The organism is Bacillus sp. UNC69MF, assembly GCF_000746035.1.
GTDB classification, from domain to species: domain Bacteria; phylum Bacillota; class Bacilli; order Bacillales; family Bacillaceae; genus Bacillus; species Bacillus velezensis.
In genome coordinates, this window is record NZ_JQKM01000003.1 from 749,730 (window position 1) to 865,072 (window position 115,343).

The window sequence follows — 115,343 nt, forward strand, 5'->3', positions numbered from 1 at the left end:
TCCACCATTTCAGAAGCCGTTTTTTCCTGGCCTTCATCCGTAATGGAAGCTTGTTCAAGGTAAGTGTGTAAAGTCGCCGCAGGCTGTCCGCCGATGGCCAGAAGTCGCTCTGCGATGGCATCCGCCGTTTCCGCCGCTTCGTTATATAGCTCTTCAAATTTTTCATGAAGCGTAAAGAAATGAGGGCCTTTTACATACCAATGGAAGCGGTGCAGTTTAGAGTAAAGGATAAACCAGTTTGATAATTGTGTGTTCATTGATTTCTCAACAAGAGTTTCAGTTTTTTTCGCGTTTTGTGTATTCATATTCATCGTCCTCCCTGTGATCTGATAATTTAATTATATCACATATTAAATAAAAATCAATACTAAATTATAATAATTATAATTTAGGTTTAAGTGAACAGCTTTTTCTTTATAATCGATTCCCAGGCGGACCACGGAAAGAGTGAGCGGAAAGCCAATGTCAGCTTAACGCCCCTGCCGATCGGATACCGCAGTTTCTTCAGCCGTTTCCTTTGTGCCAATTGATAAATCAGCTCCGCTACGTCATCAGGATCGCCGCTTTTGGATGCGTTGGCTTTGAAGTAAGCTTCTATTTGCTGATAATAGCGGTAATAAGGCGAATCTTTGCCGGGTGCCGTAAGATGATTGGAGAGAGACGTTTCCCATATAGATGTTTTGTAGGAGCCCGGTTCTATTAAAGCGGCATCAATTCCTAAAGGCAGCAGTTCGAGGCGCAGGCTCTCTGTAAACCCTTCAACCGCGAATTTGGAAGAGACATACGGAGATAGAGCCGGGAAACCGGTCAGTCCGCTGATACTGCTGATATTGAAGATTTTCGCCCCGCTATGTTTTCGCATATAAGGCAGCACGGTTTTTGTGACGTGAATCAGACCGAATACATTTGATTCATACTGCTGTCTGTAATGTTCCATCAGCACATCGTCAATAAACCCCCCGTACGCAGTGCCGGCGTTATTGACGAGCAGGTCAATCGGTCCGAAACCGCTGATGGTGTTCCCGAAGTCAGACACCGACTGCTCATTTGTCACATCTAAAGAAACGACCGTAACATGTTCGGATGCACCCGCTTGAGCGGCGGCCTCTTTCAGTATTTCAGCTTTCTCCGGCTGTCTGGCTGTTGCGATGACGTGATAAGACCGGGCGAGCTTCAGCGCTGTCAGCAGCCCGAATCCGCTCGTCGCGCCGGTTACAATGGCAATTTTTCTGTTCATCTTATAATCCTCCCCGTTTGTTCTTATCTCATAGTGTATAACATCTCGCGGAAAGAAGGAGAAATCGTTCGGAAATATGTCAGAATTGTTTTATAATGGAGTCAGCTTCGGATAGAAAGGGGTAAAGAAAAGATGGCATTAGAGGGATTGAAGGAAACATGGGATTTAAACTCCATTTTTGAGGGCGGGAGCCGGTCGGAAGAGTTTCAGCAATACATACAAGAGCTCAAAAAGCATCTAAGCGCTTTTCAACATGCGGTTGAAGCGTTTACGGTTCCGACGCATGCGGATGAAAGCCGGGAGATGATCAATCTGATTGATAGGTTTGAACGGTCAGCGATCATGATCAGGCAGGCGGGAGCGTTCGTCGGCTGTCTTCAGGCTCAGAACACTCATGATCAGAAAGCGAATGAATGGAGGGCGCGGATCAATCAGCTGAGCAGTGATTTTAAATCCGCTCTGGTCACCCTTGACGATACACTTGCCCGGATTGACGAGCCGGTCTGGGAGGAGCTGCTGCAAAAACCGGAACTTCAGGATCTCACATATGTTTTAAATGAGAGAAGAGACCGGGTCAAAGAGAAGCTCAGCGCTTCAGAAGAAAGGCTGATTGAAGGCCTGGCCGTTGACGGCTATCACGCATGGGGCGACTTGTATAATGCGGCTGTCGGCAGAATGAAGATTCCATTTGAGGATAAAGAGCTGTCGGTCGGCCAAGCGGAAAATATGATGGCGCACCCGGATCGCCGCATCAGACATCAAGTGTTCAAAGAGCTTAATGAAGCGTGGAAAGGAGAAGAGGAGCTTTTCGGCAGCACGCTGAACCATCTGGCCGGCTTCCGCACGGAAATCTATAAAGCGCGGGGCTGGAAAAGCGCTTTGGAAGAGCCGCTTGCGATCAACCGGATGAAAAAAGAAACGCTGGATGTCATGTGGCGGGTCATTACCGATCATAAAAAGCCTTTTGCCGAATACCTGAATCGAAAGGCGTCTCTTTTAGGGCTTGAGCGGCTGAACTGGTATGATGTGGACGCGCCGATCGGCGAGGCTCCGAAAGAATACACATATGATGAAGCGGCCAATCTGATTGTCAGCCAATTTTCGACGTTTGGCAAAAAGCTGTCCGCATTTACGGAAAAAGCGTTCCGTGATCGGTGGATAGAAGCGGAAGACCGCAGCGGCAAACGGGTCGGCGGTTTCTGCACCAGCTTTCCCGACAGCGGAGAATCCCGGATTTTTATGACGTTTTCCGGAAGCGCTTCGAATGTATCGACGCTGGCGCATGAGCTCGGTCACGCGTTCCATCAGGAGGCCATGCTTCAAGTGCGGCAGCTGAACAGAGCCTACGCTATGAATGTCGCTGAAACAGCCTCGACCTTTGCGGAAATGATCGTCGCCGACGCCGCTTTGAAACAAGCGGAGACAAAGGATGAAAAGGTGTTCTTGCTTGAAGATAAAATTCAAAGAAGCGTAGCCATGTTTATGAATATTCATGCGAGATTTTTATTTGAAACGCGTTTTTATGAAGAGCGCAAGCAGGGCGTCGTTCCGGCTGAGAAACTGAATGAACTGATGGAAGCGGCGCAGAAAGAAGCATTTTGCGATTCATTAGGGGAATACCACCCTCATTTCTGGGCGTCAAAACTGCATTTTCATATTACGGGAGTGCCGTTTTACAACTTTCCGTATACGTTCGGTTATTTATTTTCGCTTGGAATATATGCAAGAGCTCTTCGGGAAAAAGCGGATTTTGAAGAAAAATATATCGCGCTTTTGTGTGACACGGCTTCGATGACTGTTGAGGATTTGGCGATGAAGCACCTTGGAGCGGATCTGACGGAACGGTCGTTTTGGGAAGACGCGGTCCGCCTTGCCGTACAGGATGTGCAGGAATTTTTAGAGCTGACTGAATGATAATCTGGAGATGAACCGGCCGGAGTGTTACCGCTCCGGTTCTTTTTTGTTTAATGAATGACAGCCGCCTCCCTTGGAAATACCTAAAAACGATCGGAATGGAATGGGAGTGAATCGCATGAAATGGATCAGAACGGCGGGCGTTTTATGTCTTACGCTGATGCTGATTGCCGGCTGCCGATTGAATGAAGAAAAACGGGAAGCGGAACAAGACAGCACACCCGTGTCATCCGCGAAGCCGGTTCCTTACAGCAGCTTTGCCCTTCGCGTCAGCTACGGAGCCGGAGAGCATAACCGCTATGAAGGTTTGTATGAGAGAAAAGGCGGTCATGAAAAGGCTGACATCCGGGACAAGCTCTCAGGGGTTCACAGAGAGGGCGAGGAAGCGCTTGATGAAATGAAGATGATCCTTGGAGAACTTGCCGTAAACAGCCGGATGAAGGAAAGTGAGGTCGTCAGGCAGGTGCTCTCGGCTTTTAATTTGGACAGCCGCTATGACCATTTTTATCTGAAACTGAAAAAGAATGATGGAGAAATGACGGAAATAAAAAAATAACCGCCGTCCGCTGCTTTTTTGCCCAAAACTAATTGATAATGATATTCAGAGTCATTAATTTCTGTTACAATATAATCATGATCTCACGTTGAATGTTTAGGCAATTTGTTTATATACATAGTGTTGGGAAACTCAAAAAAGGAGCGGTTAGCGGTATGAGTGCAATTTCTACAGAGACGCTGAGCTTAGGGTACGGAGAGACTGTTATCATTGACGAATTGGATGTCGCGATTCCAAAAGGCGAAATCACTGTATTGATCGGAAGCAACGGCTGCGGAAAATCGACGCTTTTACGTTCATTGGCCCGGCTGATGAAACCGAGGGGCGGTACTGTGCTTTTAGAAGGAAAAGCCATCGCTAAGCTTCCGACGAAGGAAGTGGCAAGAGAGCTCGCTATTTTGCCGCAGAGTCCGTCAGCTCCCGAAGGCCTGACGGTGCATCAGCTTGTGAAGCAGGGAAGATACCCTTATCAAAGCTGGCTGAAGCAATGGTCCAAAGAGGACGAAGACGCAGTGGCAAAAGCGCTTAAAGCGACGAAGCTTGAGGAAATGGCCGACCGTCCGGTGGATTCCTTGTCAGGCGGACAGCGCCAGCGCGCATGGATTGCGATGACACTCGCTCAGGATACGGATATCATTCTGCTTGACGAGCCGACAACCTATCTCGACATGACGCATCAAATTGAAATTCTTGATTTGCTGTTTGAATTAAATGAAAAAGAAAAACGCACAATCGTCATGGTGCTGCACGACCTCAATCTGGCATGCCGTTATGCCCATTATCTGGTCGCCATTAAGGATAAACAGATTTACGCAGAGGGCCGTCCCGAAGAAGTCATCACTTGCGAGCTTGTACAGCAGGTCTTTGCGATGAACTGCCAGGTAACGCAAGACCCGCTGTTCGGCACGCCGCTTTGCATTCCGCACGGACGCGGCAGATGTATCGTGCAGGAAGCGGCCCTCACCGCCCGATTGTCATAATCATGAAAAAGGGAAGGGAACGGTATGGAAGAGAAACTGCAGCAGCAGCTGGACGGCCTGCTTGAGAAATACACGGAACTATTGCTTGGCGAAACAAACCCGGATGTAAAGGAAGAAGTCAGGCAGTGGATTTTGTATACACATATCGCAAAAAGCATGCCTCCGCTCGTCAAACATTGGAATCAATCCTACCCGGACGCCAAAGAGGGCATCAAAGCTGCGATACAGCATATTAAACAGCTCAATGAAGCACACAGAAAAAAACAATAAAAAAGCTTTCGGCATCAAAGAGAGGTGCCGGAAGCTTTTTTTCTGAAAAGGAATCAATAAAGGCTTCGTTCAATTCATAGGCGAAGAACTTTAATATAACTAATGCACCCGTTTGTTTACGTATATTTCTTCCGCTTGCTGAACCAAGAAAAAAGGACCGCCGCAGCAATCCCTTTCTCTCTTTCCTATATATCACATTTCCTTTCGGCTACGTAATAACTCTTCAAATGCTTTTATATTTGTATCAAAATTGGGCACTGTTTGAGATTCCTCGGCACATTTGACTTGTGCTACAACCAAATCATGAAAAGGTGTTGAAATGCCAGTACCTTCTGCCATTTTGGGAATAACTCCATTAATATAATCAATTTCAGTTTTGCGTTTTTTCTCAAGATCCTGGAGCATACTTGCTCTTAGCAGCCTAGATGGTGCCATGGCTGACCTAAAAGTTTGGATACGTTCAGGAATATCATTTTCACTTCTTAATTCCAAAGATTCTAAATCAAGGCCGCCCATTTTCGCAAATTTGACACCATTGGCGTGTCCAACCTTAATCGTCTCATCTGCGATATGGACTGCACTAACAATGCCGATTTCATGGTCAAGAATGTCTCCGTATTCTCCGTTTAATGCTGCCGATAAACCACTGAATGCATTATTGATAAGTAATTTTGACCACTTCGTTCCAACTAAATTATCGGAAATATGTGTTCCGCCGATAAGGTCTAAAACCGATTTAATACGCTGGATTCTTTCTGTTGTTTCACCATGTAATTCTCCAATTTGAAAAGCGTACTCTTTAAATTGAGTATACTCAGTTGTAAGTCTGGATACGCCCGGCTCAATAAACGTAGCACCAAATTCAACAGAACCTGCAATAACACGTTCATCACCAACGATCGAAGCAACTTTCTGTTCAGGTATACCGTTTTGCAAGGAACATACTACACTGTCATCCTTTAAAAAAGGCAGTAACTCTTTAAGGATGGAGTCATTATATAATTGTTTCGTCAGAAGTAATATTAAATCATACTTTCCTGATTTGTTTTCAGGGGTGATAGCTTTCACCTTTGCTTGAAATTCCGTTGTACCAACTACTTTAGCACCTATTTGATTTAAGGTATCTACATGTTCTTTGTATGAATCAATCAATTCGACATCCATTCCGCCAGCAGACAGATATGCTCCAACAATGGTTCCTAAAGAACCTGCTCCTAAAACTGCAATTCTCATTGTCAACGCTCCTTATTTTTCCTCTAAGTAGTTATAAACCGGCTGTGCTGCATTTAAGGTTAAATCCGTAATAATATGAGATGCTGAAACGACTTCTAATACAGGCAAATCTGCAAGAGGTGCCAGAGCATGTTCAAATAATTGAAGCCGCGCCGGTCCAGTCCAGGCACCTTTAACTTCTATATTCGTTATTTGCGTCCGCACCAAATCACAAACCCTTAAATCACCATTGTAATCAGTGGCAATCTTAACCATAAAATTAGGTCGGCAAATTTCCCTTTTCGCTTTTTCCTTATCCATTTCGAAATGTTTATATCCCATAGTCGCAGTTGCCACACGAAGACTGCCATAATCTAATGTGCCGACAAGAGTATCAGAGTCTATATACAGCTTAGGGGCACCCAATTTCTTTGGATATGCAGTAAGTTCCCGTCCGCTTGCAATAGCCGGGAAATTGTCAACATACATAGAATGTACATAATCTCCTTCTTCACCATTAAAGCTGACAGGGATGACTTGTCCTGCCTCTGTATAGGCACCAAGTCCGGAAACATCGGGCATCCACATGACTTCGAATTTCACTAAAGGTTCAGTAATTTCAAGAGGTTCCGGCACTGCCGCACGTAAAGCTTTTTCATCCGTTCGGTAAATAATATTTAAATATTCACGGTTAACAAATTTATAATTTGGGATAGGATAAGCAGGGGCTGTTAGTGGCGTATTTAAATTTTTTGCTATATCTTTCACATCAATTTTCATTGAATGACACCCTTTCCTTTTCTTTAACTATGCTATTATCTTACATTCGCATTTACATTTAATCCAATACATAATAAGGTATATATATATTTATTGAAATAAATGAGGGGGGTGCAGACAGATGGAATTGCTGCAGCTAAAATACTTTCAGACAGTTGCCTATACTGAACATATCTCTAAAGCGGCAGAACAATTAAAGATTGCCCAGCCTTCTTTAAGTCTCACTATAAAAAGACTTGAGAATGAACTGGGAACAACCTTGTTTGAGAGAAAAGGCAGAAATATTAAGCTGAGTTCAGCAGGGAAAATTCTTTTAAAACATGTAAACAGGATTTTTACTGAGATTGAAAATGCACAAACGGAAATTCAATTGGAGGAACATCAAATTTCTGACACCATCAGAATATCTATTTCCAATCCAAGATTCCTTGCAGGACTGATGAGTGAATATATCAACCGCTCTCCTCAATCAAAAATTCTCCAAGCAATCGGAGTTAAAAGCGAGATCATAACAAGTTTAAAAAAAGGGGACATTGATTTAGGAATAACAGGTCATCCGATTCAAGATGAAGAGATAGAGAGTTGTGTGCTGGTAAATGAAGATATCGTTCTGGCTTTGCCCTCAAACCACCGATTTACGGGTAAAACAGAAATTTCTTTACGTCTTGTCGCCGATGAACCATTTATTACCCTTGCTAATAATGAAGAGTATAGAGGTTTCACAGCCTCGCTTTGTGAGAAAGCTGGTTTCACCCCAAATATTGCATTTGAGGCAGATTCTCATTTACTGGTCGAGATTATAAAGCTGGATCAAGGTGTGGCGTTGCTTCCTATTTCAGTTTGCAGAACATTGGGGCTGAATTTTATAAAAGTGACTGATCACTCTGCTTCATATCCAGTCGGCTTATCTTGGATGAGACATAAGCTATTATCTTCTTCGGTAAGAAATTTTCGTGACTTTATTATGTCGTACTATAAAGATAACTATGAAATGTTTAAGGTTTATTAAAGAATTCCATCACTATTTTTTTGAATTTTCACCCCCCATTTCCAATGAGGCGGAAGACTGGTCATTCCCAGATGATATAAAAAAATCCCGCGGCATCCGCGGGATTTTTCTTTGTTAAACGGCTTTCGCCTTTTCTTCTTGTTTGCCTGTCTTTTTATTTGTCAGCTTAATTGATTTAACAAACAGCGTGAGGATCAATCCGGCAGCGATAAAGGCCAGGCCTGTGAAAAACACGCTGTGAAGCGAATCCATCAGTGACGTTTTCAAAACCGGCACGATATGGGAAGAAAATGCGGCCGGAATCTGCTTAATCGATTCCTGGCTGAACAAGGATTGAAGCAGCCCTTCAGGATTCTTGTCAATCATACCTTTAAACTGGGCGGCAAAGGCACTTGCCTGTTTCGGGAGTGAGTCTAAGTAAGGCACCAGTCTGTCGGTTAAAAGGCTTCCTGATCTGGCATTCATGACAGCGCCGAGCACCGTAATGCCGAACGTTCCCCCGATCATCCGGAAAAATTGGCTTGAAGAGGTCACAACACCCAGCTCTTCTTTTGAAAACGTTTCTTGCAGAGCGAGTGTGAGAAGCGGCATGACGAGCCCCATTCCCAGACCGATCACGGCCATATAGCATGTAGCCGCGAGCTTGCTTGTATCCAGCTGCAAAGTCGTTAATAAGAAGAAGCCGACGGCCATGATCAGCATGCCGATCATGATTTGCGGTTTAATACCGATCTTATAAACCAACTGGCCTCCGATAATACTTGTGATAATCATAGATACCATCATCGGCGTCATAATCGTGCCGGACGCGGTGGCGCTGACTCCGATAATTCCCTGCATAAAGAAAGGAACGAACGTAACGGCGCCGAACATGCCGATACTCATGAAAAAGCCGATCAGATTCAGTACGGTAAACGTTCTGTTTTTAAACAGGTACATCGGCAGAATCGGTTCTTTTGCTTTGATTTCAGCGAAAATGAATCCGACAATCCCGGCAAGTGCAAGCGCAAAGAGACCGAGAATCTGCCAAGAGCCCCATGCGTAATCCTTTCCTCCGAAGCTGAGCGCGAGGAGGAGGCTGACGATTCCGACGATCATTGTGAAAATGCCGGCGATGTCAAAGTTAATCGGCCCGGTCTGTTTTCTGCCTTGAAGTCCTCTTGCGATAAAGATCACGGCTAAAATTCCGACAGGCAGGTTGATGTAGAAAACCCATTTCCAATTTAATGAGTCAACAATCCAGCCCCCGATTTGCGGGCCGATCACGGAAGCAAGCCCGTAAATCGCTCCGAAAAGCCCTTGGAACTTGGCACGCTGTTTCCCTGTGAACAAATCCCCGATGACGATCATAGCCATCGGCATCATGACACCGCCGCCGATTCCCTGAAGTCCGCGGAAAATAATCAGTTCCGTCATGTTGCTGGCCATTCCGCACAGTGCGGAAGCTCCCATAAAAATCAATAAACCTGATACATAGACGACGCGACGCCCCAATAAATCTGCAAGTTTCCCCGCAATCGGAACGATCGTCGTCGAAGTTAAAAGATATGCCGTGGTCAGCCACGTCATCATGCTTAATCCCCCGAGGTCACCCACGATTTTAGGAATCGCCGTTCCTACGATGGTGCCGTCAAGGGCTGAGAAAAACATGGCGATAATTAAGCCGGTTATTAATAATGTGCGTTTTGGATCTTTCTTTTCAATGCTCATGTTTCGGCAGCTCCTCTTTTCTATTCGTTTTCTTTTTGATCAGCCGCGTATTTCTCGGCGGCTTCCGCTACTTTGCGGATGATGTTCACGGACTGAATCAGTTCATCGTCAGTCAGAACGGATAGGTTTCGCGCCAGTATCGCTTTCCGTCCTTCCACAACATCTTCGAATTTTGTTTCGCCTTTTTTGGTGAGGCTGATGTCGATGACGCGTCTGTCCTGCTGGTTATGTTTGCGGACGATAAGTCCTTTTTGTTCGAGGCGGTCGGCCATCAGCGTCACTGCGCTCGGCTTTACCTCCATGCGTTCCGCAATTTCGGAAACTTTGCAGCTCCCGTGTTTTTTCAGGCTGGCTAAAACAAATAATTGGGCAGGCGTCACCTCGTGTTTTGCCATACTTTCCACCATTTCAGGCTGTATGTTTTGCAGCAGCGTCTGAAGAGATTTCTGGATGTCAGACACATATTGATCCGCGTTTTTCATAACTCCTCCTCATCTTGTTCCTCGAGAAAATAATTAACATTAGTTAAATATAAATAAGGATTAATGACAAGTCAATCTTTTTGTGCAAAAATAAAAAAAGGATTGATGCTTGTCGAAAACATCAAACCCTTCTTCGTTTTACTGCTGGTAGGGAGACTGCTGCTGAATGGTCTGCCGGAACTTCTGATACGATTGCTGAAGCTTTTGGGTATCGGCTGCTTCAATGGAATACCAGCCATTTTGAAACATCACATCGTATAATCTTCTTTGCGCTTTTTGTGACTCATCGAAAATCGCCTGAATATCTTGATAAAGAGACTCGTGGCTGAACTCGTGCAGGGCTGTGCAATATGAAGCCGTGATGTATTTTTCCGTCGTCAGCAGCTCATTCACCAAGTCTCTGTCATTCATTTGCGCCGTATTGGGCACGGGCGTTTGCGGATTCGTGATTTTTTGGTTTTGCTGTTCCATGTATTGTCCTCCTATTGCATATAGCCTGTTGTTGTCTGTCCGCCTTGATCGGGGTTCAAGCGGCCTAATATGTGCTGATAATGCTTCTCATGCATCCGGCCGATCTGATCAAGCTCTTGTTTTAACGTCTGATTCTGGCAGTGTTCCGCCATAAAATGCGCTTTTTTCATGGCAAGCAGATTCCAGTTCAGCATGTCCTCAAGATACAAATGGTCTTTCGTTGAGATGACGGCAGGCGGCAAGTTTCCGTGCTGCTCTTGATTGTTCATATAAACGCCTCCTTCAATTCTGTTCTTTTTAGCTTTCTCTGCGATCGGGATTTCATACACGAATAAAAGAAAAAGGAGGGAGTTCATCCTTGCTGCGGAGCATATGTTTATTTTTGTCGAAAAATAAAATGCTTACAAAATTCGCCCAGGCTTACGGAATCCGCTTCGGTGCGGGAAGGTTCGTTGCAGGGGAAACACTCACGGAAGCTGTGAAAACGGTAAAGCGGCTGAACCAAAAAGGGCTGTCGGCTTCGATTGATTATCTAGGTGAATATGCGGGTTCAGAGAAGGATGCGAAAAGGACGGCGGAAGAATGTAAAAAAGCAATCAGGGCGATTGCCGAGAATCAACTGGATTGTGAGCTGTCGCTGAAATTAACATCCATCGGTCTGGATATTTCCGAGAAACTTGCGGAACAGCATGTCAGAGACATATTGACGGAGGCAAAAGAACGCGGCGTGCCTGTAACGATTGATATGGAGGACTATTCAAGATGCGGCCGTACGCTTGAGCTGTATAAGCGGTGCAAGCCGGATTTCCCGATGCTCGGCACCGTCATTCAGGCTTATTTGTACCGCGCAGCTGAAGACATCAGCGGTCTGATGCCATACAAGCCGCGGCTCAGGCTTGTAAAAGGCGCTTATAAAGAATCGGCGGCCGTTGCATTCCCTGATAAAAAAGCAACCGATCTTCATTTTCAGCAGCTGATTAAGCTGCAGCTTTTGAGCGGCCATGAAACGGCGGTGGCGACACATGATGATGACATCATTTCTTATACGAAAACACTCATCAGCGAACATCAGATTCCCCGGGAGCAGTTTGAATTCCAAATGCTGTACGGCATCAGAACGGAGCACCAGAAGGAGCTTGCCGAAGAAGGATACAGGATGAGGGTGTATGTCCCGTACGGAACCGATTGGTACGGGTACCTGATGAGAAGAATTGCCGAGCGCCCGGCAAATGCGGCATTTGTGCTGAAAGGGATCTTCAAAAAATAACGGCTGCTCCAAAAAGCAGCCGCAGCATGTTATTCCATGTTGTCTTTTTTATATTGCTGATTTTGGCTCGTCCGTTTGCCGCCGCCGTATTTTTGCTTCGGTCCCGCATTTCCTTTCATGCTGGCCGCGCTCACTGCGGCAGAAGACGGATCTTTTCTCCCTCGCACCATTCCCTTCACCTCCGGGTTTAAGTTTCCCGCCCGCGCCACGGAACATGCGGAAGCAGAAAAATTTAAAAAAATTCCATATTTGCTATTGAAGTCATCCTGAAAATCTTTTAAGATGTAAGAAGAAAAGGGTTTCATTTTTTTTGCCGAAAAAATGAATGACTATTCATTCAAAGTTCAAGGGGGATGACTCATGCACAAGTTTATAAAGAAAGCAGCCGTTCTCGGATCAGGCGTCATGGGGTCCGGAATTGCCGCGCACTTGGCTAACATCGGAATTCCCGTCCTGCTGCTTGATATTGTGCCAAACGAGCTGACAAAGGATGAGATGAAAAAAGGGCTGACATTAGAAAGCCCGGAGGTCCGCAGCAGGCTGAGCCGATCGGCCATGCAAAAGCTGCTGAAGCAAAAACCGGCGCCGCTGACTTCGGCTGCCAATCTCGACTATATAACGGCGGGGAATTTGGAAGATGACGCAGCTCAATTGAAGGATGCTGATTGGATTATTGAAGTCGTCGTCGAAAATCTTGACGTAAAAAAACAGATTTTCTCACTCGTTGATGAATACCGGAAACCGGGAAGCATCGTGTCGAGCAATACGTCCGGTATCTCCGTCACAAAAATGGCGGAAGGCCGATCTGCCGATTTTAAAGCTCATTTCTTAGGAACCCATTTCTTTAATCCGGCCCGCTACTTAAAGCTTCTGGAAATCATTCCGATTCAGGAAACAGATCCTGACGTGCTGGAGTTTATGACTTCATTTGCAGAAAACACGCTCGGGAAAGGGGTCGTCATCGCAAAAGACACGCCTAACTTTATCGCCAACCGCATCGGTACGTACGGCCTGCTGGTCACGGTAAGAGAAATGCTTTCTTCCGGCTGCCGCATCGGCGAGGTGGACACGGTGACCGGGCCTTTGATCGGCAGACCGAAAAGCGCGACCTTCAGAACCCTTGACGTTGTGGGGCTTGATACTTTCGCCCATGTGGCAAAAAATGTGTATGATAAAGCCGACGGCGCTGAAAAAGACATGTTTAAGCTTCCTGAATTTATGAATGACATGCTGAAAAACAATTGGCTGGGCAGCAAATCAGGCCAAGGTTTTTACAAAAAAGAAGGTAAAACAATATATGAACTCGATCCGCTGACCATGACATACGGTGAGCGCTCGAAAATGAAGACACCCGCTTTAGAAGCCGCCAAACAGGCAAAGGGTGCCAAAGGCAAAATGAAAGCGCTTATATACTCTGATGACCGCGCCGGACGCCTGCTTTGGAATATTACATCGCAAACACTCTTATACTCAGCCCGGCTTTTAGGTGAGATCGCTGATGATATCAAAGCAATTGATGACGCCATGAAATGGGGTTTCGGATGGGAGCTCGGACCGTTTGAGATGTGGGATGCCATCGGCGTCAGAAAATCAGCGGAGCGGCTCGAAGAAGAAGGCGCAGCACTCCCCGGCTGGGTGAAAGAAATGCTTGATCAGGGCCATGAAACATTTTATATGAAGGAAAACGGAACACCATTTTACTATTCAGACGGCCAATACAGGGCTGTGAAAGAAAATCCGAAACGGATCAGCCTGCAAACGTTAAAAGAAACAAAAGGCGTTATCACTAAAAACAGCGGCGCAAGTCTGATTGATCTCGGCGATGATGTCGCGCTGCTGGAATTTCATACGAAAAGCAACGCGATCGGCTTAGACATTATTCAGATGATTGACAATGCGCTTGAGGAAACGGAGCGGAATTATAAAGGTCTTGTCATCGGAAACCAAGGCAGACATTTCTGCGCGGGGGCAAACCTTGCGATGATTTTGATGGAAGCTCAGGATGATAATTTCATGGAAGTCGATTTTGTCATCCGCCGTTTTCAGCAGACGATGCTGAACATCAAATACAGTGCTAAACCCGTTGTCGCGGCGCCATTCGGGATGACACTCGGCGGCGGCACGGAAGTCTGTCTCCCGGCGGCACGCGTTCAGGCGGCGAGCGAATCGTATATGGGTCTTGTTGAAACCGGCGTCGGCCTTATTCCGGGCGGCGGAGGAAACAAAGAGCTGTACATGAATTATTTGGACGGCGGAAGTGAACTGATGGACGCAGCGATTAAAACCTTCGAAACAATCGCGCTTGCCAAAGTGTCCGGTTCGGCACACGAAGCCCGTGATATGCAGATTTTGTCCGCGGCAGACCGTATCAGCATGAATCAGGATCACCTGCTGCACGATGCGAAACAGCTGGCTGCTTCCTTATATGACAGCGGATACCGCCCGCCTGCCCGCAAAAAAGTGAAAGTCACCGGGGAAACCGGATGTGCGGCATTACTGCTCGGAGCAGACCAAATGAGACGGTCGGGTTATTTATCCGATCACGATATGAAGATTGCGAAGAAGCTGGCCCATGTCATTGCCGGCGGAAGAGTCCCGTTCGGCACGGAGGTTTCAGAAGAATATTTACTTGAGATTGAAAGAGAAGCCTTTTTAAGCCTCGCTGGCGAGGCGAAATCTCAAGCGAGAATGCAGCATATGCTCGTCAAAGGCAAACCTTTACGGAACTAGGAGGGTGTTTATGAGAGAAGCAGTCATTGTGGCCGGTGCGAGAACCCCGGTCGGTAAAGCGAAAAAAGGATCGCTTGCAGCCGTTCGTCCTGATGATTTAGGCGCGCTTTGTGTAAAAGAAACGCTGAAACGGGCAGGCGGATATGAAGGAAATATCGATGACTTAATTATCGGCTGTGCAACACCTGAAGCCGAACAAGGATTAAATATGGCGCGGAATATCGGTGCGCTGGCGGGGCTTCCTCATACGGTGCCGGCCATTACGGTGAACCGCTACTGCTCTTCCGGGCTCCAATCCATCGCTTACGGTGCTGAAAAAATCATGATCGGCGCGGGTGACACAGTCATTGCGGGCGGTGCGGAATCCATGTCGCAAGTTCCGATGATGGGGCATGTGACCCGCCCGAATATCGCTTTGGCGGAGCATGCGCCTGAGTATTACATGAGCATGGGGCACACAGCGGAGCAGGTCGCCGAAACGTACGGCGTATCCAGAGAAGACCAGGATGCATTTGCCGTCCGCAGCCATCAGAATGCCGCAAAAGCCCTTAAAGAAGGGAAATTCAATGACGAAATCGTGCCGGTTGAAGTATCGCTGACAGAAGTCGGTGATGACCATAAGCCGCGGAAAAAACAATTTACCTTTTCTCAAGATGAAGGCGTTCGTCCCGGCACATCGGCTGACGTCTTGGCGAAGCTCCGCCCGGCTTTTTCTAAAACGGGGACCGTGACGGCCGGGAACTCTTCACAAACAAGTGACGGCGCGGCGGCTGTCATGCTGATGGATCGCGAAAAAGCTTCGTCGCTCGGATTGGCGCCTCTTGTCAAATTCCGTTCCTTTGCCGTAGGGGGCGTTCCGCCTGAGGTAATGGGGATCGGTCCGATTGAAGCCATCCCGCGGGCGCTCAAGCTTGCCGGACTCGAATTGCAGGATATCGGACTTTTTGAATTGAATGAGGCCTTTGCTTCACAGGCCATTCAAGTCATCAGATCGCTTGGGATAGATGAAGAAAAGGTGAACGTCAACGGAGGCGCCATCGCCCTCGGACATCCGCTCGGATGCACCGGAACGAAGCTGACCCTGTCACTCATTCATGAAATGAAACGGAGAAACGAGCAATTCGGCGTGGTGACGATGTGCATCGGAGGCGGCATGGGCGCTGCCGGCGTATTTGAACTCATTTAAAAAAAGGGGGAAACGAACATGAAACAGGAAACGGTCAACGTCAAAAAAGGCGGCAGCTTTCTGATTGAAGAGACGGGATATGATCAAATATTCACTCCGGAGGACTTTACAGACGAACACAAAATGATCGGCAAAACGACAGAAGACTATGTCGTAAACGATGTGCTTCCTTATATCGATGAAATTGAAAACCATCAGTTCGAGCATTCGGTCAGACTGCTGAAAAAAGCCGGAGATCTCGGCCTCCTCGGAGCAGACGTGCCTGAAGAGTACGGCGGAATCGGCCTGGATAAAATCAGTTCAGCCTTCATTACGGAAAAATTTTCACGTGCGGGCAGCTTTTCGCTATCTTACGGCGCCCACGTCGGGATCGGCTCATTGCCGATCGTGTTCTTCGGAACGGAAGAACAGAAAAAAACCTATTTGCCGGACTTGGCTTCAGGACAAAGAATCGCGGCATACGCCTTAACTGAGCCCGGTTCAGGTTCAGATGCCCTCGGAGCGAAAACCACGGCTGTTTTGAATGAAGCGGGCACACACTATATTCTTAACGGAGAAAAGCAATGGATTACAAACTCCGCCTTTGCAGATGTCTTTGTCGTCTACGCTAAAGTGGACGGAGATAAGTTTTCTGCATTTATCGTAGAAAAGAACTATCCGGGCGTGTCAACGGGCCCGGAAGAGAAAAAAATGGGGATTAAGGGTTCATCGACAAGAACGCTGATTTTAGATCAGGCGGAAGTCCCGAAAGAAAACCTTCTCGGCGAAATCGGAAAAGGACATGTCATCGCCTTTAATATTCTGAATATCGGGCGCTACAAGCTTGCCGTCGGCACAATCGGCGCTTCAAAACGGGTGATTGAGCTGTCTGCCGCTTATGCGAACCAGCGCCGGCAATTTAAAACGCCGATCTCAAGCTTCACGCTCACTCAGGAAAAGCTTGCGACGATGTCAGCTCGGCTTTACGCGATGGAGAGCTCTGTATACAGAACAGTGGGCTTATTCGAAGATAATATGAGCAGACTGACGGAAGAGGAGCAAAAAGACGGACGCGAAGTCGCGAAGTCAATCGCCGAGTACGCGATTGAATGCTCGCTCAACAAAATGTGCGGTTCTGAAACGCTTGATTATATTGCCGACGAAGGCGTTCAAATTCACGGCGGTTACGGATTTATGCAGGAATATGAAGTGGAGCGCGCTTATCGCGACTCAAGAATCAACAGGATTTTTGAAGGCACAAATGAAATCAATCGCCTGATCGTAACGAGCACGTTCCTGAAAAAAGCCGTAAAAGGTCAGCTGCCGCTCTTTGAAAAAGCAAAAGCGCTCCAAGAAGAACTCATGATGCTGATGCCTGAAGAGCCGGGCTCAGAACCTCTTGAACAGGAAAAATACATTGTCAGACAGGCGAAAAAGATCGCCCTCTTGACAGCGGGTCTCGCGGCGCAGAAATACGGCAAAGAGATCGAAGGCGAGCAGGAAATCATGGTGAACATTGCCGATATTGTCAGCGCGCTGTACGCTTTGGAATCAGCCGTCCTCAGAACGGAAAAAGCAATTGCGGCGGACGGTGCCGAAAAAGCCGCGCAGAAGCTGTTATATACGGAAATCTTTGCCCAGGAAGCCCTTCAGAACATTGAAGCGCACGCCAAAGAATCACTGATCGCCATGGAGGAAGGAGATTCCCTCCGCATGATGCTTTCCGTGCTGCGCAAACTGACGCGCCTGACGCCGAAAAACCTCATTCAGAAAAAACGTGAAGCGGCAGCCGCCGTCTTCCGTGAAGAAAAATATACGGTCTGATCACATGCTGAAAGCGCTCCTTCATCAGGGGCGCTTTTTCATGAAGCAACGTTATAGGTTTTTACAAGTGATTGTGTTAAAATAACGACGATCATTTACAAGGGGTGAAGAAGATGTCGTTAAATTTTTACTGGTACCCTAAATGCGGAACGTGCCGTAATGCGAAAAAATGGCTGGAAGACCGCGGTAAGGAAATAAACGAAATACATATCGCGGAGGAAACTCCGTCGAAAGAAGAAATTAAAGACCTCTATGAAAAGAGCGGTCTTGAGCTCAAAAAGTTTTTCAACACGAGCGGAATGAAATACCGCGAGCTGAACTTAAAGGAAAAACTGTACCATATGTCAGAGGATGAACAGCTCGAACTCCTGGCATCAGACGGTATGCTCCTGAAACGCCCGATTACGACAGACGGCGAAAAAGTCACTGTCGGCTTTAAAGAAGACCAATTCGAAAAATATTGGATGTAATGCCAGGTTCAAAGAATTATGGTATCTTCTTATTATAAGAAAAAAATGGAGGGATTTAGATGAGCACACCGAAAGATATGCGTTATTCCAAAGAGCACGAATGGGTCAAAGTTGAGGACGGAAAAGCCCGCATCGGGATTACACATTTCGCGCAAGCCGAACTTGGCGACATCGTCTTTGTCGAGCTTCCGGAAGTCGGCGCCGAAATTAAAGCGGACGAGCCATTCGGCAGCGTGGAATCCGTCAAAACCGTTTCCGAACTGTACGCACCGATTAACGGAACGGTGACGGAAGTGAACGAAGACCTTGATGACAGTCCTGAATTCGTAAACGAGTCTCCGTATGAAAAAGCGTGGATGATCGTCGTGGAACCGGCTGATGCTGAAGAAATCGAAAACCTCATGACTTCCGAGCAATATGACGAAATGACACAGGAAGACTGATCGGATAGCAAAGGGGCCATTTGGACATTCTATCTGTAACGGGAGGTGTCTAAAATGGCTTTTGATAAACAAAAGGTCGATGTGACGGAGAACGTTACGGGCCGCTTTCAAAACGGCCGGTTTTCCTTATTTCATGAAAATGAAGCCATCGGCGAGATGACAGGCATGGACCAGTACGAGCTCAAACAGGGCTTTTCATTTGAAAATCAAAAATTTTATAAAACAGCCGATGTCATAAACGGCAGCGATCCGAAATATGTCGATTGCGATTATGAGAATGGCTGGTGTTAACAGTTGGCGGTGAATTTCACTGCCTTCTTTTTCAATCTGACGCTAAAACAATCGGCAGGTGACGCGCTTATGTACAACGGAGATGAAAAGGTCATTATCGTAGAAGGAAAATCTGATAAAATCAAAGTCAGGGAAGTGCTCATCGAACCCGCGGAAATCATCTGTACAAACGGGACGATCGGCCAAACCGAACTGGAAGATTTGGCGGACCGCCTGTTTGACAGAGACGTCTATATTTTAACGGACGCAGATGACTCCGGAGAAAAATTAAGAAAACAGCTGAAACGGGAGCTTCCCGAAGCGCGCCATATTTATATAGACAGAACATACAGGCAAGTCGAGTCGTGCCCGGGCCATCATCTCGCATCTGTGCTGATCAGAGCCGGCTTTGATGCTGACACTGTATTTTTGAAAAAGAACGACCTGAGGTGGTAATCATGAAAGAACTCCAAGAAAATGAACTCGAATCGATTCAGGATGACGTTTATCTCCTGTATTTGTACACCCCGTTTTGCGGCACATGCCAGCTGGCGTCCAAAATGCTTACTGTCGTCGAAGAAATGCTGCCCGGCGCCGCCTTCTATAAAAACAACGTGAATTATTCCCCCGCATTCGCCAAAGCCTATCAGATTGAAAGCGTTCCGTGCTTTTTGCTGTTTAAAGGCGGAGAGCTTGTTGAGAAAGGATACGCCTTCCGCTCCGTTTCCTATTTATATGAGCTGATTAAACAAAAAACATCGCAAACGTTCCCGATGTGACAATATTTACAGGAAAATGTCGTGCGGTTTATAAAGGGTTCTGTCCGTTAAAAAGAGAAAGTGTATGTATGGCCATTAAAACGGGAGGTTATACGAGTGGAGAAAATAGAAGTTTCAGAGAATGACGGACAGCATCTGTTTTTGAAACCGCTATTAAACGCCTCAACGCTGCTGATTACATTCCAAGGAGAAACAGAAGCCTTAACGGTCTCAATTAACGGACAGGGAGAAATGAGAAAAACGTCGGTTTCAAAGGAAAAATCTAATTTGACCTTTTACGGAAACCAGACGGAAATCATTCATCTCCTGCATGGTGATGTCTCTTTGCAAAAGCTTATCCAAAGCGGAAAACTCAAAGTGAAAGGATCATTCAGAGCTCTGCTGAAGCTGGAGGCCATCCTCTGGCTGACAAACGGATTTTTTCAGGCGATCAGTAAACGGCCGTAAACTGCCAATCTACTATGTGACAATAGCTTCCAATATTTATTTTATTGACTTTTTATCATTCGCCGTGCTATTCTACAGTAAGAATTTCCGGACGAAAATACGATATGTTTTCTCTTATCAAGAGAGGTGGAGGGAAGTGCCCTATGAAGCCCGGCAACCATCAACAATGTTGAAATGGTGCCAATTCACTCGAAGCGGTCTGCTTTGAAAGATGAGAGAAAGGCCTTTTTCAATAAGCCTTTCTGCTCATTTTTGCAGAAAGGCTTTTCTTTTGCGGAGAAACCCGGAAGATTTCTTAGAATAGTGTAAGGCGGGTGATTGCTTTGATCCATCTTCAAAATGTTTCAAAAATTTACAAAGCGAAGCATGGGGATGTCAATGCTGTCCAAGATGTCACTCTTGATATCAAAAAGGGCGAAATATTTGGAATTATAGGATATAGCGGAGCTGGTAAAAGTTCCTTAATCCGTCTCCTGAACGGCCTTGAAAAGCCGACGTCGGGAACCGTGGAAGTCGCGGGGACGGAATTAAATAAAGTAAGCAGCCGCGGGCTGAGAAAAGCGCGTCAGGAAATCAGCATGATCTTCCAGCATTTTAACCTTCTGTGGTCGCGCACCGTTCGGGAGAACATTATGTTCCCGCTGGAAATCGCCGGCGTGAAAAAAAGCGAACGGGTTCGCCGCGCTGATGAATTGATTAAACTGGTCGGATTAGAGGGGAAAGAAAAATCTTATCCGTCGCAGCTGAGCGGCGGTCAAAAGCAGCGTGTCGGCATCGCCCGGGCGCTCGCCAATAATCCGAAAGTCCTTCTGTGCGATGAAGCGACATCAGCGCTTGATCCGCAGACGACCGATTCAATTTTGGATCTTTTATCCGATATAAATGACAGACTCGGTCTGACGATCGTGCTCATTACCCATGAAATGCACGTCATCCGAAAAATCTGCAACAGAGTCGCAGTCATGGAAAACGGGAAAGTCGTTGAAGAAGGCGAAGTACTCCAAGTTTTCAGAAACCCGCGCGAACCGATGACCAAGCGTTTCGTTCAGCAGGTGACAGAACCGGAGGAGACGAAAGAAACCATCCAGCATTTTCTGCAGGAAACAGCGACAGGAAAAACGATTCAGCTTTCATTTGTCGGGCAGGCCGCCGAGCAGCCCCTCATTACGGAAATGATCCGAAACTTTGATGTGGACGTCAATATTCTGCAGGGGAAAATTTCACAGACGAAGGACGGAGCCTACGGTTCTTTATTCATTCATATTGACGGTCAGGAAAAAGAAGTAGAAAACGTGATCCGGTTCATCAAAGACAAACAGGTAGAAGCAGAGGTGATCACAAATGTTTGAAAAATGGTTCCCGAACGTTGATATAACCGAGCTGTGGACGGCCACATACGAGACCCTTTATATGACGGTCATCGCTTTAGTTTTTTCATTTATCATCGGAGCGGTTCTCGGTCTGCTGCTCTTTTTAACGGGCAAGGGAAGCTTATGGGAAAATAAAATCATTAACACCGTGATTGCGGCGGTCGTTAATATTTTCAGGTCTATTCCGTTTCTTATTTTAATTATTCTGCTTCTCGGCTTTACTAAGATTTTGGTCGGATCGATTTTAGGACCGAACGCCGCATTGCCGGCGCTGATTATCGGCTCCGCGCCGTTTTACGCCCGTCTTGCGGAAATTGCGCTCCGGGAAGTCGATAAAGGAGTCATCGAAGCTGCCAGATCAATGGGAGCAAAGACATCGACGATTATCTTCAAAGTGCTGATTCCTGAATCAATGCCTGCGTTAATTTCAGGCATCACCGTTACGGCCATCGCCCTGATCGGATCTACCGCCATTGCCGGCGCCATCGGTTCAGGCGGACTAGGAAACCTTGCATATGTAGAAGGCTACCAGTCCAATAATACGGATGTAACGTTTGTAGCGACAGTATTTATACTCATCATCGTCTTTATCATTCAGATTATCGGTGATGTAATTACAAATATAATAGACAAAAGATAAGGGAGGATTTACATTGAAAAAGATTGTATTAAGTGCGCTGCTGCTTGTGTTCGCGGGAGTTTTGGCCGCCTGCGGATCAAACGGCTCGAATAAAAAGGAAATCGTCGTCGCCGCGACAAAAACACCGCATGCTGAAATCTTAAAAGAAGCGGAACCGCTCTTGAAGGAAAAAGGCTACACATTAAAAGTAAAAGTGCTGAACGATTACAAAATGTACAACAAAGCGTTAGCTGATAATGAAGTGGATGCGAACTACTTCCAGCACGTTCCTTACCTTGAACAGGAAATGAAGGAAAATAAAGATTACAAACTCGTGAATGCCGGAGCCGTTCACCTTGAGCCATTCGGAATTTACACGAAAAAATACAAATCACTGAAAGACCTGCCTAAAGGCGCGACCATCATCATGACTAACAATGTCGCTGAACAAGGCCGTATGCTGGCGATGCTTGAAAAAGCCGGACTGATCACACTTGATCCGAAGGTGAAAACGATTGAAGCGACTACGAAAAACATTACGAAAAACCCGAAAAACCTGACATTCAAAAAAATCGCCCCTGAATTAACGGCGAAAGCATATAATGAAGAAGAAGGCGATGCAGTCTTCATTAACGTCAACTATGCGATTCAAAACAAACTGAATCCGTTAAAAGACGCGATTGAAGTGGAATCAACGAAAAACAACCCGTACGCAAACATCATCGCCGTACGCAAAGGTGACGAAAAATCAGAGAAAATCAAAGCGCTTATGGAAGTGCTTCACTCTAAGAAAATCAAAGACTTCATTGAGAAAAAATACGACGGAGCCGTGCTTCCCGTATCTGAATAAAGCGAAAACCCCGGATGAGTCATCCGGGGTTTTTTTCGGGTATTAATCGGAGAACTGTCCATAATAAAAGGGAAGGTTAACTTATTGGAGGGAATGGCAGTGGCTCAATACCAGGATAACGGCAAAAGCGTGCATGACGCGTTAAAACAATACAAAGAAGGTTTAGGCATATTTGAACAAAAAATGCCGATGATGGGGCGGAAGTTTAATGAATTTACTGAACAGTGTTTCTCAGCGGATTCATTAACTGAAAAAGAGAAACAATTAATCGCTCTGGGTATCAGCATCAGCGCTCAAGATGAATTTTGCATGATTTATCATACGAAGGGCTGCCTTGACCAAGGGGCCACAGAAGAAAACATCCTTGAGGTCATCAGCGTCGCGGCGGCATTCGGGGGCGGCGCGGCTCTCAGTCAGGGAGTGACCCTCGTGCAGCAGTGCATTCAGGAATTCGGACATACGACGCATTAGAATGAGCAATCGTGTGAATACCGTTTTTCAGATAAAGCGAGCGCCGGTTTCCGGCACATTCGAAAGGATTCAGGGGCACACTCTCTTTGGCCGGAGCAGGGGATCATTGTTACAATAGAAACAAATATATGAAGGGATTGATTCATTATCTGCACCAGCCACGAGAGACTGGACCTTGACTATACGCCTGAAATGGAAAAAGCGATGCAGAAGTCACACGGCATCGGCTACGAGGAATACGGACGGCGTCTTTCAAAAAGGATGGAAGTCGAACGGCAGAGGGAGCTTGAATATCAAAAAAGCAAGTTCCTCGCAGCGCAGCTTAATGAGAAAATCGGTCAGTAAAAAAGGGTGGATTTCCGCCCTTTTTCTGTTTCAAACAGCTTTAATTACGCCTTGATCTTTGATAAACTTTAGGAATGTTCCGGGTAATATAAAAAGTTGTATTTACTTTTCATTTGTTATAAAATTAGAATGAGAATAAATTGAGAATAATGATTATATATTTTGGAGGTATAGATATGGCTGCTTCAACATTAACGATCAAGGATCTTCACGTTGAAATCGAAGGAAAAGAGATCTTAAAAGGTGTAAACCTTGAAATAAAAGGCGGCGAATTCCACGCTGTCATGGGGCCGAACGGTACCGGTAAATCCACGCTCTCAGCAGCGATTATGGGACACCCGAAATACGAAGTTACAAAAGGCAGCATCACGCTTGACGGCAAGGATGTACTGGAAATGGAAGTGGACGAGCGCGCTCAGGCGGGTCTTTTCCTGGCGATGCAGTACCCAAGCGAAATCAGCGGTGTGACAAATGCCGATTTCCTTCGCTCTGCGATTAACGCACGCCGTGAAGAAGGCGATGAAATTTCTCTTATGAAATTCATCCGCAAAATGGACGAAAACATGGAGTTCCTTGAAATGGACCCTGAAATGGCGCAGCGTTACCTGAACGAAGGTTTCTCAGGCGGGGAGAAAAAACGCAACGAAATCCTTCAGCTTATGATGATCGAGCCGAAAATCGCCATTCTTGACGAGATCGATTCAGGTCTTGATATCGATGCGCTTAAAGTCGTTTCTAAAGGAATCAACAGAATGCGCAGCGAAAACTTCGGCTGCTTAATGATCACTCACTACCAGCGCCTTCTGAACTACATTACGCCTGATGTCGTTCACGTTATGATGCAGGGACGCGTAGTGAAATCCGGCGGCGCGGAGCTTGCACAGCGCCTTGAAGCGGAAGGTTATGACTGGATTAAACAAGAACTAGGCATTGAAGACGAAACTGTAGGCCAAGAAGCGTAAGCGTTAGGGGGATAATCATGACATTGGAAACGAAACTATCCGTAGATCAGGAATATGTCAAAGGCTTTTCCGAAAAGCATCAAGAACCTGCCTGGCTGAAAAACCTGCGCTTACAGGCTCTTGAAAAAGCTGAAGATCTGCCGCTGCCTAAGCCTGATAAAACAAAAATCACAAATTGGAACTTTACAAAGTTCAACAAGCATACAGTAGAAAATGCGCCGCTTGCTTCTTTAGAAGATTTAGCTGATGAAGCAAAAGCGCTGATCGATATCGAAAACGAAGACAAAACGTTATATGTGCAGCGTGACCAAACGCCCGCTTTCCTTTCTCTTTCCAAAGAACTGAAAGACAAAGGCGTCATCTTTACGGACATCTTAACGGCTGCCCGTGAGCACAGCGACCTCGTTGAGAAGTATTTCATGAAAGACGGCGTTAAGGTCGACGAACATAAACTGACTGCGCTTCATGCAGCATTAATGAACGGCGGGGCATTCCTTTATGTTCCTAAAAACGTTCAGGTGGAGACGCCTGTTCAAGCCGTTTACGTTCATGAAAGCAATGACACGGCATTGTTCAACCACGTGCTGATCGTCGCTGAAGACCACAGCTCCGTCACTTACGTTGAGAACTACATCAGCACGGTGAATCCGAAAGAAGCTGTATTCAACATTATCAGTGAAGTGGTCACAGGTGATAATGCCAGCGTGACGTACGGTGCCGTTGACAACCTGTCAGCAGGCGTCACAACATACGTTAACCGCCGCGGAGCCGCGCGCGGACGCGACAGCAGAATCGAGTGGGCGCTCGGACTGATGAACGACGGCGACACGATTTCTGAAAACACGACAAACCTCTACGGAGACGGCACATACGGCGATACGAAAACCGTAGTTGTCGGAAGAGGAGAACAGACGGAAAACTTTACGACGCAGATCATCCACTTCGGTAAGGCTTCTGAAGGCTATATCCTGAAGCACGGAGTCATGAAAGATGCCGCATCTTCCATCTTTAACGGAATCGGCAAAATCGAGCACGGCGCGTCTAAAGCAAACGCTGAACAGGAATCCCGCGTTCTGATGCTGAGTGAAAAAGCACGCGGAGATGCAAACCCGATTCTTTTAATTGATGAAGACGATGTAACTGCAGGACATGCGGCATCTGTCGGCCGTGTGGACCCGATCCAGCTTTACTACTTAATGAGCCGCGGAATTCCGAAAGAAGAAGCGGAGCGCTTAGTCATTTACGGATTCCTTGCTCCGGTGGTAAAAGAGCTTCCGATTGAAGGAGTTAAGAAACAGCTCGTCTCCGTCATCGAAAGGAAAGTAAAATAATGAATATCACCGATATTCGTGAACAGTTCCCGATCCTTCATCAGCAAGTGAACGGACATGACCTCGTGTACCTTGACAGCGCGGCGACTTCCCAGAAGCCGCGTGCTGTCATTGAAGCAGTGGATCAGTATTACAGCAAATACAATTCCAATGTCCACAGAGGCGTTCATACTCTTGGCACGAGAGCGACAGACGGCTATGAAGGTGCGCGTGAAAAAGTCCGTAAGTTTATCAATGCGAAATCAATGGCTGAGGTCATTTTCACAAAAGGCACGACAACTTCACTGAATATGGTGGCGCTAAGCTATGCCCGCGCCAGCTTAAAACCCGGTGATGAAGTGGTCATCACCCAAATGGAGCATCATGCGAATATCATTCCGTGGCAGCAGGCTGTAAAAGCAACCGGCGCGACTTTAAAGTATATCCCGATGCAGGAAGACGGCACGCTTTCGTTAGATGACGTCCGGCAGACTGTCACAAGCCATACGAAGATCGTGGCAGTCGCTCATGTGTCAAACGTGCTGGGCACGATCAACCCGATTAAAGAGATCGCCAAAATCGCTCATGACAATGGCGCGGTCATCGTGGTGGACGGGGCGCAAAGCACACCGCACATGAAAATCGACGTTCAGGACTTGGATTGCGACTTCTTCGCGCTTTCTTCCCATAAAATGTGCGGCCCGACGGGAATCGGCGTGCTGTACGGCAAGAAAGAACTGCTTGAGAATATGGAGCCGGCCGAATTTGGCGGCGAAATGATCGACTTTGTAGGGCTTTATGAATCAACTTGGAAAGAGCTTCCGTGGAAATTTGAAGCAGGCACACCGATTATCGCAGGCGCGATCGGATTGGGAGCCGCGATTGATTTTCTTGAAGAGATCGGACTCGACGAGATTTCCCGGCATGAGCATAAGCTTGCAGCCTATGCGCTTGACCGTTTCGAGCAGCTAGACGGCGTGACGGTATACGGTCCGAAAGAGCGGGCGGGACTTGTGACATTTAATCTTGATGAGGTTCACCCTCATGATGTCGCGACTGTCCTCGATGCTGAGGGCATTGCGGTCAGAGCCGGCCATCATTGCGCCCAGCCGCTCATGAAATGGCTGGATGTATCTGCTACTGCGAGAGCGAGTTTTTATCTGTATAATACAGAGGAAGAGATCGATAAGCTCGCGGAAGCCCTCCAAAAGACAAAGGAGTACTTTACAAATGTCTTTTAATGCAAATTTAGATACATTATACAGACAAGTGATCATGGATCATTACAAAAATCCGCGCAACAAAGGGGTTTTGGATGACAGCATCGTCGTCGATATGAACAACCCGACTTGCGGCGACCGGATCAGACTGACAATGAAGCTTGACGGCGATACCGTTCAGGAAGCGAAGTTTGAAGGAGAAGGCTGTTCTATCTCCATGGCTTCAGCTTCCATGATGACGCAGGCGATTAAAGGAAAAGATATTGATACCGCCCTTTCCATGTCTAAGATTTTCTCAGACATGATGCAAGGGAAAGAGTATGACGACTCGATAGATCTCGGGGATATTGAAGCTCTTCAAGGCGTTTCGAAATTCCCGGCCCGGATTAAATGTGCCACCCTTTCATGGAAAGCACTTGAAAAAGGAGTCGCTGGCGAAAAAGGCGGCAATTAAAAGATTGGAGTGAAAATGGATGGCTAAAAAAATGCCTGAAATTGGTGAATACAAGTACGGTTTTCACGATAAGGACGTTTCCATTTTCCGTTCAGAGCGCGGATTGACAAAAGAAATCGTAGAAGAAATTTCACGCATGAAAGAAGAGCCTCAATGGATGCTTGATTTCCGCCTGAAATCTCTTGAGCATTTCTACAACATGCCGATGCCGCAGTGGGGCGGGGATTTAAACTCTTTAAACTTTGACGAAATTACGTATTACGTAAAGCCGTCTGAGCGTTCAGAGCGTTCTTGGGATGAAGTGCCTGAGGAAATTAAACAGACATTCGACAAACTCGGTATTCCTGAAGCTGAGCAAAAATACCTTGCCGGTGTTTCTGCACAGTACGAATCCGAAGTTGTTTACCACAATATGAAAGAAGATCTTGAAGAGCAAGGCATCGTCTTCAAAGACACAGACAGCGCGCTGAAAGAAAATGAAGACATTTTCCGCGAGCACTGGGCGAAAGTCATTCCGCCGACTGATAACAAGTTTGCGGCGCTGAACTCAGCTGTTTGGTCCGGCGGATCTTTCATCTACGTGCCTAAAGGCGTGAAGGTTGAAACACCGCTTCAAGCTTACTTCCGCATCAACTCTGAAAACATGGGTCAGTTCGAACGTACGCTGATCATCGTTGACGAAGAAGCAAGCGTTCATTACGTAGAGGGCTGTACGGCTCCTGTGTACACAACAAACTCGCTTCACAGCGCGGTTGTTGAAATCATCGTCAAAAAAGGCGGCTACTGCCGTTATACAACAATTCAAAACTGGGCGAACAACGTTTACAACCTAGTAACGAAACGTACGGTTTGTGAAGAAAACGCGACGATGGAATGGGTTGACGGAAACATCGGTTCTAAATTGACGATGAAATATCCGGCTGTCATTCTGAAAGGTGAAGGCGCGCGCGGCATGACGCTTTCTATCGCTCTTGCGGGTAAAGGACAGCATCAGGACGCAGGCGCGAAAATGATTCACCTTGCACCGAATACGTCATCCACAATCGTATCAAAATCGATTTCCAAACAGGGCGGAAAAGTAACATACCGCGGTATCGTCCACTTCGGACGAAAAGCGGACGGCGCCCGTTCAAACATCGAGTGTGATACGCTCATTATGGATAACAAATCAACTTCTGATACAATCCCTTACAATGAAATCCTGAACGACAACATTTCATTGGAGCACGAAGCGAAAGTATCAAAGGTTTCTGAAGAACAGCTTTTCTACTTGATGAGCCGCGGTATTTCTGAAGAAGAAGCAACAGAAATGATCGTTATGGGCTTCATCGAGCCGTTCACAAAAGAACTTCCGATGGAATACGCAGTTGAAATGAACCGTTTGATTAAGTTCGAAATGGAAGGCTCCATCGGTTAATAGTAAAACCCCGCCATATGGCGGGGTTTTTTTGTTTATTGAATAGTGAAATTTCCGTATTCGCTTGACCGGACATGAATCGGGCCGTTTAAATTGTAGTTCTTCTCTTTGACAATATCGCGGAAAACGTCGACACGGGCAACCGATTCTCTCCATTCGTCCTGGGTGTCCTCATCTGACGGATTCATCAGATCGTCATAGCGCACATCCAAGAATTTATTGAGCCATTTCTTCTCGTCAGTACCGTCTTTCGGTGACCCGCCCATTTTTTTGTTCGTGCGTTTAATCAGGGCATAAAAGGAGTCTGGATCATCGCCGTCGCCATGCTGAATCACCGTATCGTACATCACCGCTTTGGCCAAGGCCGTTTTCAGTCCGGCATTTTCTGAACGTTTCATCGCCGGCTGATAATACAAGCTGTCATTTACCTTATCCTGGGCAGCGCGGAAGGCTTTATCATTGCCAAGTGAGCGCCAGGCAGAAGCGAATCCTTTCAGATTGCTGATGTCATCGCTTTCGTCCTTCGCAAGGCGACGCAATTCAGGCAAATACTTTTTCAATTTGTTATTCGGCACCGCTTTCGTGTATACTTCGACTACTTCCAGCGCATCTCCGGTAGCCGTCGTAAAGCCGGCCCGCCCGCAAGTGTAACCTCTTCCGTCATCCAACGCTTCAATATATCCGTATTGGATTTCCGTCTTTCCGTTTTCAAAGATGCTGGTCAGCTGTTCCGCCCGGCGCTTCTGATCCTTATTCAGCCCGGCCGCAAAAACCGTACCGCTCATCATCAGGGTAAAAAACATGGTGAAAATAAGGGATGAAACCGCCGTCTTCTTCCAAAAACCTGCTTTTTTCTTCAAACTGATTTTCATTGCCATACCCCTTTCATATGTAAGTTACGCACTCAGTATACATGAGGGGGTTGTTTTTTTGTTGAAAACACACGAATTTGTCAATATTTTGAAACCTAAGCCCTATCCGGCGCTTCATAAAAAGAACGCACCTTCATCAGACAGACAATCCCGTTCTCGCGTCATTCTCATCTGTAACATAGTCAACGCGGTGAAACCCGCATTGTACAGCCTGCTGATAAAGGGCTTCGAGCATATCCGGATCTTTGCAATATAACGTTACATACGAGCAATCTGCGATGAGAAGCACAAGTTCACAGGAACTCTCCAAATACTCCTCGTACGTATTGATTTCCGTTACCATCCCGCCCGGGAAAGCTTTCAATTCAGCAAAAATCATATAATAAGGGTTTCCTTCCAGACGCTGACGGAGTTCTTGACCCTGAATGATGCGCTGATTTTGCGGAAACAGGTCTGTATCGATGCCTTCTTTGAATTCCGTATACGCCTCTCCATCACCGATAAACCACGTATAGGAAGAGATGGGGAACGGTTGTAATATATCTGCCGCAAACCGTCCGAATTGATTTGGGATGTCAAAAGTAATGCCGCGTTTCATATGGTCGTATCTCCTTTTGGCTTTTGCTAGAATAATATGGTATACCATTTGGATAAATATTGAAAGGGGTGGGTGTTATGACAACACGATACGGAATTGATGCGCCTTATGGAGCGTTTGGATTTATCTTTATTGCGCTCCTTTATGCCGCAGGCACGTTATACGGCATGATTCCTCCTTACTGGGGCTGGCTGACGGGCACCTTGTTTTTATTGCTCGGTCTTTGGATGCTCTTGTATTCAACGGCCATTAAACTTTTACACCGCCATCGCATTCTTGCGCTATCCGGTTTAAAGCCGGACATGAAGGTGCTTGATGTCGGTACGGGGCGGGGGCTATTAGCCATCGCCGCGGCTCAAAAAGGCGCTGACGTCTCAGCGATTGACAAATGGTCAAGCTGGGACCTGGTCGGAAACGGAAGAGACGCATTTGAAAAGAACAGACAGGCTGAAAGAGCGCCGGAAATTGATTTGTATGACGGACTGGCGCAAGACATGCCGTTTCCTGATGAGACGTTTGATCTTGTCATTTCGCATTTTGTCGTACACAACATTTCAGGCAGAAAAAAGAGGGAACGGGCGATTGCGGAAATGGTGAGGGTGCTGAAGCCTGGCGGCATTTTGGCCGTGTCAGATATAAAAAATACATCACAATACAGAGAGATTCTTGAGGAAAACGGCTTTCAGACAAGAACGTATTCCTTTTATTATACGTTTCCGTTTTCGAAACTCATCATTGCTGTCAGGACTCCAGTAGGAACCGGGCGCTCCATTTGTTAAAATAAATAAGACAAAACAGATAGAAAAGGTGTTATACATGAAGTCTTATTTGATTATCGGGGCCGGCATTCTCGGTGCGTCCGCGGCTTATCATCTCGCAAAGGCCGGGGCGGATGTAACGGTCATTGACCGGAAGCACCCGGGGCAGGCGACTGACGCCGCGGCGGGGATCGTCTGCCCGTGGCTGTCACAGCGCCGCAATCAGGCATGGTATGCGATCGCAAAAGGCGGAGCCCGCTATTATAACCAATTGATACAGCAGCTTGAAGCTGACGGAGAAACGGACACCGGTTATCAAAAGGTCGGTGCCGTCAGCCTCCATACGGATGAAAAAAAGCTCAGCCAAATGGAGGAAAGAGCTTATAAAAGAAGAGAGGACGCCCCTGAAATCGGTGACATTACAAGACTGACTCCGGAAGAAACGAAGGCGCTGTTCCCCGCGCTGTCGGAGGAATACGGGGCGGTTCATGTCAGCGGCGCGGCCCGGGTGAACGGGAGGGCGCTTCGTAAGGCGCTGTTAAACGCGGCCGTTAAGCACGGCGCGGCTGTTTACAATGAAGAAGCGTCAATATTGACAGAGGATGGTGCCGTCATCGGTGTGAAAACCGCAGAACGCACGCTTACTGCCGACCAGGTTCTCGTAACGGCCGGCGCTTGGGCGAGAGAGCTGCTTGAGCCGCTCGGCATCCGTTTTTCAGTATCATACCAAAAGGCACAGATCGTTCATTTAGAGCTTCAAGGAGAGGATACGGGCGGCTGGCCTGTCGTCATGCCCCCAAACGATCAATACATTCTCGCCTTTGACAGCGGCAGAATCATAGCGGGCGCGACTCATGAAAACGATACCGGCATGGATTTGCGGGTGACGGCCGGCGGGCTCCGCGAGATTTTTGACAAAGCATTAACCGTGGCGCCGGGGCTTTCAGACAGTACTGTGATAGAGACAAGAGTCGGTTTCAGACCGTTTACTCCCGGTTTTCTTCCCGTCATCGGCAAAGTGCCGAATATCAGCGGACTCCTCGTTGCCAACGGGCTGGGCGCCTCAGGGCTGACGAGCGGGCCGTATCTGGGGGCTGAACTGGCGAAACTCGCGCTCGGGCAGCAGACGGAAATTGATTTGAGCCTTTATGATCCGGCCGGGGCGCTTGAATAAAAAATAGCTTTTGGCGCATTCTTATGATAGGATGGAGCTTTAATGAATAAGAGGACGTGACCCATTTGATAAAAATAAACCTTCCTGCTCCTGATGTAACCATTACGGAACGGCAGCAGTCACCGTCGGAGAATGAACCGGCGATTAAAGCGATTTACGGTTTCATTGATTTTCACCAAATTCCGAGAGACAAAGGCGGCATCTTTATGTTTTATAACATTCATGATGAGCTGCTGTTTGTCGGGAAAGCCCGTAAATTAAGACAAAGAATCAAAAAGCATTTTGAAGACAATGTGTCGCCTGTTAAACATCACAGGGACGAAGTGTATAAAATTGAAGTATGTGTCGTAAATGATCCGATGGAAAGGGAGATTTACGAAACGTACGCGATCAATACCCTTCAGTCGAAATACAACATTGAGAAAGTATTTTATAAATAAGAAAAACCGGAGCTTAAGGGCTCCGGTTTTCTTTATGTTTACAGTGCCAGCCACATCACGGCAATATGCACGATCAGCAGACAGTAAACGACGAGGAATAGCTGGACGACCTTTTTTCTGAATAACATGCAGATCATCATGAGCACGGGAAAAATCAGGACGCCGGCCGTTTTATTGATTGATGTATTCGGACGGTTCGACACGTCATAGTGAATGGCCATATCAGCAGGAAGAAACGGATAAAACACAATCGACAGAATAAAGGCGAGAACTACAGCTCCCCACAGCACTTTATCATTCATCAAAAACATATGAACACTCCCCTTTTTACATATAATAGTATATTAGTCCGAAAAATCTAATTTATCAATATTTTACCTGTTGATTGGTGTATAATCATGTCAATGAAATTTCCATACGCTAGGAGGGTTTCAATTGACTGACAAGAAGCAAACCAGCATGTTTTCATTCTTTCTTTTTATCATGGCCGCCTGGATCATCGTTTTGTTTTTTACCGTCATCGCGGCACTGCCAAGCTCCGCCATCCAATTAACCAAGCATCAATCCAAAACCGTTTCCATGATTTATCCGCAAAGCTGGGGATTTTTCAGTAAAGATCCGAGAGAAGACAGCTTGAATATCTATCTTCTTGATTCCGATGAGGAGCTCAGATGGCCGAATAATTCTCTGAAAAATGTCATCGGCTTAAACCGCTACGGCCGGACGCAAGGGATAGAGCTCGGCCTTATGCTGGAAAAGCTGCCTTCCAAAGAGAAGTGGAACGACTTCACGACTGGCCAAGACATTAAGGATACCACATTTTTGAAAATGAAAAATGAGTCTCCCTCCCCAAGGCTGAAAGGGAAAATGATCATTACATATGAACGCATTACCCCATGGGCATGGAGCCAGCATACCGAAACGAAAAGAACCATCAAAAAATACATCGGAGTGGATGTCAATTGATTCAGGATGCAAAAAAGCAGCTCACCTTATGGATGATGAAGAATCCGCCTTGGACAAATGTGTACGGGCTTGCCAGAAGCTTAATCGCGCTCGGTACGCTGCTGACATTGCTGTTCAATCCGGCGTCTGTCTTCTTCAAAACGCAAAATCAAATGCTCAGTTTTTCCGACACGTTCAGCCTGTTTCTGCTGTTTCCCGATTTCCGTTACATTGAGATCGTCAAAGCCGTTTGTATCTGTATGTTAATCCTTGTCGTCATTGGCTGGCGGCCGCGAATCACCGGTTTTTTTCACTGGTGGATTTCGTACAGCTTCCAAAACTCCGCCGTTACCCTTGACGGAGGAGATCAGGTGGCTGCCGTTTTTACACTGCTGCTGCTTCCGCTGACATTAACCGATCCGCGGAAATGGCACTGGTCTCCGTACGAGGCGTCTTTTGAGAAAAGGCCGCTTGAGCCTTATTACCGCTCCTTATGCTGGGCGACGCTGACAATCATCAGAATACAGGTCGCGATGCTTTACTTTAACTCTGTCATTGCCAAACTGATGGAAGAAGAGTGGCAGAACGGAACCGCCGTTTATTACTATTTGAATGATCCGATGCTGGGTCTGCCGGATGCGCTTCACGGTCTGTTTGACTTTATCCTGCAGTCCAAGCTTGTCATCATCCCGACTTGGGGCACGCTCATTGTGCAAACCATTATGTTCTGCGCTTTGTTCGCTCCGAAAACATATTGGCGTCTGATATTGTTTATCTCCATTTTTATGCACGAAATCTTTGCCGTTATGCTGGGGCTTACCTCGTTTTCCATTACGGTGGCTGGTATTTTGGTCCTGTTTTTGGTGCCGGCAGAGAAAACAGTAGCTTTGAACCATTACAATCCCCTTTTTATCAGATACAATTTTTTCAATAAAAGGAAAAGGAGGAAATTATTTGGTTAAAAGCAAGAAGTCCGCAGCTGCCATGATGCTGGTGTTTGTTTTAATGGTCGCATTAGTCGGCCCGCATGCCGCGGCGAAAACTGAGCCGTCGGTCTCTTATTCGGGTGAAGACATTTTTTCCGGCATCTTTTTCGGACAAGGTGAGGTCGCAAAACTCCTTCCTGAAGTATGGGATACCAAGGCTGTCAAAAAGATTGATCAGGATGAATTAAAGCAAGTTTCCGATCAGGTGATCGCTGATATTAAAAAGTCATCGCCGGATTATTTTAAAGAGTTGAAAGCGGCGGTCTACAGCGGCGATTATGAGAAAGTGAACAGCGTCATTGATCAAGGTTCGCAGATTATGGCGAAAGTGCTGAAAGAAGAGTTTGACAAAAAGAGCATGGACAAAGGAAAATCAACGGCCATCGGCCAATGCGCAACGGCTGTATGGGTATTTTTAAACGCGGCGGCCGCCATTGAGACGATCGCTCTTGCGGTAGCGGCCATCATTTTGACAGTAGCAAGCGTTGACGAAGATTCCGACTTAGGAAAAGAGCAGCTCATCGCTAATGTCGTTGACCGCATTAACGCGCAGCACTGAGGCTGAAGAAAGAAAACGCTAAGGAGACGAACCTTAGCGTTTTTTTGATTGAAGCATCTGTTTTAAATATGCTTCTGAATCAAAGCCGAGTTCCTCGTCGGCTTCTTTTTTCAGTTCAAGCTGAAGTCGCACGTACGTGTCATATTTCGGGCTGAGCTTTTGAAGAAGATTGCTGAAAGGCGATCCCTCCTTCAGCGCGGGCAGATCAGAAGCTGATTCTCCGACCTTGATCAGGCTTTCCCTGTATTCTTCATCTGTCTGCACTCTTTTCACAAGCTGAATGATGATGTTTTTATGAGTGTCCCAAGTGGCGGGGTCTCTCTCCAAAATCCGCTCGATAAATTGATCATGCTGTACTTTGTGCTGCTGGAGCTGAGCCGGATCCTCCTTGCCGACCAGCTGCATCATCGGGTGTGCAGCCGGAACTTCTTCCATATCATCCAATACTTTAATAAGCTCCGCCCATATCGTTTTTTTCTCATCTGTATCAATAGAAAAGTCGAGGAACGGTTCAAACAGCGCGGCGATAAATTCTCCGAAATCTCCCGGGAACAGTTTTTTCAGCTGAAGTCCCATATACTTCGGTTCATCTATTTTGACCTCGCCGATATCATGCAGAATTGAATCGACATTTTCCGCATCTTCCACGCGCTTGATCAGCATTTCAGTCAGTTTCCGTTCCTGCTCAAGCTCTTCAATCTGCCGGCTGAGCTTTTGATGCTGCTGGCGCAGTATATCATGCAGACTGCTGCCCTCTAAGAGGAACGCTTTAATATCGCTTACAGACAGTGCCAGCATTCGGAGGGCGGCAATCATTTTCAGCGTATTCACGTTCTGAGCGGAATACTCACGGTATCCGTTATCAGGGTTTTTGCTGACGGTGATTAAACCTTCCTGCTCATAATATTTGATGGCTTTTTTCGTGAGACCCGTCTGTCTGGCGGCTTCTTTTATATTCATTCTGAATCACTCCCTGTTTTTCATTCTAAACGTGTCTCTAAGGGTCAGGTCAAGAGAGGGCGGGAAATAAGACGGGTTTATTTTATATTTTAGAAATTTCAGAAAATATGATTGACAACGCACCTTTGTTGCGATTAATATAACGTTATATAATGTTATATAACGTTATATAATAAAACACTGAGGAGTGAAGGATTTGAGTCAAACTGCCGCACAAGTGAATCACAAAGTTCAGGCTTTCTTGGATGATCTGAAAGGAAAAACGATTGACCACGTCTTTTTCGTCGCTTGCGGGGGTTCTTCAGCCATTATGTATCCGAGCAAGTACGTGTTTGACAGAGAGGCGAAAGCCATCAGCTCTGATCTCTACAGTTCAAATGAATTTATTCAGCGCAATCCCGTTCAGCTCGGAGAGAACTCTCTCGTGATTTTATGTTCTCAGTCAGGCAATACGCCGGAAACGGTGAAAGCCGCCGGTTTCGCCAGAAAAAAAGGCGCGCTTACGATTGCGATGACCTTTGAGCCTGATTCGCCGCTAGCGAAAGAAGCCGAATATGTCGCGGTGTATGACTGGGGTGAGAATGCACAGGCGATAAATACGAATTACGGGGTTCTGTATCAAATCGTGTTCGGCGCTTTACACGTGCTGGAAAACCATCCCGCGTTTGAGTCGGCGATCGACGGACTCAATAAGCTCCAGACCGTATATGACAAAGCGCTTAAACAAGAAGCGGATCACGCAAAGGCATTCGCGAAAGCCCACGAAAAAGAAGATATCATTTACACGATGGCAAGCGGTGCGAACTACGGCGTCGCTTACTCCTACAGCATCTGCATTCTCATGGAAATGCAATGGATTCATTCCCACGCCATTCATGCCGGAGAATATTTTCACGGACCGTTCGAAATCATTGATGAATCCGTTCCATTTATTATCCTGCTCGGCTTAGACGAAACAAGACCCCTTGAAGAGCGGGCGCTTTCCTTCTCAAAAAGATACGGCAAAAAACTGACTGTGCTTGATGCGGCAGCATATGATTTTTCCGGAATTGACGATTCTGTAAAAGGCTATCTGGCTCCTCTCGTATTAAACCGGGTGCTCAGAAGCTATGCGGATGCGCTGGCGGAAGCAAGGAACCATCCGTTAAGCCAGCGGCGTTACATGTGGAAAGTCGAATATTAAGAACGCGCATTATATTTCACCGGACTATAATGATATATAACGTTATAGTCCGGTGACAAAGGAGGAAAAGCATCTGAAAAAGCTCATCTGCCTGTTCGTTCTGTTAGCCGTATGTCTGTCAGCCGCCGCCTGTTCAAGCCAAAGCAGTTCCTCTGACGGAAAAGTGACTCTGAAGTTTTTTCACAGGTGGCCGAAGGAGCCGGAAAAAAGCTATTTTGAAGAAGCGGTCAAAGAATTTGAAGCCGCTCATCCGGATATTCATATCCAAACGGAAGCGGTCTTAAACGATTCTTATAAAGACAAGGTGAAAGTCATGCTCGGAACAACGAGCCCCCCTGATATTTTCTTTTCATGGAGCGACCGGTTTGCTTATAAATTCATCAAAGGAGATAAAGCCCTCGATCTGTCGTCTTACTATCAGCAGGATAAAGATTGGTCCTCACAGCTTGTGCAGTCACAAATCAAACCTTTTACGCATGACGGAAAACAGTACGGTGTTCCGTGGCAAATGGACGCTAAATCATTCTTTTATAATAAGGACATTTTTAATTCATTACATTTGAAGCCCCCGGCGACATGGGATGAACTGATCACAGTCTCTGAGAAATTGAAAGAGAACGGATATATTCCGATCAGTTTCGGAACAAAAGCGCCTTGGACCATTTCTCATTATATCGGGACGCTGAACCAGCGTATGGTGGATGAAAAAACGCGGGCGAAGGATTACAGCCCGGAAACCGGGGAGTTTACGGACGAAGGCTATGTCAAAGCGCTTGAAAAGCTTCAGGAACTTCTGCCGTACTTTACAAAGCACGTGAACTCCGTTGATCACGAATACGTGCGCCAGCAGTTTACGAGCGGCAAAGCGGCGATGATTTATGCGGAAACGGCAGAAATTAAGCTCGTCGAACCGGTCAATCTGGGCTTGTTTCCTTTCCCGAAAATCAGCGGCGAAAAGGGATCTCCCCGTGCACTGACCGGATCTCCGGAAGGATTTATGATTTCCTCAAAAACGAAGCACCCGAAAGAAGCCATGGAATTTCTTCAGTTTTTAACCTCGAAAAAAATGGGAGAGAAGCTGATAAAAGACGTCGGTAAATACAGCGCGGTTCAGGGAACGGCGACAGAAAACAATTCCACCCCGATCCAGCGTGAAGCCGTGCAGGATATCGTCCGCGCCGAAACAATGGTGCCGTGGTTTGATATGGATGTTGACGTTGAAATCGCCGATGTGTATGCGGCAGGCGTTCAGCAGATGCTCGGCGGCACAATGACACCGCGCGAGGTGATGAATTCCGTGCAGAAAGCGGCGCGTCAAGTCAAAGCGTCATCTGAATAGAACAGATTTCTTTGGAGAAAGGAGATGAGGATTTCCTTGGTCAGCCGAAAACGTTTCATTCCGTATCTGTTTCTCGCGCCCGCGCTGATTTTTCTGCTGTTCGTTTACATTCCGATTATTGAGAATGTGTTTTTCAGTCTGTTTGAATGGAGCTCATTTCAACCCGAAAAGACGTTTATCGGTTTGAAAAATTATATTGACCTGTTTCACGATCCCGTATTTTTTACAGCGCTCCGCAACAATGTGCTGTATGCGGTCATATCGCTGATTTGCCAGGTTGGCGGCGGCTTAATTCTGGCGGCCGTGCTGGAAGACAGATTGGTAAGAAAATGGTCGCCGTTTTTCCGCACGGTCTTTTTTCTTCCGGTCGTCATTTCCATGACCGTCATTGCGCTGTTGTTTGATTTTATTTATAACCCGGAAATCGGGCTTTTGAATCAGCTGCTGGAAGCCGTCGGACTTGATGAACTGACCCGGGCGTGGCTGGGCGATGAAAACACCGCTATGCTGTCTGTCATTTTTGTGTCTCAATGGCAGTCTGTCGGTTACATCGCCATGCTGTACATTGTCTCGATTCAGAGCATTCCTGCTGAATTATATGAATCGGCGCAGCTGGACGGAGCCGGAAAAATCCAGCAGTTTTTTCACATTACGGTGCCGCAGACGAAAGAAATGTCGTTTGTTGCTGTGGTGATGACGCTGACCGGCGCATTTACCGTATTTAATGAACCGTATATTCTGACCGGCGGAGGTCCGGGCAATGCTTCAGAAGTGCTGAGCACATTTTTGTATAAGAGCGCTTTTACAAAGGATATGATGGGCTACGCTTCTGCGATCGCGACGGTGGTGCTTTTGCTGACGCTTGCTCTGTCGCTTATTCAGATGAAATTCTTTAAGACCGGAAAGGAGGAGTAGCCGATGCTTCCTGAAAAGACGGACTTGCGTCATGCCCGTCAGGCCGTCAGAACAGGCGGAAAACCGAGAAAATGGTATGTCGGGGAAACGTCTGTGTGGCTGTTTCTCTTTATCTACCTCATTGCCGTTGCTTATCCGCTGTTATGGATGGCGGTCAGCGCCTTTAAAAGCTCGGATGAGATTTTTGAGCACAGCTGGTCGCTGCCCTCTGTCTGGCATCCCGAAAACTTCGTATCCGCATGGAACCAAGGGATTTCCGCTTATTTTATGAACAGTGTCATTGTGACCGTGCTGACTTGTCTCATCACCGTATTTGTGAGCGCCTGGGCGGCATACGGGCTGGCCCGTTTTCAATTTAAAGGAAAAGGGTTTGTGCTGATCATTTGTCTTGGCGGCTTGATGCTGACGCCGCAGGTCAGTCTTGTGCCGCTGTACTCCATTATCCAGTCATTGGGACTGTACAATACGTATTGGGCATTGATTCTTCCGTACGCCGCCTACCGTATTCCGTTTACCGTGATTCTGATCCGTTCCTATTTTTTGTCGATTTCCAAAGAGCTTGAGGAAGCTGCCTATCTGGATGGATGTACAAGTTTCGGAATATTTTTCAGAATATTCTTACCTATGAGCGTGCCGATTCTGGTGACATCAGGCATTTTGACGGCTTACCATACATGGAATGAGTTTATGTTTGCGATTATTTTTATCGATGATGAAAATTTACGGACGATTCCGGCCGGGCTGATGCAGTTCAGAGATGCGCTGCAGACGGATTGGGGCGTGCTGCTGGCCGGGCTGACGATTTCTGCTGCTCCGATCATCGCGCTGTTTCTATTGATGCAGAGATATTTTATCCGCGGCATTGCTGCGGGAAGCGTGAAAGGATAAGGAGGATGAAAAGATGAAACTGATAGCGGCCGGAGATAATGTAGTAGATTATTATCAGGATCAGGAGACGTTTTACCCGGGCGGAAATGCGTTAAACGTAGCCGTGCTTGCCCGGCGCTTAGGCCACGAAACTTCTTATATCGGGATTCTCGGCAGTGATGAAGCGGCGGATCACGTATTGAATGTGCTGAAACTGGAAAAGGTGAATGCCGATCTGATCCGCCGGGCATACGGAGAAAACGGGATGGCGGTCGTCACGCTTGATGAAAGAGGGGACAGGATATTTGCCGGATCAAATAAAGGCGGCGTGCAATCGCGTCTGACGCTCGCTTTTCAGGAGAATGACATCTCATTTATCGCCGGACATGATCTGCTGCATACGAGCGTATACAGCAGGATAGAACGTGACCTCCCGATGCTGAGCGGCCATGTGCCGATTTCCTTTGACTTCTCTGTAAAACGTGACGAAGCCTATTTAGAAGCGGTCTGTCCGTACGTGACGTATGCGTTTTTTTCCGGGAGTGATTTGAGTGAAAGTGAATGTATGCGGCTTGCCGAAAAAGCCCGCGGTTTCGGAGCGAAAATCGTCTGTCTGACAAGGGGAGAATATGGCGCGGTGTTATCGGATGGGGAACGCGTCTATCATCAGCCGGTGGTAAGAGCTGATATAATAGATACATTGGGCGCGGGTGATTCTTTTATCGCCGGGTTTCTTACCGATTTCTTCGAGCATCAGGATATTCGGCGAGCGCTTACTGCAGCCGCCGGGACGGCTGCCAAAACATGCGAAGGGTTCGGAGCGTTCGGTTACGGGCATCCCTACAGGCCGGGCGGCGGGAAAAGCAGTGAAAAAACGAGAATACGATAAGCATTGTCTCGTTTTTTATACTTGTTACGCATAGGGACTGTTAATGGTAAACGTGACGCGGTCGGTATGCATTAAAAACAGCGAGCTGTATATCGGCTGGTCTTTTGACATAAAAGCGGTTTTGTCAATTTCAAAAAGCGCATCCCCGATATCACAAGCCAGATAGCGGCTTTCTTCCTGCTTGGCGTATACGACATTTAACAGCTTCGTATTATGGGTGGGCACTACTTGATAGTGCTGTTTCAAAATGTCATGCATCGACACGCCGCCTTTAATATGCTTGCCGATGTCGGGAAATAAACTGAGCGGATAGTGGGCGATTTCGAATGAGAGCGGCTGGTCGTCGTGAAATAAAATGCGTTTTAATTCAAGAACGGGACTTTCGGAAGCGACGCGAAGTTTTTGGGCGATGGATTTAGGCGCTTCAATGATTTCATGGGAAAGGATCTGGTGTTTCGGTTTTTTCCCCGTTGATTCCATAAATTCAGAGTAGCCGTTGACCGCGATGAGCTCCCGCTTCAGTTTAGGGCTTTTAACGAACGTTCCCTTTCCCTGCTGCCGGACGAGCCAGCCTTCTTCCACAAGATCAAGGATGGCCTTCCTGACCGTTATGCGGCTGACGTTGTACGTTTCGCACAGCTCATTTTCGGTCGGCAGTTTCACGGACGGCGAATAAACGCCCTTCTTGATATCGTCCGCGATAATTTGTTTCAGCTGAATATATAAAGGTTTCGAGCTCCCGTTATTTAACAATGGGACGGACCTCCTTTGTCAAGTAGTAGTACTATTATATGTATTATGACGTTATAATACAAATTTGCTTTTCATTTATGAATCTGTCAGAAACCCCGAACATTTTTAACATAACAGAAAGATGTGGCGGTTTCCAGTATTGGAGGAGGTTTCGAATGGCATCATTAACATTTGACCATATCAAAAAAACATACGGCGCCCAATCGGCGGCAGTGAAGGATTTTCACTTAGATGTAAAAGATGAGGAGCTGCTGGTGCTAGTCGGTCCCTCCGGCTGCGGCAAATCTACGACACTCAGAATGATTGCCGGACTGGAGAGCATTTCTGAAGGGAAGCTTTATATCGATGGAGACACGGTGAACGATCTGCCCCCGAAGGATCGCGATATCGCGATGGTTTTTCAGAATTACGCGCTGTATCCCCACATGACGGTGTTTGATAATATGGCGTTCGGCTTGAAGCTCAGAAAGCTGCCGAAAAAAGAAATCGCAGAGCGAGTCCGGACGGCCGCTGATATTTTGGAAATCGGGCATCTGCTCAAGCGGAAACCGAAGGCTCTTTCAGGCGGACAGCGGCAGCGGGTTGCGCTCGGCCGGTCGATCGTGCGGGAGCCGAAAGTGTTTCTGATGGACGAGCCGCTTTCCAACTTAGATGCGAAATTGCGAGTGACGATGCGCGCCGAAATCAGCAAGCTCCATCAGCGTTTGAAAGCGACCATCGTTTATGTGACGCATGATCAGACGGAAGCGATGACAATGGGCGACCGGATTGTCGTGATGAATGAAGGAGATATTCAGCAGGCCGCAAGCCCCCATGAGATTTATCATTATCCGGCGAATCTGTTTGTGGCGGGTTTTATCGGTTCTCCGAGTATGAATTTTATAAAAGGCGTCATTGAAGAAAGTCACGGGCAATGGTATTTTGCCGGTTCGTCCGTTCGTCTGCCCATTCCGAAAGAAAAAGCGGCCGTTCTTGTGCAGAAAGGATACAGCGGTAAGGAGATGATTGCGGGGCTGCGTCCGGAGCATTTGACGCTTGCCGGACAATCAGAGCACCCGCCTGAAGCGGTGTGCCGCGCTGTGGCGGAAGTATGTGAAAACTTAGGCGCGGAGATGTACGTTCATGCGGTGAGCGGAGATGACCGCATGACGATCCGTCTTGACGGCGCTTCACAGGTGAAACCCGGCGATGCCATTCTGCTTGCGGTCAATATGAACCGGGCCGTCTTTTTTGATGCCGACACTGAAAACGCCGTATATTGAAAAAGGGAGCCTGATGATCGGGGCTCCCTTATCACTTCTTATGATACGATTACCAGATTTCATCCGCCCATTCCGGATGGTCGATAAACGGATTGCGGTTATGCTGATAGTCTTCGTAAATGATTTCGTTCCGCCGTTTTTCCTTACTGTCGACGGGGTCTTGTTGATTCCATTTGAGCAAAACGGACAGTTTTCCCATGTAAGGAGCTGAGCCGTTTCCGGTTTTATCATTCAGCTCAAGGTCAGGATACCCGTCGTCTCCTTCATAACGCACCGCCATGTAAAACAGCATGCGGGCGACATCTCCTTTAACCTCATCGCGCGGCTCCCAGGAATCACCGTCGTAATAATTGCCCGGCGCTTTCGGGTATTCTGAGCCGCCGTTATCAAAATCCATGTTTCCTCTGGCACTGTTCACCTGGACGTCTGCAGGGCGCAGATGATGAATGTCCGTCCCGGGGCCGGCAGCTGTTCCGAAGTTTCCGTGTGACTTTGCCCACACGTGTTCCCGGTTCCAGTCCCCGGCGCTGCCGCCGTTTTTACTTTTGGCCCGTGATTCCTGGGTGTAGAGCAAGATGACATTGTTCGGGTTTGCCGGATCTTCGTCAGTTTCCTTCAATGCATTCCATACTTGGCTGTAAGACAGCTTTGTATGTCCGCTGATGATGCGGTGCAGGGCGCTCTTTAAGGCCGTTCCGCTTTTTCCGGAAGCTTCTTTGTAATATGTGTCCGTATCCGCAGACGGAGTGATGACAGCTGAGGCAGTTTGCGGAAAAAGAGTTGTGCCGCCGGCAGTTGAAACCGCCATCCGGCTGTACAGATTCGTGTCAGCCGGCGCGCCCGCAGAGGCTGACGGCGCGGCCCATCCAAAAATGAAAAACAGGCAGACAATCGGCAGAAACCAAAGTTTTTTTGTCATGACTTGCCCTCCTTTACCTCTATTATCCAAAAAATAGATCTAATATTCTATCTTTTTTGAAAAATGGTTCCTTCGGCTTATTGGTCAAAGTATCCGGAAAATCATTGATTTTTTAGAGGATATGATAATGAACTCATTATGCGCTCCTTCTATAATGAAGATCATCTTGTCAGTTTTTCAGTTTAAAAGGAGGGCGTGTATGGAACATCAGCAGCTTTCGGCGGCGAATATCGGGATTTCCGATGACATACAATGGCTGTCTCAATTCGGCGCTTCCGCTTCCGGCGGAGTGACGAGGCTTTTATATACGAAAGAATGGATGGACGCCCAGCTTGCCGTCAAAAAGAAAATGGAGGCGTTCGGGCTGGAAACGGCATTTGACGATGTCGGTAACGTATTCGGCCGGCTGAACGGCACAGAATCGCCTGATGAGGTGATTCTGACCGGGTCGCATATTGACACCGTTATTGACGGCGGCAAATATGACGGTGCGTTCGGCGTGCTGGCGGGCATGCTGGCGATCCGTCATTTGCATGAGACGTTGGGGCGTCCGAAAAAAACGCTGGAGGCTGTGTCGCTTTGTGAAGAGGAAGGGAGCCGTTTTCCCATCACTTATTGGGGCTCAGGCAATATCACCGGTGCTTTCTCGCTATCAGATGCGGAAACGCCGAAAGACGCGTCCGGCATTTCTCTGTTAGAAGCCATGCGGCAGAACGGCTTCGGTGCAGGTCGTTATCCAGCACCGCTGCGCACTGATATTAGTGCCTTTCTGGAAATTCATATTGAACAGGGGCAAACGCTTGAACGATCGGGAAGGGATATCGGGATTGTCACCGGGATTGCCGGACAGAGACGCTATACCGTTACGCTTGACGGTGAATGCAACCATGCCGGCACTACTTCAATGAAATGGCGGAAAGACCCGCTCGCGGCGGGAAGCAGCATCATCCACGAACTCATGCTCTCAGCGGAAAGACAGCCGGAAGAGCTCCGCCTGACGTGCGGGAAAATGACGGTTGAACCGAATATGGCGAATGTCATTCCGGGCCGTATCCAGTTTTCCGTTGATATTCGCCACCCGGAGGAAGACGTGCTGGCAGCCTTCCATCAGAAACTGGCGTCGATTGTTGAAAACATCAGCCGCAGCAAAGGAGTCAGGCCCGTTATTGATGAATATATGAGGATAGAGCCGGTTCAAATGAATCAGACACTGACGCGTACCGCAGCGGAGGCTGCAAAAGAACAGGGGGCGGACCCGGAGAAAATCGTAAGCGGAGCGGGACATGACGCCCAGATGCTCGGCAGAACCTTTCCGGCCTGCATGCTGTTTGTGCCGAGCCGTGGCGGGATCAGCCACTCGCCGCTTGAATTCACACCCGCACATCAGCTTGAAACCGGCGTCCTTACGCTGGCGAATGTATTACATAAACTTGCCTATTAACGTAAAGGGGGAATCGGCGTGCCGACCAGAAAAGAATTGTGCATTCCGCAAAGAACCATTATGACACCGGGACCGACAGAAGCTGAACCGAGAGTGCTGAGGGCGATGGGCGCTCCGATCATCGGCCAGTTTGACCCGGCATTTACCGGCATCATGAACGAAACGATGCAAATGCTCCGGGAATTGTTTCAAACGGAAAACCGCTGGGCCTATCCGATTGACGGTACATCAAGAGCGGGGATTGAGGCTGTTCTCGCAAGTGTGATAGAACCGGGCGACAGCGTGCTCGTTCCGATATACGGACGCTTCGGATACCTGCTGACTGAAATCGCCGAGCGGTACGGAGCGGACGTTCATACGATCGAGTGTGAATGGGGAACGGTCTTCCGGCCTGAAGAGATTATCAGCGAGATGAAAAAGATTTCCCCGAAAATCGTCGCTATGGTGCACGGAGAAACATCAACGGGGCGGATTCACCCGCTGAAAGAAATCGGGGAAGCGTGCCGCGCCCAAGACGCACTCTTTATCGTGGATGCCGTGGCCACGATTGGCGGATGCGCCGTAAAAACGGATGAATGGAAGATTGACGCAGTCATCGGGGGAACGCAAAAATGCCTATCGGTCCCTTCCGGAATGGCGCCGATTACTTATAATGACCGGACGGCAGCTGTCATTGCCGCGCGTAAAAAGGTAGAACGGGGCATTGCGACTGCGGCTGACGGTAAAATGCTGTCCGGTAATCGGCCGGTTACGAGCAACTATTTTGATCTGAGCCAGCTCGAAGATTATTGGAGTGAAAGAAGGCTGAATCACCATACAGAAGCGACAGCAATGCTTTATGCGCTGCGGGAGGGTGTGCGCCTTGTCCTGGAAGAAGGACTTGAAGAACGGTTCCGCAGGCATCAGCGTCATGAAAAAGCGCTTACGGCGGGACTTGCAGCGATGGGCCTTGATTTATTCGGCGATCCGGAGGCGAAGCTGCCTGTCGTCACATGCGTGAAGATTCCGCCGGAAGCAGACGGCGAATCGATCAGAAGTATGCTTTTGTCTCAATTCGGAATTGAAATCGCCAGCTCATTCGGTCCGCTGCAGGGGAAAATTTGGAGAATCGGAACGATGGGCTACAGCTGCAGAAAGGAAAATGTGCTGTTTGTGCTGGCCGGACTTGAAGCGGTTCTGATCAGACACGGTGTTGCCGTTAAAGCCGGGGAAGCGCTGCAGGCGGCCCTTAACATATATGATCTGCCGGCTGAAACCGGTGTGCTGTCATGAGACATGAAAACGAGATTGAAATCATCTGGACTTTTTTCCCTTTTCCCCGTTATACTGAATGGTATAAAAAATGACAAATATGGAACGATCATCTGTTTGTCTGGGGAGAAGGTAAGAAATCATGGCGTACATGGGCCGATTGTCAATTTTAATGCTGAATATGTTTATTGCGATGCTTGGAATCGGATTGATTATTCCGATTATGCCCGCATATATTACCGAATTCGGAGCGACGGGGAGCACGATGGGTCTGCTTGTTGCGGCGGCGGGGCTTACACAGCTTTTATTTGCGCCTATTGCCGGGGAAATAACCGACAAATACGGACGGCGGAAACTGATTATTTTCGGCATCGCCGCCTTTGCCGTGTCACAATTGATCTTCGCTTTTGCCGGAAGCCTGTGGCAATTGTTCGCATCCCGCCTTTTGGGCGGAATGGGCGCGGCGTTTTTAATGCCGTCAATGTTCGCTTACATAGCGGATATTACGACCGAAGAAGAACGCGGGAAAGGAATGGGGCTGTTCAGCGCGGCGATGACGCTCGGTGTCGTCATCGGGCCCGGTGTCGGAGGCTATTTGGTTCATTACGGCATGTCTGTGCCGTTCATCGTGTCTGCAAGTCTTGCCTGCTTTTCAAGTGTGCTTTCATTTTTCTTTCTGCCCGAAACGCTGGGACGTGAAAAGCAGCTGGAAGCCCGGGCAAAAACGGAAAAACGTGAGCATCTGTTTAAGCAAATGTCACGCGCGCTCAAATCGCCGTTCGCGTTTATGCTGATTCTGGTTTTTGTGCTGAACTTCGGAATTATGAACTTTGAATCTGTTTTCGGCCTTTACGTTGACCATAAACACGGATTTAAAGCGTCTGATATTGCCTTTATTATTACGGCTGCGGGTCTCATCGGCGTGTTTGTGCAGGCGGTCGGCGTCAGTTATCTCGTCCGCAAGTTCGGGGAAAAACGCGTGATTAACGTGACGTTGATCGGGGCTGCTGCAGGACTTGTGTGGTGCCGGTTTGCGGGTTCATATTGGGCCGTTTTTGCCGCGGCAATCTTTTTCCTGACGCTGACATCGCTGCTCCGGCCGGCCGTTAATACGATGCTGTCGAAGCTCGCCGGTGACCAGCAGGGGTTTGCCGGCGGGATGAACACCTCATTCATCAGCTTAGCGAATATCGCCGGACCGTCAGCCGCCGGTTTTCTCTTTGACGTAAATATGGAATTTCCGTATATGCTGGGAGCGGCCATTCTCGCCATCAGTTTTCTGGCCGCGCTTGGCTGGGGCAAAAAGACACAGACCCGGCCGTTCACGCAGCAAGGATAAGAATCAAAGCCTCCGTGTATCCGGAGGCTTTTTGCTATTGTCGTTTATTCTTCGGCTGTCTGCATCTCTGAAATTGCAGAGATGCGCATAGAGGGAAAATCATATCGAACGACATTGTGAATTATAGGGAAATCAGTTGTTCCGTATGCTCAAGCATAGCGCGAATGGAAACCGGAACAGGTGTAGATAAAGGAAAACCAGCTTTATCGCTTGACGAGTCTGACGAATTTGATGCCGAAAGTTGATCAAAAAAGAAGGCCTTGGGATGAAGATAGAGAAGAAAGGGATATAAAAAACCGCAGCACAAAGCCCCGGTTTTGTTAATCTCGACGATTAATTATAACACGGGGAGCGGTTTGGGGTATATTATAAATCTATACAGCCCGCAAAGTAGAAGAGCTGAATTTCATGTACTTTAATCAAACAAGACCGGTATATTTTCACTGCTATTACGATCGAAAATGGAATGCTCTCGGAAGATTCGTACAGACAGCTTCAGGACTATATGAGCAGCCTTGAAGGCTTGGAAAACTCATATGAATTACTGTTGCTCGAAGCAGAAGGGTTAGCCAAAGGCAAGAATATTCATGAAGATGAAGAAATCGTACGGTTAAAGTAGACATCAAGTCACTTACTGAGATTCTTTAGGAAGATGCTTTATTCCTTGGTTAAAGAGACTGGCCGAGATTATGCAGCTCAACACACATGAAGCGGTGGAAACGGTCTTGACGGTAGCCATTGATTCAGGCTCGTCTATCCAGGAGATTGAACTGACTCTGAAGGATATGCCGCATTTCGATAGACCGAGAGCCAGGACAACGTCCATAACCGAGGTTCTTGCGCCTTTCTCTGCCGCTCAGCAGGAATCTTATGCGCAGTCCCCGGTTCTATCTAAGATGAAATGGTGGCACAGTTGAGGGAAGAAAAATAACCCTCGTGAATATCACACCGATCTTGACGGTACAGTAATACGGGTTGATGAAGAATTTCAGATACCTAATAGCAGTGAGACCTGCATTCATCCGCGAGACCCTAAACTCTCAGCTGCAGAGCGAATTCATTGTCATTGTGTTTTATTGCCTGTGGTTGATAATGAGATTTTGGTTTTCTCAGTTGAGGAAAAAAAACAATATGGAAAAAATATAAGGATTCTATATAGATCCTTTAAAAAGTAGCCTCTCCTTTTTGCAGTAAATGATGTATAATTTTACTAAAATAAATGGGGAGAAAAAATTTATGTCTACAATGGAACAAATAGATAATCATAGTTTATTCAATGACTTGTCGGATATAAAGGTTATAGTAGATAATTTACTTAACGAAGAAGAGTTTATTGCAGAACTTGATAAGAGTGACACAGAATTGATTATTAGGACAAAGTTAGTTATAGACTATATTGATACTAATATTAATTCTACGGATAGTATGTTATTAACAGAATCACTTCTGAGCAATATGAGGACGCAAGTCAATAATGTAAAATCTTGGTTAGATGATGATGAATTATTCGATATTCAACAAAAATTAGATTCATTAAATCAGGCTCTAGATAAATTACTAGAATATAGTATTTATATTCCCGTTCCCACTAAACAGAACTTAGAAAATATCAAAGAAGCAGCAACAAGCTTTCGTAGATCTATAGGTATTCAAAAAGCAAATTTAGAAAAAGAAGTAAATGATTTAAAGGAGTTTAGTAATAAAGTACAAAGTGAATTAACTAGTTGCCAAAATGAAAGTGAAGCTTTTAGAGATAAAATTGATGAAAAAATGTCTAATATGGAATCTCGACTAGATGAGCTTCATCAAAATTATTTAGAAAAAGAAAATGAACGAAATGATAAATTTATATCTCAGAAAACAGAGTTTAAAGAAAAATATGAAGAGTTTATATCAGAGTGGAATAATACTATAAAGGAAAAACTTGATGAAAGCAAAGAGGAATTTGATCAATTGTACAGCAATTTACAGGAAGGGCAAGATCAATTCATTGCAGAAACACAAGAGAAATTATTGGAATATGATGAAATGTTGAATAGTCATAAAATGTCTGTTGAGGAATTAGTAGGTGTAATGTCGACAAATTCAATGGCTGGACATCATAAAGAGGTGGCGGATAAAGCAAGGAAATCGGCAGAAAACTGGCAAAAGCTAACTATAGTATCATTTGTAGCTACAATTGGGTTTTCAATTATAGCTTTGTTCTTTCAGGAAATCACCCTATCGTGGCCAAATTTAGTGGCTAAATTTTTTGTTATTGGTTCACTTGGTTCATTGACAGCCTATACAGCGAGACAGGCAAAAATAAATCAAGAATTGGAATTTAATAATAGAACCTTAGAAGTAGAATTAAAGACATTAAATCCGTATATAGCATCATTTGAGAGTAATGATCAGGAAACATTTAAAAAAGAGCTTTTTCCAAAGATTTTTGGCCGAGATGAAAAAGTTAATGCTCTTAGTGAAAAAGAATATGAAAATTTGAACATTAAATTAATGGAACAGCTAATAAGCATTTTAGACAAGCAAAGTAAACAATTATAATTTCTTGAAAGAAGGTGAACACATGTCAAGAGAACTGATAAATGCAAAAATCACACATGTTTCATACGTAGACAAGGCTGCTAATCAAAAGCAGTTTTCTTATGAAATCAGAAAAAGAAAAGCAACATGACTTTCAGGGCGGCGTTGGTGAAGTGGTTGAGTCTTATGTCGCTCCCCGCTGATTTTTAAATGAATGGCGAAACCATCAAAAAAGGATCATGGGTGCTTGTGACAAAGGTACCGAGGCAATTTGGGATGAAATTAAAAAGAGTGAGATTATCGGTTGCATCCCGGATATTAGAAAAAGCCTGATAATATCAACGGAAGCAGATGTTGATGGCAGCATTTTTTGAGAATTAAGCTGAATCAATCCCCCTTAAATAGGATGCGGGAGAACACCCGCATCCCTGTCTCTAACGATTCCTTAACCGATCAGCCGCTGCATTCTCAGCGCGAGCCGCAGGCGCATCGTCGTCTCCGGATCTTTTAAGCTTTTGCCGAGCAGTTCCTCGCATTTTTCTAAACGATAGATCACCGTATTTCGATGGACGTACAGGCGTTTAGCCGTTTCTGAAATCTGGCAGTGGGTCTCCAGATAAACAGACAGCGTATGAAGCAGGCTCTGGTCCTCCTTTTGCCGGTCGGCCAGGCTTTGGAGGGTGGCTTCGTAAAACTTCTTCACATCTTCCGCCGGAAGCAGGCGGAGCAGCTCCGGCACGTCTTTGGCATGATAGATTTGAATAAACTCCGCGCTTCTGGACAAATGCCCGGATGAAATGGCGTCTGAAGCTTCAGTAAAAGCGTCAGGGACGTCGATCAGCTTTTGGCATATGTTTGAGATGCCGAAGGAGACAGTCCGTTTAAACTGCGTCCGGACCTGCTTTTGAAACTGCTCCAAAAAGCTGATGACAGACGCGTGCATTTCATTCCAGCTGTCTGTCGCTTCAATTAAAAGAATACCGACATTTCCTTTAATAAAGAGATGAGGGGGAAACGGAAAGGATGACAGCTCCCCTTCAAGCAGATCAAATACATGATCGGAAACGAGCTGATTTTCGGTAAAGCTGATCGTTTTCTCATTTCGGTCAAGCTTTCCGCAAATGCACATGTATTTCTGATCCCAGCGGAGCCGGAATTCTTTGGCGCGGCTTTTGATTTCTTCATGGCCGGTAAACGAGCGGTCGATGAAATTGCTGAAAAATTCATTGCGCGCCCGTCTGCCGAATTGTTTGACGGCATTTTCTTTCAGCAGTTCAAAGGAAATGACGTTGGCCGCCTGTTCAATTGTCAAAATCATGCCTTTATCAGCGGTCTGCACCAGCTCCGGTATCACCAGATAACCGCAGTTTTTCTCAACATTCAGAATCGGCAGGACAGAATACGCCTTTCTGTCGGACAGCATGGAAAAGCAGGTGAAATAAGGCCCGGAAAGGGAATAACAGATGTTTTTCAATAAAGACGTGTCAATGGGTATGCGGTGGGACGATGATAAGAGTTTTGTATGCTGATCCAAAAGAAGCACGGGAAGCCGGAGAATGTCTGAGAGCTTCTTAAGCAGGGATTGCAGCCCTTTGCCGCTCATGATGTGGTTTGTGAATTTTTTATGGGCGTAAATGGCCTGCTGGAGCTCATTTGAACGCATATCAAGAATATGGCTCAGTGTGGCGTTGACGATATCTCCCAGCCTGATGTCTTCCGGCAGCTCAATAATCGGAAATTCATACCGGTCGGCAAGCTCCGCGGCATCTTTCGGAATGACATTAAGATAACGCTTCGTTTTGATCCCCAGTCCCGCGCAGCCCCGTTTTGCCATGAGGCGGATCAAATCTTTCAACAGTTGCGGGCGGTCCTTCAAGTGGTAAGCCGTGGTTACGAGCAATTCGTTTTTATGTAAAAAATCAGCGATGTCCGGCGCATCCATCATGTTGACGTGCTGCACCTCCCTCCAGCCGCCGGATTTGCCTGCGATTAATGCAGCCCGCTCATAAGCGGGAATCTTCATCACGTCATAAATGTTCATCAGTCAGTCTCCTTTCAGGTTCTAAAGACAACCATTGGTTAATATGAATAAAAATCATCAAAAATTATAGCGGTTTTGCTGATGTATTACGATCATAGTAGCAGTAAACTGGCAATCATAGACGCATGTTGTGATAAAAACTGACAGAAAATCGTCATCCTTACAGGGAGGAAGATAAAATGGCCTATGACGTAATTGTAAAGGGTGCGAAAGCTGTACGAAAAGGCGGAACAGAGCGGGCTGATATCGCCGTCAAGGACGGGAAAATCGCCTTGATCGGACCCGGCATTGACGAAAACGCGGAACAAGTGGTGCAGGCGGACGGCATGTATGTGTTTCCGGGCGCGGTCGATTGTCACGTCCATTTCAATGAACCCGGCCGAGAAGAATGGGAAGGCATTGAAACCGGCTCAAACATGCTGGCTGCCGGCGGCTGTACGGCTTATTTTGATATGCCGCTTAACTGCATCCCTTCGACGGTAACTGCTGAAAACCTGCTGGCAAAGGCGGAAATCGCCGAACGGAAGTCAGCGGTTGATTTTGCGCTTTGGGGCGGTTTGATGCCCGGATATACCGAACATATCCGGCCGATGGCAGAAGCGGGGGCAATCGGGTTTAAAGCGTTTCTGTCTAAATCGGGAACGGATGAATTTCAATCAGCCGATGAACGGACTCTTTTAAAGGGAATGAAGGAAATCGCGGCGTGCGGCAAGATTTTGGCCCTGCACGCAGAAAGCGACGCCCTCACCCGATTCCTTGAAGCCGAGTACGCGCTCCAAGGGAAAATTGATGCCCGCGCTTACGCTTCCTCACGTCCGGAAGAAGCCGAATGCGAGGCTGTGCAGCGGGCGATTGAATATGCAAGAGCGACGGGATGCGCGCTTCATTTTGTACATATCAGCACGAAACGGGCCGTGCTCTCCATTCAGCAGGCGAAAAAAGACGGATTGGATGTCACCGTTGAAACGTGTCCGCACTACTTATTATTCAGCTTTGAAGACTTCCTCAAAAAAGGGGCGGCCGCCAAATGCGCTCCGCCGCTCCGCTCAGAGGCTGATAAAGAGGAATTGATCGGAGTTTTGGCTGAGGGCCTGATTGATATGGTGTCTTCGGATCATTCTCCCTGTCATCCGTCTTTGAAACGCGAGGATAATATGTTTCTGTCGTGGGGCGGGATCAGCGGAGGCCAATTTACGCTTCTCGGCATGATTCAATTAGCGATCGATCATGGGATTCCGTTTGAACATGTGGCCCGATGGACGGCCGAAGCACCTGCCAAGCGCTTCGGTTTAACGAATAAAGGACGGCTTGAAGAGGGATTTGACGCTGATTTTGCCATCGTCCGGCCGGAACCTTTTACCGTCACAAAAGAAACGATGTTTTCCAAACATAAGCAAAGCCTGTATGAAGGCCGCACCTTTCCATACCGAATTGCTGCGACCTACAGCAAGGGGCGCTGTGTGTACCAGGATGGCGGCCGTAAGCAGAGCGGGGCTTTCGGAACATTCCTGAAGCCTTCTCAAATAAAGGAGCCGATTCTCTGATGAGAATCGGTTTTTTTTGTCGTTTGGAAAGCGGGTCTCGTGGTATCTTTTTATAAAAAGGAGTAAAACACATTGTATGATCAAATCTTGAACATATTAACGGCATCCTGGTCGCGCAAGACTAGTACAAAATGGACGGAAGATTGCCCGGCCAAAGGCCAGTGCGGCGTGACGGCTTTAGTCATCCAAGATGTTTACGGCGGTGACATTCTCAAAACAAAAACCGGCACAAGCTGGCATTTTTATAACCGAATAGACGGGGAGATATATGATTTCACGAGCGGTCAGTTTTCAGAGCCGATCGTCTATCAGCACATTCTTTCTTCCAGAGATGAGGCATTTTCGGACACCAATGAACATCAGTATCGGTTCCTGAAAAGTGCATTCAGAAAAAACATGGAAACAGAAAGAGAAAAACACCTGTGATAAACTAGAGTGAGAGGTGAAGGATTGTGATTTATATCGGACTGACGGGGTGGGGGGATCATGACAGCATCTATCCGCCTAAAACAGCGGGCCCGCAAAAACTGCAGGCGTATTCCTCCCATTTTCCCATCGTTGAGCTGGACGCGAGCTTTTACGCGATACAGCCCGCCCGCAATAATGAAAGATGGGTCAAAGAGACGCCGGAATCTTTTCAATTTGTCATTAAGGCATATCAAGGAATGACGGGCCATCAGCGAGGCGATATTCCCTTTGAATCGAAGGAAGAAATGTTTGAGGCGTTTAAGCTGTCATTATCGCCGTATATAGAGCATGGAAAGCTTGCCATGGTGCTGTTCCAATTCCCGCCGTGGTTTGACTGCAAGAAAGAAAACGTCGCATATTTAAGATGGTGCAGGCAGCAGATGGGCGATATTCCGTGCGCGCTTGAATTCCGCAACCGGTCTTGGTTTTCCCCGCCATTTTATGAACAGACGCTTTCCTTTATGAAGGAGGAAGGCTGGATTCACAGCATATGTGACGAGCCGCAAATCGGCGAGGGCAGCATTCCGACCGTCCTGAAAGCAACGGATGAAGAAAAAACGCTTGTCCGTTTTCACGGGCGGAACAAACAGGGCTGGATCAAACCAGACGGCGGACAAAACTGGCGTGAGGTCAGATATTTATACCGCTATAACAAACAGGAGCTCAAAGATTGGAAAAACAATCTTCAGGAGCTGAAAAAACAGTCGCGCAATCTGTATGTGCTCTTCAATAATAACTCAGGCGGAGACGCCGCCGATAACGGGCTTGAGATGCTTGAAATGTTAAATATCTCATATACCGGGCTTGCTCCGAAGCAGCTCGACCTATTCAGCTAGAAAAGAGGTTTCAAGACACATGTCTTATCTTATTTTGATCATATTAGGATTTATCGCGGGAACGGTCGGCAGCCTGATCGGGCTTGGGGGAGGAATTATCATCGTGCCGGCGATGCTCTATTTAAGCACGATGACTCCGTTTTTCCATGACGTAACACCGCAGACTGCCATCGGCACGTCCCTTTTGGTGATTATTTTTACGGGCCTGTCATCAACTCTGGCCTATATGAAATATAAAACCGTTGACTACAAAAGCGGACTGATCTTTTTTATCGGTTCCGGCCCGGGAAGCATCATCGGCGCGTATTTGTCTAAACTTTTTAATGCGCATACGTTTTCCGTCTGGTTCGGACTTTTTATGATTTTGATTTCCATTACATTAATGCTGAAGGCGAAAGCAAAACCGGTCAATAAAGCGCATAAAGGCATGATCCGGACATATGAGGATGAATCGGGTGAGCTTTATACATATTCGTACCGTATTTTCACCGGTATCGTGATTGCCTTTTTCGTCGGTTTATTGGGCGGCCTTTTCGGCATTGGCGGCGGCTCTCTTATGGTTCCGGCCATGATGCTGTTATTTTTGTTCCCGCCGAAAGTGGCTGTGGCGACGTCAATGCTCATTATTTTCTTATCCTCCGTGACGGGTTCCGTGTCACATATCGCAGAGGGCCATGTCAATTGGCTGTATGCGCTGTGCCTCGTTCCGGGCGCGTGGTTCGGCGGCAAAATGGGCGCGTGGGTCAATAAGCGGGTGCAGACGAAAACGATCGTGCTTTTCATGCGGGTCGTCTTGATTTTGATCGGCTGTGAATTGATTTATCAAGGGATATTCAGCTAAAAGGTAGGAGAGATGGTATGTTAGAGAAGCTCCGTTTATATCATACGAATGATTTGCACAGCCATTTCGAAAATTGGCCGAAAATCGTACATTATATTGAGCAGAAGAGAAATGAACATGAAAAGGACGGGGAGGAAACACTCGTATTCGACATCGGCGATCATATGGACCGATTCCAAATGATAACGGAAGCGACCTTCGGCAAAGCGAATGTCGACTTGTTAAACCGGCTTGAGATCGATGCGGCTGCCGTCGGGAATAATGAAGGAATTACGCTGCCTCACGATGAGCTGGCGGATTTATATACCCATGCCGCGTTTCCCGTCATTGTGTCTAACCTGTTTGACGCGGACGGACAGCGGCCGGAATGGGCCGAGCCCTACGTGATCAAAACGCTGAAAAACGGGATGACCGCCGGCATACTCGGCGTCACGGTGCCGTATTATCCCGTCTATCAAAAACTCGGCTGGACGGTGACGGATGCGGAAAAAAGCATTCAAGAATCACTTGACGATATCAAGGGCAAAGCGGATATCATCATTCTGCTTTCTCATTTAGGCCTGATCGATGACCGGGCCGCAGCGGAAAAATTTCCCGATATCGATGTCATTCTTGAATCACATACGCACCACCTTCTTGAGGACGGACAAGACATAAACGGTGTATTGCTTGCATGTGCGGAGAAATACGGGAACTATGTCGGCTGTGTCGAGCTGACATTAGAAAGTGAATCACGAACCATTGTCAGCAAACAGGCGTCTGTACAGAAAATGGCTGATTGGCAAGGGGAATCTGAGGATACGGCGGCTTTTCTGAAAGAGAAAGAACGGGAAGCGGAAAACCTGCTCTCCGAACAAGTCGCCAACCTGAATGAAGAAGCCGGCGTGAAGTGGTTTGAGGAATCGCCGCTCCCGCTTCTATTAGCCGAAGCGCTGAAAAGCTGGTGCGGCTGTGAAGTCAGCATGGTGAATTCAGGCGTTATTTTGGGGCCTTTACAGAAGGGGCCTGTCACAAAGCTTGATCTGCACCGTATCTGCCCTCATCCGATCAATCCGGTGGCCGTTCGTCTTTCAGGCAGAGAACTTCAGGAAACAATCAGCCAGGCCGCCTCGGAACAAATGGAGCAGCTGCGGATAAAAGGCCTCGGCTTCCGCGGGGAAGTGATGGGCAGGATGGTATATGCCGGAGCGGAGGCAGAGGCCGGCATCCTTGAAGACGGTGTGACGCATCTCCTCAATGTGAAAGTGAACGGAGAAGAGATTGATCCGGAGCGGATATACTCGGTTGCCGTTCTCGATATGTTTACACTCGGAAAGCTGTTCCCTTACATCCGCGATTCAAAAGAAAAGCAATACTTTATGCCGGAGTTTTTAAGGGATCTGCTCGCCTGGAAGCTCGCGCGGCAGCCGTAATGTCATGTAGCTGCCCGCCGTTCCATTTCACCCGAATGAGTGAAAGCGGGACTTTTTAAGAGTGAAAATAAAATACTATGTCCCCTCTTACAAGCATACATTGTGATATGTAAGGGGGGATTTTTCTTGCCTAGATACCGGAGCGCTCTTCGCAAGAGAGGGCCTTTGCCTTTTCGATATGTGCTTCTTCTGTCGTTTGCTTTTTTTATCATATCGACGGTCATCAGCCTTTGGATGATCAACTCCTCAATCAAACCGGTGCTGATGAACATAGGAGAAATGGAAACCAAACGGGTGGCGACAGAGGTCATTACGGAATCCATTGAAGAATACATGTCTCACAGCGACAATGTGAAAGATATGGTCGATATGAAAACGGATGAAAACGGAAAAGTCACAACGATGGATTTTAATACACAAATGGTCAACAGTATGAAGGCGAAAGTGACAAAGCAGCTTCAGGCTCATCTGAAGGAAGCGGAGTCGAACAATAAGCAGCGTGAAACGGAAAAAGGCGCGAAAACGGCCGATGAAATTATGATCGATATTCCCTTAGGGCAGGTCACGGGAAACAGCATTCTCGGAAATCTGGGGCCGAAAATCCCCGTGCGCTTTAACCTGATCGGTGATGCGTTAACTGATGTGAAAACAAAAATAAAGCCGTACGGCATTAACAATGCCCTGATCGATATCAGTATTTTTGTGGAAATAAAAGTGAAGGTCATTATTCCGTTTGCCAGTAAGACATCAGTCGTGACAAATAATATTCCGGTCTCCATTAAAGCGATTCAAGGAGAGGTGCCGCAGTTTTATAACGGAAGCGGCGGGTCAGGTGTGACGCCTTCCGTCCAGCTGCCGAGTGAAAAACAGAAGAAAGATAAATAAAAACACACAGCCGCAATCTTTCTGGCGGCTGTGTGTTTACTTTTTCCTGCGGATTTCTTTTCGTTCCCATGCCCTTAAATGGGGATACGGATCAAAAGACCATTCCGATCTGCCGTTATCTTTATACATCCCGTAGTGAAGATGCGGCGGAAATTTTCCCGCGGTGCCCGGCGGTCCGTATCCGGAACTGCCGACAGAGCCGATCACCTCTCCGGGTTTGACGATCTGGCCTTTATGCACACCTTTTGCAAAGCCGTTCAGGTGAGCGAAGTAGTGATACGTGTTATTGATATCCCTGATACCGATTCTCCAGCCGCCGAAACGGTTCCAGCCCTTCATTTCAACAATACCGTAGCAGGTCGATCTGACGGGGAGCCCGTAATGAGCGAACAGATCCGTTCCTTCGTGAATCCGGCGCCCGCCGAAACCCCGTGCGGCGCCCCATGTGCTGCGGTAGCTGTAATCCGTCTTCACGGGAAGCGGAAAAGCGTGCTCTCCGAGATCAAGGCGGCCGAACGTTTTAAACAGTGTCATGAATTCGGTGATAATGCCGACCGTCTGATCACGGCGGTAATAATTCCAGAGACCGATGCGGATATGGTCAAGATCGGTTCCGAATCCCGCTAAATACTGAGCAAATGTATAAAGGATATCTTCATCATTGCTTACCTCGGCTTTTCCGTCGCCGTCGCCGTCCAGGCCGATCCCGTCAAATACTTTAATGCTGAGAGGCGCATCGTCCTTAGGATTTGGATTTTCAGGGCCGCTCCACAAATGATCCGGAATATAAATGCTGATGATTCCCGCTTTTTCCGGCAGATCCTTTCGGTTCGAGCGGACATTTTCTTCATATTGATCAACTGCCGCAAGCACATACCAAGGAATCTGCGTGACTGCTTCGGCTTTGCGGTACAACTGCATCCGTTCGCCGTAAACAAGAGCCGATTGTTCTTTCCCGCTTGCAGCCGGACAGAAAACTGAAAAAAGGAGAAGAGCAGATAACAGAACTTTCACAACATGATCTCCTTTCAGGATTGAATACAAATAGTTTGCGGCAACAATCCGAGAAAATGTAAGTAATTCTCTTCCCTTGTCGAGAAATTTTTCCTATGTTAAAGTGACTATTGAATAGAAATCCGCAAGTTTTATATCCATCGTGAAATAGAAATTTTTCGCACACGAACATGAATAAAGGGATAATGGAGATGATGGGGAAATGGCAAAGAAAGACGAGCATCTGAGAAAGCCGGAATGGCTCAAAATAAAGCTGAACACGAATGAAAACTATACGGGTCTGAAAAAATTAATGCGTGAAAATAATCTGCATACCGTATGTGAAGAAGCAAAATGCCCGAACATCCATGAATGCTGGGCTGTCAGACGTACGGCGACGTTCATGATTCTCGGTTCCGTCTGTACGAGAGCATGCCGCTTCTGCGCTGTAAAAACGGGTCTGCCGACCGAGCTGGATCTGCAGGAACCGGAACGCGTAGCTGATTCCGTCGCGCTGATGAATTTAAAACACGCCGTCATCACGGCCGTAGCGCGTGATGATCAGAAAGACGGCGGAGCAGGCGTCTTTGCGGAAACGGTCCGGGCGATCCGCAGAAAAAGCCCGTTCACGACAATTGAAGTGCTGCCATCCGATATGGGCGGAAATTACGACAACCTGAAAACATTAATGGATACCCGTCCTGATATTCTGAACCACAACATTGAAACCGTCCGCCGCCTGACACCGAGAGTCCGGGCCCGCGCAACATATGACCGTTCTTTGGAATTCTTGCGCCGTGCGAAAGAAATGCAGCCTGACATCCCGACGAAATCAAGCATTATGATCGGTCTCGGCGAAACGAAGGAAGAAATTATTGAAGTGATGGACGACCTGCTTGCGAACAATGTCGACATCATGGCGATCGGCCAATACCTGCAGCCGTCGAAAAAACATTTAAAAGTCCAAAAATATTATCATCCGGACGAATTTGCCGAACTGAAAGAAATCGCGATGCAAAAAGGCTTCAGCCACTGTGAAGCAGGCCCGCTTGTCCGTTCTTCCTACCATGCGGATGAACAAGTGAACGAAGCGTCTAAAAAACGCCAGGCCCAAGCATAAGATAAGCCGAAAAAACCCAAAACGCCGCAGGTTTTGGGTTTTTTGTGATGGAGCCGTTTTTGCAGGGAAAAAGTCATTCTTGAATAAGGATCGTCTGAACCGCTAAACTGGATATAAAGAGGAAAAATTCTCCGTCCGTCCGAACCGTCTCATTTTGCAATTGATGGACAGAAGTCAATGAATTATGATAGTAAAGAGTGATAAAAGAGGTGAAGACATGATTCTTATTCAAAATGCCGAGTTTGAACTCGTACACGATTTTAAAAACGGCTTTAATGAAGAAGCGTTCAAAGCCCGCTATTCGGACATATTAAATAAATATGATTACATTGTGGGAGACTGGGGATACAGTCAGCTGCGGCTCAAAGGCTTCTTTGATGACCAGAATCAAAAAGCAACCTTTGAAACGAAAATCAGCACATTGGACGAATACATTTACGAATACTGCAATTTCGGCTGCGCGTATTTTGTTTTAAAACGAATCAGAAAATAATTGATGCAGAAGGGGATGCTGTCACGTGTATTTTGTTGACAGAAATAATATCGAACAAACACTCCGTTTTTTTGAGACCCAGCTGGCGCTGTTTGACAGCACGCCTGCATGGGAGAGCGAGATCGAAAAAAGGGCGCTTGAGCGGATCAGCCATCTTATGATCGAATGCATTCTCGATGTCGGAAATGATATGATTGACGGCTTTATCATGCGCGATCCGGGCAGTTATGACGACATCATGGATATTCTGACGGATGAAAAGGTGGTAGCTGAGGATGAAGGAAATAAGCTGAAGCAGCTGATCTCTTCCAGAAAGCAGCTTGTCCAGGAATATCAGCACGCCGACCATCAGGAGCTGTTTACGCTGATCACGTCAAACAGAGATGTGCTGAAAGCCTTTCCGGCCCGTGTAAGAACCTATCTGGAAACAGAATTAGGGCCTGTTTCCGCATTTAAATAACAACGAGTGAGAAAATCCACAGGAGTGTTGAGTATGAAGGATTATAAAGGATATTTGATAGATTTGGACGGCACAATGTACAACGGGACGGAAAAAATCGAAGAAGCGTGTGAATTCGTGAGAACGCTTAAAGCGCGCGGCATTCCGTATTTATTCGTGACGAACAATTCTTCCCGGACGCCGAAGCAGGTGGCGGACAAGCTGATGAGCTTTGACATTCCGGCATCTGAAGAGCAGGTCTTCACGACGAGCATGGCGACTGCGCAGCATATCGCCCAGGAGAAAAAAGACGCGTCGGTGTATGTGATCGGCGAAGAAGGCATCCGTCAGGCCATTGAAGAAAACGGGCTGAGCTTCGGAGAAGAAAACGCGGACTTTGTCGTTGTGGGAATCGACCGCGGCATTACATATGAAAAGTTGGCAACGGGATGCCTTGCGATCAGAAACGGCGCCCGGTTCATTTCAACAAACGGCGACGTCGCCATTCCGACTGAAAGAGGGCTTTTACCAGGGAACGGTTCGCTCACATCCGTTTTGACGGTGTCAACGGGCGTTGAGCCTGTCTTTATCGGCAAGCCTGAATCCATTATTATGGAACAGGCGATGCGTGTGCTCGGAACGGATATTTCCGAAACACTCATGGTCGGTGATAACTATGCAACGGATATTATGGCCGGCATCAATGCGGGCATGGATACGCTGCTGGTTCATACCGGAGTGACAAAGCGTGAGCATATGGCAGATTACGGCCAAAAGCCGACATATGCGATTGACTCTTTAACCGAATGGATTGAACATCTATAAAAAAAGGGACGGCCATGACGGCCGTCCTTATTCTGTATTTCTTGCGCTGTGAGCAAGCCGGCTTGAAGCCGCTGCTGCGATTGCGCCGACGATATCATCAAGAAACGTATGGCATTCGCCCGTAGATTTATCATTTAACCGCCCGAGAATACCGGGTTTTTCTTTGTCAATGTAGCCGTAATTCGTAAAGCCGATTGAGCCGTATATATTCACGATAGAGAAGGCGAGCACCTCGTCAACCCCATACAGGCTTTCATCAATCGCCAGAATGGTCTGAAGCGGTTCAGACAGCTTTTTTTGTTCGGCGAGCACATCTAATTCTATTCCCGTTAAAATGGCGTTTTGCACCTCGCGTTTTGCGATGACACGGTCCACATTGAGCCTGCATACTTCCATCGTCAAATCAGGATGATATTTTTTTTGAAGGAAATACACCAGCTCGGCAATATCGTCCGTCTCAACCCCCCGTTCTTTTAAACGCGCCCTGGCGACAGCTTCCACCTGATTCAGTTGTTCCTTTTCTGACATTTGCTTCACCCAATCTTTTTTTACTAGTTTATACAACACTCTTCCGATGTGTACGATGTTTCTCCACTTGATTCAAAGGATTACAATATGTATTCATAATTCCGCCGGCGTATGACTACGATGTGAATAGCTCTAATTTTTCAGGCAGGTGATTATGATGAAGAGCATCATTAAAGAAAAGTACGGCATCCACGTCAGACAGCTTTCCGTTTATCAGAAATACCAATGCTTCCAGACACCTAATTCCTTCTTTCTTATAATTCCCGTTTCCGGGTTTTCGCAATCAGAGCTGACGGAGCTTTACTACATGAGTCAGTATTTACAAGAACAAAGTGACCCATACGTTTCAGTGTTTATCTTTACGAAGGAAGGAGAACTGACCTTTGAGGACGAAGGCAAAACGTATGCGCTCTTAAAAGCGCCGATTCCTGTCTCAAACCGGTCGTTTTCCGTCGGAGGGGAGCTTGCCGAATTTCACAGAAAAGGGCGGGGTTTTCCGTACGAAGTGAAAGAAGCGGGCAGGATCGGCCAATGGAAGGACTTATGGGGAAAACGGGTGGATCAGCTGGAATCATTCTGGATGCAGAAAATTCATATGTCTCCGCTTGAACCGTTCGAAAAGAAAATGATCGAAGCATTTCCTTATTATTCAGGCTTAGCGGAAAATGCCATTCAATATTTAGTGGATACGGAGCTGGATGACAATCCCGGCGCAGAAGACTCGGGGACAATCTGCCATCAGCGGATGGAACGGGATACCTGGTCGGAGGAATCATTGATCCGCATTCCGGGCGATTGGGTATTCGACCATGCCGCCCGTGATATTGCGGAATATATGCGCAGCACATATTTGTATTATCGTGACGACCTGCTCAAAGATGGGTTTTTGTTTCTGCAGGAATATGAGCAAGTTACGCCGTTATCCTCCTTTTCCAAGCGCCTGTTTTACAGCCGCCTGCTGTTTCCGCTCCATTTCTTCGAGACGGTGGAGAGCTATTACATTTCTCATGATTCTGAAAAACAGTTTTACGAAGAGCAGCTTGACTACATTCTTGCCGACTGCACCCGCTATGAACAGTTTTTACAGACATGTCACAACATGATGAATGTCAGGTCGGCGCAGGTTTTTGTCCCGCCTGTGGCGTGGCTCGGAAAAGGAATCAGTTCGTAAGAAAATATGACGTAAAAATATTTAGAAAATAGGGAATCTTGTCATATCAGTGTGTTAAGCGTTTTCATAGACGCAGAAACAATATTCAGCCGCTTGTCAAAACAAATGCGTGCTTATATAATATTTGTAACTTAAATGTCTGTGAAGGGTTAACAATTGTCCTTTTCTAGTGGACGAAAGGAAGAAAGGTGGAGTTTCTCTTTGGAAGCGATTCGTATTGGACTGTTAGGACTGGGAACCGTGGGAAGCGGAGTCGTCAAAATTATACAAGATCATCAGGATAAGCTTATGCACCAGGTCGGCTGTCCGGTGACGATCAAAAAAGTGCTAGTTAAAGATATTGATAAAAAACGAGACGCAGACCTGCCGAAAGAAGTGCTGACGACAGAAGTCTATGATGTGATCGATGACCCTGAAGTCGACGTGATTATTGAAGTCATCGGCGGTGTCGAACAGACGAAGCAATATCTTCTTGATGCCTTGAAAGCGAAAAAACATGTTGTGACCGCAAATAAAGATCTGATCGCCGTATACGGGTCAGAGCTTTTAGCCGCCGCAAAGGAAAATGGCTGTGACTTGTATTATGAAGCGAGTGTCGCCGGCGGAATCCCGATTTTACGCACGCTCGAAGAAGGCCTTTCCTCTGACCGGATCACAAAAATGATGGGAATCGTCAACGGAACGACGAACTTTATCTTAACGAAAATGATTAAAGAAAAAAGCCCGTATGAAGAAGTGCTGAAGGAAGCGCAGGATCTCGGATTCGCGGAAGCGGACCCGACCGCCGATGTAGAAGGGCTCGATGCCGCACGCAAGATGGCGATTTTAGCCCGTCTCGGCTTCTCTATGAACGTCGATCTGGACGATGTCAAAGTAAAAGGAATTTCCCGGATTACGGATGAAGACATCAGCTTCAGCAAACGGCTCGGCTATACGATGAAGCTGATCGGCATCGCCCAGCGTGATGACAATAAAATCGAAGTCAGCGTTCAGCCGACACTGCTGCCGGATCATCATCCGCTCTCTGCGGTGCATAACGAGTTTAATGCCGTTTACGTGTACGGAGAAGCTGTCGGCGAAACGATGTTTTACGGCCCCGGAGCCGGAAGCATGCCGACTGCGACATCGGTCGTTTCCGATCTGGTCGCGGTCATGAAAAACATGCGTCTCGGCGTAAACGGAAACAGCTTTGTCGCCCCGCAGTTTGAAAGAAATCTGAAGCAGCCGTCTGATATCTATGCCCAGCAGTTTTTAAGAATTCACGTCAAAGACCAGGTCGGCTCTTTTTCAAAAATCACATCGGCCTTCTCAGAGCGCGGCGTCAGCTTTGAAAAAATTCTGCAGCTGCCGATCAAAGGCCATGACGACCTCGCGGAAATTGTCATCGTCACGCATCATACATCGGAAGAAGATTTCAGTGACATTCTGCAAAACTTAAATGACCTCGAAGTCGTACAAGAAGTAAAAAGCACATATCGCGTAGAAGGGAACGGTTGGAGCTAATGTGGAAAGGACTCATCCATCAATATAAAGAATTTCTGCCGGTGACGGATCAGACGCCGGCCCTGACATTGCATGAAGGCAACACGCCGCTGATTCACCTGCCGAAACTTTCCGAAAAGCTCGGAATTGAACTGCATGTGAAAACAGAGGGCGTTAATCCGACGGGATCCTTTAAAGACCGCGGCATGGTCATGGCGGTCGCCAAAGCGAAAGAAGAAGGCAATGATACCATCATGTGCGCCTCTACAGGCAACACATCCGCGGCAGCTGCGGCATACGCGGCGAGAGCCGGCATGAAATGCATCGTCATCATCCCGGACGGAAAAATCGCCTTCGGAAAACTTGCGCAGGCCGTCATGTACGGTGCGGAAATCATCGCGATTGACGGAAACTTTGACGACGCGCTGGCCATCGTCCGGTCGATTTGCGAAAAATCACCGATTGCATTAGTGAATTCAGTAAACCCTTACCGGATTGAAGGGCAAAAAACAGCGGCCTTTGAAGTATGCGAACAGCTCGGCGAAGCGCCGGACATTCTGGCGATCCCGGTAGGAAACGCCGGGAATATCACGGCCTACTGGAAAGGGTTCAAAGAATACCATGAGAAAAACGGCACCGGACTTCCGAAGATGCGCGGTTTTGAGGCGGAAGGTTCTGCGGCTATCGTCCGCGGCGAAGTCATTAAAAATCCAGAGACCGTTGCGACGGCAATCCGAATCGGGAATCCTGCCAGCTGGGACAAAGCGGTGCTCGCTGCGGAAGAATCAGCCGGAAAAATTGATGAAGTCACAGATGAAGACATTCTTCACGCTTATCAGCTGATTGCCCGTGAAGAAGGCGTGTTTGCCGAACCGGGCTCCTGTGCATCCATCGCCGGCGTTTTGAAACAGGTGAAATCCGGTGAAATTCCAAAAGGCAGCAAGGTTGTCGCAGTTTTGACCGGAAACGGCCTGAAAGATCCGAACACGGCTGTAGACGTATCTGACATAAAACCGATTACGCTGCCGACAGATGAGGACAGTATTCTGGAATACTTAAATGGAGCGGCGCGTGTATGAATGAGGCGGAGATGCTGTTTTCCATTACGGTTCCGGGAAGCACCGCCAACTTAGGGCCTGGGTTTGATTCCGTCGGGATGGCGCTCAGCAGATATTTGAAGCTTTCGGTTTTCCGAAACGATGAATGGCAGTTCTCGGCGGAAACCGAAACTGTTGCGGGCATCCCTCAAGGAACGGACAACCTCATCTACCAAGTCGCCAAACGGACGGCTGACCGCTATCAGAAAGAGCTGCCGCCCGCCCATGTCAAAGTGTGGAGTGACATCCCCCTTGCACGGGGTCTCGGAAGCAGCGCGGCCGCTATCGTCGCCGCCATTGAGCTTGCGGATGAGTTATGCGGCCTGCAGCTGTCGGAAAGCGACAAGCTGCACTTAGCCAGTCTTGAAGAGGGACACCCTGATAATGCCGCTGCTTCTCTTGCAGGAGGGCTTGTGATCGGCCTTCACGAAGAAGATGAAACACATATCGTGCGTGTTGCCGAAGCGGATATCGACGTTGTGGCAGTGATTCCGTTTTACGAAGTTCTGACCAGGGACGCAAGAGACGTGCTCCCGAAAGAGCTGCCGTACCGGCACGCCGTTAAAGCAAGCGCCGTCAGCAACCTTCTCGTTGCTGCGATCATGTCAAATGACTGGGCGCTCGCCGGGAAAATGATGAGAAAAGACATCCTCCATCAGCCATACCGCGCCATGCTTGTTCCTGAGCTTTCAAAGGTGGAACATGCGGCCGAAATGAAAGGCGCCTACGGGACGGCGCTGAGCGGAGCGGGACCGACGATTCTTGTCCTGATTGAAAAAGGAAAGGGAGAAGAGCTGAGAAAGCAGCTTTCTGAGCATTTCCCCCACTGTGAGATTGCGGCGCTTACCGTCCCGTCAGAAGGAAGCGTAATTGAACGGAATCCTTTAGAGCAGGTGAAAAGTGTATAATGATAAAAAAGCGTTCTTCCCATCAGAGAAGGACGCTTTCTTTTTCTGGAGAAGGATTTTTATTTAGGGAAGCGAAATAAAAAAGAAAAGGAGGAGATACGATTGAAAAAACTCATAACCGAGGAGGACATTGCGACTCTCGTATCCGTGACAGACCCGCAATATGCCCCTGACGGCAGAAGAGCCGCTTACGTCCGGACAACAGTCAATCATAAGCGTGATTCCTATTCCTCAGCCATTATGGTATATGACACAGAATCCGGCATCTCAAACCCATGGATTTTCGGGGACAACAGAAATACAAGTCCGCGGTGGTCACCTGACGGACAGCGCCTCGCCTTTGTTTCTGACAGGGAGAACGGCGTCCCTCAGCTGTACATCATCGACGCTGCCGGCGGAGAGGCAAAGCAGGCGGCCGATATTCCTTGGGGCGTATCAGATCCGATATGGGCGCCCGACGGCAGATCCGTGCTTGTGTCCGTCAGTCTGACATCAGCGGAGCGCGCCGATGAGAAAGAAAAAAAGAAGCATGACGAGTATGAGCCGGTTGATATTCAGTCATTAACATATAAACGTGACGGGAAAGGCCTGCTGAACGGAAGCTGGGCCCAGCTTGTGCTGATTCATCTTGAAACGGGGGAGATTCAGCAGCTGACCGATCATGAAGCGGATCATTATGGCGCGGCCTTTTCACCGGATGGCAGGCAGCTTGCGTTTACCGCCAATTTATGCGAGCCGGGTGACGCCGGAAAGCCGAGCGATGTCTATCTGATGAATCTGGCGGACGGAAGCCTGAAGCAGATTACGCCGCACCGCGGTTCTTTCGGTTCCTGCGTGTTTTCACCGGACGGCTCTTATATCGCGATGCTGGGCCATGAAAATGAATTTCGCAATGCGACTTTAGAGAAAGCGTGGCTGTACGACGTGAAAACTGAGCGGCTCTCCTGCCTGACCGACATGCTGGATGTTCATTTGAGCGATGCGCTGATTGCGGATTCAATCATAGGAGGAGTGACGCCTCGGCCGGTATGGACAAACGACGGGCAGGGTTTTTACGTTCTCGGGAGCGAGCAGGGAAGCACCGGTATTTATTATATCTCGATTGACGGCCTCGTATATCCGATCCGATTAGAAGAAGAGTATGTGAACGGTTTTGCTTTTCATCCTGATCAGAAAAGCTGTATCGCTGTCATTGCCAAACCCGCACAGCCTTCCGAGCTTTACAGCATTTCGCTCGAAGATGGGGAAGAGAAGCAATTGACATCCGACAATGATCGGTTTATTGAGGAGCGCATCATATCCGTGCCGGAAAAGCTGCAATATGAAACAAAGGACGGGCTGACGGTAAACGGCTGGTTTTTAAAGCCCGCCGTTTTTGAAGAGGATCAAACTTATCCGCTCATTCTATACATACACGGCGGGCCTCACATGATGTACGGCCATACGTATTTTCACGAATTCCAAGTGCTGGCCGCACAAGGATATGCTGTCGTGTATGTCAACCCGAGAGGAAGCCACAGCTACGGGCAGGATTTTGTCAATCGTGTCAGGGGTGATTACGGAGGCGGAGATTACCGTGATGTCATGCAGGCGGTGGATGAAGCTGTTCAGGCGTATCCGTTTATTGACAGCGGCCGTCTCGGTGTGACGGGCGGAAGCTACGGAGGGTTTATGACGAATTGGATTGTCGGGCAGACAGGCCGTTTTAAAGCAGCCGTCACGCAGCGCTCCATTTCAAATTGGTTCAGTTTCCACGGTGTCAGCGATATCGGTTTCTTTTTTACCGACTGGCAGCTCGGGCATGATTTGTTTGAGGAAGCGGATAAGCTTTGGGATCGTTCTCCTGTAAAATATGCGTCCCGCGTTTCGACGCCGCTTTTGATCCTGCATGGTGAGCGAGATGACCGCTGTCCGATAGAGCAGGCGGAGCAGCTCTTTACCGCGTTGAAGAAACTGAACAAAACGACGTCGTTCATCCGGTTTCCGAAAGCCACGCATGAGCTGTCGAGAAGCGGCCATCCGGAACAGCGGATGAAACGCATCCGTTATATTTGTTCATGGTTTGATGACTATTTGTAAAAAATAAAAAACCAGGCTGTCATGCAGCCTGGTTTTATGATTAAAATACTTGTTCTACTTCAACGACACCCGGTACTTCTTCAAGAAGGGCGCGTTCGATTCCGGCTTTCAGCGTAATCGTTGAACTTGGGCAGCTGCCGCATGCGCCAAGGAGGCGAAGCTTTACAATGCCTTCGTCTACGTCAACAAGCTCACAGTCACCGCCGTCACGAAGCAGAAACGGGCGTAATTTATCCAATACTTCCTGTACTTGCTCTTTCATTTCAACCTCAGTCATGAGATTCGCTCCTTTCATATACATAAAACCATTATATTCACAGTAACGGTAAAAATCTAATGTTTGGTTTGCAAAGCTGCTTTCCCCATTATAGCATATTTAAACTTGAACATAAAAACCGTTTTTTATACAAAAGCTGCCCCGTCCTTTGTATACTGGTGTAAAGGGGATGATATACATGATTAAGCCGGTTACGCTCAGTGTTTACGGCGCTGAAACGCTTTGCGCAAGCTGCGTGAATATGCCGAGCGCCAAAGATACGTTTGAATGGCTGGAGGCGGCGCTGCAACGGAAATATCCGGAACAGCCTTTTCACATGCGGTATATTGATATTGACGCACCGCCTCAGCAAAAGGAGACAGAAGAGCTTGCGGAGCGCATCAGAAACGATGAATTTTTCTATCCGCTCGTGCTGGTGGAGGATGTCATTGTGGGGGAAGGGAATCCGCATTTAAAAGATATATATGAAGAAATGGAAAAGCGCGGCTATGTTGCGGGCTCTTAAAAATGGCCGCTGATCGCAATCAGCGGCTTTTTTCTTATCAGCCGTTATGATGCTTGTACATCCATAAAAGGCCTGATTTTAATAAACGGGGCACACGCCCGATGAGCGGACGGTCGTTGACAAGACCGAAGCCCGCTTTTTTTCCGAGTGAACCGAGAACGCCTTTCAGCTTAAATTGCGGCATTGTTTCCGGCAGCTCTTCATTGTTCCAGCGTTTCAGGAGGATATGCACAATTTGTTCCGCTTGCGCTTCAGCCAGCTGGGCGCTCGGTGCATGCGGCAGGCTCGCGCAATCACCGACGACGTAAACATGCTCATCGCCCGGAAGGTTGTGATGCGGTGTTAAAACGATGCGGCCTTGCGGATCTTTTTCAGCGTCCAGTTCTCTGACGGCTTTATTCGGCTGAATTCCCGCCGTCCACACGATGGCATCGGCCGCTATTCCTTCATCATGATTATAAACGATCCCGTCTTCCACTTTTGTAATATTCGCATTATTGATAATGGTGACGCCGTGTTCTTCAAACCATTTCTGAACATACTTGCTGAGTCTTTTCGGAAAGCTTGATAAAATCAGGTCGCCCCGGTCAAATAACATAATCTTCAGATCGTCACGGCTCTCTCTTAATTCACTGGCAAGCTCCACGCCGCTTAATCCCGCTCCGACGATAGCGACAGATGCATTGGCGCCGAGGTTGTTCAGCTTTTGATAGGCTTCGCGTGACTGATCAATGGTCTGAATGCTGTAAGTATGTTCCGGCGCGCCGGGCACGTTATGATACTTATCCTCGCAGCCCAGTCCGATCACCGCGTCATCGTAAGAAATCGGTTCGCGGTCATGAAACAGAACCTGTTTGTTTTTCGTGTCGATGGAAGCCACCTCACCGTATTGAACATCCAGATTCGGATGCTCAGGAAAAGACACCCTGATATGATGATCAGAAATCGTGCCGGCGGCGAGCGCATAATATTCTGTTTTTAAGCAGTGATACGGGTTTCTGTCAATCAGCGTGATGGATATATCTGACGGAAGCTGGTTCGGCAGTAAGCGGTGCAGCACCCGCATGTTTCCGTAACCCCCGCCGATCAAGACCAATTTTTTCATAATGATTCCCCTTTTGCCCGAAAAATATGGTAGTCAATGTTGTTACAAAATAACGAACTATGTAAAATAACATCTAGAATTATATCGAATTTGATCTAAAACCACAATAATAGTTTTAAAATAACCTACAAATTGACCAGAAAACACGTAATAGTAAAACCTTTAACCTGAATTAATATGTTACGATAACATTGAACGTGAAACCGGATCTTTGACGAATAGAGGAAATTCCGTTAGGATAAGGTACATATGTGAGGTGAAACCGCATGAATCCGATGATTGAATTCTGTGTCAGCAATTTAGCGCGCGGTTCCCAGGAAGCACTTGAGATCTTAGAGAAGGATCCGAACTTGGACGTGCTTGAATACGGCTGTTTAAGCTATTGCGGGAAATGCATGGAGTCCCTGTTCGCCCTGGTTAACGGCGAAGTGGTCACGGGAGGCACGCCTGCTGAACTGGTTGACAACATATATACATTCATAGAAGAAAATCCGATGTTTTAATCAGAGGCTCCGAACGGGGTCTCTTTTTTATTGCGCCCCGGGTTTTGGCAAAATAAAAAATTTGTAGACAGCAAAAATAAATATTGTTATCTTAATAAAGACTTTTTTTAAATAAAATTTTAGAGGTGGATTCATTGAATATCGTTTGGGGGCTGCTCGGGGCAGTTGCTATATTAGCCATTGCTTTTTTGTTATCAGAGAAGAAAAGCAAAATTAACCTGCGAACCGTCATTGTCGGTTTATGTTTACAAATGGCCTTCGGATTCATCGTATTAAAGTGGGACGCCGGACGGGCCGTATTTTTATGGTTCTCAAGCCGTGTGCAGCTTCTCATTGATTATGCGAACGAAGGCATCAGCTTTATTTTTGGCCCGCTGTTAAAAGTGGGCAGCAGCCCGGCTTTTGCGCTGAGCGTTCTGCCGGTCATTATCTTTTTCTCAGCGCTGATTGCCGTTTTGTATCACTTGAAAATCATGCAGCTCATCTTTCGCGTCATCGGAGGCGGACTATCAAAACTTCTTGGGACAAGCAGAACGGAATCGCTTGCGGCGGCTGCGAATATTTTTGTCGGACAGTCTGAATCACCGCTTGCCATTAAACCGCTGATTGCGGGATTGACCCGTTCCGAGCTGTTTACGATTATGACGAGCGGCCTTTCGGCTGTAGCGGGTTCGACGCTTTTCGGTTACGCCCTGTTAGGCATTCCGATCGAATACTTGCTGGCGGCCAGCTTTATGGCGGCTCCCGCCGGTCTCGTGTTCGGAAAAATTTTAATACCTGAAACGGAAAAAACGCAGACGATAAAAGGCGATTTTAATATGGACGAAGAAGGCGAAGGCGCCGCTAACGTGATTGATGCAGCGGCAAAAGGCGCGTCCACGGGCCTTCAGATTGCTCTAAATGTCGGCGCCATGCTGCTTGCGTTTGTCGCGCTCATCGCCGTAGTGAACGGAATTCTCGGCGGAATAGGCGGCTGGTTCGGTTTCAAACATATTACATTAGAATCCATTCTCGGTTACGTGTTTTCACCGATCGCATTTGTAATCGGCGTTCCTTGGCATGAAGCGCTCGGAGCGGGAAGCTATATCGGACAGAAACTTGTGCTGAATGAGTTTGTCGCTTATTCAAACTTCGGTCCGCATATTGCGGACTTTTCTAAAAAAACGTCTACGATTATCAGCTTTGCGCTGTGCGGATTTGCCAACTTCTCTTCGATTGCGATTATGCTCGGCACACTGGGCGGTTTGGCCCCAAGCCGCCGTTCGGACATTGCGCGCCTCGGATTAAGAGCGGTTATTGCGGGAACACTCGCAAACCTTCTCAGCGCGGCGATTGCCGGCATGTTTATTTAGTAAACGATAAAAGCTCCCTGCATATGCAGGGAGCTTTTATGTATGAAAAACGGGGGATATTTGTATTGTGTCCGAGCAGAAGAGCTTTTATACTAAGTAAAAGAAAAAAAGTTGGAGGCCGATATGAATTCATTCCGTTTTACCAAGATGCACGGTCTTGGAAACAGTTATATATATGTAAATCAATTTGAAGAACAGCTGCCGGAAGAACGGCTGTCTGAGATTGCCGTTAAAGTGTCCAGCATTCACACGGGCATCGGCTCTGACGGAATGATCCTCATCTGTCCGTCAGAAAAAGCGCCCGTCAAAATGCGGATTTTTAATAATGACGGCTCAGAAGGGAAAAATTGCGGCAACGGCCTTCGCTGTGTGGCAAAGTACGCATACGAACATAAGCTGACAGAAGAAACGTCCTTTTTCATTGAGACGCTTTCAGGTCTTGTGAAAGCAGACATTACAGAGGACAACGGGATTGTGCGTGAAGTCGCCGTCGATATGGGCGAACCGCGCCTCACCAAAAAAGAGCTGCCGATGCTCGGCAATGAAGATGAACGGACGATCGATGAAACCTTTGTTTTTGGAGAAACGGAGCTTTCCGGAACAGCCGTATCAATGGGAAACCCCCATATTGTTTTTCCGGTTGCGGATATCAATCAAGCGCCTCTTACAACGCTCGGTCCCGTCATTGAAAAAGACCCGAAATTCCCGGAAGGCGTCAATGTCGAATTTGTGGAAACCGTCAGCGCCGATGAACTTCATTTCCGCGTATGGGAACGCGGCTCCGGCATTACACAGGCTTGCGGAACAGGCGCCTGTGCGGCGGCTGTCGCATCCGTATTGAACGGTGTTTCTGAACGAAACCGGGATATCACCGTTCATTTAGCGGGAGGCGACCTTGTGATTAATTGGCAGGACAACGGGCACGTGCTGATGACGGGACCCGCCGAAACCGTATGCAGCGGCGTCTTTTATTTGTAAACAGCTCGTTTGAGAAATACTCTCCTCAAGGTTTATAATAGATATCAGCATCCGTTTTTAAAAAAGGAGGTCTACCTATGAGTTTTCCAGTAACCATCACTGAAGCAGCGGCTTTGCATATAAAAGATATGATGAAAGAGCATGAAGAAGAAAACGCGTTTCTCCGTGTGGGCGTAAAAGGCGGCGGCTGCAGCGGCCTGTCTTACGGAATGGGATTTGAGCACGAAAAAGGCGAAAAAGACAGCATGTTTGAACAGCACGGAATCACCGTTTTGGTCGACAGCGAAAGCCTTGATATTATGACCGGCACGATCATTGACTTCAAACAGTCCATGATGGGCGGCGGTTTCACCATTGACAACCCGAATGCCATCGCTTCCTGCGGCTGCGGTTCATCTTTCCGCACGGCCAAAAACGCCGGTACGCCGGAAGAGTGCTAAGGGTCAACCCGTCATTTTTAGGATGAAAAAATATGACGTCTTTCTTTCGGTGGCGTTTGCACCATTGTTAAGAAAGGCGTTTATCTGTTTAATAAAAGGAAAACCCGCTCAACAGAAGCGGGTTTTCCTTTTTCAAAGAGGTTATTCGATTGTATGTTTCATAGCATGGTACATATTTGCCGTATGTTCATCGGCTTTATCCCGTGACATGCGCAGCCGTTCTTCTGAAGAACCATATCCGATTTCTTGTTTGCCCTCTTTCAGTCCTTTAAAAATCCCATCAGCGAATTCATCCAGCGGTTCTCCTTGAGTATGCAGCCCTGCTCCGCCTAAATCTGTATTCACCGCCGGAGGCGCAACTTCAATCACTTCTACAGATGAATCAGAAAGCTGATGTCTCAGACTCATTGTAAATGAATGAAGCGCCGCTTTCGTTGCTGAATAGATCGGTGCAATGGCAAGCGGTGTAAAAGCCAATCCCGAAGAGACGTTAATGAAAGCCGCATCTTCTTTTCCGGCAAAAAACGGAGCGAACAGCATAGACAGGTGGAAGGGAGCTTCAATGTTCGTTGTGATTTCTTTATTGAAATAGTCCCAATTGTCCTTCGCATCCGCTTTCAGCACATGAAAACGTTGTTGAATCCCCGCGTTGTTTACTAACACATTCACTTCCGGATAATTTTCTTTCACCCAATCAAACAGTGATATACGTTCAGATGGAATGCTCAAATCACTGACATATGTAATAAGATCCGGGAATGTTTCCTTTGCTTTTTGAAGAGCGTGCTCACGCCGTCCGGTCACGATGACTTTATTTCCCGCTTTTAAAAACCGTTCTGCGAAAGCCAATCCTATTCCGGCATTTCCGCCTGTAATCAGTATTGTATTTCCCGTCAGTTTCATATTAACTCCTCTTTTCCGATTGTTTTTACATTTCTTTGTCAACATTTCAGCTTTGATCCAATCAATATATTCATCCCGCAAATAGGCATGAAATAAGACAGCAGTGATTCTGTAAAATTGATTTTTAGATCATCGGGAAACCCGCCAAAACTATTCTTTCCTTGTCACAATATGATGATACGGCTTAAAGCACGGTTTAAGTCAACAAAAGAACCTTGTGCTTCCGTTTCGGTTACTCACATCAGACATAGGTCACGAAAGGAAAGGTGAACGTAAAGTCTTAGAATTTTCTTGATGCGATAAAGCGTACCGTATCATATGGGTGAGAGGCAATTAAAAAAACGTTTCTGATCAAAACAAAAGGACGGCGATGCATATGCAGGAAGGAAACAGCGTTGATATCAGGCCGCTCAGCTTGAATGATGCAGAGCAGGAACTGGTTTTGCAGACGGAAAACCGCATGTTTTTTGAACGGTTTGCCATGTCGAGACAAGAGGATTTTTATACGCTGGAAGGCCGGAAAAAACGAATTGAACAATCACTGAAGAATGCGGAAAATGATACTGAATACAGCTTCGGCATTTTTCTTCAGGATCAGACCCTGATTGGCACGATCAGCCTTTTTCAAGTGGTTCGGGGTTCCCTCCAAAGCGCTTTCATCAGTTGCTTTTTAGATGGTGAACATAACGGAAAAGGCTATGCGACGAAGGCTGTTAAGCTGGCAGTCGAATATGCATTCAATGAGCTGGAACTGCATCGGATAGAAGCCGGAGTTATGCCGAACAATAAGGCGTCAATCCGGGTGCTCGAAAAAGCTGGCTTTCATAAAGAAGGCATTGCGAGAAAAAATGTAAAAATAAATGGAAAATGGGAAGATCATCAGGTGCTGGCGATCATACATCCGGAGGATACATGACGATATCCTCCTTTTTTATATCCTGCGTCTCTTTCGACAGATTCTTCCTAAAACTTCAAATCAATTGTCTAAATCATACTATTTGCAAATTCGAAAAAAAATAAAGGGTACATAGCACCAAAAACTCTGAAAGTTGTGCTCTTTGTCAACACGTTCTAAAGTCATATTTTTCGAAAGGATATTGATTTTTTGATAGGATTAAACTAAATTGTAAAAGTATAGAATAGTTAATTTATTTTGTAAGAAAAGGATGATAATATGATAGGTCAATTGAGCAATAAAAAAATATTTTTAAGTTCTTTTTTCATCATTTTGATCTGTTCATTACTCTTCCAATTCAGTATTTCAGATAAAGTTCTGCAGTCGTATTATTCTTCCGTCGGAGAAAATACCTACGATATCGGGGAGAAAAGTGTTCGTACGATTGTCATGTTTCTGCAAGGGTTTATGATCTTCACAACTTTTGTGGAAATTCTGATAGGCGGATTTCTCTTATTCGTTGCCGCTTTTATTCTCGGTACAAAAAAACCGAAAAAAATATATTTGCTTCTATATACGCTGACTTCTTTAATCTCGGCATTTAAAATGTTGATTCTTTCAGTTGTTAACTACTTAACGGCTGATTCCTCGCTTATATATTCTGCCGGCGGCACCAGCTTGAGTCTGCAGCTGCTGGATCCATTTCTGCTCATATCAATCGCGGCTCTTTATGCTGCTGCGGGAAAACTGACCGATCTCAGTAAAGGCAAGAGAATCATTTTGACTGGATGTTTTGTTTTACTAAAACTCTTTACTATTTTCTTAAACTATTTTATGGCGGATAAAATTTAGCTCGGGAGAGAGTCAATTAAGCTGAATTTTATTATAAATTAAAAAAACAGAGTAGGGAGATGTTATGATGAACTTAGTAAAATCTAATAAAAAGTCTTTCATTTTGTTTGGCGCGGCTCTTGCTGCAGCAACATTGGTTTATGCACTATTATTAACGGGAACTGAATTAAACGTGGCGGCGGCTCATGCATTCTCAGCCAATGCTGAATTAGCTTCTACTCTCGGCATCTCTACAGCAGCAGCTAAAAAAGCAATTGATATTATTGATGCGGCATCAACAATTGCTTCTATCATTTCTCTTATCGGTATCGTTACAGGCGCAGGCGCGATTTCTTATGCAATCGTTGCAACAGCAAAAACAATGATTAAGAAATACGGCAAAAAATACGCAGCTGCTTGGTAAAATCGATCAATAAATAATTGCTCTTTTTGTACAAGCTGCAAAAAGAGCCTCTCTCCCAAATACATATGTAAGGATTGAAAGTATGATAGTCAAACAAATTGCGGCTCTTATCAAATATAATACCCTGTCATCGTTTCGAAAAAGAAAGGAAGATTGGGGCATTCCTCAACTCAACAGCAAACTGCTGTCTGCCATTATTATTTCTCTGTTATGTTTATATCTCGTTTTCCTGGGATGCGGTGTTGTATTCGGGACAAAACTGATTCAGCTGCCCCTAAGCGCATGGGGGCAATTTGTTTTAATCGCCGTTTCACTTGAGCAGCTTTTTTGGGCTGCCGGCTTCTTTAAAGAACACCACAATGCCTTTCTGCTGGATACGCGCAAGGTCATTCATCAATTAAAAAAGGTTCGTTTTTTACAGCTGTTTTCTGTTTTTGCCGGCCAGGCGATCAAAAAAACCATTTTCGTATGGTATCTTTTTGTTTTTCCGGTCTTTTTATTTTTATCAAGCGCAGGCATGACCGGGTCTGCGGCGGTCATCGTATTTTTCTTGGGCTTCGTTTATTTTCTTCTCAATTTATTTTTATCTATGCTGTTTTCTTATGTTGTTTATCTTCTTACAAATATGTGGAGCAAATTGTTTTACTTGAAAATCATGAAAGGCATTTTATTCAGCGTCAGCCTGCTGGTTCCGCTTGCAGTCGGGTATGCCGTTTATCTTCTCGTGTTTGGGGAGTATACCGCAAAGGATATTTCAAGCTTTACGGAGTCACCGGCTTTCCGGAACATCCTCATGAATACGCCGTATGTATGGTTAGCATTCCGCTCACATTCCGTGCTCGTTTTCGCTGCGGTGTTTGCGGCCGCCGTCCTTTTAACGGCGGGGATGTTTAAACTATGGTCGGCCACGCTGAAGAAAATGGACCTTATTCCTTATATGTTTTTGACAAATGCAGATTTTGCGCCAAAGCTGAAATTATATAGAAATAACAAAATATTTCATGCCGTTTTTCAAAAGGATCTGCTGTTTTTATCGAGAATTGACGGTTTTTTTATCAGGAACTTCGGCAGTATGCTGTATTTGTTCATGCTGTTTTTAGGTTTTTGTATTCCGCTTCTATCGCATCATTTTATCGGGTATTCGGCAGCCGCCATCGTGTCTGCGGCGGTTATCATTGCGAACTTTTCGTATCAGCTCGTCGGAGATGCGCTCAAAACAGTATTATCAGTTGACGGGGAAATAAAAAATCAGCATTTGTTTCACCGGAATATCAAACATGCGTGGCAGCTGGTGTTTCCGAAAGTATGTATTTATAATCTCGCCGCTCTTATCTATTCGTTCATCATCACCATTTTGATTACGGTGTTTTTTCCGTCTTCCGCTGCGCTGACGATTTACTTGTTTATTGTGTTTTTATGTTCGGGTTTTTTATACAGTCTTGTCCAGATTTCAAGCACCGCCCTGTATCCTAAGAAAAACTGGGAGCATATGTACGAAATTGGAGAAGCGGGGAAAGCAAAGACGTATAACAACTTATACGGATCTTTCATTTTCATTGTGTCGCTTCAAATCGCTGCGATCACGTCGTATTTTATCTATAAAAAGCCGGAACTTGAAACGATGCTTATTCATTCTGCATCAGGTATTTTTGTCCTGTTCACACTATTAAACTATGGAGTCATGTTTCTGTTTCTTCGCAGAATCAATATGGCGGAAAGGTTTGCGAACAATGATTAAATTAGTGAATATACAAAAAAACTATAGTGAAAAACAGGTGTTGAAAGATATTTCGTTTGAGGTGAAAAAAGGCTCAATTTATGCTTTGCTGGGGACTAATGGAGTCGGGAAAACAACGACTTTGAAAATCATTTCGGGCCTGCTTAAACCGACTTCAGGCAGCGTCATGATTGACGGTAAGGAACTGGATTCAGAAGAGGGGGGGCAAATATCGGCTGATATCGGTTTTGTGCCCGACCATGCCTTTTTATATGATTACTTAACGGGAGTCGAATACTTGCGTTTTACAGCGGAGATGTTTGAAGTACCGTCTCAGCGGACAAATGAGTATATAAAGAATATGTTAGAGACGCTGAAGCTTGCTCAAGACGGAAATCAGCTGATTAAAACATATTCACATGGAATGAAACAAAAATTATCAATTGCGGCCGCGCTCATTCATCAGCCAAAGATATTAATTCTTGACGAACCGCTGACGGGCATTGATTTAATCAGCGGTAAAACGATACGGACGTTATTAAAGGAATACGTCAAACAGGGACATACGGTCCTGTTATCGACTCACTTGCTGGAGCTGGCTCATTCGCTGTGCGATACGATCGGTATTATACATGAAGGCGTTTTTGCGGCGGAGTATCAGTCATCCGAGCATTCATTAGAAGAGATTGAAAAATTGGCTGAGAGTATTTATACATGATGAACCGCATGTTGCCGGCAATCAGGACGTCCGCCATTCCGTTAACCGCATCATTGCTGTTTTTTTCAGGCGGTGTGATCGCTGCGTTTTTTTCCGATCACTTTGTTTCAACAGCGTCTTACAACGGCTCGTCAGGCGCGGTTGAACTGCTGAAAAACAATGCAATCGCTTGTCTGTTTTTAGCCGCGGGGTTTTTTACCTTTGGGTTGACCTCAATCTTTTATTTATTCACCAACGGGTTTATTTTAAGCGGCTCTATTATAGAAAATCTGCATAGCGGAGTTCCTTTTTATCAGATTTTTTTACTGCTAATTCCTCATGGTATATTTGAAGTTCCTGCGTTATTATTAAGTGGCGCCATTGGTTTTAAGGGCGTTGAATTGGTCATCAGGCTGTGTTTTTCTAAGGAAAAAAAGATAATAGCTTCAATGTTCAGGCATATTGGAATATTGGTGCTGCTTATTATTTGTCTGCTGATCGCCGCTGCCATTATTGAAGCTTACATCACACCAATTTTTAAGTAAAAGGGGCAGAAATCATATGAGAAGTAAATTATCATTAATCGGTGTGCCGATTGTTATGATTATCGGTTATATCATTTCTTTATCCTTTGAGTGGCTGTTTCCTGTTCTTACTTTTGGGGTGGCAGGACTATATCTCTTTATATTTGCTCCGGTGCAAAATAAATTCATTCGTTACATCTTTTTGTTTATTTTTGTGATTAATCTGTTGGCCAGTGCGGCTCTTTATTTCGGTATTTAATAAAAAAATGACATTCATATTGAATGTCATTTTTTTATTTTTTTTTGCGGCTCTGCTGCGTGTTAAAATCTGTCGCCGTTGAAAATAGAGTTTTTTACGATCACGTAGTCGACATTGCGGATGGCTTCGAGTGTATTGCCGCCGGCGTAAGAGATGGAAGATTGCAGATCCTGCTCCATTTCAACCAGCGTGTCCTGTAAAGACCCTTTATGTTCGACATGCATTTTTTTGCCTTCGACGTTTTTCTTTTCGCCTTTTTGAAATTCAGAAGCGGAGCCGAAATATTCTTTGTACAGCTTTCCATCGATTTCGATCGTTTGTCCCGGTGATTCTTCGTGGCCGGCGAATAATGATCCGATCATGACCATAGATGCGCCGAATCGGATGGATTTCGCGATATCGCCGTGCGTGCGGATGCCGCCGTCAGCAATGATCGGTTTGCTCGCCGCTTTTGCGCACCAGCGAAGCGCGGCTAATTGCCATCCGCCGGTTCCGAAGCCGGTTTTAATTTTGGTGATGCAGACTTTCCCGGGGCCGATTCCCACTTTTGTCGCGTCGGCGCCCGCGCGTTCCAGCTCCCTTACGGCTTCAGGCGTCCCGACATTCCCTGCGATGACAAAGCTTTCCGGGACATGTTCTTTAATAAATTGAATCATGCTGATCACGGCATTGGAATGGCCGTGCGCGATATCAATGGTAATATAATCCGGCACAAGCTCCTGTGCTTTCAGCTCCCGGATGAATTCATAATCATTTTCCTTCACGCCGACACTGATGGAAGAAATCAGTCCGCGCACTTTCATATCCCGGACAAAAGCCAGGCGTTTTTCCGGCTCGAAGCGGTGCATGATATAAAAATACCCGTTTTCCGCGAGCCAGGCCGCGATGTTTTCATCTATTATCGTCTGCATGTTGGCCGGCACGACCGGAAGTTTAAACGTGTGTCCGCCCAATGTAACTGATGTATCACATTCAGATCGGCTGTCCACAATGCATTTTGCAGGAATCAGCTGAATATCTTCGTAATCAAATACATTTTCCATATATAACACCCCTAAAAGCGAATAATAGAATTAAATAAAATTAAAATGTTCGTCTTTTTATAATGTACTTTGTTTTGTCAGGAATGTCAAATGATTTCATGCTGCCTCATATGCGGTCAGCTTGTCATCCATTTGCAGTTTGGTTATCATAGTAGTATTGGGTGTTGTAAGACATTTGTTACGATAGATAGATTTGCAAAGAAGGGAGGGGCCGGTGTGGAACAAAAACAGCCCGGGCACAGCCCGAAAGCCCAGAAAATTCAGGACCGGATTATTTTAGGCACGATTTGGGTCGTGTCGGCGCTTGTCATTGCGCTCGTTGTCGGAACCGTCATGAATTATATTTGGATGTTTAAATAAAAAAGAGTCTGTGCCGGTATGACACAGACTCTTTTTTATATTATTTTTCAAACATGCTTGTAGAATGCATTGGCTGGACACGCGCTTTCGGGTCCATGTAGGCCTTCGCGTTGTTCACGGCTGTCGGAGCTTCGCCGAAACCGCTGGCGATCAGCTTGACTTTGCCTTCATATGTGCAGATATCTCCGGCGGCAAAGAAGCCTTCAATATTCGTTTCCATCGTGCTTTTGACGACGATGGAATTTTTCTCGATGTCAAGGCCCCAGTTTTTAATCGGGCCGAGAGAAGAAACAAAGCCGTAGTTTACGATCAGGTCATCAATTTCAATGATTTCTTTACGGTCGCCTTTCACTTCTTCGAGAACGAGCTGTTCGATCCGGTCTTCACCGACAAGTTCAGCGGGAACAAACGGTGTCAGCACGTTGACTTTAGAATTATGCAGGTTTTCGACACTGTGCTCATGCGCGCGGAATTTATCACGGCGGTGGATGATGCTGACTTCTTTCGCGATCGGCTCAAGCATGAGCGCCCAGTCAACCGCGGAATCGCCGCCGCCCAGAACGGCAACGCGTCTGCCTGCGAATTGATTGAGGTCGTCAATGAAGTAATGCAGGTTTTTGCCCTCATATTGTTCCGCTGATTCCAGCTCAAGCTTTCTCGGCTTAAATGCGCCGTTTCCCGCGGTGATAATAACCGTTTTTGAATAATGCGTTTCTGAATTCGTGACAAGCTTAAACACACCGTCCGCCTGTTTTTCAACAGATTCAACGGCCTGCTCTAAGCAGATGGTCTGATCGAACTTTGCCATTTGCTCTTTTAAATTGTTCACAAGTTCTTGGGCGCGGATTTTCGGGAATCCGGCTACATCATAAATATATTTTTCAGGGTACAGCGCGCTGAGCTGGCCGCCAAGCTGAGGCAGGCTCTCGATGATTTTGACGCTCGCCTGTCTCATTCCCCCGTAAAAAGCGGTAAACAGGCCGACCGGGCCGCCGCCGATGACCGTAATATCATAAACCTTTGAATCCTCTTGCATACCAAATTGCCTCCTAATTGAAAATTGTTATTAATTATAACATACAATTTAAAAGGATGACGAGTGCCGAAAACCGCCCGGCCGCTTCATTCTTGAAAAAAATTGCGGCCGCCGCTAATATGGGGACAAATTCCAATCTGTTTTTTCCTGAATGTTTTCTGATTCTTCCGGATAGTATGGTGATATGCAGACATGTGCGGTTTTCTAAAAAATTTTATATTTCATTTCATAAAATCCCGCCAATAAGCTGAAGCTAATACAAATGTTGATTTGATTATGCGTCTAACAGCAAAAAAAAGAAGGTGGATGTGATGGCATTGAATAAACCCAAAATCGTGGTTTTAGGTGCAGGTTATGGTGGATTAATGACAGTAACAAGGCTTCCGAAGCATATCGGGGCAAATGACGCTGACATTACTTTGGTCAATAAACACAATTATCATTATGAAACGACATGGATGCATGAAGCGAGCGCAGGAACGCTGCATCATGACCGCTGCAGATATCAAATAAAAGATGTAATCAATGAATCACGGGTCAAATTTGTGCAGGATACGGTAAAAGCGATAGATGTGCAAAATAAAAAGGTGACGCTTTCACAAGGGGACATCCCTTATGATTATCTTGTCATCGGGCTTGGCGCCGTCCCTGAAACATTCGGGATTAAAGGCTTAAAAGAATTCGCTTTTCCGATCGCGAATATTAATACGTCGCGCCAGCTGAAAGACCATATTGAGCTCCAATTTGCGACATACAATACGGAGGCCGAAAAACGCCCTGACCGCTTAACCATCGTTGTCGGCGGAGCGGGCTTTACGGGAATTGAATTTCTCGGTGAGCTTGCGAACCGCAAGCCGGAGTTATGCAGATATTATGATATAGATGAAAGTCTTGTCCGGATCGTCTGTGTCGAGGCCGCCCCGACGGTTTTGCCGGGATTTGATCCGGAGCTTGTCGATTACGCCGTTCAATACCTTGAGAGCAAAGGCGTTGAATTTAAAATCGGCACCGCGGTTCAAGAATGCCGCGCAGACGGTGTCACAGTCGGCAAGAAAGATGAAGAGCCGGAAGAAATCAAATCACAGACCGTTGTCTGGGCCGCGGGCGTGCGCGGACATCCGATCGTGGAGGAAGCGGGTTTTGAAAATATGCGCGGCCGTGTCAAGGTCAACCCTGATCTTCGGGCGCCGGGACATGATGACGTTTTTATACTCGGCGACAGCTCGCTCTTTATCAATGAAGAGACGGAACGGCCGTACCCGCCGACTGCTCAGATCGCGATGCAGCAAGGAGAAACGGTCGCCAAAAATCTGGGCGGTTTGATTAAAGGAGGCCAGCTTGAAGAGTTCAAGCCTGACATTAAAGGAACCGTTGCCTCCCTCGGTGAGCATAACGCAGTCGGAGTCGTATACGGCAGGAAGCTCAAAGGCACGCCGGCGTCCTTTATGAAAAAGGTCATTGACAACCGCTCGCTCTTTATGATCGGCGGGCTGGGCCTGACGCTGAAAAAAGGGAAGTTTAAATTCTTCTGAAAACCCGCGGCCGCGGGTTTTCTCTTCTTTTAAAAAAGAGCGCTATCAAAAGAATGTAATAGAAAAAAATGAATGTTTTCGCTTACATGAGTTATTTTGTTACATATTCTGACTTGGTGCTTGACAAGTAAATATGATATATTATCAGAAAATTAAGAAAAAGGGTGATCCGCATGAAAACGACAGCAAAAAGCACGGCGGCGTGTCCGTTCTGCTCAGGTAAAGGGTATTTTCAATTGCTTCTTGGCGGCTCCGAAACATGTCCCTCCTGCCAGGGAAGCGGCAAAGAGAGACGCTGATTTTTCCAGACGTTGACTTTTTTACCGCCCCCGAGGTACACTGAAAGTGCTGTAGGGGGTGGATGTTTGTGATTAGTTTGCCGGTTGTCCTGATCTCAATCGTACTATTTTTCGTACTGTTTTTCGGCATAGGCTTTCTGTTGAACATGCTGCTTAGAATGTCGTGGATTATGGCTGTTGTCTATCCGATTGTATGCCTTTTCATTATCAGCAATAAAAAGATGATCAGTTACGTGCAGGCGCCGGGGGAATCCTTTCAAAGCCTGTTTCAGCGTATCATGTCATTAGCGGTTGCGGATGTCGTGATTTTGGCGGGCGGACTGGCGGGAGCCATCATGTCAGGCATTGCCATAAAGGCGCTCAGAAAAAGAGGATATCAAATGTTTTAAGCCGCTTTCTTATTCGAGAAAGCTTTTTTTGTGTCGCGGCGCTTTTTGTATAGCACCCCACCGAGTTGGGAACAATGACTCGGAGGAGAGTGATTTCAGATTGACGATAATCAGACGCGTATTCATGATCGTGCTCTTTTTGGGCGCATGCCATGCGACATACTTTTCCATAACCGGTGTTGAAGCAAAGGATCTGACAAATTGGATGACGGAACATCGCGGCGGCGTTTTGAAAAACATCGGCACTCCGTTTCAATCCTTACAGAATCAGCCGGAAAAGAAGGCATCAGGCAGGAAAAAACCGCTGGAAGAAGCTTTTGACTGGGAACGCTATCCGTCACAAAAGGTGACGGCCACCGGTTATACCGCCGGAGCGGAATCTACCGGAAAATCTCCGGGTCATCCGCAGTACGGAATTACATATTCAGGCGTGAAGGTCAAACGCGATTTATATTCAACTGTTGCGGCCGATCCGTCTGTTTTCCCGATCGGGACGATTCTGTTTATACCGAATTACGGTTACGGGGTTGTCGCCGATACCGGCTCAAAAATTAAAGGCAGCCGCCTTGACCTCTACTTTGACACCGTCAAGGACGTCTATAACAATTGGGGCAAAAAAACACTTGAGGTCTACATGATTAAAAAAGGGAACGGCACAGTGACCGAGGACGAACTTGTAAAGCTGAACGAAACCAAGTCGATGCAAGTGTTCAGAAATCAATACAAAACGGTAAAAGAATAAAAACGCTTCAGCATCCGCTGAAGCGTTTTTTACATAAAGAAATAATCTAAAATCAATGTCAGCACAATACCGGTGACGCCGCCGAAGAACACTTCAATCGGCTGATGGCCGAGCAGTTCTTTCAGTTTCTTCTGTTTTTCCTTCTCTTCCGCTTTCTGAAAGTCCTTCGCTTCGCTGACAAACCGATTAAAGTCGATGACCAGTTTATTAATGACCGTCGCCTGTTCACCCGCATGCCGCCTGACACCTGTAGCGTCGAACATCGTAATGACGGCGAAAATTGCGGCGACTGCAAACAGGGGCGAGTCCAGTCCCTGTTCCAAAGCGATTCCGGTTGACAGCGCGGTGACGGCGGCGGAATGGGAGCTCGGCATGCCGCCGGTGCTCGTCACAAGAGACCAGTCAAGTTTTTTGGATACGATAAATTGAATAGGCACTTTTACAACTTGGGCAAAAATAATGGCGGCAAAACTCGCCAGTAAAGGAAAATTCATAAATACATCCATATGCAACATCCTTTCTGTATCTGCTGATTCCGATCGTATCGAAAAACTGCAGAAAACGCCCTTAGTTTGGTAAAATAAAATCAATGAAAAATGTTTTTTCATTATACCACTTTACATAACAAATACCCACATAAGGAGTGTGTACTCATGTTTTATGCATCTGATCAACTGCGGCATCCCGAAACACTGGTCATCGGTCTTTTTCAAAAAAGCACGCTGAACGGATTTACGAAGGAATTGGATGATAAATTGGACGGTCATCTGACCCAGCTGTTAAAGGATGGTGATGTGTCCGCCAAACGCAATCGTGTATCAAAAGTATACCCTCCGGCTGCGACCGGTATGAAACGTATTTATTTTATCGGCCTGGGAAGAGAAGCGGATTATTCGTTTGAAGATACGAAAGAATGCTTTGCACGAGTATTTCAGCAGGTTCATCAAGATAAAAAACAGGAAGTATCCGTTTTGCTCGATACATTCGTCTCCGGGGAAGTGCCTGCCGCCGATGCCGCTCATGCGCTTTCAGAAAGCTGTCTGCTTGCGGTTTACGAAGTGCAGGATTATAAACATAAATCAAATGAGCCGGATCAGGAACTGAAATCAGTCTGCGCCGTGACCGAAGAAGACCTGAGGGAAGTGCAGGCCGGCCTGAACGTCGGCGCGGCATACGGCCAAGGGACGAATTCAGCCCGCACACTTGTGAATATGCCGGGTAATATGCTGACGGCCACTGATTTGGCGTCATATGCCGCTGAGCTGGCGGCAAAATACGATTTCGAGTGTGAAATTTTAGAAAAAGATGAAATGGAAGAGCTCGGCATGGGCGGGCTGCTTGCTGTTAACAAGGGCTCATCCGAACCGCCGAAAATGATCGTTCTGAAGTATCAGGGCAAAGATCAGTGGGAAGACGTTATCGGCCTGGTCGGTAAAGGAATTACCTTTGATACGGGCGGATATTCAATTAAGCCGAAAACCGGCATCGTCGGCATGAAAAGCGATATGGGAGGGGCCGCCTCGGTATTAGGGGCAATGGAAATTATCGGCGAACTGCGGCCTGAACAAAACGTGCTCGCTGTCATACCGTCTACGGACAACATGATTTCGTCCGATGCGATGAAGCCGGATGACGTCATCGTTTCGCTCAGCGGAAAAACCATTGAAATCCTGAACACCGATGCGGAAGGGCGTCTCGTGCTTGCCGACGGCATCACATACGCCAAGCAGCACGGAGCCTCTGTCCTTGTAGACGTCGCAACGTTAACGGGCGGTGTCATTGTCGCCTTAGGGAACGAAATGACGGGCGCCATGACCAATCACGCCGCGTTTTATGAACAGGTGGCGGAATCGGCGAAAGAATCCGGCGAGCCGATCTGGCAGCTTCCGATTACAGAAAAGGATAAAAAACGGGTGAGAAACAGTCAGATGGCTGATTTGAACAATTCTCCGGGAAGAGAAGGCCACGCGATTATGGCGGGGGCATTCATTGGTGAATTCGCGGAAAACACGCCGTGGGTTCATCTCGATATTGCGGGAACCGCGACGGCGAATAAAGCGACATGCTTCGGCCCTGCCGGCGCAACAGGCGTCATGGCAAGGACGTTGGCTGTTTTGACTGAGCGCTTTACGCCCGAAAGATAACAGCATCCCGCTGCCTTGATGCAGCGGGTTTTTTGATTTCCAAAATCTTTAGTTGACTAAAGCGCAGAATATATGGTAACTTTAATTATCTACTACATTAGCAAACTAAAGGATTTTTGGAGGGACTCATCAATGAATGCTGTTGTTGTCGCAGTATTGCTTATGCTCGTCTTAAGCCTGCTGCGTGTCAATATTATTATAGCTTTAATTATCGGCGCGCTTGCCGGCGGGCTGACCGGCGGCTTAGGCCTAGGAGAGACGGTGAAGGCTTTTACGGACGGTCTCGGCGGAAATGCCACCGTCGCGGTCAGCTACGCGCTGCTCGGAGCATTTGCCGCGGCGCTGACAAAGACGGGGCTTCCCGATGCAATGGTGGAAGCGTCTGTCAAACTAATCGGAAAAAAGGAAGATTCGCGGAAAAAAGCACTGTCAAAAGTGTTAATCGTACTGATTATTTTAATCATATCCTGTTTCTCGCAAAACGTGGTGCCCGTTCACATTGCGTTTATTCCTGTATTGATTCCGCCGCTTTTAAAAATATTTAACGAACTTGAAATAGACCGCAGACTGATCGCGTGTGTGATGACATTCGGACTGACTGCGCCGTATATCGTTCTGCCTGTCGGATTCGGACAGATTTTCCAGGGGATGCTGAGAGATAATATGGCGGCAGCCGGTTTAAAGGTGCCGCTCAGTGATATCCCTTATGCTTTAATCATTCCGACGGCCGGGATGGTAGTCGGTTTAATTTTAGCCGTCATCGTCTTCCGGAAACCGAAGAAATATGAGACGAAGGAGATTGCCGGACTATCGTCTTCTCCTTATACGAAAAAAAGCATTGCCATCGCCTTGATCTCCATTGCCGTGTCGCTTGCCGTTCAGCTCTATCTGTCACAAGTGCTCGGAGTGGAAGGTATGATCATGGGCGCGCTTGCCGGCTTGTTTACGCTGTTTATCAGCGGAGTCATGAAGCGCAATGAAGCGGATAAGCTGATCACGGACGGCATGATTCTGATGGCTTTTATCGGGTTTGTCATGCTTGTTGCGGCCGGTTTTTCAAATGTATTGAATAAAACGGGCGATGTGGCTTCCTTGGTCAAAGCATCAACAGGCTTTATCGGCCACAGCCAATCATTGGGCGCGCTCCTGATGCTGGTGGTCGGTTTATTAATCACGATGGGAATCGGATCATCATTTGCAACCGTACCCGTTATTACGACCATATTCGTTCCGCTGTGCGCTCAGCTCGGATTCAGCCCGATGGCGACGATCGCCGTAATCGGAGCGGCCGCCGCGGTCGGTGATGCGGGTTCTCCTGCAAGTGACAGTACGCTCGGCCCGACGTCAGGCCTCAGCGCCGACGGACAGCACCACCACATTTGGGATACGTGCGTACCGACATTTATTTTCTATAACATTCCGCTTGTGATATTCGGCTGGATTGCCGCACTTGTCCTGTAAAAAAAGGCTCCCGGAAAGGGGAGCCTTTTTGTATGCTGAGAACATCTTACGCCGGGTTTCTGCTGAACCCCGTCGCTTTATGAATAGACCTGTAAACGGCAGGCGCGATTGATGCCAATAACAGTGCTAAAACGATATCTTTTATGAAAAACCATATCATGTAAAACCAGGCCATTCCGTAGCTGATCGGAGCATGAAGCCATAATTTCAGCGCAATATACGTATAGGTCGTGCCAATGATATAAATGACGGCGGTACCGATCAAAGAGGCCCATGCATAATGCAGGCGGCCGGGTTTTTTTGTTTTTTCCAGCAGCCATCCGGCTGCAAATGCCGCCGGGATATAAGCGAGAATAAATCCGCCGCTCTTTCCGATAAACGGCGCAAAGCCTGCTGAGAATTGAGCGAAAACAGGCGCCCCCGCGAGTCCGGCCAATGCGTATACCGTCATTGCAATGGCTGCCCGTCTGGCGCCGAGAAGCATCGCGGCTAACAGACAAAAGAAAGGCTGCAGCGATAACGGAATTCCCGCAACTTGCAAAAAAGGAGCCATTGATGTAATGTTGGCGCCGACGGCCATCAGTGCGGCAAACATGCCGATAAGCGCCATATCGCCCGCGCGAAGGTTGCGTTGTTTCATTTGTTTTTCCCCCTTACACTTGTACCAGATTAGCGTAATCGAAGGGTGATTGATTGTCAACAAAGATTTAACACAGGTTTACTAAATGGAGGGAGCCATATGTTTTTCGGGAAAACGAAACAAACAAAACAGTCGGAACGGATTCCGCCAAATCAAAATGTCACAACGAAGTTTCCCGTGCTTCACGCCGGAAATGTTCCTTATTATGAAGATATGTCAAAATGGAATCTGCAAGTGTACGGACTTGTTGACCGTCCTATGCTGTTAAGCTTTGAAGATATCAAATCCTTTCCTGAAGCCGAAGTGAAAAATGATATTCATTGCGTTACGGGCTGGTCCCGTCTTGATAATATCTGGCAGGGAATACGCGCCAAAGACATCGCTGAGAAAGCGGGCGTGCACAAAGAAGCGGGATTCGTCATTCTGCACGCTGAAGAGGGCTGGACGGCCAACCTGCCGCTTTCTGATTTTGCGCGGGAAACATCCCTGCTGGCATATGCGCATAACGGCGAGCCGTTAACGCCAGAGCACGGCTATCCGCTCAGAGGCGTTTTCCCCCATCTTTATTTTTGGAAAAGCGCAAAATGGCTGCGCGGCATTCAGTTCACAAAGGAAAACCACCCCGGCTTTTGGGAGAAAAACGGCTACCATATGAGGGGAGATCCATGGAAGAATGAGCGCTTTACATGGGATTAAGCCCCTATCACTATATAGTTCTTAGGTACCTTATTGAAATAAGGTGCTTTTTTTATATCAAAAATCCATTGACTTTGTTTGGCAAAAAACCTATTATTTGAGGTGTCTTTTGATATTGAAAATCATTATCAATAAGCATAGATAAAGCAATTGCCGCAAAGGGGATGAACACATAATGGACGGAAAACAAATAAAGCGGGGTTTCGCGCCGGCCGGCCGATACGCGGTTCCGGGCACAGAAGTAAGAGAAATGCGCTCAAAAGGAGGCCGTATGTATCGTATCTTTGTCTCTTTTCCTCAGGAAGAACCGCCTGCATCCGGCTTCCCCGTCATATACCTGCTCGATGCGAATTCCGTATTCGGCACAATGGCCGAAGCTTTGCGGGTGCAAAGCCGACGGCCTGAAAAAACAGGCGTTGTTCCGGCGGTGATTGTCGGAATCGGCTACCCGACAGATCAGCCGTTTTCCGCCGAACGTCACAGTGATTTTACGATGCCGCTTTCTGAATCAGAACTGCCGGTGCATCCGCGCGGCGCGGCATGGCCCGAACAGGGAGGGGCGGAAGCGTTTCTGAGTTTTATAGAAGAAGAAGTAAAGCCCGCGATGGAGCGGGATTATCCGATCGACAGAGGCAGGCAGACGATTTTCGGCCATTCGCTGGGCGGTCTTTTTGTGCTGCAAGTGCTTTTGATGAGGCCGGACATGTTCCAGACCTATGTTGCCGGGAGTCCGTCAATTCACTGGAACAAGCGTTTTATTCAGGAAAAAGCGGAACGTTTGTCAGACCGGCTCTCTGCGGAAAATCTTCAAGTCAGCGTATTGCTGGCTGCGGGAGAAATTGAAAAAACACATAAAAGCAGAATCCCGCAGCACGCAGAGGCGCTGTACTCTTTATTATCCGGATTTGAAGATGATGGAGTCCGTGCTGAATACAGCGAGTTTGAAGGAGAGGGCCATATTTCTGTCCTGCCCGTTTTAATCAGCAGGGCCCTGCGTTTCTGCCTGAATCCGGGAGGACCGCATACCCCGTATTCTCCCGCATGAGAAAAAACAGGCCCTTCGAACTAAATGCGGCTGATTCTAATTTTCTAATTGACTGCGTGTTTTGATTTGGATATGATTGTCTTGAATCATAGTTGATAATGATAATCATTATCAATATAGAAAGGGAATGATAATATGGACGCATTGGGAATGAAAGGGAAAACGGCCGTTGTCACCGGCGCCGCTCAAGGCATCGGAGAAGCAACAGCGCTTGCCCTTGCTGAACAAGGCGTAAATGTGGCAGCTATAGATACAAATCAAGACTTGCTTCTCGGGCTTACTGACAGACTTCGGAAAAAAGGCGTGCAGGCGCAGGGGTTTGCCGCAGATGTATCTGACAGTGCGGCTGTCAATGATATCATCGCCGCCGTTGAACGCGACATGGGACCTATTGAAATATTGGCGAACGTTGCGGGCGTGCTGCGGCCGGGTCCGGTGCAATCCCTCAGTGATGAAGATTGGGATCAAACATTTTCTGTTAATACGACCGGCGTATTTCATGTGTCACGGGCTGTAAGCCGATACATGATTGAGCGTCAAAAAGGCGCCATCGTTACGGTCGGTTCGAATGCAGCCGGCGTTCCGCGTGCTTCCATGTCGGCTTATGCGGCGTCAAAAGCGGCTGCCGTCATGTTTACGAAATGCCTCGGACTGGAGCTTGCGGCCCATCATATCCGCTGCAACATCGTATCTCCGGGTTCAACGGAAACCGACATGCAGCGGGCGCTGTGGCAGGACGGGAACGGAGCCCGGGACGTCATCAGAGGTTCGCTTGATACATATAAAACGGGAATTCCGCTTCAAAAGCTGGCGAAGCCTTCTGATATTGCAAATGCCGTTTTGTTTCTGGCTTCTGAACAGGCAAACCATATTACGATGCATGATTTATGCGTTGATGGCGGCGCTACTTTAGGCGTTTGATGTAACGAGAAGGAGGGACAAACATGACAAATCAACATTTATTGGCGGAAGTGTCTGCAAAAGAGGTGCTGGACGCTTACAAGCCCGGGGCGTTCTTTTTAGCTTCCCCGAAAAGTACGATGCTTGCGGAAGGAATGTTTGCGGAAGTGCCTGATACAGACGCGGAAAATCAGCTGGATTCACTGCCTGAACGCGTGAGACAGACGCTTCTTGAGGCAAAGCAAGCCGGCATCAAACATCCGATTGCGGCCGGCGCCATTCCTTTTGACGGCAGAAAAGCTTCCCGGCTTTTTGTACCGAAGAATGTCCATACGGCAGGCCCGCTTTCGTTTGCGGAATCTTCCGCAGAAAAGCCGCAATCCAATACATATGACATCCGTCCCGTTCCGGAGCCTGAGGGCTTTATGAGCGGTGTGGAACAAGGCGTATTCAGCATTACGGACGGTCCGCTCAGCAAAATCGTGCTGTCAAGGACGCTTCATCTGACCGCTGAAAAGGATATCGACATTCCACAGGCCGTCAAGCATTTGGCGCAGCACAACCCGCGCGGCTATACATTCGCTGCGGATGTGACGGGAACGTCAGAAACAAGAAAAACGCTTTTCGGCGCAAGTCCTGAACTGCTGCTGTCCAAAAACGGAACATCGATTCTGTCCAATCCGCTGGCAGGTTCCAGACCTCGCAGCACAGATCCCGCCGAGGATCAGAGAAGAGCGGAAGAACTGCTGCAATCAGCAAAAGATCTGCATGAACATGCCGTAGTCGTGGCCGCCGTGGCCGCCGCCCTTAAACCGTTCTGCCGTGTGCTTGATGTGCCGGAAAAACCGTCACTCATTAAAACTGAGGCGATGTGGCACCTGTCCACCGAGGTAAAGGGAGAGCTGCGTGATCCGTCAACGACATCACTTGAGCTGGCCATCGCCCTGCATCCGACACCCGCGGTATGCGGAACGCCGACGGATGCGGCGAGAGAAGCGATTCAGGATATTGAGCCGTTTGACCGCAATTTCTACACGGGAATGGCGGGCTGGTGTGATGCTGAGGGTGACGGAGAATGGATTATCGCACTCCGCTGCGCCGAAGCGGAAACAAGGTCTCTCCGGCTCTTTGCGGGTGCCGGGATTGTCGCCGGATCAAAGCCGCAGGATGAATTGGACGAGACCTCGGCCAAATTCCGCACCATGCTCCGGGCGATGGGGCTTTACCAAGATGAGTTGTAAAAAAGGAGGGAACGGATCGTGCTGACTGGATTTTCGCCATGGCCGGAAGAATGGGCTGACAAATACCGAAAAGACGGCTGCTGGAAGGGTGAGACGTTCGGAGGAATGCTGAAAGAGCGCGCGGCTTTATACGGAAATCAAACTGCCGTGACGTGTAAAGATGTACATTGGACCTACAAAGAATTAGATGAAAGGGCAGATTGTTTAGCGGCGGGGCTGCATAAGCTCGGAATTCAAAAGGAAGACCGCGTTGTCGTTCAGCTGCCGAATATCGCTGAGTTTTTTGAAGTGATTTTCGCGCTGTTCCGGCTGGGAGCGCTGCCCGTTTTCGCGCTGCCTTCTCATAGAAGCAGTGAGATTACGTATTTCTGCGAGTTTGCAGAGGCGAAAGCATACATCATTCCTGATATGCATTCAGGTTTTGATTACAGGGCGCTTGCCAGACAGGTGAAAGACAAACTTCCGGATTTGGCGCATGTCATTGTGGCCGGCGAAGCTGAAGAGTTTCAAGAACTGAGCAGCCTGCATAGAGAGCCTGTTCAGCTGGAAGATATAAGCCCGGCGGAAGTCGCCTTTTTACAGCTTTCAGGAGGCAGTACGGGGCTGTCCAAGCTGATTCCGCGAACACACGACGATTACATATACAGTTTGCGCATCAGTGCGGAAATATGCGGCTTGGATCATCACAGCGTTTATTTGGCCGCTCTGCCGACAGCGCATAATTATCCGCTCAGCTCGCCAGGTGTGCTGGGAACTTTATATGCCGGGGGCCGGGTTGTTCTGTCACCGACGCCGAGTCCGGATGACTGCTTCCCGTTAATTGAAAAAGAACGTGTCACGATTACAGCGCTCGTCCCGCCGCTTGCGATGGTGTGGATGGACGCATCCGGTTCGCGAAGTGATGATTTATCAAGCCTTCAAGTGCTGCAGGTGGGAGGCGCCAAATTCAGTGCTGAGGCGGCCCGCCGCGTGAAGAGCGCTTTCGGATGCACCCTTCAGCAGGTTTTCGGAATGGCGGAAGGATTGGTGAATTATACGAGACTGGATGATCCTGAAGAGATCATTGTCAATACGCAAGGCAGACCGATGTCCCCTTTTGATGAGGTAAGGGTTTTAGACGATGACGGGCGGGATGTCGCCCCCGGTGAAGCGGGACATTTGTTTACACGCGGCCCTTACACGATTCGCGGATATTATAAAGCGCCTGAACATAATGAAAGATCATTCACAGCCGACGGATTTTATCAGACCGGCGATATCGTCAAACTGACGGCGGACGGCTATATCATCGTCGAAGGACGTGCGAAAGATCAAATCAATCGGGGCGGTGAAAAAATAGCCGCTGAGGAGGTGGAAAATCACCTTCTTGCGCATCCTGCCGTTCATGATGCGGCCATGGTTTCAATGCCGGATGATTTTCTCGGGGAGCGTTCCTGTGTGTTCGTCATCCCGAAAGGAGAAGCGCCGAAACCGGGAGAGCTGAAAGCATTTTTGCGTGAGCGCGGACTGGCGGCATATAAAATCCCCGACCGGATTGAATTTATCGCTTCTTTTCCGAAAACCGGCGTCGGCAAGGTCAGTAAAAAGGATCTTCGCGAAACGATCGCCCAAAAAGTAAAGCCGGCTGAAATCAAACAATCTTAAAAAAGGAAGTGTTTACATTGGCTATACCGTCTATTCCCGCATATGCGCTGCCGACAGCGTCAGATATGCCTGAAAATAAAGTATCGTGGACGCTGAATCCGAAACGCGCGGTGCTTCTGATCCATGACATGCAGAATTATTTCGTCGATGCTTTTGCGAAAGGTGAAGCTCCGATCACAGAGGCGTCTCAGAATATCAAAAAAATAAAAGAGCAATGCAAAGCACTCGGCATTCCGGTGGTGTATACCGCACAGCCGGGCAGCCAAGACCCGGCGGACCGTGCGCTGCTGACGGATTTTTGGGGGCCGGGGCTAAAAAGCGGGCCTTATGAAGAAAAGGTCATTCCGGAGCTTGCCCCGGATGATCAGGACATTGTCCTCACAAAGTGGAGATACAGCGCGTTTAAACGGACGAATCTCCTTGAGATCATGCGTGAAAGCGGCAGAGACCAGCTCATGATTACGGGAATTTATGCACACATCGGCTGTCTCGTCACAGCCTGTGAAGCATTTATGGATGATATCCAAAGCTTCTTTATCGGAGACGCCGTTGCTGATTTTTCTTCAGAAAAACATAAGATGGCCATCGAATATGCGTCTCAGCGCTGCGCTTACACAGCTTTGACAAACGAAGTGCTGGAGCTGCTGGGCGGCGCGCCGGTTTCTGGAGGAGAAGAGAAGGTTTCCGCCGTATTGACAAAAGACCGGGTGCGGGAACAAATTGCGGCGATTCTTCAAGAATCACCGTCTGATATTTCGGATCATGAAGACCTGCTGGACAGAGGTCTTGACTCCGTCAGAATCATGAGCCTTGTCGAACAATGGCGCCGTGACGGAGCTGAAGTGACGTTTGTGGAACTGGCGGAGAACCCGACGCTGGAAGAGTGGTGGAGACTTCTTTCTTCCCGATCTCAAAAAGTCTTGCCGAACGCAGATTATTTATAAAGGGAGAGAATAGAATGCATGATACACAACAGCTGCCTCTGACAGGCGCACAGGCCGGTATCTGGTTTGCGCAGCAGCTTGATCCTGATAATCCGATTTACAATACAGGCGAGTACGTTGAGATAAACGGCGCGATCGATGTGAACATATTTAAAACCGCTCTCGAACGCGTGCTGACGGAAGCCGCGTCATTACACGCCCGCTTCGAGGAGGGAGCAGACGGGCCGAAGCAGATCATCAATCCTCCATTTGAGGCTGCGATCGATGTCATAGATGTGAGTTCAGAAGCTGATCCGAAGCAGGCCGCACTCAGACTCATGCAGACAGATTTGGCTGAGCCCGTTGATATGGCGGCCGGGCCTTTGTTCCGCGACATTTTATTTCAGGCGGGACCGGAACGCTTTTTCTGGTATCAGCGCATTCACCACATTGCGATAGACGGCTACGGTTTTTCACTGCTGGCACGGCGTACGGCGCAAATGTACACCGCAATACGGGAAGGACGTCCGGATAACGGGCGCTCCTTCGGTTCTTTGGAGGATCTGGTAAAAGAAGATCAAGAGTACCGCGCGTCTGATCAATTCCTGAAAGATCGGGAATTTTGGATGGAGAAATTTGCGGATGAACCTGATGTCGTCAGTTTGGCAGAAAGAGCGCCGCGAACGTCAACACGTTTTCGGAGAAGCACGGCTTATCTTTCTGAAACGGCTTTACAGCATGTAAAAGCGATTCCGAACTGGCATGAAGCCGTCACGGCCGCAGCGGCGGTATATGTCCATCGGATGACAAACGCAGGGGATATCGTGCTCGGTTTACCGATGATGGGGCGGATCGGCTCAATTTCACTGAATATTCCGAGTATGGTCATGAATCTTCTGCCTTTACGGCTTTCTCTCCGCCCGGATATGAATTTTCATGAGGCCGTCAGCCAAGTGGCAAAAGAAATCCGAAACATCCGGCGCCATCAGAAATACCGCCATGAAGACATGCGCCGCGACCTTAAATTGCTCGGAGAAAATCGCAGGCTGTTCGGCCCGCAAGTCAATGTGATGCCGTTTGACTACGCGCTTGATTTCGCCGGAGCGCGGGGGACCGTTCATAATTTATCAGCAGGGCCCGTTGATGATTTGTCAATTAACGTTTACGACAGAGCGGACGGAAGCGGAATGCGTGTGGACTTTGATGCGAATCCGGAAGTGTACAGCGCCGAAGATATTGAAAACCATCAAAAACGATTCCTGCTTCTGTTGGAATCCGCTGTGAAAGACCAGACACAAAAAATCGGCACACTCAACCTTCTGCTTGAAAGTGAACGTCTCCGCGTACTGGAAAGCTGGAATGACACGCGCAAGGCCGAGAAGCAGAAAAGTCTGCCGGAGCTGTTTTACGAACAGGCCGTAAAAACACCGGACCGGCCGGCAATCATCACCGAAAACGAAGAGCTCAGCTATGCCGAATTGAACAAGCGCGCGAACCAGCTTGCCGGCATGCTAAAGGAAAAAGGGCTCGGACCGGAACAATTTGCCGCTTTGCTGCTTCCGCGGTCACAGGAGTTGGCCGTGGGCATGCTGGCCGTTTTGAAAACGGGAGCCGCATACCTGCCGCTTGATCCTGATTTTCCTTCTGAGCGGATCACATACATGCTCAAAGATGCACAGCCTGCATGCCTGATTACAACGATGGAATTATCCGGCCGCATGCCGGAAGACAGTGATGCAAAAAGGATCATTCTCGATGACCCGGATACGGTAAAAACCGTTGCCGCTCAAAATGCTGACTGTCCCGCTCAGGCGGAATGTTCGCCTTTGCACCCCGCTTATATCATTTATACATCGGGCTCAACGGGCAAACCGAAAGGTGTAGTCGTCACATTAAAAAGCGTAAGCAATTTCCTCTTATCCATGCGGGAAATGTTCCCGCTCGGCGAACAAGACCGCCTGCTTGCCGTTACGACTGCGGCGTTTGATATTTCCGGACTTGAGCTCTTCCTTCCGCTCATCAGCGGGGCGGGGTGCGTCATCGCACGTAAAGAGACGATTCAGGAACCGCGGGCGCTTGCGCACATGATTCACTCATACGGTATTTCAATCATGCAGGCAACGCCGACATTGTGGCATTCATTAGTCACCAATGAACCGGATTCTCTCCGGGCGCTGCAGGTGCTTGTCGGAGGTGAGGCGCTTCCGAACGCGCTTATGCATGCTCTGCTTGAATCAGGCTGTACGGTGACGAATCTGTACGGGCCGACTGAAACAACAATCTGGTCGGCCGCACAGCCGCTTGCAAAAGACCATACAGGGGCGCCTCCGATCGGAAAGCCGATTTGGAACACGCGGGTATATGTGCTGGACGCCGCATTGCAGCCCGTCCCGCCGGGAATCGCGGGCGAGCTTTATATAGCGGGGGAGGGGCTTGCCAGAGGTTATTATAACCGTCCTGATTTAACAGCGGAAAGATTCATTGCCGATCCGTACGGGCCCGCGGGCGCGAGGATGTACCGGACGGGAGATCTCGTGCGCTGGCGTGAGGACGGCTCGCTTGATTATATCAGCAGAGCCGATCACCAAATTAAAATCCGCGGGTTCCGGATAGAATTAGGAGAAATTGAGTCAGTGCTGTCGAAATATCCGGGTATTTCGCAGGCCGCCGTCATTGTCCGTGAAGACCAGCCCGGAGATAAGCGGCTGGCGGCTTATGCTGTCGCGGATCAGCCCCTTGATATCGGCGGACTTCGTGAATATATGGGCGAAAGCCTGCCGGATTATATGGTGCCGGGCGCGTTTGTACAGCTGGAAGAATTGCCGCTGACACCGAATAAGAAGCTCGATCGCAGCGCTCTGCCTGCACCTGATTTTTCCGCTGTCCTGTCTGACAGAGGGCCGCGGACGCCGCAGGAAGAAATATTATGCGATCTGTTTGCCGAGGTTCTCGGTCTCGCGCGGGTCGGAATTGATGACGGGTTCTTTGAATTGGGCGGACATTCGCTCTTAGCCGGACGCCTGATGAGCCGGGTCCGGGAGACGATGGGCGCAGAGCTTGGCATCGGCCGTCTGTTTGATACGCCGACCGTTGCCGGGCTCGCCGCACAGCTTGACACCGCAAAGAGTGCGCGGCCTAAGCTCAAGCCGTTTGACCGGCCGGAGCATATCCCGCTGTCATTTGCGCAGCTGCGTCTATGGTTTCTCTACTGTCTTGAAGGGCCAAGCCCGACTTACAACATTCCGGTGATTGTCCGCATGTCAGGCAAGCTTGACCAATCAGCGCTGAAACACGCCTTTTACGATGTTGTCAGCCGTCATGAAAGCCTGCGCACCGTTTTTCCGGAAAATAAGGGATCATCTCATCAGCTCATTTTATCTGCTGAAGAAGCCCGCCCTGTGTTTACAGTGACACGTGCAGACAAAAACGAGCTCCAAGACATGCTTGCCGCTGCGGCACGATATCGGTTTGATCTCGCTAAAGAGCCGGCCGTCCGAGCCGAGCTGTTTGATCTTGGTGACGGCGAGTATACGCTGATGATTCTCCTGCATCACATTGCAGGTGACGGCTGGTCCTTGAATCCGCTCATGCGTGACTTATCCATAGCCTATATCGCCCGGCAAACAGGTGAAAAAGCAGAATGGGCGCCGCTGGCGGTTCAATATGCGGATTATGCGCTTTGGCAGCAGCAGCTTTTAGGCAGCGCGTCTGATTCTGAGAGCTTAATTGCGCGCCAGCTGGATTTCTGGAAGAAAACGCTTGAAAATGTACCGGATCAGCTGGAGCTGCCGTCTGATTTTCCGCGTCCCGCTGAATCAAGCTACAGGGGCGGCGTCATTCCGGTCAACATCGGCCAAGAGCTTCATGCCCGTCTTCTCTCACTTGCCAGAAATCAGCGCGTAAGCCTGTTTATGGTGCTTCAATCAGGGCTTTCCGCGTTACTGACCCGGCTCGGTGCAGGGACCGATATTCCGATCGGCAGTCCAATAGCCGGCCGCAGTGATGATGCATTGGGAGACCTTGTGGGTATGTTCATTAATACACTCGTACTGAGAACCGATACCTCTGGCGATCCGAGCTTTTGTGAGCTCCTTGAAAGGGTCAGGGAAATGAATCTCGCAGCATATGAACATCAGGACGTGCCGTTTGAACGTCTCGTGGAAGAATTGAATCCGGTTCGTTCCCGATCAAGACATCCGCTGTTCCAAGTGATGCTCGCATTCCAAAATACGCCTGACCCTGTACTCAGTCTTCCTGATATGGAAACAAGCCTGCAAATCAGCAGTGTCGGATCGTCCAAATTTGATTTGACGCTGGAATTGGCTGAACAGCGCCATGACGACGGCACGCCTGCCGGTATTGAAGGCCTGCTGGAGTTCAGTACGGACTTATTTAGAAAAGAAACGGCTGAAGCACTTGCCGGACGCCTGCTTCTTCTGCTCGAAGATGCCGCATCACATCCGGAAAAACCGATCGGAAGCTTAACCATTCTTTCTGATGAAGAGCGCCGGAAGCTTTTGCCGGTTAAACGGGCAAAACAGCATATTCAGCCTCGGCAGACACTGCCTGAACTGTTTGAAATACAGGCCGCCGCAAAATCGGATGAAACGGCGGCAGTATTTGGAGAGAGCGGACTCACTTATAAAGAGCTGAATGAAAGAGCCAATCAGCTCGCGCACATGATGATTGCCCGCGGCGTCGGCCCGGAGCAGTTTGTCGCACTGGCGCTGCCGCGTTCTTTAGATATGGTTGTCGGGCTGTTAGCCGTCCTGAAGACGGGGGCAGCGTATTTGCCGCTTGATCCTGATTATCCCGCGGACCGCATTGCTTTTATGTTACATGATGCCAAGCCTGTATTTATGCTCACCAACCGTGAAGGCGCAAGTAAGCTCTCTATCGAAAGCGGCATGCCGGCCTTCATCTTGGATGATCCGCGGAACAAGGAAACACTTCGGCAATATGCCGTCACGAACCCTGCGGACGCTGACCGGATTCGTCCGCTGTCGCCGCTTCACCCGGCCTACGTCATTTACACGTCGGGATCAACAGGTGTGCCGAAAGGTGTCATCATTCCGCACAGCAATGTTATCCGGCTGTTTGAGTCGACGCGGCATTGGTATCACTTTCATTCTGATGATGTATGGACGATGTTTCACTCCTACGCTTTCGATTTCTCTGTCTGGGAAATATGGGGGCCGCTGCTTCACGGCGGACGTCTCGTCGTCGTGCCGCATGACATCAGCAGATCGCCGGAAGCGTTTTTACATCTCCTCGTGAAAGAGCGAGTGACCGTACTTAACCAAACGCCGTCAGCGTTTTACCAGCTGATGCATGCGGAAAAAGAACACAAAGAGCTTGGGCGTCAGCTCGCACTCAGATATATCATCTTCGGCGGCGAGGCGCTTGAGCTGAGCCGGCTTGAGGGTTGGTACAGCCGCCACGCGGACAATCAGCCGGTGCTCGTGAACATGTACGGCATTACGGAAACGACGGTGCACGTCAGTTACCTTGAATTAGACAAAAACATTGCCGAACTGAGAGCAAACAGCCTCATCGGCTGCGGCATTCCTGATCTGAACGTATATGTGCTTGATGACCGGCTGGAGCCTGTGCCTCCGGGCATCACGGGTGAAATGTATGTGGCCGGAGGGGGCGTGGCACGAGGCTACTTAGGGCGGCAAAGTCTGACCGCCGAACGCTTTGTGGCTGATCCGTACGGCCCGCCGGGAACGAGAATGTACCGGACGGGGGATTTAGCCCGTCTGCGGACGGACGGTTCTCTTGATTATATGGGCAGGGCGGACCACCAGATTAAAATGCGCGGCTTCCGGATTGAATTGGGAGAAATCGAAGCGGTTCTCGTCAAACATCCGGATGTCGAGGATGCCGCCGTAGTCGTCCGTGAAGACCGGCCGGGAGATAAACGGCTGGCCGCCTACCTTGTCCGATCTGCCGGCAGCACCTTGGACACTGGGGACATGCGCCGGTTTGCCGAAGAAAGCCTGCCGGATTACATGATTCCGTCAGCTTTTGTCCAAATGAATGAACTGCCGCTGACACCGAATGGAAAGCTTGACCGAAAAGCGCTTCCTGCGCCTGACTTCCAAACGGAGGTCACCGGCCGGGGACCGAGAACGCCGCAGGAAGAAATGCTTTGTGAGCTGTTCGCAGAGGTGCTTCATCTGCCGCGTGTCGGTATTGATGACAGATTTTTTGATTTAGGCGGTCATTCTTTGCTTGCGGTTCATTTAATGAGCCGTATTCGGGAAGCGATGGGAGCCGAGCTGAGTATCGGAACATTATTTGAAGCTCCTACGGTGGCAAGCCTTGCTGAAAGACTTGAGTCAGGAACGGGCGCAAGCGCGCTTGATGTTCTTCTTCCGCTCAGAACGGCAGGAGAAGAAACACCGTTGTTCTGTGTCCATCCGGCCGGCGGTCTCAGCTGGTGTTATGCCGGGCTGATGTCTTCTTTAGAGGCTGATTATCCGATATACGGCTTACAGGCGAGAGGCATCGGAAAAAAAGAATCGCTTCCGCAAAGCCTAGATGACATGGCGGCGGATTATATTGAAAAAATCCGTACCGTGCAGCCGAAAGGGCCGTACCGTCTGCTCGGCTGGTCTCTCGGAGGGAATGTCATTCAGGCCATGGCGACACAATTACAGAGCCGGGGTGAAGAGGTTTCGCTTTTGGTGATGCTTGACGCGTATCCGAATCATTTTCTGCCGATAAAAAATGCGCCTGATGACGAGGAAGCCGTCATCGCGCTGCTCGCCCTGGGAGGGTACGACCCGGACAGCCTCGGGGATCAGCCGCTTGATTTTGACGCCGCGCTGACCATTCTCCGCCGTGAGGGAAGCGCATTAGCCAGCCTGGACGAGTCAGTGATGATGAATCTGAAAGACACGTACATTAATTCTGTCGGGCTGTTAGGAACATACAAGCCGAAACCGTTCCACGGAGATGTGCTGTTCTTCAGATCAACGATTATTCCGGAGTGGTTTGACCCAATTGAGCCGGATACTTGGAAACCGTATATTACGGGGAAAATCGAGCGGTATGACTTAGACTGCCGCCATAAAGATATGTGCCAGCCGGGCCCGCTTGCCGACATTGGCGCGATTCTGGCAGAGAAATTAAACGGACGGCGTACAGTCCGGTAAAGAAAGGAAAGAGATGATATGACAAATCCATTTGAACGGGAAGACGGCTCATACCATGTGCTCGTCAATGCTGAAGGCCAGTACTCACTGTGGCCGGCCTATCTGGATGTGCCGGACGGCTGGGAAACCCGCCTCACGAATGAAACCCGCCCCGTTTGTCTCGAATATATTGAAACAAACTGGCGTGATATGAGGCCGGAAAGCCTGAAACAGGCCGAAGCCGCTAAAATGTAATAAGAAAAGCCTGCCGTTATTTCGGCAGGCTTTTTATGCGGACATCAGCCGTTAAGCTGTGTATGATCACAAAATGTATAAGGGTGGCCTTCTTCATTCGTGCACCATGACTGAGACAGAAAAGCCAAAAAGACCGCGGCCCACTGGTCTGCAAACTGGATTAAAATACCGCCGTCGTGCCACGTTCCGTTATCCTTCTTCCAGCGTGTATCAATTGGGTTTCCCTGATTCATATGAATATTATGCATGCCGTTTGTCGGCTTGAACCCGAAAATCTTATCAGCGCCCGGCTCCGGCCCGAATTTAGAGCCGTAAATATAGACGGTGGCTTTTTCTGATTTGGCTTTTTGCATGTACGTCTCAATAAAGTCATTTAAGTCATTATCCGGACCGGTGACTTCATGCGGGAGGGGCACCATGTTCCGGGGATCAAACAATCCGCCGCGGACATAATCCAGCGCCAGCTCACGGCTGGTTTCATCAATTGGGGTATATCCATACGGAATGTTGGGCAGCAGGGTGATCGCGCTTGCATCAAAATGATCGCGTGCCGCATACAGAACCTCTGATTCTTTTGAACTTGACATGACATTGATCGCACAGCGATAGCGCGTATCAGGCTCGCCTAGCACCTCGACTTGAAAATGCGGAGAATCATCATCTGTTTCCCTTTTCATATCTGACACAGTGCCTTTTAATACACCATAGTGCTGAACAGCCATATGAATCCTCCTTTTTCTTCCGGGATATGAATTGATATTCGAGACAGGGGGCCGTTTTTCCTTTTATGAGAAAGAAAAAAGGACAGCCCGCTGATCAGGCTGTCCTCTTCATATCTATTAAGCTTTTGCAGCCGAACCTTGCATTGCTTTTTCAGCAGGCACGTAGTCATAGCCTAAGTCTTTGGCTACCGCTTCATACGTGACATGTCCGTTAGCCGTATTTAAGCCCGCTTTAAGCGCAGGGCTGTCTGCAATGGCTTGTGCCGCGCCTTTATTGGCGATTTGAAGCGCGTAAGGAACGGTCACATTCGTTAATGCGAGCGTAGACGTACGCGGTACGGCGCCCGGCATATTGGCGACAGCGTAGTGCACGACGCCGTGTTTTTCGTAAGTCGGATTATCGTGGGTTGTAATATGATCAACGGTTTCCACAATGCCGCCCTGATCGATGGCAACATCAACAATGACGGAACCCGGTTTCATTTGTTTAACCATTTCTTCCGTAACGAGAGTCGGCGCTTTGGCTCCCGGGATGAGCACGGCGCAGATCAGAAGATCCGCTTCCGCGACGGAATCTGCAATATTTACAGGGTTTGACATCAATGTTTTAATCTGATGCCCGAAAATATCATCAAGCTGACGCAGTCGGTCTGCGTTCAAATCGATCATTGTCACATCGGCACCGAGTCCGACAGCCATTTTCGCGGCATTTGTTCCGACGCCGCCCCCTCCGATGATCGTGACTTTTCCGCGGGATACACCCGGTACGCCGGCTAATAAAATTCCTTTTCCGCCCTTTGGTTTTTCAAGAAACTGAGCCCCGATTTGCGCGGCCATTCTGCCGGCCACTTCGGACATCGGCGTAAGCAGCGGAAGGGAACGTCCGTCCGTTACCGTTTCGTACGCAATAGCTGTCACGCCTTTTTCTGTAAGCGCTTTAGCTAATTCCGGCTCTGCAGCTAAATGAAGGTAAGTGAATAAGACCAGACCTTGACGGAAATACGCATACTCTTCAGCCAGCGGTTCTTTTACCTTCATGACCATTTCCGCATCCCATACTTGCTTTCTGTCCTCCAGAATTTCCGCCCCTGCTGATACATAATCTTCATTTGTAAAGCCGCTTCCGAGTCCCGCTCCGGATTCCACAAGAACCCGATGGCCGTTTCCGATAAGCTGTGAAACGCCTCCAGGTGTTAATGCCACTCGATTTTCATTGTTTTTGATTTCCTTTGGAACCCCGATAATCATGTCTGTTTCCCCCAATGTTTGTGTGATGCTTCAAGTGTAGCGCGATTTTTGCGAAAATTCTTTGTTTGAAACAGAAAATAAAAAAACACGGATTTGTGAAATTTCACGAACCCATGCTGCGAAGTTTGATATCAAGGTAAATCGTAAACTTTTCATTCACATTTTTTAAGTCGATTTCTGCGATCTGGCTGATTCTTTTCAGCCTGTAATTCAATGTATTGACATGGATGTTAAGCGCTTTAGCGGCGGTGTTGACATTGCTGTCGGCATCAATAAAATGTTCGAGCGTTTTTACCATATCGGCTTGGTGCTCCCTGTCATACTGCTCAAGCTTTGACAGGGAATAGTTCATATAGCCGCTGTGCTTGCGTTTTTCATCCAACACATCCAGGTACTGATAAATGCCGAGTTCCGAAAAGCTGAAAAGGTGTTTGGTTTCTCTCACAAACCGCTCTTTCGCTTTTAATACGGAAAGCGCTTCCTGATAGGAGCGGTAAACATAAGAAATCGATTCGTAAATACCGCCGACCGCAATCGACGCATCCTCAATTTTATATCGTTCCTTCAGCTGTTTTTGAATATGAAGGGCGAAGTGCTTTACATCTTTAAAAGGCTGATCGGTTTTCGGCGCGGCTAATAAGATTAATTCATTTGAATCAACAGTCGCCAGCATGACATGAATCTGCTGTGTCGTTTCCTGCAAATATTGCAGCTGCTGTTCCGTCTTTTCAGTCAGCTCATCATGTAAACGGATGATCATGACGCTGAACACGGACGGCAGCGCCATTCCGAGCTTATGAAACCCTTCGGCCATTTCGGCTTCCTGATAAATATGGCCGGTCAGCATTTTCCAAAAAAACTCCTGGCCCCGCTCTTCGATTTTCGTTTTGCGGATCTGCAGGTGCAAAAGCTTGTTCCGCACCGCTTTGGCTGCCAGCTGAAGTGTCTTCAGATCTTCGTCATTGAGCTTTTTTTTGATCTCAAGCGCCCAAATAAATCCGAGAACCTGACTGTTTTTCCAGATGGAAATCGCCACGCGGTTGCTCAGGCCCACCTCGTCAATTTCTTTCACTTTGATCGGCTGGTCCGTTTTTAAAAGGGCCGGAATGGTTCCGTCTTTCCAGAGTTTGTTGATGACTTTTTCCGGCACCCTCCGCCCGATAATCGTCGACGTCCGAGCCGGATCTGTACAATCGCTGTGCGTGCTGTATGCAAGCAGTTTATGATTAACGTCTTCTATTGTAATGGGGCATTGAAGAACTTCACTGATATGGTCGGCAACATCTTCAAGCCTGTCGAAACTGTACTTAAATGGATCCTTTGGATTGGTCATCTGTATCCCTACTTTTTCATAGCTTCATATCTTGATCTTACCATCTTGCTTTTCAGACTGAAAGGCATCTTTGCAGGGAAATAGACTAGGACAATAAGATCATTTGATGAAAACGAAAATAATAAGAAAATCATACTACTACATTTACAAAATGTGTAAATGTGACGAAAAATCCAATATATCATAAGACTCATTTTGTAAAATTAAAACAGATTTGTTTGACTGTGCCGAATGGTTGTTTTTATAATAATGACGTTCAAAAAATAAGTGAATTAGCCCATATTTAGGCTGATGACACAGGAGGGTATAAGGAATATGTCTGGATTAATTCGTGTCACACCCGAAGAGCTAAGAGCGATGGCTAAGCAATATGGCGTTGAAAGTCAGGAAGTCATGAATCAGGTTGACCGCCTGAACCGCATGATTTCTGATTTGAAAAGCATGTGGGAAGGTGCTTCAAGTGAAGCATTTGCAGATCAATATGAGCAGCTGAAACCTTCATTTATTAAAATGTCTGAATTGCTTCAAGATGTGAATCATCAGCTCGATCAAACGGCAAATACGCTTGAGTCTACTGACCAAGATATCGCTAACCAAATTCGCGGATAATAAGATGAATGAAGAAACGGAGCGCCTGATTCAATCAAGAAGACGGCGCTCTTTCTATGTAAGGGTGATATGAATATGTATATCGATATTACAATAGATTTAACACATTATAACGGCAGCGTCTTCGATCTCAGATTGTCAGATTACCATTCTGTGAAAAAAGTCATTGATATTGCCCGGCAGGCTCAGCATGTATCCGTTCCGCCGCGTGAAGGCTATTGGATCAGAGTGGTCAATAAAGAAGCGGTTTTTTCCGGAGAACAAAAGCTATCTGACTGCGGCATTACGAACGGAGACCGCCTTGAAATTTTATGAAAGGACATGGTGGAATGACAGGTCATAACAGATCTTATTTAGAAACAGATTTAGACGCCGTCCGGGAAGAAACCGAATCAGGCTTCACGTTCACCTTCCAGCGGGAAAAAATCAAGCTTCTTGACGGGCTGGAAGCAAACGTGATTAAAGATGCTGATCCTTTTTTTCAAAAAGAGGTTTCAGTTTCAGAAGACGAAGTAACCATCACAATCAAACCTCCTTCTTCTTATCAGGCTTTCCGCTATATAAAAGGAAAAGATAAAAAAAGCAGGTGGCAATTTGCCTACCGTCTCGTCCAAGCCGTGAAACAGCATAAGCTGAAACGTCTCAATCTGATTGCCGCCCCTGAAAATATCGTGTTTGATAAAGCGCTGACGCCTTACTTTCTTCATTACGGCGTAAAGGAGAGCCTTCCGCCTTATGAGGAAGATAGAGAAAGGGTGTTAAAAGAGCTCAAAGCCTGTGCGGCGCTTGCAGCTGACGGGGCGTACACCTTCGATGAATATTTGAAGTACAAGGAGACGCTTCACTTCTCTCCTGAGGTGAAAAGCGTGCTAGAGGCGGAGACGATTGAAGAACTGGAAGAAACCATTCAAACCGCAATTGATTCCCTCGAAGAAAGGGACAAGACATACATAAAACTGCCGAAAAAGAAATGGAAAATCCAAAGATACGCCGGTCTGGCGCTTGCCGTCCTCCTTGTGCCGGCACTTCTTTACTCCTTATACGTTCTGTTTTTCGCCCAGCCAAAGCAAGAGGCAATTACGGAAAGCAACCGCTATTTTTTAAATCAGCAGTACAGCAAAGTCATTGACACACTCGCCAAATACGATGCGGAAAGCCTCCCGGAATCTGTGCAGTACGAGCTTGCTTCCTCTTATGTGGCAGTTGAAAATCTGAGGGAAGAGCAGCGGAAAAACATCGGGAATCTGGTCACGCTGCAATCAGACCCGAAGCATTTCCTTTATTGGATTGATATCGGCAGAGGGGAAAATGAAGAAGCCATCAAAATCGGCCGCAATCTTGAGTACAACCCGTACATCTGGCTCGGACTTACAAAATATAAACAGCAATTATTAGCGGATGACAGTATGAAAGACGACGAAAAGCAGAAAGAACTGGACGCCGTGGAAAGCGAGCTTGCGAAGGCGAAAAAAGAGGCGGAGGAGCAGCATAAAGAAGCGGAGGAAAACGGTGACACCGCCGAAGCTTCCGCCGGACAGGATGAAAGCAAACAAGACAAAGCGAAAGATAACAAAGAGAACGACAAGAAAGATGAGAAAAAAGATGAAAAAAAATAACAGCACACATCAAATGGCCGCAGGTAACGATCAGGCTGTCAGGAGGTTCGCCATATGAGTCTGTTATGGGTCTTTTACCGAGAGCACGTACAAAAGATTCAGCTGTCTGAACTCCCGCCGTCTCAGCCGATTACGATCGGTCCGGATATGAAAGATACAATCACGGTCGGCACACTTCCGTTACGGCAAAACGCCGCAACCCTTTATCGAAAAGAAACAGATCGTTATGATGTTTTCCTGGGAAATAACTGTGCCGGCGAATTGACAATAGGAAATGAAATGCCCTGCCGGATTGAAGAAGAGACGATGCGGCTTCTGCTCATCCCTGACAAAGAAGAATCCTCCGTTTATTTTATCGGCGGGAAGGATGAGATCGTTTTCTCATCAGAAACAGAGGAAGCGGATATATACAAAGAGCCGTCCTCCGCTCAAACAGGGGCTTTTTATCTGCGAAAGTCGGGAGGATGCTGGTCTGTCGTCCCTGATGGCCAGGACGTTTATGTGAACGGAAAACTTGCAGAAGCTCCCGAAAGGCTCCGCACGGGAGATGAGCTGCTGTGGAATTTTCTGCGTGTGAGGCTGACGGAGGACGACCTTTTAGAAGTCGTTCATCACGAAAAGCTTCAAACCGGTTTAACCAAAACGGTAAAACCAAGCACCGAAATGAAAAAGAAATACCCGCAATATCGAAGAACGCCGCGTATGGTCTACGATCTTCCAGAAGACCGCGTTTCATTCAGCTTTCCCTCGCAGGAAAGCGAACAGAATAACCGGGGGCTGTGGCTCGTCATTCTGCCTCCTTTGGTCATGCTGATTGTAATGGGGGTTGTCGCCATTATACAGCCGAGGGGCATATTCATCCTTGTCTCTTTGGCGATGTTTATGATGACTCTCATTACGTCCACCGTGCAGTATTTCCGTGAAAAAAACCAGCGGAAAAAACGGGAGGAAAAACGGGAGCGTGTGTACAAGCAGTATTTAGAAAGCAAGCGGAAAGAGCTTCAGACGCTGTCGGAAAAACAGCTGCAAGTGCTGACGCATCATTTTCCCCCGTTTGAAAAAATGAAATATTTAACTTCTGAAATCAGCGGCCGCATTTGGGAGAAATCGCTGGAAAGCAGGGATTTTCTGATGCTTCGGCTCGGAACGGGCACGGTCCCGGCAAGCTACGAGATTTCAATGAGCGGCGGAGACCTGGCGAACCGTGATGTGGATGACTTGATGGAGCAGTCGCAGCACATGCAGCGTGTGTATAAAGATATCCGCCATGCGCCCGTGACCGTTGATTTACAAGAAGGGCCGATGGGGCTTGTCGGGAAACCCCAGATCGTCAAAAATGAAATTCATCAGCTGATCGGCCAGCTCGCGTTCTTCAACAGCTACCATGACCTGCGATTTGTCTTTATCTTTCATGAGGACGAATATAAGGAATGGGAATGGATGAAGTGGCTGCCGCAATTTCAGCTGCCTCATATGTACGCGAAAGGATTTATTTACAATGAACAGACCCGCGATCAATTGTTATCGTCCATTTACGAGCTGCTGCGGGAGCGGGATTTGGAAGAAGATAAAGAAAAGAAGATCTTCCAGCCGCATTTTGTCTTTGTCATCACAAATCAGCAGCTGATCGCAGAGCACGTCATTTTAGAATACATCGAAGGCCGGCATGAGCATCTCGGCATCTCGGCAATCATCGCCGCGGAAACGAAGGAAAGCCTGGCGGAAAACATTCACACCCTCGTCCGCTACATTAATGAAGATGAGGGAGACATTCTCATTCAGCAGAAAAAAGCGGTGCAGATCCCGTTTAAGCTGGACAGGCACGAACGGACAAACAACGAGCGGTTTTCCCGGACGCTTCGGACATTGCACCATCAGGTCGGAATGACGAATTCCATTCCTGAAACGGTCTCATTTCTGGAGCTGTTTCATGCGAAGGAAGTAAAAGAAATCGGCATCAGGCAGAAGTGGGAGACAAGTGAGTCTGCAAAATCGCTGGCTGTTCCGATCGGCTATAAAGGAAAAGACGACATCGTCTATTTAAACCTGCATGAAAAAGCGCACGGGCCGCACGGATTGCTGGCGGGAACGACCGGCTCCGGGAAAAGTGAATTTCTGCAAACGTACATCCTGTCATTGGCCGTTCACTTTCACCCGCATGAAGCGGCGTTTTTGCTGATTGACTATAAGGGCGGAGGAATGGCCCAGCCGTTCCGCAAGATGCCGCACCTTCTCGGAACCATCACGAATATTGAAGGAAGCAGAAACTTCAGTATCAGGGCGCTTGCATCCATTAAGAGCGAGCTGAAAAAACGGCAGCGTCTGTTTGATCAATATCGCGTCAATCACATCAATGACTATACAAAGCTGTATAAACAGGGAGAAACGGAGATTCCGATGCCGCACCTGTTTTTGATTTCAGATGAATTCGCCGAGCTGAAAAGCGAAGAGCCTGACTTTATCAGGGAGCTTGTCAGCGCGGCCCGCATCGGACGGAGCCTTGGTGTGCATTTAATTCTCGCCACGCAAAAGCCGGGCGGCATCATTGACGACCAAATATGGAGCAACTCACGCTTTAAGGTCGCGCTGAAAGTGCAGGATGCAAGTGACAGTAAAGAAATCCTGAAAAACAGTGATGCGGCGAATATTACGGTCACCGGACGCGGCTACTTGCAAGTCGGAAATAACGAAGTGTATGAGCAGTTCCAGTCTGCCTGGAGCGGCGCCCCTTACATGGAAGATGTATACGGCACCGAGGATGACATTGCCATCGTTACCGACACCGGCTTAATCCCGCTGTCTGAGGTGGATGCGGATGATGCGGCGAAAAAAGACGCCCCGGCAGAAATAGAAGCCGTAGTCGAAGAAATCGAGCGGATTCAAAATGAAATGGGCATTGAAAAGCTGCCGAGCCCGTGGCTTCCGCCGCTTGCCGAACGTATCCCGCGCACGCTTTACCCTGCGCAGGAAAAAGACCGCTTCTTCATCGCCTGCGTGGATGAGCCTGATCAGCAAAGACAGGCGCCTCTCGCTTATACGATGATGGATGACGGTAACATCGGCATTTTCGGCTCATCCGGCTACGGCAAGTCAGTGGCTGCCATCACCTTTCTGATGAACTTCGCGGAAGGATACACGCCGGAAGAGCTTCATATGTACATCTTTGATTTCGGAAACGGCACGCTTCTGCCATTGGCAAAGCTTCCGCACACCGCAGACTATTTCTTAATGGATCAAATGAGAAAGATCGAAAAATTCATGATCCGCATCAAGGAAGAAATCGAGCGGCGGAAACGGCTGTTCAGAGAAAAAGAAGTCAGCCATATCAAAATGTACAATTCGCTCAGTGAAGAAGAGCTGCCGTTTATATTTATCACAATTGACAATTTCGACATCGTAAAAGATGAAATGCATGAATTAGAAACGGAATTTATCCAGATTTCACGCGACGGGCAAAGCTTAGGCATTTACTTCCTGCTGACTGCAACGAGGGTAAACGCCGTCCGCCAGTCGCTGTTAAACAACATAAAAACGAAAGTCGTCCATTATTTAATGGATCAGTCAGAAGGATACTCCATTTACGGGCGTCCGCCGTTCAGTCTCGAACCGATCCCGGGCCGCGTGATGATCCAAAAAGAAGAACTGTTTTTCGCGCAAATGTTTCTTCCGGCTGAAGCGGAAAATGACCTCGAGATGTTCCAGGCGCTGAAAGCCGATGTCAAAGCATTAGCTGAGCGCCACGCCGGAACAGCCGGCCCAGACCCGATTCCGATGCTTCCGGATAGGCTGACGGCCGGCGAATTTTCACTCCGTCTCGGCCCGGATCAAGAACCGTTCCGCATTCCTGTCGGGCTTCATGAGGAAAAGGTCAGCCCTGTGTACTTTGATCTGGGCAAAAATAAGCATTGCCTTATCTTAGGCCAGACACAGCGGGGAAAAACAAATATCCTGAAAGTGATGCTGAATCACCTGCTGCGTGAAGGTACGGAACAGGTCGGGCTGTTTGACTCGATTGACCGCGGACTGTCGCAGTATGCGCAGGAAACAAAAGTCAGCTATCTGGACACAAAAGAAGACGTCCGGCAGTGGATCGAAACGGCAGAAGCTATTTTCACGGAGCGCGAAGCTCAGTATGCGCAGGCCGTCAAAAATGGCGATGTGCACAAACTCAGTTTCTCTCCGGTCGTGTTAATGGCCGACGGCATTACAAGATTCCAGCAGACGATCGACACCGCCATTCAGGACAAGCTGGCGATGTTTATGAAATCTTACGCGCATGTGGGCTTCAGTTTTATCCCGGCGGGCAATCACAGCGAATTCTCAAAAGGCTATGATTCCTTAACGACGGAAATGAAACAGATCCGCCACGCGATGCTGCTTGTGAAAAAATCCGAACAAAATGTCATTCCGCTGCCTTACCAAAGGCAGGAACCGGACATTCAGCCGGGCTTCGGCTATTTGGTTGAAAACGGGAAAGAGCAAAAAATCCAAATACCTTTATGTTCAGCGGAAAGGGAGGCCGTCAGATGACTGAACAACGAAAAAGCCTGATCAAATTAATAGCCGCGGTCGTCATCATTCTGCTGCTGCCGGTGCTGTTTTTCCGGTTTATCGGCGATGACCCGGGAAAACAAAAAATCAACGCCACCCGCCAAATCGCAGTCGTGAATGAAGACATGGGCTTACAAACAGATGAAAATGAGGAAGAGGAATCCGTCCATTTCGGCAAAGAAGTAGCGGCCGC

General features: G+C 47.6%; 114 protein-coding genes, 5 pseudogenes and 1 riboswitch (2 of these 120 cut by a window edge). Of the genes and pseudogenes, 91 read left to right on the forward strand and 28 right to left on the reverse strand.

What is annotated here, in order from left to right; translation table 11 throughout:
- Together BR62_RS0103740 and BR62_RS0103745 are read right to left on the reverse strand one after the other, a co-directional pair.
- Positions 1–305 carry the 5' portion of a Dps family protein gene (locus tag BR62_RS0103740; protein ID WP_007410071.1) on the reverse strand. Its footprint begins 160 nt before the window's first position, so 305 of the gene's 465 nt are visible here — the first part of the coding sequence; it begins with the start codon at positions 303–305; the stop codon falls past the left edge of the window.
- A gap of 89 nt (positions 306–394) precedes the next feature.
- Positions 395–1,237, reverse strand: coding sequence for an oxidoreductase (locus BR62_RS0103745; RefSeq protein WP_012118400.1), 843 nt, complete (start codon positions 1,235–1,237; stop codon positions 395–397).
- A 132-nt stretch (positions 1,238–1,369) separates the two neighbouring features.
- Between BR62_RS0103745 and BR62_RS0103750 the strand changes: the two genes are divergently transcribed.
- From BR62_RS0103750 to BR62_RS0103765, 4 genes and pseudogenes are all read left to right on the forward strand, one after another.
- On the forward strand, positions 1,370–3,151 hold the full coding sequence (locus BR62_RS0103750; RefSeq protein WP_032869723.1) for a M3 family oligoendopeptidase: 1,782 nt from the start codon (positions 1,370–1,372) through the stop codon (positions 3,149–3,151).
- A 118-nt stretch (positions 3,152–3,269) separates the two neighbouring features.
- Complete coding sequence (locus BR62_RS0103755) at positions 3,270–3,707, forward strand: YusW family protein (protein WP_032869725.1); 438 nt, start codon at positions 3,270–3,272, stop codon at positions 3,705–3,707.
- Positions 3,708–3,862: 155 nt separating this feature from the next.
- A complete protein-coding gene (locus tag BR62_RS0103760) occupies positions 3,863–4,687 on the forward strand; it encodes an ABC transporter ATP-binding protein (protein ID WP_007410075.1) in 825 nt (274 codons plus the stop codon).
- Between the two features lie 2 nt (positions 4,688–4,689).
- A pseudogene (locus BR62_RS0103765) lies at positions 4,690–4,957 on the forward strand (YusU family protein).
- A 192-nt stretch (positions 4,958–5,149) separates the two neighbouring features.
- Here BR62_RS0103765 and BR62_RS0103775 read toward each other — a convergent pair.
- A complete protein-coding gene (locus tag BR62_RS0103775; protein ID WP_032869729.1) occupies positions 5,150–6,190 on the reverse strand; it encodes a ketopantoate reductase family protein in 1,041 nt (346 codons plus the stop codon).
- A 12-nt stretch (positions 6,191–6,202) separates the two neighbouring features.
- Positions 6,203–6,949 (reverse strand): acetoacetate decarboxylase, encoded by a 747-nt coding sequence (locus BR62_RS0103780; protein WP_032869731.1) that lies wholly within the window; start codon positions 6,947–6,949, stop codon positions 6,203–6,205.
- Between the two features lie 121 nt (positions 6,950–7,070).
- On the opposite strand from BR62_RS0103780, the gene BR62_RS0103785 reads away from it, so the two are divergent.
- Positions 7,071–7,958, forward strand: coding sequence for a LysR family transcriptional regulator (locus BR62_RS0103785; protein WP_007410078.1), 888 nt, complete (start codon positions 7,071–7,073; stop codon positions 7,956–7,958).
- 114 nt (positions 7,959–8,072) lie between these two features.
- Here the strand turns inward: BR62_RS0103785 and BR62_RS0103790 are convergent, their stop codons facing one another.
- The 4 genes from BR62_RS0103790 to BR62_RS0103805 all read right to left on the reverse strand — a co-directional run bounded on the left by BR62_RS0103790 (position 8,073) and on the right by BR62_RS0103805 (position 10,890).
- Positions 8,073–9,668 (reverse strand): MDR family MFS transporter, encoded by a 1,596-nt coding sequence (locus tag BR62_RS0103790; RefSeq protein WP_007410079.1) that lies wholly within the window; start codon positions 9,666–9,668, stop codon positions 8,073–8,075.
- A gap of 20 nt (positions 9,669–9,688) precedes the next feature.
- Entirely contained in the window at positions 9,689–10,150 is a 462-nt protein-coding gene (locus BR62_RS0103795) for a MarR family winged helix-turn-helix transcriptional regulator (protein ID WP_003151828.1), read from the reverse strand.
- A gap of 138 nt (positions 10,151–10,288) precedes the next feature.
- Complete coding sequence (locus tag BR62_RS0103800) at positions 10,289–10,621, reverse strand: spore coat protein (protein WP_003151830.1); 333 nt, start codon at positions 10,619–10,621, stop codon at positions 10,289–10,291.
- An 11-nt stretch (positions 10,622–10,632) separates the two neighbouring features.
- Positions 10,633–10,890 carry a hypothetical protein gene (locus tag BR62_RS0103805; RefSeq protein ID WP_003151832.1) on the reverse strand — a complete coding sequence of 86 codons (258 nt, stop codon included), beginning with the start codon at positions 10,888–10,890 and terminating at the stop codon, positions 10,633–10,635.
- 89 nt (positions 10,891–10,979) lie between these two features.
- Here BR62_RS0103805 and BR62_RS0103810 point away from each other — a divergent pair, with 89 nt between their 5' ends.
- Entirely contained in the window at positions 10,980–11,888 is a 909-nt protein-coding gene (locus tag BR62_RS0103810; RefSeq protein ID WP_032869733.1) for a proline dehydrogenase family protein, read from the forward strand.
- 29 nt (positions 11,889–11,917) lie between these two features.
- Here the strand turns inward: BR62_RS0103810 and BR62_RS19000 are convergent, their stop codons facing one another.
- The gene (locus tag BR62_RS19000) at positions 11,918–12,058 is read right to left on the reverse strand and encodes a YuzL family protein (protein ID WP_003151836.1); all 141 of its coding nucleotides are present in this window, start codon (positions 12,056–12,058) and stop codon (positions 11,918–11,920) included.
- A gap of 190 nt (positions 12,059–12,248) precedes the next feature.
- On the opposite strand from BR62_RS19000, the gene BR62_RS0103820 reads away from it, so the two are divergent.
- The 19 genes from BR62_RS0103820 to sufB all read left to right on the forward strand — a co-directional run bounded on the left by BR62_RS0103820 (position 12,249) and on the right by sufB (position 29,034).
- A complete protein-coding gene (locus BR62_RS0103820) occupies positions 12,249–14,618 on the forward strand; it encodes a 3-hydroxyacyl-CoA dehydrogenase/enoyl-CoA hydratase family protein (protein ID WP_032869735.1) in 2,370 nt (789 codons plus the stop codon).
- A gap of 10 nt (positions 14,619–14,628) precedes the next feature.
- Positions 14,629–15,804 carry an acetyl-CoA C-acetyltransferase gene (locus BR62_RS0103825; protein ID WP_003151841.1) on the forward strand — a complete coding sequence of 392 codons (1,176 nt, stop codon included), beginning with the start codon at positions 14,629–14,631 and terminating at the stop codon, positions 15,802–15,804.
- 18 nt (positions 15,805–15,822) lie between these two features.
- Complete coding sequence (locus tag BR62_RS0103830) at positions 15,823–17,607, forward strand: acyl-CoA dehydrogenase family protein (protein ID WP_007613612.1); 1,785 nt, start codon at positions 15,823–15,825, stop codon at positions 17,605–17,607.
- 113 nt (positions 17,608–17,720) lie between these two features.
- Positions 17,721–18,077, forward strand: coding sequence for an arsenate reductase family protein (locus BR62_RS0103835; protein ID WP_003151843.1), 357 nt, complete (start codon positions 17,721–17,723; stop codon positions 18,075–18,077).
- 59 nt (positions 18,078–18,136) lie between these two features.
- Positions 18,137–18,520 (forward strand): glycine cleavage system protein GcvH, encoded by a 384-nt coding sequence (gene gcvH, locus BR62_RS0103840; protein ID WP_003151844.1) that lies wholly within the window; start codon positions 18,137–18,139, stop codon positions 18,518–18,520.
- Positions 18,521–18,574: 54 nt separating this feature from the next.
- A complete protein-coding gene (locus BR62_RS0103845) occupies positions 18,575–18,811 on the forward strand; it encodes a YusG family protein (protein ID WP_003151845.1) in 237 nt (78 codons plus the stop codon).
- Positions 18,812–18,880: 69 nt separating this feature from the next.
- On the forward strand, positions 18,881–19,246 hold the full coding sequence (locus BR62_RS0103850; protein WP_032869737.1) for a toprim domain-containing protein: 366 nt from the start codon (positions 18,881–18,883) through the stop codon (positions 19,244–19,246).
- Between the two features lie 2 nt (positions 19,247–19,248).
- Entirely contained in the window at positions 19,249–19,569 is a 321-nt protein-coding gene (locus BR62_RS0103855; RefSeq protein WP_003151847.1) for a thioredoxin family protein, read from the forward strand.
- A gap of 96 nt (positions 19,570–19,665) precedes the next feature.
- Positions 19,666–20,016, forward strand: a complete 351-nt coding sequence (locus tag BR62_RS0103860) for an SCP2 sterol-binding domain-containing protein (protein WP_007410085.1) — start codon at positions 19,666–19,668, stop codon at positions 20,014–20,016.
- Between the two features lie 111 nt (positions 20,017–20,127).
- A riboswitch (SAM riboswitch) is annotated at positions 20,128–20,234 on the forward strand.
- A gap of 105 nt (positions 20,235–20,339) precedes the next feature.
- The gene (gene metN / locus BR62_RS0103865) at positions 20,340–21,365 is read left to right on the forward strand and encodes a methionine ABC transporter ATP-binding protein MetN (protein ID WP_003151850.1); all 1,026 of its coding nucleotides are present in this window, start codon (positions 20,340–20,342) and stop codon (positions 21,363–21,365) included.
- A complete protein-coding gene (locus tag BR62_RS0103870) occupies positions 21,358–22,026 on the forward strand; it encodes a methionine ABC transporter permease (RefSeq protein WP_007410086.1) in 669 nt (222 codons plus the stop codon). The genes metN and BR62_RS0103870 overlap by 8 nt, the downstream gene beginning before the upstream one ends.
- Before the next feature lie 13 nt (positions 22,027–22,039).
- Positions 22,040–22,855: a methionine ABC transporter substrate-binding lipoprotein MetQ gene (metQ, locus tag BR62_RS0103875; protein ID WP_007410087.1), complete on the forward strand. Its 816-nt coding sequence runs from the start codon at positions 22,040–22,042 to the stop codon at positions 22,853–22,855.
- Between the two features lie 93 nt (positions 22,856–22,948).
- Complete coding sequence (locus BR62_RS0103880; RefSeq protein WP_031306536.1) at positions 22,949–23,326, forward strand: carboxymuconolactone decarboxylase family protein; 378 nt, start codon at positions 22,949–22,951, stop codon at positions 23,324–23,326.
- A 192-nt stretch (positions 23,327–23,518) separates the two neighbouring features.
- Positions 23,519–23,671, forward strand: a complete 153-nt coding sequence (locus BR62_RS19465; protein WP_003151857.1) for a YuzK family famiily protein — start codon at positions 23,519–23,521, stop codon at positions 23,669–23,671.
- A gap of 176 nt (positions 23,672–23,847) precedes the next feature.
- Complete coding sequence (sufC, locus tag BR62_RS0103885) at positions 23,848–24,633, forward strand: Fe-S cluster assembly ATPase SufC (protein WP_003327022.1); 786 nt, start codon at positions 23,848–23,850, stop codon at positions 24,631–24,633.
- 17 nt (positions 24,634–24,650) lie between these two features.
- Positions 24,651–25,964: a Fe-S cluster assembly protein SufD gene (sufD, locus tag BR62_RS0103890; RefSeq protein WP_007613603.1), complete on the forward strand. Its 1,314-nt coding sequence runs from the start codon at positions 24,651–24,653 to the stop codon at positions 25,962–25,964.
- On the forward strand, positions 25,964–27,184 hold the full coding sequence (gene sufS, locus BR62_RS0103895; protein ID WP_007410089.1) for a cysteine desulfurase SufS: 1,221 nt from the start codon (positions 25,964–25,966) through the stop codon (positions 27,182–27,184). Before sufD ends, sufS begins: the two co-directional genes overlap by 1 nt.
- Positions 27,174–27,617, forward strand: coding sequence for a Fe-S cluster assembly sulfur transfer protein SufU (sufU, locus tag BR62_RS0103900; protein ID WP_003151877.1), 444 nt, complete (start codon positions 27,174–27,176; stop codon positions 27,615–27,617). Before sufS ends, sufU begins: the two co-directional genes overlap by 11 nt.
- 19 nt (positions 27,618–27,636) lie before the next feature.
- Complete coding sequence (gene sufB, locus BR62_RS0103905; protein ID WP_007410090.1) at positions 27,637–29,034, forward strand: Fe-S cluster assembly protein SufB; 1,398 nt, start codon at positions 27,637–27,639, stop codon at positions 29,032–29,034.
- Between the two features lie 35 nt (positions 29,035–29,069).
- Here sufB and csn read toward each other — a convergent pair whose 3' ends face one another.
- Positions 29,070–29,906, reverse strand: coding sequence for a chitosanase (gene csn, locus BR62_RS0103910; RefSeq protein ID WP_032869739.1), 837 nt, complete (start codon positions 29,904–29,906; stop codon positions 29,070–29,072).
- Between the two features lie 136 nt (positions 29,907–30,042).
- Positions 30,043–30,504 (reverse strand): DUF2691 family protein, encoded by a 462-nt coding sequence (locus BR62_RS0103915; RefSeq protein WP_032869741.1) that lies wholly within the window; start codon positions 30,502–30,504, stop codon positions 30,043–30,045.
- A 77-nt stretch (positions 30,505–30,581) separates the two neighbouring features.
- Here BR62_RS0103915 and BR62_RS0103920 point away from each other — a divergent pair, with 77 nt between their 5' ends.
- From BR62_RS0103920 to BR62_RS0103930, 3 genes are all read left to right on the forward strand, one after another.
- Entirely contained in the window at positions 30,582–31,283 is a 702-nt protein-coding gene (locus BR62_RS0103920) for a class I SAM-dependent methyltransferase (RefSeq protein ID WP_020956307.1), read from the forward strand.
- Between the two features lie 37 nt (positions 31,284–31,320).
- Entirely contained in the window at positions 31,321–32,436 is a 1,116-nt protein-coding gene (locus tag BR62_RS0103925) for an NAD(P)/FAD-dependent oxidoreductase (RefSeq protein WP_032869743.1), read from the forward strand.
- A 65-nt stretch (positions 32,437–32,501) separates the two neighbouring features.
- Entirely contained in the window at positions 32,502–32,876 is a 375-nt protein-coding gene (locus BR62_RS0103930; protein WP_007410094.1) for a nucleotide excision repair endonuclease, read from the forward strand.
- A gap of 38 nt (positions 32,877–32,914) precedes the next feature.
- Here the strand turns inward: BR62_RS0103930 and BR62_RS0103935 are convergent, their stop codons facing one another.
- A complete protein-coding gene (locus BR62_RS0103935) occupies positions 32,915–33,187 on the reverse strand; it encodes a DUF1648 domain-containing protein (protein WP_007410095.1) in 273 nt (90 codons plus the stop codon).
- Positions 33,188–33,311: 124 nt separating this feature from the next.
- Between BR62_RS0103935 and BR62_RS0103940 the strand changes: the two genes are divergently transcribed.
- From BR62_RS0103940 to BR62_RS0103950, 3 genes and pseudogenes are all read left to right on the forward strand, one after another.
- The gene (locus BR62_RS0103940; protein WP_032869745.1) at positions 33,312–33,842 is read left to right on the forward strand and encodes an SdpA family antimicrobial peptide system protein; all 531 of its coding nucleotides are present in this window, start codon (positions 33,312–33,314) and stop codon (positions 33,840–33,842) included.
- A 32-nt stretch (positions 33,843–33,874) separates the two neighbouring features.
- Positions 33,875–34,691: pseudogene (locus BR62_RS0103945) on the forward strand (sporulation-delaying protein SdpB family protein); the annotation flags it as partial.
- A gap of 84 nt (positions 34,692–34,775) precedes the next feature.
- Entirely contained in the window at positions 34,776–35,366 is a 591-nt protein-coding gene (locus BR62_RS0103950; protein ID WP_007410098.1) for a sporulation delaying protein family toxin, read from the forward strand.
- Between the two features lie 33 nt (positions 35,367–35,399).
- On the opposite strand, the gene BR62_RS0103955 is transcribed toward BR62_RS0103950, so the two are convergent.
- Entirely contained in the window at positions 35,400–36,326 is a 927-nt protein-coding gene (locus tag BR62_RS0103955) for a MerR family transcriptional regulator (protein ID WP_007410099.1), read from the reverse strand.
- Between the two features lie 196 nt (positions 36,327–36,522).
- On the opposite strand from BR62_RS0103955, the gene BR62_RS0103960 reads away from it, so the two are divergent.
- The 5 genes from BR62_RS0103960 to BR62_RS0103980 all read left to right on the forward strand — a co-directional run bounded on the left by BR62_RS0103960 (position 36,523) and on the right by BR62_RS0103980 (position 41,519).
- Positions 36,523–37,509, forward strand: coding sequence for an SIS domain-containing protein (locus BR62_RS0103960; RefSeq protein ID WP_007410100.1), 987 nt, complete (start codon positions 36,523–36,525; stop codon positions 37,507–37,509).
- A 73-nt stretch (positions 37,510–37,582) separates the two neighbouring features.
- A complete protein-coding gene (locus BR62_RS0103965) occupies positions 37,583–38,848 on the forward strand; it encodes an ABC transporter substrate-binding protein (RefSeq protein ID WP_032865287.1) in 1,266 nt (421 codons plus the stop codon).
- Positions 38,849–38,872: 24 nt separating this feature from the next.
- Positions 38,873–39,763 carry a carbohydrate ABC transporter permease gene (locus BR62_RS0103970; RefSeq protein WP_012118373.1) on the forward strand — a complete coding sequence of 297 codons (891 nt, stop codon included), beginning with the start codon at positions 38,873–38,875 and terminating at the stop codon, positions 39,761–39,763.
- Positions 39,764–39,766: 3 nt separating this feature from the next.
- A complete protein-coding gene (locus BR62_RS0103975) occupies positions 39,767–40,651 on the forward strand; it encodes a carbohydrate ABC transporter permease (RefSeq protein WP_003151895.1) in 885 nt (294 codons plus the stop codon).
- A gap of 13 nt (positions 40,652–40,664) precedes the next feature.
- Complete coding sequence (locus tag BR62_RS0103980) at positions 40,665–41,519, forward strand: PfkB family carbohydrate kinase (RefSeq protein ID WP_032869749.1); 855 nt, start codon at positions 40,665–40,667, stop codon at positions 41,517–41,519.
- A 24-nt stretch (positions 41,520–41,543) separates the two neighbouring features.
- Here BR62_RS0103980 and BR62_RS0103985 read toward each other — a convergent pair whose 3' ends face one another.
- Positions 41,544–42,272: a transcriptional regulator FrlR gene (locus tag BR62_RS0103985; protein ID WP_012118372.1), complete on the reverse strand. Its 729-nt coding sequence runs from the start codon at positions 42,270–42,272 to the stop codon at positions 41,544–41,546.
- Between the two features lie 155 nt (positions 42,273–42,427).
- On the opposite strand from BR62_RS0103985, the gene BR62_RS0103990 reads away from it, so the two are divergent.
- A complete protein-coding gene (locus BR62_RS0103990) occupies positions 42,428–43,534 on the forward strand; it encodes an ABC transporter ATP-binding protein (RefSeq protein WP_032869751.1) in 1,107 nt (368 codons plus the stop codon).
- 49 nt (positions 43,535–43,583) lie between these two features.
- Here the strand turns inward: BR62_RS0103990 and BR62_RS0103995 are convergent, their stop codons facing one another.
- The gene (locus BR62_RS0103995) at positions 43,584–44,453 is read right to left on the reverse strand and encodes an endonuclease I family protein (RefSeq protein WP_032869753.1); all 870 of its coding nucleotides are present in this window, start codon (positions 44,451–44,453) and stop codon (positions 43,584–43,586) included.
- A 199-nt stretch (positions 44,454–44,652) separates the two neighbouring features.
- Between BR62_RS0103995 and allC the strand changes: the two genes are divergently transcribed.
- From allC to BR62_RS19010, 7 genes and pseudogenes are all read left to right on the forward strand, one after another.
- Positions 44,653–45,894 carry an allantoate deiminase gene (gene allC / locus BR62_RS0104000; RefSeq protein ID WP_032869755.1) on the forward strand — a complete coding sequence of 414 codons (1,242 nt, stop codon included), beginning with the start codon at positions 44,653–44,655 and terminating at the stop codon, positions 45,892–45,894.
- Between the two features lie 60 nt (positions 45,895–45,954).
- Positions 45,955–47,166: a pyridoxal-phosphate-dependent aminotransferase family protein gene (locus BR62_RS0104005; RefSeq protein ID WP_395097040.1), complete on the forward strand. Its 1,212-nt coding sequence runs from the start codon at positions 45,955–45,957 to the stop codon at positions 47,164–47,166.
- 121 nt (positions 47,167–47,287) lie between these two features.
- Entirely contained in the window at positions 47,288–48,484 is a 1,197-nt protein-coding gene (locus BR62_RS0104010) for an MFS transporter (protein ID WP_032869760.1), read from the forward strand.
- Between the two features lie 359 nt (positions 48,485–48,843).
- Positions 48,844–49,129, forward strand: a pseudogene (locus BR62_RS19005) (phage portal protein); the annotation flags it as partial.
- 20 nt (positions 49,130–49,149) lie between these two features.
- Positions 49,150–49,659, forward strand: a pseudogene (locus BR62_RS0104015) (phage minor head protein); the annotation flags it as partial.
- Between the two features lie 61 nt (positions 49,660–49,720).
- Positions 49,721–51,028 (forward strand): hypothetical protein, encoded by a 1,308-nt coding sequence (locus BR62_RS0104020; RefSeq protein WP_032869764.1) that lies wholly within the window; start codon positions 49,721–49,723, stop codon positions 51,026–51,028.
- A 22-nt stretch (positions 51,029–51,050) separates the two neighbouring features.
- Positions 51,051–51,312 (forward strand): annotated as a pseudogene (locus BR62_RS19010) (XkdF-like putative serine protease domain-containing protein); the annotation flags it as partial.
- A 140-nt stretch (positions 51,313–51,452) separates the two neighbouring features.
- Here BR62_RS19010 and BR62_RS0104025 read toward each other — a convergent pair.
- Positions 51,453–53,048, reverse strand: coding sequence for a PucR family transcriptional regulator (locus tag BR62_RS0104025; RefSeq protein ID WP_014418804.1), 1,596 nt, complete (start codon positions 53,046–53,048; stop codon positions 51,453–51,455).
- 179 nt (positions 53,049–53,227) lie between these two features.
- Between BR62_RS0104025 and BR62_RS0104030 the strand changes: the two genes are divergently transcribed.
- The 6 genes from BR62_RS0104030 (at position 53,228) to yunB (ending at position 59,034) form a co-directional block, all read left to right on the forward strand.
- Positions 53,228–54,592 carry an allantoinase gene (locus tag BR62_RS0104030; protein WP_032867130.1) on the forward strand — a complete coding sequence of 455 codons (1,365 nt, stop codon included), beginning with the start codon at positions 53,228–53,230 and terminating at the stop codon, positions 54,590–54,592.
- A 72-nt stretch (positions 54,593–54,664) separates the two neighbouring features.
- Positions 54,665–55,018: a YunG family protein gene (locus tag BR62_RS0104035; protein WP_007408736.1), complete on the forward strand. Its 354-nt coding sequence runs from the start codon at positions 54,665–54,667 to the stop codon at positions 55,016–55,018.
- A gap of 26 nt (positions 55,019–55,044) precedes the next feature.
- Positions 55,045–55,896: a DUF72 domain-containing protein gene (locus BR62_RS0104040; RefSeq protein WP_014305754.1), complete on the forward strand. Its 852-nt coding sequence runs from the start codon at positions 55,045–55,047 to the stop codon at positions 55,894–55,896.
- A gap of 19 nt (positions 55,897–55,915) precedes the next feature.
- Positions 55,916–56,737 carry a sulfite exporter TauE/SafE family protein gene (locus BR62_RS0104045; protein ID WP_007613562.1) on the forward strand — a complete coding sequence of 274 codons (822 nt, stop codon included), beginning with the start codon at positions 55,916–55,918 and terminating at the stop codon, positions 56,735–56,737.
- A gap of 17 nt (positions 56,738–56,754) precedes the next feature.
- Positions 56,755–58,149 carry a bifunctional metallophosphatase/5'-nucleotidase gene (locus BR62_RS0104050; RefSeq protein WP_032869766.1) on the forward strand — a complete coding sequence of 465 codons (1,395 nt, stop codon included), beginning with the start codon at positions 56,755–56,757 and terminating at the stop codon, positions 58,147–58,149.
- A 126-nt stretch (positions 58,150–58,275) separates the two neighbouring features.
- Positions 58,276–59,034, forward strand: a complete 759-nt coding sequence (gene yunB, locus BR62_RS0104055; RefSeq protein WP_032869768.1) for a sporulation protein YunB — start codon at positions 58,276–58,278, stop codon at positions 59,032–59,034.
- 36 nt (positions 59,035–59,070) lie between these two features.
- On the opposite strand, the gene lytH is transcribed toward yunB, so the two are convergent.
- Complete coding sequence (gene lytH / locus BR62_RS0104060) at positions 59,071–60,048, reverse strand: L-Ala--D-Glu endopeptidase (protein ID WP_007408731.1); 978 nt, start codon at positions 60,046–60,048, stop codon at positions 59,071–59,073.
- Positions 60,049–60,250: 202 nt separating this feature from the next.
- On the opposite strand from lytH, the gene lipA reads away from it, so the two are divergent.
- The 4 genes from lipA (at position 60,251) to BR62_RS0104080 (ending at position 62,904) form a co-directional block, all read left to right on the forward strand.
- Positions 60,251–61,147: a lipoyl synthase gene (gene lipA, locus BR62_RS0104065; RefSeq protein ID WP_003151923.1), complete on the forward strand. Its 897-nt coding sequence runs from the start codon at positions 60,251–60,253 to the stop codon at positions 61,145–61,147.
- A 217-nt stretch (positions 61,148–61,364) separates the two neighbouring features.
- Positions 61,365–61,640, forward strand: a complete 276-nt coding sequence (locus BR62_RS0104070; RefSeq protein ID WP_003151928.1) for a YutD family protein — start codon at positions 61,365–61,367, stop codon at positions 61,638–61,640.
- Between the two features lie 25 nt (positions 61,641–61,665).
- A complete protein-coding gene (locus BR62_RS0104075) occupies positions 61,666–62,100 on the forward strand; it encodes a DUF86 domain-containing protein (protein WP_020956293.1) in 435 nt (144 codons plus the stop codon).
- 33 nt (positions 62,101–62,133) lie between these two features.
- Positions 62,134–62,904, forward strand: coding sequence for a TIGR01457 family HAD-type hydrolase (locus BR62_RS0104080; RefSeq protein ID WP_007408728.1), 771 nt, complete (start codon positions 62,134–62,136; stop codon positions 62,902–62,904).
- 27 nt (positions 62,905–62,931) lie between these two features.
- Here BR62_RS0104080 and BR62_RS0104085 read toward each other — a convergent pair whose 3' ends face one another.
- Positions 62,932–63,432: a phosphatidylglycerophosphatase A family protein gene (locus BR62_RS0104085; protein ID WP_003151934.1), complete on the reverse strand. Its 501-nt coding sequence runs from the start codon at positions 63,430–63,432 to the stop codon at positions 62,932–62,934.
- Positions 63,433–63,586: 154 nt separating this feature from the next.
- Between BR62_RS0104085 and yutH the strand changes: the two genes are divergently transcribed.
- From yutH to BR62_RS0104110, 5 genes are all read left to right on the forward strand, one after another.
- Entirely contained in the window at positions 63,587–64,603 is a 1,017-nt protein-coding gene (gene yutH / locus BR62_RS0104090) for a spore coat-associated protein CotNH (RefSeq protein ID WP_156097764.1), read from the forward strand.
- A gap of 201 nt (positions 64,604–64,804) precedes the next feature.
- Entirely contained in the window at positions 64,805–66,106 is a 1,302-nt protein-coding gene (locus tag BR62_RS0104095; RefSeq protein ID WP_003151938.1) for a homoserine dehydrogenase, read from the forward strand.
- Positions 66,106–67,164 (forward strand): threonine synthase, encoded by a 1,059-nt coding sequence (thrC, locus tag BR62_RS0104100; RefSeq protein WP_007408726.1) that lies wholly within the window; start codon positions 66,106–66,108, stop codon positions 67,162–67,164. The genes BR62_RS0104095 and thrC overlap by 1 nt, the downstream gene beginning before the upstream one ends.
- Complete coding sequence (gene thrB / locus BR62_RS0104105) at positions 67,161–68,090, forward strand: homoserine kinase (RefSeq protein WP_007408725.1); 930 nt, start codon at positions 67,161–67,163, stop codon at positions 68,088–68,090. Before thrC ends, thrB begins: the two co-directional genes overlap by 4 nt.
- Positions 68,091–68,192: 102 nt before the next feature.
- Positions 68,193–70,169 carry a S9 family peptidase gene (locus BR62_RS0104110; protein WP_032869774.1) on the forward strand — a complete coding sequence of 659 codons (1,977 nt, stop codon included), beginning with the start codon at positions 68,193–68,195 and terminating at the stop codon, positions 70,167–70,169.
- A 40-nt stretch (positions 70,170–70,209) separates the two neighbouring features.
- Here BR62_RS0104110 and BR62_RS0104115 read toward each other — a convergent pair whose 3' ends face one another.
- On the reverse strand, positions 70,210–70,545 hold the full coding sequence (locus BR62_RS0104115; protein ID WP_169510385.1) for a NifU family protein: 336 nt from the start codon (positions 70,543–70,545) through the stop codon (positions 70,210–70,212).
- Between the two features lie 79 nt (positions 70,546–70,624).
- Between BR62_RS0104115 and BR62_RS0104120 the strand changes: the two genes are divergently transcribed.
- Positions 70,625–70,951 (forward strand): YuzD family protein, encoded by a 327-nt coding sequence (locus tag BR62_RS0104120; RefSeq protein WP_015418136.1) that lies wholly within the window; start codon positions 70,625–70,627, stop codon positions 70,949–70,951.
- A gap of 37 nt (positions 70,952–70,988) precedes the next feature.
- Here BR62_RS0104120 and BR62_RS0104125 read toward each other — a convergent pair whose 3' ends face one another.
- The gene (locus tag BR62_RS0104125; RefSeq protein WP_032869777.1) at positions 70,989–72,056 is read right to left on the reverse strand and encodes an NAD(P)/FAD-dependent oxidoreductase; all 1,068 of its coding nucleotides are present in this window, start codon (positions 72,054–72,056) and stop codon (positions 70,989–70,991) included.
- A 266-nt stretch (positions 72,057–72,322) separates the two neighbouring features.
- Between BR62_RS0104125 and BR62_RS0104130 the strand changes: the two genes are divergently transcribed.
- The 4 genes from BR62_RS0104130 to BR62_RS0104145 all read left to right on the forward strand — a co-directional run bounded on the left by BR62_RS0104130 (position 72,323) and on the right by BR62_RS0104145 (position 75,329).
- On the forward strand, positions 72,323–72,559 hold the full coding sequence (locus BR62_RS0104130; protein ID WP_007408721.1) for a YuzB family protein: 237 nt from the start codon (positions 72,323–72,325) through the stop codon (positions 72,557–72,559).
- A 134-nt stretch (positions 72,560–72,693) separates the two neighbouring features.
- Positions 72,694–73,911: a NupC/NupG family nucleoside CNT transporter gene (locus BR62_RS0104135; protein ID WP_012118346.1), complete on the forward strand. Its 1,218-nt coding sequence runs from the start codon at positions 72,694–72,696 to the stop codon at positions 73,909–73,911.
- A gap of 123 nt (positions 73,912–74,034) precedes the next feature.
- The gene (gene dapF / locus BR62_RS0104140; RefSeq protein WP_032869779.1) at positions 74,035–74,889 is read left to right on the forward strand and encodes a diaminopimelate epimerase; all 855 of its coding nucleotides are present in this window, start codon (positions 74,035–74,037) and stop codon (positions 74,887–74,889) included.
- A gap of 77 nt (positions 74,890–74,966) precedes the next feature.
- Positions 74,967–75,329: a HesB/IscA family protein gene (locus tag BR62_RS0104145; RefSeq protein WP_032869782.1), complete on the forward strand. Its 363-nt coding sequence runs from the start codon at positions 74,967–74,969 to the stop codon at positions 75,327–75,329.
- A gap of 141 nt (positions 75,330–75,470) precedes the next feature.
- Here BR62_RS0104145 and BR62_RS0104150 read toward each other — a convergent pair whose 3' ends face one another.
- Positions 75,471–76,232 (reverse strand): SDR family oxidoreductase, encoded by a 762-nt coding sequence (locus tag BR62_RS0104150; protein WP_007408717.1) that lies wholly within the window; start codon positions 76,230–76,232, stop codon positions 75,471–75,473.
- 376 nt (positions 76,233–76,608) lie between these two features.
- On the opposite strand from BR62_RS0104150, the gene BR62_RS0104155 reads away from it, so the two are divergent.
- The 7 genes from BR62_RS0104155 (at position 76,609) to BR62_RS0104185 (ending at position 81,579) form a co-directional block, all read left to right on the forward strand.
- Entirely contained in the window at positions 76,609–77,148 is a 540-nt protein-coding gene (locus tag BR62_RS0104155; protein ID WP_032869783.1) for a GNAT family N-acetyltransferase, read from the forward strand.
- A gap of 258 nt (positions 77,149–77,406) precedes the next feature.
- A complete protein-coding gene (locus BR62_RS0104160) occupies positions 77,407–77,979 on the forward strand; it encodes a hypothetical protein (protein WP_007408715.1) in 573 nt (190 codons plus the stop codon).
- 67 nt (positions 77,980–78,046) lie between these two features.
- Complete coding sequence (locus BR62_RS0104165; RefSeq protein ID WP_003151973.1) at positions 78,047–78,382, forward strand: uberolysin/carnocyclin family circular bacteriocin; 336 nt, start codon at positions 78,047–78,049, stop codon at positions 78,380–78,382.
- 82 nt (positions 78,383–78,464) lie between these two features.
- A complete protein-coding gene (locus BR62_RS0104170) occupies positions 78,465–80,120 on the forward strand; it encodes a hypothetical protein (RefSeq protein WP_007408714.1) in 1,656 nt (551 codons plus the stop codon).
- The gene (locus tag BR62_RS0104175) at positions 80,113–80,817 is read left to right on the forward strand and encodes an ABC transporter ATP-binding protein (protein ID WP_015418131.1); all 705 of its coding nucleotides are present in this window, start codon (positions 80,113–80,115) and stop codon (positions 80,815–80,817) included. Before BR62_RS0104170 ends, BR62_RS0104175 begins: the two co-directional genes overlap by 8 nt.
- Positions 80,814–81,341, forward strand: a complete 528-nt coding sequence (locus BR62_RS0104180; RefSeq protein WP_014418785.1) for a stage II sporulation protein M — start codon at positions 80,814–80,816, stop codon at positions 81,339–81,341. The genes BR62_RS0104175 and BR62_RS0104180 overlap by 4 nt, the downstream gene beginning before the upstream one ends.
- 16 nt (positions 81,342–81,357) lie before the next feature.
- Positions 81,358–81,579 carry a DUF5970 family protein gene (locus BR62_RS0104185; protein ID WP_003151978.1) on the forward strand — a complete coding sequence of 74 codons (222 nt, stop codon included), beginning with the start codon at positions 81,358–81,360 and terminating at the stop codon, positions 81,577–81,579.
- Positions 81,580–81,641: 62 nt separating this feature from the next.
- On the opposite strand, the gene guaC is transcribed toward BR62_RS0104185, so the two are convergent.
- The gene (gene guaC / locus BR62_RS0104190; protein ID WP_015240502.1) at positions 81,642–82,622 is read right to left on the reverse strand and encodes a GMP reductase; all 981 of its coding nucleotides are present in this window, start codon (positions 82,620–82,622) and stop codon (positions 81,642–81,644) included.
- Positions 82,623–82,838: 216 nt separating this feature from the next.
- Between guaC and BR62_RS19670 the strand changes: the two genes are divergently transcribed.
- On the forward strand, positions 82,839–82,982 hold the full coding sequence (locus BR62_RS19670) for a hypothetical protein (protein ID WP_003151982.1): 144 nt from the start codon (positions 82,839–82,841) through the stop codon (positions 82,980–82,982).
- A 40-nt stretch (positions 82,983–83,022) separates the two neighbouring features.
- On the opposite strand, the gene yumC is transcribed toward BR62_RS19670, so the two are convergent.
- Positions 83,023–84,018 carry a ferredoxin--NADP reductase 2 gene (gene yumC / locus BR62_RS0104195; RefSeq protein WP_020956286.1) on the reverse strand — a complete coding sequence of 332 codons (996 nt, stop codon included), beginning with the start codon at positions 84,016–84,018 and terminating at the stop codon, positions 83,023–83,025.
- Between the two features lie 311 nt (positions 84,019–84,329).
- Here yumC and BR62_RS0104205 point away from each other — a divergent pair, with 311 nt between their 5' ends.
- The 4 genes from BR62_RS0104205 to BR62_RS0104215 all read left to right on the forward strand — a co-directional run bounded on the left by BR62_RS0104205 (position 84,330) and on the right by BR62_RS0104215 (position 86,980).
- Entirely contained in the window at positions 84,330–85,550 is a 1,221-nt protein-coding gene (locus BR62_RS0104205; RefSeq protein ID WP_012118337.1) for an NAD(P)/FAD-dependent oxidoreductase, read from the forward strand.
- A gap of 173 nt (positions 85,551–85,723) precedes the next feature.
- Positions 85,724–85,849, forward strand: coding sequence for a YuiA family protein (locus BR62_RS19470; protein WP_007408708.1), 126 nt, complete (start codon positions 85,724–85,726; stop codon positions 85,847–85,849).
- A 68-nt stretch (positions 85,850–85,917) separates the two neighbouring features.
- On the forward strand, positions 85,918–86,238 hold the full coding sequence (locus tag BR62_RS0104210; RefSeq protein ID WP_003151989.1) for a YuiB family protein: 321 nt from the start codon (positions 85,918–85,920) through the stop codon (positions 86,236–86,238).
- Between the two features lie 100 nt (positions 86,239–86,338).
- On the forward strand, positions 86,339–86,980 hold the full coding sequence (locus BR62_RS0104215; protein WP_032869784.1) for a 3D domain-containing protein: 642 nt from the start codon (positions 86,339–86,341) through the stop codon (positions 86,978–86,980).
- Between the two features lie 29 nt (positions 86,981–87,009).
- Here BR62_RS0104215 and BR62_RS0104220 read toward each other — a convergent pair whose 3' ends face one another.
- Positions 87,010–87,486: a divergent PAP2 family protein gene (locus BR62_RS0104220; protein WP_007408705.1), complete on the reverse strand. Its 477-nt coding sequence runs from the start codon at positions 87,484–87,486 to the stop codon at positions 87,010–87,012.
- Positions 87,487–87,633: 147 nt separating this feature from the next.
- Between BR62_RS0104220 and BR62_RS0104225 the strand changes: the two genes are divergently transcribed.
- Together BR62_RS0104225 and BR62_RS0104230 are read left to right on the forward strand one after the other, a co-directional pair.
- A complete protein-coding gene (locus BR62_RS0104225; RefSeq protein WP_007408704.1) occupies positions 87,634–89,124 on the forward strand; it encodes a leucyl aminopeptidase in 1,491 nt (496 codons plus the stop codon).
- Between the two features lie 132 nt (positions 89,125–89,256).
- Positions 89,257–90,585: a Na+/H+ antiporter family protein gene (locus BR62_RS0104230; protein WP_032869785.1), complete on the forward strand. Its 1,329-nt coding sequence runs from the start codon at positions 89,257–89,259 to the stop codon at positions 90,583–90,585.
- 46 nt (positions 90,586–90,631) lie between these two features.
- Here BR62_RS0104230 and BR62_RS0104235 read toward each other — a convergent pair whose 3' ends face one another.
- Entirely contained in the window at positions 90,632–91,225 is a 594-nt protein-coding gene (locus tag BR62_RS0104235) for a biotin transporter BioY (RefSeq protein WP_007408702.1), read from the reverse strand.
- Positions 91,226–91,324: 99 nt separating this feature from the next.
- Here BR62_RS0104235 and BR62_RS0104240 point away from each other — a divergent pair, with 99 nt between their 5' ends.
- From BR62_RS0104240 to BR62_RS0104275, 8 genes are all read left to right on the forward strand, one after another.
- Positions 91,325–91,921, forward strand: a complete 597-nt coding sequence (locus BR62_RS0104240; RefSeq protein WP_007408701.1) for a sulfite oxidase-like oxidoreductase — start codon at positions 91,325–91,327, stop codon at positions 91,919–91,921.
- Positions 91,922–92,096: 175 nt separating this feature from the next.
- Positions 92,097–92,966, forward strand: coding sequence for an alpha/beta hydrolase (locus tag BR62_RS0104245; RefSeq protein WP_020956282.1), 870 nt, complete (start codon positions 92,097–92,099; stop codon positions 92,964–92,966).
- Positions 92,967–93,101: 135 nt separating this feature from the next.
- A complete protein-coding gene (locus BR62_RS0104250; RefSeq protein WP_032869786.1) occupies positions 93,102–93,887 on the forward strand; it encodes a 2,3-dihydro-2,3-dihydroxybenzoate dehydrogenase in 786 nt (261 codons plus the stop codon).
- Positions 93,888–93,910: 23 nt separating this feature from the next.
- Positions 93,911–95,107, forward strand: a complete 1,197-nt coding sequence (gene dhbC, locus BR62_RS0104255) for an isochorismate synthase DhbC (protein ID WP_007408698.1) — start codon at positions 93,911–93,913, stop codon at positions 95,105–95,107.
- 18 nt (positions 95,108–95,125) lie between these two features.
- The gene (locus BR62_RS0104260; RefSeq protein WP_032869787.1) at positions 95,126–96,751 is read left to right on the forward strand and encodes a (2,3-dihydroxybenzoyl)adenylate synthase; all 1,626 of its coding nucleotides are present in this window, start codon (positions 95,126–95,128) and stop codon (positions 96,749–96,751) included.
- Between the two features lie 17 nt (positions 96,752–96,768).
- On the forward strand, positions 96,769–97,695 hold the full coding sequence (locus BR62_RS0104265) for an isochorismatase (protein ID WP_032869788.1): 927 nt from the start codon (positions 96,769–96,771) through the stop codon (positions 97,693–97,695).
- A 14-nt stretch (positions 97,696–97,709) separates the two neighbouring features.
- On the forward strand, positions 97,710–104,837 hold the full coding sequence (locus BR62_RS0104270) for an amino acid adenylation domain-containing protein (RefSeq protein WP_032869789.1): 7,128 nt from the start codon (positions 97,710–97,712) through the stop codon (positions 104,835–104,837).
- Between the two features lie 18 nt (positions 104,838–104,855).
- Complete coding sequence (locus BR62_RS0104275) at positions 104,856–105,071, forward strand: MbtH family protein (protein ID WP_007408694.1); 216 nt, start codon at positions 104,856–104,858, stop codon at positions 105,069–105,071.
- A gap of 44 nt (positions 105,072–105,115) precedes the next feature.
- On the opposite strand, the gene BR62_RS0104280 is transcribed toward BR62_RS0104275, so the two are convergent.
- The 3 genes from BR62_RS0104280 to BR62_RS0104290 all read right to left on the reverse strand — a co-directional run bounded on the left by BR62_RS0104280 (position 105,116) and on the right by BR62_RS0104290 (position 108,374).
- The gene (locus BR62_RS0104280; RefSeq protein WP_007613467.1) at positions 105,116–105,793 is read right to left on the reverse strand and encodes a YukJ family protein; all 678 of its coding nucleotides are present in this window, start codon (positions 105,791–105,793) and stop codon (positions 105,116–105,118) included.
- Between the two features lie 117 nt (positions 105,794–105,910).
- Positions 105,911–107,041, reverse strand: coding sequence for an alanine dehydrogenase (ald, locus tag BR62_RS0104285; protein ID WP_003152011.1), 1,131 nt, complete (start codon positions 107,039–107,041; stop codon positions 105,911–105,913).
- Positions 107,042–107,144: 103 nt separating this feature from the next.
- Positions 107,145–108,374 carry a PucR family transcriptional regulator gene (locus tag BR62_RS0104290; protein WP_007408691.1) on the reverse strand — a complete coding sequence of 410 codons (1,230 nt, stop codon included), beginning with the start codon at positions 108,372–108,374 and terminating at the stop codon, positions 107,145–107,147.
- A gap of 315 nt (positions 108,375–108,689) precedes the next feature.
- Between BR62_RS0104290 and BR62_RS0104295 the strand changes: the two genes are divergently transcribed.
- From BR62_RS0104295 to esaA, 5 genes are all read left to right on the forward strand, one after another.
- Positions 108,690–108,983, forward strand: a complete 294-nt coding sequence (locus BR62_RS0104295; protein ID WP_015418116.1) for a WXG100 family type VII secretion target — start codon at positions 108,690–108,692, stop codon at positions 108,981–108,983.
- Positions 108,984–109,058: 75 nt separating this feature from the next.
- Entirely contained in the window at positions 109,059–109,298 is a 240-nt protein-coding gene (locus tag BR62_RS0104300; protein WP_007408690.1) for an ESX secretion system protein YukD, read from the forward strand.
- A 14-nt stretch (positions 109,299–109,312) separates the two neighbouring features.
- Entirely contained in the window at positions 109,313–110,599 is a 1,287-nt protein-coding gene (essB, locus tag BR62_RS0104305; protein ID WP_032869870.1) for a type VII secretion protein EssB, read from the forward strand.
- A gap of 54 nt (positions 110,600–110,653) precedes the next feature.
- Positions 110,654–115,129, forward strand: a complete 4,476-nt coding sequence (gene essC / locus BR62_RS0104310) for a type VII secretion protein EssC (protein WP_032869793.1) — start codon at positions 110,654–110,656, stop codon at positions 115,127–115,129.
- Positions 115,126–115,343, forward strand: the start of a protein-coding gene (esaA, locus tag BR62_RS0104315) for a type VII secretion protein EsaA (RefSeq protein WP_032869794.1). Its footprint extends 2,914 nt past the window's final position; the window shows 218 of its 3,132 coding nt (coding positions 1–218); it begins with the start codon at positions 115,126–115,128; its stop codon lies off the right edge, out of view. The genes essC and esaA overlap by 4 nt, the downstream gene beginning before the upstream one ends.

Coding starts and splice junctions, on each gene's coding strand:
- BR62_RS0103745 (WP_012118400.1), bottom strand. CDS start 1,237: ATGAACAGAAAAATTGCCATTGTAACCGGCGCGACGAGCGGATTCGGG.
- BR62_RS0103750 (WP_032869723.1), top strand. CDS start 1,370: ATGGCATTAGAGGGATTGAAGGAAACATGGGATTTAAACTCCATTTTT.
- BR62_RS0103755 (WP_032869725.1), top strand. CDS start 3,270: ATGAAATGGATCAGAACGGCGGGCGTTTTATGTCTTACGCTGATGCTG.
- BR62_RS0103760 (WP_007410075.1), top strand. CDS start 3,863: ATGAGTGCAATTTCTACAGAGACGCTGAGCTTAGGGTACGGAGAGACT.
- BR62_RS0103775 (WP_032869729.1), bottom strand. CDS start 6,190: ATGAGAATTGCAGTTTTAGGAGCAGGTTCTTTAGGAACCATTGTTGGA.
- BR62_RS0103780 (WP_032869731.1), bottom strand. CDS start 6,949: ATGAAAATTGATGTGAAAGATATAGCAAAAAATTTAAATACGCCACTA.
- BR62_RS0103785 (WP_007410078.1), top strand. CDS start 7,071: ATGGAATTGCTGCAGCTAAAATACTTTCAGACAGTTGCCTATACTGAA.
- BR62_RS0103790 (WP_007410079.1), bottom strand. CDS start 9,668: ATGAGCATTGAAAAGAAAGATCCAAAACGCACATTATTAATAACCGGC.
- BR62_RS0103795 (WP_003151828.1), bottom strand. CDS start 10,150: ATGAAAAACGCGGATCAATATGTGTCTGACATCCAGAAATCTCTTCAG.
- BR62_RS0103800 (WP_003151830.1), bottom strand. CDS start 10,621: ATGGAACAGCAAAACCAAAAAATCACGAATCCGCAAACGCCCGTGCCC.
- BR62_RS0103805 (WP_003151832.1), bottom strand. CDS start 10,890: ATGAACAATCAAGAGCAGCACGGAAACTTGCCGCCTGCCGTCATCTCA.
- BR62_RS19000 (WP_003151836.1), bottom strand. CDS start 12,058: ATGGTGCGAGGGAGAAAAGATCCGTCTTCTGCCGCAGTGAGCGCGGCC.
- BR62_RS0103820 (WP_032869735.1), top strand. CDS start 12,249: ATGCACAAGTTTATAAAGAAAGCAGCCGTTCTCGGATCAGGCGTCATG.
- BR62_RS0103825 (WP_003151841.1), top strand. CDS start 14,629: ATGAGAGAAGCAGTCATTGTGGCCGGTGCGAGAACCCCGGTCGGTAAA.
- BR62_RS0103830 (WP_007613612.1), top strand. CDS start 15,823: ATGAAACAGGAAACGGTCAACGTCAAAAAAGGCGGCAGCTTTCTGATT.
- BR62_RS0103835 (WP_003151843.1), top strand. CDS start 17,721: ATGTCGTTAAATTTTTACTGGTACCCTAAATGCGGAACGTGCCGTAAT.
- gcvH (WP_003151844.1), top strand. CDS start 18,137: ATGAGCACACCGAAAGATATGCGTTATTCCAAAGAGCACGAATGGGTC.
- BR62_RS0103845 (WP_003151845.1), top strand. CDS start 18,575: ATGGCTTTTGATAAACAAAAGGTCGATGTGACGGAGAACGTTACGGGC.
- BR62_RS0103850 (WP_032869737.1), top strand. CDS start 18,881: ATGTACAACGGAGATGAAAAGGTCATTATCGTAGAAGGAAAATCTGAT.
- BR62_RS0103855 (WP_003151847.1), top strand. CDS start 19,249: ATGAAAGAACTCCAAGAAAATGAACTCGAATCGATTCAGGATGACGTT.
- BR62_RS0103870 (WP_007410086.1), top strand. CDS start 21,358: ATGTTTGAAAAATGGTTCCCGAACGTTGATATAACCGAGCTGTGGACG.
- BR62_RS0103880 (WP_031306536.1), top strand. CDS start 22,949: ATGGCAGTGGCTCAATACCAGGATAACGGCAAAAGCGTGCATGACGCG.
- BR62_RS19465 (WP_003151857.1), top strand. CDS start 23,519: ATGGAAAAAGCGATGCAGAAGTCACACGGCATCGGCTACGAGGAATAC.
- sufC (WP_003327022.1), top strand. CDS start 23,848: ATGGCTGCTTCAACATTAACGATCAAGGATCTTCACGTTGAAATCGAA.
- sufD (WP_007613603.1), top strand. CDS start 24,651: ATGACATTGGAAACGAAACTATCCGTAGATCAGGAATATGTCAAAGGC.
- sufS (WP_007410089.1), top strand. CDS start 25,964: ATGAATATCACCGATATTCGTGAACAGTTCCCGATCCTTCATCAGCAA.
- sufU (WP_003151877.1), top strand. CDS start 27,174: ATGTCTTTTAATGCAAATTTAGATACATTATACAGACAAGTGATCATG.
- sufB (WP_007410090.1), top strand. CDS start 27,637: ATGGCTAAAAAAATGCCTGAAATTGGTGAATACAAGTACGGTTTTCAC.
- csn (WP_032869739.1), bottom strand. CDS start 29,906: ATGAAAATCAGTTTGAAGAAAAAAGCAGGTTTTTGGAAGAAGACGGCG.
- BR62_RS0103915 (WP_032869741.1), bottom strand. CDS start 30,504: ATGAAACGCGGCATTACTTTTGACATCCCAAATCAATTCGGACGGTTT.
- BR62_RS0103920 (WP_020956307.1), top strand. CDS start 30,582: ATGACAACACGATACGGAATTGATGCGCCTTATGGAGCGTTTGGATTT.
- BR62_RS0103925 (WP_032869743.1), top strand. CDS start 31,321: ATGAAGTCTTATTTGATTATCGGGGCCGGCATTCTCGGTGCGTCCGCG.
- BR62_RS0103935 (WP_007410095.1), bottom strand. CDS start 33,187: ATGTTTTTGATGAATGATAAAGTGCTGTGGGGAGCTGTAGTTCTCGCC.
- BR62_RS0103955 (WP_007410099.1), bottom strand. CDS start 36,326: ATGAATATAAAAGAAGCCGCCAGACAGACGGGTCTCACGAAAAAAGCC.
- BR62_RS0103970 (WP_012118373.1), top strand. CDS start 38,873: ATGAGGATTTCCTTGGTCAGCCGAAAACGTTTCATTCCGTATCTGTTT.
- BR62_RS0103975 (WP_003151895.1), top strand. CDS start 39,767: ATGCTTCCTGAAAAGACGGACTTGCGTCATGCCCGTCAGGCCGTCAGA.
- BR62_RS0103980 (WP_032869749.1), top strand. CDS start 40,665: ATGAAACTGATAGCGGCCGGAGATAATGTAGTAGATTATTATCAGGAT.
- BR62_RS0103990 (WP_032869751.1), top strand. CDS start 42,428: ATGGCATCATTAACATTTGACCATATCAAAAAAACATACGGCGCCCAA.
- BR62_RS0103995 (WP_032869753.1), bottom strand. CDS start 44,453: ATGACAAAAAAACTTTGGTTTCTGCCGATTGTCTGCCTGTTTTTCATT.
- allC (WP_032869755.1), top strand. CDS start 44,653: ATGGAACATCAGCAGCTTTCGGCGGCGAATATCGGGATTTCCGATGAC.
- BR62_RS0104005 (WP_395097040.1), top strand. CDS start 45,955: ATGACACCGGGACCGACAGAAGCTGAACCGAGAGTGCTGAGGGCGATG.
- BR62_RS0104010 (WP_032869760.1), top strand. CDS start 47,288: ATGGCGTACATGGGCCGATTGTCAATTTTAATGCTGAATATGTTTATT.
- BR62_RS0104020 (WP_032869764.1), top strand. CDS start 49,721: ATGTCTACAATGGAACAAATAGATAATCATAGTTTATTCAATGACTTG.
- BR62_RS0104025 (WP_014418804.1), bottom strand. CDS start 53,048: ATGAACATTTATGACGTGATGAAGATTCCCGCTTATGAGCGGGCTGCA.
- BR62_RS0104030 (WP_032867130.1), top strand. CDS start 53,228: ATGGCCTATGACGTAATTGTAAAGGGTGCGAAAGCTGTACGAAAAGGC.
- BR62_RS0104045 (WP_007613562.1), top strand. CDS start 55,916: ATGTCTTATCTTATTTTGATCATATTAGGATTTATCGCGGGAACGGTC.
- BR62_RS0104050 (WP_032869766.1), top strand. CDS start 56,755: ATGTTAGAGAAGCTCCGTTTATATCATACGAATGATTTGCACAGCCAT.
- lipA (WP_003151923.1), top strand. CDS start 60,251: ATGGCAAAGAAAGACGAGCATCTGAGAAAGCCGGAATGGCTCAAAATA.
- BR62_RS0104070 (WP_003151928.1), top strand. CDS start 61,365: ATGATTCTTATTCAAAATGCCGAGTTTGAACTCGTACACGATTTTAAA.
- BR62_RS0104080 (WP_007408728.1), top strand. CDS start 62,134: ATGAAGGATTATAAAGGATATTTGATAGATTTGGACGGCACAATGTAC.
- BR62_RS0104085 (WP_003151934.1), bottom strand. CDS start 63,432: ATGTCAGAAAAGGAACAACTGAATCAGGTGGAAGCTGTCGCCAGGGCG.
- yutH (WP_156097764.1), top strand. CDS start 63,587: ATGATGAAGAGCATCATTAAAGAAAAGTACGGCATCCACGTCAGACAG.
- thrC (WP_007408726.1), top strand. CDS start 66,106: ATGTGGAAAGGACTCATCCATCAATATAAAGAATTTCTGCCGGTGACG.
- thrB (WP_007408725.1), top strand. CDS start 67,161: ATGAATGAGGCGGAGATGCTGTTTTCCATTACGGTTCCGGGAAGCACC.
- BR62_RS0104120 (WP_015418136.1), top strand. CDS start 70,625: ATGATTAAGCCGGTTACGCTCAGTGTTTACGGCGCTGAAACGCTTTGC.
- BR62_RS0104125 (WP_032869777.1), bottom strand. CDS start 72,056: ATGAAAAAATTGGTCTTGATCGGCGGGGGTTACGGAAACATGCGGGTG.
- BR62_RS0104130 (WP_007408721.1), top strand. CDS start 72,323: ATGAATCCGATGATTGAATTCTGTGTCAGCAATTTAGCGCGCGGTTCC.
- dapF (WP_032869779.1), top strand. CDS start 74,035: ATGAATTCATTCCGTTTTACCAAGATGCACGGTCTTGGAAACAGTTAT.
- BR62_RS0104145 (WP_032869782.1), top strand. CDS start 74,967: ATGAGTTTTCCAGTAACCATCACTGAAGCAGCGGCTTTGCATATAAAA.
- BR62_RS0104150 (WP_007408717.1), bottom strand. CDS start 76,232: ATGAAACTGACGGGAAATACAATACTGATTACAGGCGGAAATGCCGGA.
- BR62_RS0104155 (WP_032869783.1), top strand. CDS start 76,609: ATGCAGGAAGGAAACAGCGTTGATATCAGGCCGCTCAGCTTGAATGAT.
- BR62_RS0104160 (WP_007408715.1), top strand. CDS start 77,407: ATGATAGGTCAATTGAGCAATAAAAAAATATTTTTAAGTTCTTTTTTC.
- BR62_RS0104165 (WP_003151973.1), top strand. CDS start 78,047: ATGAACTTAGTAAAATCTAATAAAAAGTCTTTCATTTTGTTTGGCGCG.
- BR62_RS0104170 (WP_007408714.1), top strand. CDS start 78,465: ATGATAGTCAAACAAATTGCGGCTCTTATCAAATATAATACCCTGTCA.
- BR62_RS0104175 (WP_015418131.1), top strand. CDS start 80,113: ATGATTAAATTAGTGAATATACAAAAAAACTATAGTGAAAAACAGGTG.
- BR62_RS0104180 (WP_014418785.1), top strand. CDS start 80,814: ATGATGAACCGCATGTTGCCGGCAATCAGGACGTCCGCCATTCCGTTA.
- BR62_RS0104185 (WP_003151978.1), top strand. CDS start 81,358: ATGAGAAGTAAATTATCATTAATCGGTGTGCCGATTGTTATGATTATC.
- guaC (WP_015240502.1), bottom strand. CDS start 82,622: ATGGAAAATGTATTTGATTACGAAGATATTCAGCTGATTCCTGCAAAA.
- yumC (WP_020956286.1), bottom strand. CDS start 84,018: ATGCAAGAGGATTCAAAGGTTTATGATATTACGGTCATCGGCGGCGGC.
- BR62_RS0104205 (WP_012118337.1), top strand. CDS start 84,330: ATGGCATTGAATAAACCCAAAATCGTGGTTTTAGGTGCAGGTTATGGT.
- BR62_RS19470 (WP_007408708.1), top strand. CDS start 85,724: ATGAAAACGACAGCAAAAAGCACGGCGGCGTGTCCGTTCTGCTCAGGT.
- BR62_RS0104220 (WP_007408705.1), bottom strand. CDS start 87,486: ATGGATGTATTTATGAATTTTCCTTTACTGGCGAGTTTTGCCGCCATT.
- BR62_RS0104225 (WP_007408704.1), top strand. CDS start 87,634: ATGTTTTATGCATCTGATCAACTGCGGCATCCCGAAACACTGGTCATC.
- BR62_RS0104230 (WP_032869785.1), top strand. CDS start 89,257: ATGAATGCTGTTGTTGTCGCAGTATTGCTTATGCTCGTCTTAAGCCTG.
- BR62_RS0104235 (WP_007408702.1), bottom strand. CDS start 91,225: ATGAAACAACGCAACCTTCGCGCGGGCGATATGGCGCTTATCGGCATG.
- BR62_RS0104240 (WP_007408701.1), top strand. CDS start 91,325: ATGTTTTTCGGGAAAACGAAACAAACAAAACAGTCGGAACGGATTCCG.
- BR62_RS0104245 (WP_020956282.1), top strand. CDS start 92,097: ATGGACGGAAAACAAATAAAGCGGGGTTTCGCGCCGGCCGGCCGATAC.
- BR62_RS0104250 (WP_032869786.1), top strand. CDS start 93,102: ATGGACGCATTGGGAATGAAAGGGAAAACGGCCGTTGTCACCGGCGCC.
- dhbC (WP_007408698.1), top strand. CDS start 93,911: ATGACAAATCAACATTTATTGGCGGAAGTGTCTGCAAAAGAGGTGCTG.
- BR62_RS0104270 (WP_032869789.1), top strand. CDS start 97,710: ATGCATGATACACAACAGCTGCCTCTGACAGGCGCACAGGCCGGTATC.
- BR62_RS0104275 (WP_007408694.1), top strand. CDS start 104,856: ATGACAAATCCATTTGAACGGGAAGACGGCTCATACCATGTGCTCGTC.
- BR62_RS0104280 (WP_007613467.1), bottom strand. CDS start 105,793: ATGGCTGTTCAGCACTATGGTGTATTAAAAGGCACTGTGTCAGATATG.
- ald (WP_003152011.1), bottom strand. CDS start 107,041: ATGATTATCGGGGTTCCAAAGGAAATCAAAAACAATGAAAATCGAGTG.
- BR62_RS0104290 (WP_007408691.1), bottom strand. CDS start 108,374: ATGACCAATCCAAAGGATCCATTTAAGTACAGTTTCGACAGGCTTGAA.
- BR62_RS0104295 (WP_015418116.1), top strand. CDS start 108,690: ATGTCTGGATTAATTCGTGTCACACCCGAAGAGCTAAGAGCGATGGCT.
- BR62_RS0104300 (WP_007408690.1), top strand. CDS start 109,059: ATGTATATCGATATTACAATAGATTTAACACATTATAACGGCAGCGTC.
- essB (WP_032869870.1), top strand. CDS start 109,313: ATGACAGGTCATAACAGATCTTATTTAGAAACAGATTTAGACGCCGTC.
- essC (WP_032869793.1), top strand. CDS start 110,654: ATGAGTCTGTTATGGGTCTTTTACCGAGAGCACGTACAAAAGATTCAG.